This is a genomic window from Psychrobacter sp. DAB_AL43B (genome assembly GCF_900168255.1).
GTDB lineage: Bacteria > Pseudomonadota > Gammaproteobacteria > Pseudomonadales > Moraxellaceae > Psychrobacter.
Genome location: NZ_LT799838.1, coordinates 2,997,829 through 3,113,171 on the forward strand (window position 1 = coordinate 2,997,829; position 115,343 = coordinate 3,113,171).

The 115,343-nt window shown below is 42.4% G+C and carries 94 protein-coding genes, 2 tRNA genes and 3 rRNA genes (2 of these 99 only partly in view); 42 read left to right on the top strand and 57 right to left on the bottom strand.

Annotated elements, in window-relative coordinates:
• Both tmpT and DABAL43B_RS12765 read left to right on the top strand, forming a co-directional pair.
• Positions 1-143 carry the final stretch of a thiopurine S-methyltransferase gene (gene tmpT, locus DABAL43B_RS12760; protein WP_227516693.1) on the top strand. 556 nt of this gene lie to the left of the window's left edge, so the window shows 143 of its 699 coding nt (coding positions 557-699); the start codon falls outside the window, past its left edge; it ends in the stop codon at positions 141-143.
• A 12-nt stretch (positions 144-155) separates the two neighbouring features.
• The gene (locus DABAL43B_RS12765) at positions 156-866 is read left to right on the top strand and encodes a DUF1499 domain-containing protein (RefSeq protein WP_079692745.1); all 711 of its coding nucleotides are present in this window, start codon (positions 156-158) and stop codon (positions 864-866) included.
• 92 nt (positions 867-958) lie between these two features.
• Here DABAL43B_RS12765 and DABAL43B_RS12770 read toward each other — a convergent pair whose 3' ends face one another.
• Positions 959-2,674 carry a DUF262 domain-containing protein gene (locus DABAL43B_RS12770; protein ID WP_197684659.1) on the bottom strand — a complete coding sequence of 572 codons (1,716 nt, stop codon included), beginning with the start codon at positions 2,672-2,674 and terminating at the stop codon, positions 959-961.
• A 327-nt stretch (positions 2,675-3,001) separates the two neighbouring features.
• Between DABAL43B_RS12770 and DABAL43B_RS12775 the strand changes: the two genes are divergently transcribed.
• Entirely contained in the window at positions 3,002-4,501 is a 1,500-nt protein-coding gene (locus tag DABAL43B_RS12775) for a lytic murein transglycosylase (RefSeq protein WP_079692746.1), read from the top strand.
• 334 nt (positions 4,502-4,835) lie between these two features.
• Here DABAL43B_RS12775 and DABAL43B_RS12780 read toward each other — a convergent pair whose 3' ends face one another.
• The 4 genes from DABAL43B_RS12780 to DABAL43B_RS12795 form a co-directional block, all read right to left on the bottom strand.
• Positions 4,836-5,135 (bottom strand): hypothetical protein, encoded by a 300-nt coding sequence (locus DABAL43B_RS12780; RefSeq protein ID WP_079692747.1) that lies wholly within the window; start codon positions 5,133-5,135, stop codon positions 4,836-4,838.
• A gap of 218 nt (positions 5,136-5,353) precedes the next feature.
• A complete protein-coding gene (locus tag DABAL43B_RS12785) occupies positions 5,354-6,382 on the bottom strand; it encodes a DUF4062 domain-containing protein (protein WP_227516694.1) in 1,029 nt (342 codons plus the stop codon).
• A gap of 205 nt (positions 6,383-6,587) precedes the next feature.
• Positions 6,588-7,577 (bottom strand): glutamate racemase, encoded by a 990-nt coding sequence (murI, locus tag DABAL43B_RS12790; protein WP_079692749.1) that lies wholly within the window; start codon positions 7,575-7,577, stop codon positions 6,588-6,590.
• Positions 7,578-7,724: 147 nt separating this feature from the next.
• Entirely contained in the window at positions 7,725-8,459 is a 735-nt protein-coding gene (locus DABAL43B_RS12795; RefSeq protein ID WP_079692750.1) for a DUF1285 domain-containing protein, read from the bottom strand.
• 617 nt (positions 8,460-9,076) lie between these two features.
• Here DABAL43B_RS12795 and DABAL43B_RS12800 point away from each other — a divergent pair.
• The gene (locus DABAL43B_RS12800) at positions 9,077-10,747 is read left to right on the top strand and encodes an electron transfer flavoprotein-ubiquinone oxidoreductase (RefSeq protein WP_171996398.1); all 1,671 of its coding nucleotides are present in this window, start codon (positions 9,077-9,079) and stop codon (positions 10,745-10,747) included.
• Between the two features lie 142 nt (positions 10,748-10,889).
• Here DABAL43B_RS12800 and DABAL43B_RS12805 read toward each other — a convergent pair whose 3' ends face one another.
• The gene (locus tag DABAL43B_RS12805; RefSeq protein WP_079692751.1) at positions 10,890-12,386 is read right to left on the bottom strand and encodes an alanine/glycine:cation symporter family protein; all 1,497 of its coding nucleotides are present in this window, start codon (positions 12,384-12,386) and stop codon (positions 10,890-10,892) included.
• 1,034 nt (positions 12,387-13,420) lie between these two features.
• Here DABAL43B_RS12805 and DABAL43B_RS12810 point away from each other — a divergent pair.
• The 3 genes from DABAL43B_RS12810 to DABAL43B_RS12820 all read left to right on the top strand — a co-directional run bounded on the left by DABAL43B_RS12810 (position 13,421) and on the right by DABAL43B_RS12820 (position 16,372).
• Positions 13,421-13,681, top strand: a complete 261-nt coding sequence (locus tag DABAL43B_RS12810) for a DUF4212 domain-containing protein (RefSeq protein ID WP_011514563.1) — start codon at positions 13,421-13,423, stop codon at positions 13,679-13,681.
• A gap of 4 nt (positions 13,682-13,685) precedes the next feature.
• Entirely contained in the window at positions 13,686-15,554 is a 1,869-nt protein-coding gene (locus tag DABAL43B_RS12815) for a sodium:solute symporter family protein (protein WP_079692752.1), read from the top strand.
• A gap of 272 nt (positions 15,555-15,826) precedes the next feature.
• Positions 15,827-16,372 carry a hypothetical protein gene (locus DABAL43B_RS12820; RefSeq protein WP_079692753.1) on the top strand — a complete coding sequence of 182 codons (546 nt, stop codon included), beginning with the start codon at positions 15,827-15,829 and terminating at the stop codon, positions 16,370-16,372.
• A gap of 81 nt (positions 16,373-16,453) precedes the next feature.
• On the opposite strand, the gene DABAL43B_RS12825 is transcribed toward DABAL43B_RS12820, so the two are convergent.
• The 9 genes from DABAL43B_RS12825 to DABAL43B_RS12865 form a co-directional block, all read right to left on the bottom strand.
• On the bottom strand, positions 16,454-17,059 hold the full coding sequence (locus tag DABAL43B_RS12825; protein ID WP_079692754.1) for a rhomboid family intramembrane serine protease: 606 nt from the start codon (positions 17,057-17,059) through the stop codon (positions 16,454-16,456).
• A 36-nt stretch (positions 17,060-17,095) separates the two neighbouring features.
• Positions 17,096-18,148, bottom strand: coding sequence for a 5'-nucleotidase (locus DABAL43B_RS12830; protein ID WP_079692755.1), 1,053 nt, complete (start codon positions 18,146-18,148; stop codon positions 17,096-17,098).
• A 412-nt stretch (positions 18,149-18,560) separates the two neighbouring features.
• Positions 18,561-18,779 carry a dodecin family protein gene (locus DABAL43B_RS12835; protein WP_079692756.1) on the bottom strand — a complete coding sequence of 73 codons (219 nt, stop codon included), beginning with the start codon at positions 18,777-18,779 and terminating at the stop codon, positions 18,561-18,563.
• Positions 18,780-19,218: 439 nt separating this feature from the next.
• Positions 19,219-19,333, bottom strand: a 5S ribosomal RNA gene (gene rrf, locus DABAL43B_RS12840).
• Between the two features lie 185 nt (positions 19,334-19,518).
• Positions 19,519-22,380, bottom strand: a 23S ribosomal RNA gene (locus DABAL43B_RS12845).
• Between the two features lie 347 nt (positions 22,381-22,727).
• Positions 22,728-22,803, bottom strand: a tRNA-Ala gene (locus tag DABAL43B_RS12850).
• Positions 22,804-22,814: 11 nt separating this feature from the next.
• Positions 22,815-22,891 (bottom strand) — tRNA-Ile (locus DABAL43B_RS12855).
• Positions 22,892-22,982: 91 nt separating this feature from the next.
• Positions 22,983-24,521: ribosomal RNA gene (locus DABAL43B_RS12860) — 16S ribosomal RNA — on the bottom strand.
• Together the 16S, 23S and 5S rRNA genes with 2 tRNA genes alongside form the textbook arrangement of a ribosomal RNA operon.
• A gap of 792 nt (positions 24,522-25,313) precedes the next feature.
• The gene (locus DABAL43B_RS12865; protein WP_227516695.1) at positions 25,314-26,027 is read right to left on the bottom strand and encodes a DNA glycosylase; all 714 of its coding nucleotides are present in this window, start codon (positions 26,025-26,027) and stop codon (positions 25,314-25,316) included.
• Between the two features lie 380 nt (positions 26,028-26,407).
• Here DABAL43B_RS12865 and upp point away from each other — a divergent pair, with 380 nt between their 5' ends.
• Complete coding sequence (gene upp, locus DABAL43B_RS12870; protein ID WP_079692758.1) at positions 26,408-27,049, top strand: uracil phosphoribosyltransferase; 642 nt, start codon at positions 26,408-26,410, stop codon at positions 27,047-27,049.
• A 117-nt stretch (positions 27,050-27,166) separates the two neighbouring features.
• A complete protein-coding gene (locus DABAL43B_RS12875) occupies positions 27,167-27,919 on the top strand; it encodes an SDR family NAD(P)-dependent oxidoreductase (RefSeq protein WP_079692759.1) in 753 nt (250 codons plus the stop codon).
• A 130-nt stretch (positions 27,920-28,049) separates the two neighbouring features.
• Here the strand turns inward: DABAL43B_RS12875 and DABAL43B_RS12880 are convergent, their stop codons facing one another.
• From DABAL43B_RS12880 to tyrS, 3 genes are read right to left on the bottom strand one after another with little or no spacing between them, the layout of a single operon-like run.
• Positions 28,050-28,286 (bottom strand): DUF1653 domain-containing protein, encoded by a 237-nt coding sequence (locus DABAL43B_RS12880; protein ID WP_079692760.1) that lies wholly within the window; start codon positions 28,284-28,286, stop codon positions 28,050-28,052.
• 22 nt (positions 28,287-28,308) lie between these two features.
• Positions 28,309-28,896 (bottom strand): GNAT family N-acetyltransferase, encoded by a 588-nt coding sequence (locus DABAL43B_RS12885; protein ID WP_079692761.1) that lies wholly within the window; start codon positions 28,894-28,896, stop codon positions 28,309-28,311.
• A 59-nt stretch (positions 28,897-28,955) separates the two neighbouring features.
• On the bottom strand, positions 28,956-30,167 hold the full coding sequence (gene tyrS, locus DABAL43B_RS12890; RefSeq protein ID WP_079692762.1) for a tyrosine--tRNA ligase: 1,212 nt from the start codon (positions 30,165-30,167) through the stop codon (positions 28,956-28,958).
• Between the two features lie 119 nt (positions 30,168-30,286).
• Between tyrS and DABAL43B_RS12895 the strand changes: the two genes are divergently transcribed.
• From DABAL43B_RS12895 to DABAL43B_RS12905, 3 genes are all read left to right on the top strand, one after another.
• The gene (locus DABAL43B_RS12895; RefSeq protein ID WP_079692763.1) at positions 30,287-31,711 is read left to right on the top strand and encodes an anhydro-N-acetylmuramic acid kinase; all 1,425 of its coding nucleotides are present in this window, start codon (positions 30,287-30,289) and stop codon (positions 31,709-31,711) included.
• 96 nt (positions 31,712-31,807) lie between these two features.
• Positions 31,808-33,172: a beta-ketoacyl-ACP synthase II gene (gene fabF / locus DABAL43B_RS12900; RefSeq protein WP_079692764.1), complete on the top strand. Its 1,365-nt coding sequence runs from the start codon at positions 31,808-31,810 to the stop codon at positions 33,170-33,172.
• 132 nt (positions 33,173-33,304) lie between these two features.
• Positions 33,305-34,195, top strand: coding sequence for a hypothetical protein (locus tag DABAL43B_RS12905; RefSeq protein ID WP_227516696.1), 891 nt, complete (start codon positions 33,305-33,307; stop codon positions 34,193-34,195).
• An 80-nt stretch (positions 34,196-34,275) separates the two neighbouring features.
• Here DABAL43B_RS12905 and DABAL43B_RS12910 read toward each other — a convergent pair whose 3' ends face one another.
• The 5 genes from DABAL43B_RS12910 to DABAL43B_RS12930 form a co-directional block, all read right to left on the bottom strand.
• Positions 34,276-36,093 carry an aminopeptidase P family protein gene (locus DABAL43B_RS12910; protein ID WP_079692766.1) on the bottom strand — a complete coding sequence of 606 codons (1,818 nt, stop codon included), beginning with the start codon at positions 36,091-36,093 and terminating at the stop codon, positions 34,276-34,278.
• A gap of 419 nt (positions 36,094-36,512) precedes the next feature.
• Entirely contained in the window at positions 36,513-38,084 is a 1,572-nt protein-coding gene (locus tag DABAL43B_RS12915) for a peptide MFS transporter (RefSeq protein WP_079692767.1), read from the bottom strand.
• A 298-nt stretch (positions 38,085-38,382) separates the two neighbouring features.
• A complete protein-coding gene (locus tag DABAL43B_RS12920; protein WP_079692768.1) occupies positions 38,383-38,835 on the bottom strand; it encodes a hypothetical protein in 453 nt (150 codons plus the stop codon).
• A 137-nt stretch (positions 38,836-38,972) separates the two neighbouring features.
• Positions 38,973-40,547 (bottom strand): apolipoprotein N-acyltransferase, encoded by a 1,575-nt coding sequence (gene lnt, locus DABAL43B_RS12925; protein ID WP_079692769.1) that lies wholly within the window; start codon positions 40,545-40,547, stop codon positions 38,973-38,975.
• Between the two features lie 307 nt (positions 40,548-40,854).
• The gene (locus DABAL43B_RS12930; RefSeq protein WP_079692770.1) at positions 40,855-41,754 is read right to left on the bottom strand and encodes a CBS domain-containing protein; all 900 of its coding nucleotides are present in this window, start codon (positions 41,752-41,754) and stop codon (positions 40,855-40,857) included.
• A gap of 202 nt (positions 41,755-41,956) precedes the next feature.
• Between DABAL43B_RS12930 and DABAL43B_RS12935 the strand changes: the two genes are divergently transcribed.
• Positions 41,957-43,375, top strand: coding sequence for a DUF4105 domain-containing protein (locus tag DABAL43B_RS12935; protein WP_227516697.1), 1,419 nt, complete (start codon positions 41,957-41,959; stop codon positions 43,373-43,375).
• A gap of 85 nt (positions 43,376-43,460) precedes the next feature.
• Here the strand turns inward: DABAL43B_RS12935 and DABAL43B_RS12940 are convergent, their stop codons facing one another.
• Positions 43,461-44,066, bottom strand: a complete 606-nt coding sequence (locus DABAL43B_RS12940) for a YcgN family cysteine cluster protein (RefSeq protein WP_079692772.1) — start codon at positions 44,064-44,066, stop codon at positions 43,461-43,463.
• Between the two features lie 175 nt (positions 44,067-44,241).
• Here DABAL43B_RS12940 and DABAL43B_RS12945 point away from each other — a divergent pair, with 175 nt between their 5' ends.
• From DABAL43B_RS12945 to mutY, 5 genes are all read left to right on the top strand, one after another.
• Positions 44,242-44,979, top strand: a complete 738-nt coding sequence (locus DABAL43B_RS12945) for a dienelactone hydrolase family protein (RefSeq protein WP_079692773.1) — start codon at positions 44,242-44,244, stop codon at positions 44,977-44,979.
• A gap of 153 nt (positions 44,980-45,132) precedes the next feature.
• A complete protein-coding gene (locus DABAL43B_RS12950) occupies positions 45,133-48,258 on the top strand; it encodes a DUF2339 domain-containing protein (protein WP_079692774.1) in 3,126 nt (1,041 codons plus the stop codon).
• Positions 48,259-48,396: 138 nt separating this feature from the next.
• A complete protein-coding gene (gene ylqF / locus DABAL43B_RS12955; RefSeq protein WP_079692775.1) occupies positions 48,397-49,353 on the top strand; it encodes a ribosome biogenesis GTPase YlqF in 957 nt (318 codons plus the stop codon).
• Positions 49,354-49,377: 24 nt separating this feature from the next.
• Positions 49,378-50,319: a GIY-YIG nuclease family protein gene (locus DABAL43B_RS12960; RefSeq protein ID WP_079692776.1), complete on the top strand. Its 942-nt coding sequence runs from the start codon at positions 49,378-49,380 to the stop codon at positions 50,317-50,319.
• 66 nt (positions 50,320-50,385) lie between these two features.
• Positions 50,386-51,660, top strand: coding sequence for an A/G-specific adenine glycosylase (gene mutY / locus DABAL43B_RS12965; RefSeq protein WP_079692777.1), 1,275 nt, complete (start codon positions 50,386-50,388; stop codon positions 51,658-51,660).
• 249 nt (positions 51,661-51,909) lie between these two features.
• Here mutY and DABAL43B_RS12970 read toward each other — a convergent pair whose 3' ends face one another.
• Together DABAL43B_RS12970 and rapA are read right to left on the bottom strand one after the other, a co-directional pair.
• Entirely contained in the window at positions 51,910-52,812 is a 903-nt protein-coding gene (locus DABAL43B_RS12970) for an acyl-CoA thioesterase (protein ID WP_079692778.1), read from the bottom strand.
• Positions 52,813-53,089: 277 nt separating this feature from the next.
• Positions 53,090-55,978 (bottom strand): RNA polymerase-associated protein RapA, encoded by a 2,889-nt coding sequence (gene rapA, locus DABAL43B_RS12975; protein ID WP_171996356.1) that lies wholly within the window; start codon positions 55,976-55,978, stop codon positions 53,090-53,092.
• Between the two features lie 676 nt (positions 55,979-56,654).
• Here rapA and DABAL43B_RS12980 point away from each other — a divergent pair.
• From DABAL43B_RS12980 to DABAL43B_RS12990, 3 genes are all read left to right on the top strand, one after another.
• Positions 56,655-58,967: a sensor histidine kinase gene (locus DABAL43B_RS12980; RefSeq protein WP_079692779.1), complete on the top strand. Its 2,313-nt coding sequence runs from the start codon at positions 56,655-56,657 to the stop codon at positions 58,965-58,967.
• Positions 58,968-59,051: 84 nt separating this feature from the next.
• Positions 59,052-60,020, top strand: coding sequence for a response regulator (locus DABAL43B_RS12985; protein WP_079692780.1), 969 nt, complete (start codon positions 59,052-59,054; stop codon positions 60,018-60,020).
• Positions 60,021-60,229: 209 nt separating this feature from the next.
• Positions 60,230-61,165, top strand: coding sequence for a D-2-hydroxyacid dehydrogenase (locus DABAL43B_RS12990; protein ID WP_079692781.1), 936 nt, complete (start codon positions 60,230-60,232; stop codon positions 61,163-61,165).
• A gap of 44 nt (positions 61,166-61,209) precedes the next feature.
• Here the strand turns inward: DABAL43B_RS12990 and DABAL43B_RS12995 are convergent, their stop codons facing one another.
• Positions 61,210-62,721: a flavin-containing monooxygenase gene (locus tag DABAL43B_RS12995; protein ID WP_413771849.1), complete on the bottom strand. Its 1,512-nt coding sequence runs from the start codon at positions 62,719-62,721 to the stop codon at positions 61,210-61,212.
• Between the two features lie 362 nt (positions 62,722-63,083).
• Positions 63,084-63,797 (bottom strand): RluA family pseudouridine synthase, encoded by a 714-nt coding sequence (locus tag DABAL43B_RS13000; protein ID WP_079692783.1) that lies wholly within the window; start codon positions 63,795-63,797, stop codon positions 63,084-63,086.
• 341 nt (positions 63,798-64,138) lie between these two features.
• Here DABAL43B_RS13000 and trxA point away from each other — a divergent pair, with 341 nt between their 5' ends.
• From trxA to DABAL43B_RS13015, 3 genes are all read left to right on the top strand, one after another.
• On the top strand, positions 64,139-64,465 hold the full coding sequence (gene trxA / locus DABAL43B_RS13005; protein WP_079692784.1) for a thioredoxin: 327 nt from the start codon (positions 64,139-64,141) through the stop codon (positions 64,463-64,465).
• Positions 64,466-65,029: 564 nt separating this feature from the next.
• Complete coding sequence (rho, locus tag DABAL43B_RS13010; protein ID WP_079692785.1) at positions 65,030-66,298, top strand: transcription termination factor Rho; 1,269 nt, start codon at positions 65,030-65,032, stop codon at positions 66,296-66,298.
• Between the two features lie 344 nt (positions 66,299-66,642).
• A complete protein-coding gene (locus DABAL43B_RS13015; RefSeq protein WP_079692786.1) occupies positions 66,643-66,891 on the top strand; it encodes a hypothetical protein in 249 nt (82 codons plus the stop codon).
• A gap of 162 nt (positions 66,892-67,053) precedes the next feature.
• Here DABAL43B_RS13015 and DABAL43B_RS13020 read toward each other — a convergent pair whose 3' ends face one another.
• Positions 67,054-67,941: a neutral zinc metallopeptidase gene (locus DABAL43B_RS13020; protein WP_079692787.1), complete on the bottom strand. Its 888-nt coding sequence runs from the start codon at positions 67,939-67,941 to the stop codon at positions 67,054-67,056.
• A gap of 674 nt (positions 67,942-68,615) precedes the next feature.
• On the opposite strand from DABAL43B_RS13020, the gene DABAL43B_RS13025 reads away from it, so the two are divergent.
• Complete coding sequence (locus DABAL43B_RS13025; RefSeq protein WP_079692788.1) at positions 68,616-68,975, top strand: hypothetical protein; 360 nt, start codon at positions 68,616-68,618, stop codon at positions 68,973-68,975.
• Positions 68,976-69,194: 219 nt separating this feature from the next.
• On the opposite strand, the gene DABAL43B_RS13030 is transcribed toward DABAL43B_RS13025, so the two are convergent.
• The 5 genes from DABAL43B_RS13030 to rpmI form a co-directional block, all read right to left on the bottom strand.
• Entirely contained in the window at positions 69,195-69,494 is a 300-nt protein-coding gene (locus tag DABAL43B_RS13030) for an integration host factor subunit alpha (protein WP_079692789.1), read from the bottom strand.
• Positions 69,495-69,769: 275 nt separating this feature from the next.
• A complete protein-coding gene (gene pheT / locus DABAL43B_RS13035) occupies positions 69,770-72,205 on the bottom strand; it encodes a phenylalanine--tRNA ligase subunit beta (protein ID WP_079692790.1) in 2,436 nt (811 codons plus the stop codon).
• Between the two features lie 68 nt (positions 72,206-72,273).
• The gene (gene pheS, locus DABAL43B_RS13040; RefSeq protein ID WP_079693131.1) at positions 72,274-73,329 is read right to left on the bottom strand and encodes a phenylalanine--tRNA ligase subunit alpha; all 1,056 of its coding nucleotides are present in this window, start codon (positions 73,327-73,329) and stop codon (positions 72,274-72,276) included.
• 355 nt (positions 73,330-73,684) lie between these two features.
• Positions 73,685-74,041, bottom strand: a complete 357-nt coding sequence (gene rplT, locus DABAL43B_RS13045; protein ID WP_011281252.1) for a 50S ribosomal protein L20 — start codon at positions 74,039-74,041, stop codon at positions 73,685-73,687.
• A gap of 129 nt (positions 74,042-74,170) precedes the next feature.
• Positions 74,171-74,368 carry a 50S ribosomal protein L35 gene (gene rpmI / locus DABAL43B_RS13050; protein ID WP_011281253.1) on the bottom strand — a complete coding sequence of 66 codons (198 nt, stop codon included), beginning with the start codon at positions 74,366-74,368 and terminating at the stop codon, positions 74,171-74,173.
• Between the two features lie 479 nt (positions 74,369-74,847).
• Between rpmI and hisIE the strand changes: the two genes are divergently transcribed.
• The 6 genes from hisIE (at position 74,848) to DABAL43B_RS13080 (ending at position 80,711) form a co-directional block, all read left to right on the top strand.
• The gene (hisIE, locus tag DABAL43B_RS13055) at positions 74,848-75,714 is read left to right on the top strand and encodes a bifunctional phosphoribosyl-AMP cyclohydrolase/phosphoribosyl-ATP diphosphatase HisIE (RefSeq protein WP_079692791.1); all 867 of its coding nucleotides are present in this window, start codon (positions 74,848-74,850) and stop codon (positions 75,712-75,714) included.
• 228 nt (positions 75,715-75,942) lie between these two features.
• Complete coding sequence (tatA, locus tag DABAL43B_RS13060; protein ID WP_079692792.1) at positions 75,943-76,212, top strand: Sec-independent protein translocase subunit TatA; 270 nt, start codon at positions 75,943-75,945, stop codon at positions 76,210-76,212.
• 35 nt (positions 76,213-76,247) lie between these two features.
• On the top strand, positions 76,248-76,940 hold the full coding sequence (gene tatB / locus DABAL43B_RS13065) for a Sec-independent protein translocase protein TatB (protein ID WP_079692793.1): 693 nt from the start codon (positions 76,248-76,250) through the stop codon (positions 76,938-76,940).
• A complete protein-coding gene (gene tatC, locus DABAL43B_RS13070; RefSeq protein WP_079692794.1) occupies positions 76,940-77,809 on the top strand; it encodes a twin-arginine translocase subunit TatC in 870 nt (289 codons plus the stop codon). Before tatB ends, tatC begins: the two co-directional genes overlap by 1 nt.
• Before the next feature lie 252 nt (positions 77,810-78,061).
• Complete coding sequence (locus DABAL43B_RS13075) at positions 78,062-79,561, top strand: UvrD-helicase domain-containing protein (protein ID WP_079692795.1); 1,500 nt, start codon at positions 78,062-78,064, stop codon at positions 79,559-79,561.
• 85 nt (positions 79,562-79,646) lie between these two features.
• The gene (locus DABAL43B_RS13080; protein ID WP_079692796.1) at positions 79,647-80,711 is read left to right on the top strand and encodes a tRNA dihydrouridine synthase; all 1,065 of its coding nucleotides are present in this window, start codon (positions 79,647-79,649) and stop codon (positions 80,709-80,711) included.
• A gap of 50 nt (positions 80,712-80,761) precedes the next feature.
• Here DABAL43B_RS13080 and DABAL43B_RS13085 read toward each other — a convergent pair whose 3' ends face one another.
• Positions 80,762-81,187 carry an MAPEG family protein gene (locus DABAL43B_RS13085; protein ID WP_079692797.1) on the bottom strand — a complete coding sequence of 142 codons (426 nt, stop codon included), beginning with the start codon at positions 81,185-81,187 and terminating at the stop codon, positions 80,762-80,764.
• A gap of 14 nt (positions 81,188-81,201) precedes the next feature.
• On the bottom strand, positions 81,202-81,615 hold the full coding sequence (locus tag DABAL43B_RS13090) for an OsmC family protein (RefSeq protein WP_079692798.1): 414 nt from the start codon (positions 81,613-81,615) through the stop codon (positions 81,202-81,204).
• Between the two features lie 503 nt (positions 81,616-82,118).
• Between DABAL43B_RS13090 and DABAL43B_RS13095 the strand changes: the two genes are divergently transcribed.
• Positions 82,119-82,640 (top strand): RNA pyrophosphohydrolase, encoded by a 522-nt coding sequence (locus DABAL43B_RS13095; RefSeq protein WP_079692799.1) that lies wholly within the window; start codon positions 82,119-82,121, stop codon positions 82,638-82,640.
• Positions 82,641-82,730: 90 nt separating this feature from the next.
• Here the strand turns inward: DABAL43B_RS13095 and DABAL43B_RS13100 are convergent, their stop codons facing one another.
• Both DABAL43B_RS13100 and DABAL43B_RS13105 read right to left on the bottom strand, forming a co-directional pair.
• Positions 82,731-83,555, bottom strand: coding sequence for an NRDE family protein (locus DABAL43B_RS13100; RefSeq protein ID WP_079692800.1), 825 nt, complete (start codon positions 83,553-83,555; stop codon positions 82,731-82,733).
• Positions 83,556-83,742: 187 nt separating this feature from the next.
• Positions 83,743-85,431: a DUF4139 domain-containing protein gene (locus tag DABAL43B_RS13105; protein ID WP_079692801.1), complete on the bottom strand. Its 1,689-nt coding sequence runs from the start codon at positions 85,429-85,431 to the stop codon at positions 83,743-83,745.
• 256 nt (positions 85,432-85,687) lie between these two features.
• Between DABAL43B_RS13105 and lgt the strand changes: the two genes are divergently transcribed.
• The 3 genes from lgt to DABAL43B_RS13120 all read left to right on the top strand — a co-directional run bounded on the left by lgt (position 85,688) and on the right by DABAL43B_RS13120 (position 88,170).
• The gene (lgt, locus tag DABAL43B_RS13110; RefSeq protein ID WP_079692802.1) at positions 85,688-86,572 is read left to right on the top strand and encodes a prolipoprotein diacylglyceryl transferase; all 885 of its coding nucleotides are present in this window, start codon (positions 85,688-85,690) and stop codon (positions 86,570-86,572) included.
• A 73-nt stretch (positions 86,573-86,645) separates the two neighbouring features.
• A complete protein-coding gene (locus DABAL43B_RS13115) occupies positions 86,646-87,533 on the top strand; it encodes a thymidylate synthase (RefSeq protein ID WP_079692803.1) in 888 nt (295 codons plus the stop codon).
• Positions 87,534-87,597: 64 nt separating this feature from the next.
• Positions 87,598-88,170 (top strand): dihydrofolate reductase, encoded by a 573-nt coding sequence (locus DABAL43B_RS13120; protein ID WP_079692804.1) that lies wholly within the window; start codon positions 87,598-87,600, stop codon positions 88,168-88,170.
• Between the two features lie 110 nt (positions 88,171-88,280).
• On the opposite strand, the gene uvrC is transcribed toward DABAL43B_RS13120, so the two are convergent.
• Together uvrC and DABAL43B_RS13130 are read right to left on the bottom strand one after the other, a co-directional pair.
• Positions 88,281-90,125 carry an excinuclease ABC subunit UvrC gene (gene uvrC, locus DABAL43B_RS13125; RefSeq protein ID WP_079692805.1) on the bottom strand — a complete coding sequence of 615 codons (1,845 nt, stop codon included), beginning with the start codon at positions 90,123-90,125 and terminating at the stop codon, positions 88,281-88,283.
• A 142-nt stretch (positions 90,126-90,267) separates the two neighbouring features.
• Positions 90,268-91,788, bottom strand: a complete 1,521-nt coding sequence (locus tag DABAL43B_RS13130; RefSeq protein WP_079692806.1) for a DUF3360 family protein — start codon at positions 91,786-91,788, stop codon at positions 90,268-90,270.
• A 494-nt stretch (positions 91,789-92,282) separates the two neighbouring features.
• On the opposite strand from DABAL43B_RS13130, the gene DABAL43B_RS13135 reads away from it, so the two are divergent.
• Entirely contained in the window at positions 92,283-92,840 is a 558-nt protein-coding gene (locus tag DABAL43B_RS13135; protein WP_079692807.1) for a DUF4442 domain-containing protein, read from the top strand.
• A 267-nt stretch (positions 92,841-93,107) separates the two neighbouring features.
• Here the strand turns inward: DABAL43B_RS13135 and rplS are convergent, their stop codons facing one another.
• The 4 genes from rplS to rpsP all read right to left on the bottom strand — a co-directional run bounded on the left by rplS (position 93,108) and on the right by rpsP (position 95,571).
• On the bottom strand, positions 93,108-93,500 hold the full coding sequence (rplS, locus tag DABAL43B_RS13140) for a 50S ribosomal protein L19 (protein WP_079692808.1): 393 nt from the start codon (positions 93,498-93,500) through the stop codon (positions 93,108-93,110).
• A 189-nt stretch (positions 93,501-93,689) separates the two neighbouring features.
• Positions 93,690-94,454 (bottom strand): tRNA (guanosine(37)-N1)-methyltransferase TrmD, encoded by a 765-nt coding sequence (gene trmD / locus DABAL43B_RS13145; protein WP_079692809.1) that lies wholly within the window; start codon positions 94,452-94,454, stop codon positions 93,690-93,692.
• A 122-nt stretch (positions 94,455-94,576) separates the two neighbouring features.
• Positions 94,577-95,110 carry a ribosome maturation factor RimM gene (gene rimM / locus DABAL43B_RS13150; RefSeq protein WP_079692810.1) on the bottom strand — a complete coding sequence of 178 codons (534 nt, stop codon included), beginning with the start codon at positions 95,108-95,110 and terminating at the stop codon, positions 94,577-94,579.
• Between the two features lie 191 nt (positions 95,111-95,301).
• Entirely contained in the window at positions 95,302-95,571 is a 270-nt protein-coding gene (rpsP, locus tag DABAL43B_RS13155; protein ID WP_079692811.1) for a 30S ribosomal protein S16, read from the bottom strand.
• Positions 95,572-95,907: 336 nt separating this feature from the next.
• On the opposite strand from rpsP, the gene DABAL43B_RS13160 reads away from it, so the two are divergent.
• Positions 95,908-97,377, top strand: a complete 1,470-nt coding sequence (locus tag DABAL43B_RS13160) for an ATP-binding protein (protein WP_079692812.1) — start codon at positions 95,908-95,910, stop codon at positions 97,375-97,377.
• A gap of 70 nt (positions 97,378-97,447) precedes the next feature.
• Here DABAL43B_RS13160 and DABAL43B_RS13165 read toward each other — a convergent pair whose 3' ends face one another.
• The 13 genes from DABAL43B_RS13165 to DABAL43B_RS13225 form a co-directional block, all read right to left on the bottom strand.
• Entirely contained in the window at positions 97,448-97,627 is a 180-nt protein-coding gene (locus DABAL43B_RS13165) for a hypothetical protein (RefSeq protein ID WP_079692813.1), read from the bottom strand.
• A gap of 81 nt (positions 97,628-97,708) precedes the next feature.
• Positions 97,709-99,394 carry an ATP-binding protein gene (locus DABAL43B_RS13170; RefSeq protein ID WP_079692814.1) on the bottom strand — a complete coding sequence of 562 codons (1,686 nt, stop codon included), beginning with the start codon at positions 99,392-99,394 and terminating at the stop codon, positions 97,709-97,711.
• Positions 99,395-99,710: 316 nt separating this feature from the next.
• Positions 99,711-100,427, bottom strand: coding sequence for a response regulator (locus tag DABAL43B_RS13175; RefSeq protein WP_079692815.1), 717 nt, complete (start codon positions 100,425-100,427; stop codon positions 99,711-99,713).
• 652 nt (positions 100,428-101,079) lie between these two features.
• The gene (locus DABAL43B_RS13180; RefSeq protein ID WP_079692816.1) at positions 101,080-101,496 is read right to left on the bottom strand and encodes a F0F1 ATP synthase subunit epsilon; all 417 of its coding nucleotides are present in this window, start codon (positions 101,494-101,496) and stop codon (positions 101,080-101,082) included.
• A 103-nt stretch (positions 101,497-101,599) separates the two neighbouring features.
• Complete coding sequence (gene atpD / locus DABAL43B_RS13185; RefSeq protein WP_079692817.1) at positions 101,600-103,033, bottom strand: F0F1 ATP synthase subunit beta; 1,434 nt, start codon at positions 103,031-103,033, stop codon at positions 101,600-101,602.
• Between the two features lie 50 nt (positions 103,034-103,083).
• Positions 103,084-103,965 (bottom strand): F0F1 ATP synthase subunit gamma, encoded by an 882-nt coding sequence (atpG, locus tag DABAL43B_RS13190; RefSeq protein WP_079692818.1) that lies wholly within the window; start codon positions 103,963-103,965, stop codon positions 103,084-103,086.
• A gap of 267 nt (positions 103,966-104,232) precedes the next feature.
• Positions 104,233-105,777, bottom strand: coding sequence for a F0F1 ATP synthase subunit alpha (atpA, locus tag DABAL43B_RS13195; RefSeq protein ID WP_079692819.1), 1,545 nt, complete (start codon positions 105,775-105,777; stop codon positions 104,233-104,235).
• Between the two features lie 90 nt (positions 105,778-105,867).
• Positions 105,868-106,491: a F0F1 ATP synthase subunit delta gene (locus DABAL43B_RS13200; RefSeq protein ID WP_079692820.1), complete on the bottom strand. Its 624-nt coding sequence runs from the start codon at positions 106,489-106,491 to the stop codon at positions 105,868-105,870.
• Between the two features lie 13 nt (positions 106,492-106,504).
• A complete protein-coding gene (locus tag DABAL43B_RS13205) occupies positions 106,505-106,975 on the bottom strand; it encodes a F0F1 ATP synthase subunit B (RefSeq protein WP_079692821.1) in 471 nt (156 codons plus the stop codon).
• Positions 106,976-107,092: 117 nt separating this feature from the next.
• Entirely contained in the window at positions 107,093-107,341 is a 249-nt protein-coding gene (gene atpE, locus DABAL43B_RS13210) for a F0F1 ATP synthase subunit C (protein WP_010197960.1), read from the bottom strand.
• A 33-nt stretch (positions 107,342-107,374) separates the two neighbouring features.
• Entirely contained in the window at positions 107,375-108,241 is an 867-nt protein-coding gene (gene atpB / locus DABAL43B_RS13215) for a F0F1 ATP synthase subunit A (RefSeq protein WP_079692822.1), read from the bottom strand.
• Positions 108,242-108,912: 671 nt separating this feature from the next.
• Positions 108,913-109,311: an ATP synthase subunit I gene (locus tag DABAL43B_RS13220; protein ID WP_079692823.1), complete on the bottom strand. Its 399-nt coding sequence runs from the start codon at positions 109,309-109,311 to the stop codon at positions 108,913-108,915.
• Positions 109,312-109,680: 369 nt separating this feature from the next.
• Entirely contained in the window at positions 109,681-110,586 is a 906-nt protein-coding gene (locus tag DABAL43B_RS13225) for a metal ABC transporter solute-binding protein, Zn/Mn family (RefSeq protein ID WP_079692824.1), read from the bottom strand.
• 278 nt (positions 110,587-110,864) lie between these two features.
• Between DABAL43B_RS13225 and DABAL43B_RS13230 the strand changes: the two genes are divergently transcribed.
• From DABAL43B_RS13230 to dksA, 5 genes are all read left to right on the top strand, one after another.
• Entirely contained in the window at positions 110,865-111,386 is a 522-nt protein-coding gene (locus DABAL43B_RS13230; protein ID WP_079692825.1) for a Fur family transcriptional regulator, read from the top strand.
• Positions 111,387-111,560: 174 nt separating this feature from the next.
• Positions 111,561-112,298, top strand: a complete 738-nt coding sequence (locus DABAL43B_RS13235) for a metal ABC transporter ATP-binding protein (RefSeq protein ID WP_227516797.1) — start codon at positions 111,561-111,563, stop codon at positions 112,296-112,298.
• 79 nt (positions 112,299-112,377) lie between these two features.
• Positions 112,378-113,211, top strand: coding sequence for a metal ABC transporter permease (locus DABAL43B_RS13240; RefSeq protein ID WP_079692826.1), 834 nt, complete (start codon positions 112,378-112,380; stop codon positions 113,209-113,211).
• A gap of 598 nt (positions 113,212-113,809) precedes the next feature.
• The gene (locus tag DABAL43B_RS13245) at positions 113,810-114,643 is read left to right on the top strand and encodes a metallophosphoesterase (RefSeq protein WP_079692827.1); all 834 of its coding nucleotides are present in this window, start codon (positions 113,810-113,812) and stop codon (positions 114,641-114,643) included.
• Positions 114,644-115,188: 545 nt separating this feature from the next.
• Positions 115,189-115,343, top strand: the start of a protein-coding gene (gene dksA, locus DABAL43B_RS13250) for an RNA polymerase-binding protein DksA (protein ID WP_011514645.1). 286 nt of this gene lie beyond the right edge of the window; the window shows 155 of its 441 coding nt (coding positions 1-155); its start codon is at positions 115,189-115,191; its stop codon lies off the right edge, out of view.

A 115,343-nucleotide genomic window follows, 5' to 3' on the forward strand; every position in this document is an offset into this window, starting at 1 on the left:
CATTTTCGATCAGTAATGAGCAAATTAAGCAGTACTATACCAGCCACTATCAAATTACTGAGCTTGAAAGTGAACAATCTACTCTGAATGCAGCGCCAGATTTGGCAGTAAAAGAGTGTGTTTGGTTGTTGAATAAACAGTAAGCGAGAAATCTAATGAAAATCTTAGTGAGCTTCGTCAGTCTAATTGCTTTCTTGTTAGTAGTATTGACAGGGCCGCTTTATAAATATGGCATTATTGAATTAGCTACGGTGTTTACAGGATTTAAATATGGCATTTTTACCTCTATCGCAGCGCTTGTGTTGCTCGCATTACAAGCTATATTCAAGCGCAATACGCTCACGCTTGCCACTGTAGCAATCACCGTAGCGTTATCCGCGGTTGCTATTGGATTGCCACTTAGTATGCTAAGCAAGGGTAAAAGCGTACCGCCTATTCATGATATTTCGACCGATTTAATTAATCCACCTGAGTTTGTAGCTATTGCGCCATTAAGAGCTGACGCACCCAATCCAGTCGCCTATGCTGGTGAGGCAACTGCTGAGCAACAACGTCAGGGTTACCCAGAACTAAAAACGCTTCTCTACTCAGAATCAAAAGCTGAATTAGTAAGTGCTGCTGAACAAGTAGCCAAAAACTTAGGCTGGGAATTAGTAAATACTGATACTAGCGAAGGTATTGTTGAAGCAACAGATACTACGGCGTGGTTTGGTTTTAAAGATGATATGATGATACGTATCACTGATAATGGTAACGAGCGTCTGTTAGATATTCGCAGTAAATCACGAGTTGGTGGCAGCGATTTGGGTAAAAATGCAGAGCGTATTCATGATTTTATTGAAGAGTTAGATGAGGTTTTAAAATAGTAAATCTATTTTAAAACCTCGGTTTCCTAAGGTTGAAATAGTTTTTAAGTCGTAAGTTTTTAGGATTAAATTAATAACTGCTTGCTAAATTTTTATGATAATTCTGAAATCTTCCAAATACTAGTTGCTAGGTTCGCTAACTTTTTTTGACGGCTTTCAATGCTATTAAGGTTCCATTTATTATAAATTTTCGCTAAACCTTGAGTCATTACTAAATTGCTTTCAGAATAAATTATCAATTTTTCTTGAAAGGATTTATTACCTGCATCACGATTACTACTAGTTTCCAACAAAGTCATATTACCTAATCGATAAGTCATTGAGTCAACCTTGGTATCGTCAATATCACTCCAAGAATCGTCTGGACTTTCAGGTAAGATATGTTCAATATTAAACTTATCATCATTTTCATCTCTACCAACTTCACTGACTTTTTTTTCAATTTCACATAGAATATGGCGAACGATCTTTTTATTACGATTGTCAGTAGTTTTTAGTTGCTTAGCAGCAAAGGCACTTTTGAAAACTTCATCCTTAGGATAAATTCCATCTAACGCTTTAATTACTAATTGTGCTGAGCTGAGCTCGTTAGATTCAATACTAACTGCTATTCTGTTGTAAAATCGCTCTTGTTCATTAGGTGGATTATTACAAATTACATTATAACGAAATGAAAGAATGCTTATCGCACGTACAATTGACAAAAATCCTTTTCTATCACTTTCAAAAAACTTTTCATAGCTTGCAAGCAATACTGAAAAAGGCTGTTTAACCCTATACATACTTAACTGTTTAAGATGCTTTGACTCTTCAGTCCATCGAGCGTCCTGTATATCTTTGAGAGCGGTATATGCATCAGCTGATAGCTCAATTTCTTTAACCAACTTAAAGGCATCTTCTCTATTTCTAATATGCTTACGAATTGTTTTGAATAAATCCGTTTTGCGTATGAGTTTATGACGACTATTCCAATAAACTCGTAAAAACTCAGGAAAACTTTCATTTCCTAATAAAGTGATAATACTTTCCCAACGTTCTTCTAAGTGTTTGATTTGAGTATCATGTAAGTCATCAACACTAGCTAATGAAAACAAGTAATTTTTTAATAAGTCAGTAGAAGAAAGACGTACGCCTCGGGCGTTAAGTGTTTCAAACACTTTAAAAGCGTTAAGTTCATCATTTACGGTAATAACCGTAAAGAATAGCTTATCTACTAAATCATCTAGAAACTGAGCAAAATCCTGACCACTGGAAATTTCCATCCCAAACTTCTGCTTAATTTTGTTCTTGAACCAATCAAAAGCTTTGCGGATTCTATGTTCAGACGCATGTAACCCACGTTGTGGTAGCTTATCTAGTGTTATTAGATGATTACGATAGTATTTATCATTGTGTCTATTCAACTTTAGGATTGGTGTTTCAATAAGAGTAACTGGATCAGTATAGCCAATATAGTCATTTTTCAACTGATGTAAACGTTGGCTATTGCGATCAGCATCAACATTGTTACTCACCATATCTTTTAGAAAACTTAGCCCTGCAAGTATTAAAATGCTTAGAGTCGTTAAGCGTTGCTGCCCATCAATAATATCAAACTGTTTATTATTTGTAGTTTGCAGTACCAAATAGCCCATGTAATGTGCAGATTCAGCCTCTTCTATAAATAACGCTTCTATATCTTGCCACAGTTCTTCCCATTCTAAGTCCGACCACGAATAGTCACGTTGAAAGGGAGGTACGCTATAACGTAATCCATTACCTAATAATTGACGGAAAGTGCTGTTCGTAGTGTTGAAATTCATTGACATACTTTCTTCCTAAAAGAATCAAATTATTAGTTCAATCTCTCTAATTTTATAGCTTGAGTTTATCTTTAAATTACATAGTATTATTAACAGTATATCAATTTAAGATGAATGTGAGGAATGCTATTGTTTTAAGAAATAGCCTTATTCTTATACCAAAACCCTCTTTCAACCTTACACCTACGTCAGCTTATAGTAACCAGTTGCGTCTATAGCTTTTCTTTATTATTTAGATTGGTTACTCTAAACCAATCTCATCATATTGATCCTTGATTTTATTTTTGGCCTTGCCATTACCATTACCATTACTTATGTTTATAGGATATTTTCATGCGCTTGACTCATTTGTCCACTTTATCTTTATTGACGGCAGCCATTGGTTTAAGTCTGGCCAGCACCGCTCAAGCTGCCAAGCCAGAAGCACCAAACTTATCTAATGCTCAATTTCAACAGTGTCTCGATGGTTTAAAAAGCTCTAGCAAGTTCCGCGGTGTCGATAGCTTTACTTTTAACAACTATCGACCGACACAGCCTGATCCTAGTGTCATTCAATCATTAAACTATCAACCTGAATTTCAAAAAGACGTTTGGGATTACCTGTCATCACTCGTTGACACGGAACGAGTAGAAGATGGTATCCGTGCCAAGCGTCAGTGGGCAGATACCTTGCGTCAAATTGAATCACGCTATGGCGTCAAACCTGAGCACGTATTAGGCGTTTGGGGTGTAGAGTCCAATTTTGGAAAAACATTGGGCAAAAAACCTTTATTTGAATCATTAGCGACACTCTCTTGCTTTGACCGTCGTCAAAGCTACTTTCAAGGCGAGTATGCAAATGCCCTAAAAATTGTGCAAAATGGCGATATTGCGCCAAGTGATATGACTGGCTCATGGGCAGGTGCCTTTGGGCAGACGCAGTTTATGCCGAGCACTTTTTTAGAGTTGGCTGTCGACTTCGATGGTGATGGTCGCCGTGACTTGGTCAATAGTGTCCCTGATGCGCTCGCCTCTACGGCAAACTTCTTAGATAAACGTGGCTACCGCTCAGGTGAGCCATGGGGTTATGAAGTCAAGCTACCTAGCGGATTTTGGGCAGCGTCCAACCGTAAAGATAAAAAGTCTATCAGCCACTGGCGCAATCAAGGCTTAACGCTTGCTAATGGTAGCTCATTACCTTCTAACTTAAGCAGTGCAGGATTATTATTACCAGCGGGTAAAGACGGTCCCGCGTTTTTAGTCGGTAAAAACTTTGATACTTTTTATTCCTACAATGCATCAGAAAGCTATGCACTAGCTATTGCTCATTTATCGGATCTGATTACTAAAGAAAATAGCAGTAAAACGGACTTTATCACGGCTTGGCCGACAGATGACCCTGGTATTGGTCGCCAAGAATCCAGAGATATTCAGCAAGCACTATTGAATGCTGGCTACGATATCGGTGAGGTTGATGGCATCATAGGTGATAATACCCGCACTGCTATCATGCAATATCAATCTAGTCGCGGCATATTCCCTGCTGATGGACGCGCAGGACAGAAATTTCACCGCTTAATCGTTGGGAACTCTGCTCCTAGCAGCTCTAATTCTGGTAACCAATATGGCAATCAATATGGACAACCAACAAATAGTCGTCCTTTGAATCCAGCGCCTGCAGACCGCATGGGTCAGCTGATTCAACAGCAAAGCAGCGCACCGAACAGCTATTCATCTCAACCATCAACGCGACCAACAGCCGTTACGCCATCGACATCAAGCAACACGCGCTATCGCCGTGTGACTGGGGCTGATGGTGCTATAAAGCTAGTGCGTGTTGACGAAGGCTCATAACCTGATATAGTTAGGACATAGCAAAATCGATACGCTGATAGCCCCATGCTACTGATATGAATTTTTCTAGCTTGCTGTTCGTAAGTGTGACCGAGGCTTTAAAAAACTCATTCCAGCAGCACTGCATTGTTTTTGAAGTATTCTAATTATAGTATTTATAATCATTATCATCAGTTGTTCAAACAAAAAGCCACGCTAATGAGCGTGGCTTTTTGTTTGTGACTATCAGTGCAATCGAATCGTTAGTTAATAAATGCTTGCTAATAAACCCGTGCTTAACTCAATTTAGTAGAATTGGTAAAAATAATGCTACTAAAAAACTACTAAACAATTATTAGACAATGGGTGGTGGATTGGGTTTACCATTTTCACCATCCCAGTTTTCACGAGCTTTATCATCTAAGTCAGCAGGGGTTTTTGGCTCCCATTTGCCATTTTCTTTCCATGTCTTATCGCCCCAATCCGCATCTTCTTCTTTTCTATCTAAATCCTTATAGGCTTGGGTAGGATCAATGCCGCGGCGCTTCATATCTGCTACTTGTTCTTCTAGCGTATGAAACTGGTTTGCCGCGTGCATGGTTTCTTCTAAGCTATTCAATTCATTCTTTAGTGCATCGTTTTTAGCATTACTCATTGTCTACTCTCCCTAATTATTCAGTATTATTATGTGCTTATCCTATTTATTATCACCGGTCTTAAATATATTCACAACCGTTGCGACGTATGCTTTGTATTACAAAACGTAGCCATAGCCCAAAAGTTATCAGCATAGAACAAAACCATAAATATGCATATCATCATAATCATAGACATAGACATAAAATTTATAAGCAAAACAATTGACGATATAATCTAGGTCAGGGGTAAAGGTCTTGGGTTCTCTGTCGTTGGCTTCTTTTCTACAAGCAATCCTTTTGCATAAAAGGTTAATTTCCAAAGCTCTTGTGTTACCCGAGTGCCATAAGTCGTTAATTGTATCCAATTGGCAGCAACCAATTGACGCTGTAATTGGTTTAAGTCATCTTGAGAAATTTGACAGCGTGATACAGCATGGACGTTTGGCATCTCTCTCTTGATATCCGGCTCAGCTCTGGTTGCGACTAAACGATTGATAGCGCTTTGTAAACCATAGCTTGAAAAAGTAGCCGGTATCTTTATTAGAGCGATTAACACCTCTTGCCACGTCAATAACATTGATCTCGTCACGTCCGTTAAGTTGCCACCCTCATAAGCTTGGGCTTTATATTGAATCTCGAAGGTTTCTGTTAATACGATTGGTTTGCTGACACTATCAGGCATCAGATGATTAGGGACGACAGAATCAGCTTGCTTAGTAACTTTGCCAGTAGATAAGATATTAGCCGCTTCTTCAGAGACAGCTGGTTTATTAGATTTCATCAATGCTTCGTCACCAACTCTTACCCAGCCATCACTTACTTCATGATTGGCAACCATCTTATAGTAAGCCTGAACCAGTAATGATTCGATGTCATTTTCTGTTTCATAATAATAAATCTTATCGGCTTTTTTGATAACGGTACTGGTAAACTCATTCAATTGCCGGCTGATAATGGCATCGCTATGATGCTTCTTAACCAATATCAGTAAAGGCTTGAGCTTAGCTTTAGCATTTAAATAACTCAAATGCATTTGACTCACACCGGTATTTTGCGCAGTACCATAGCTGTCACCAATAATCATCAACGCATAATCACAAGCATCAATACATTGGCGACCATATAGCGACGCTTTTGGCAATTTACTAGAAACGTCATAGGTTAAAAAGGCTCGCGCTTGAAAAAATACCGCAACACTATCCAAGACCAACAACTGGTCGTTGTCAGCGCATATGACGTGAATATGATAGCGACGGTTTGGCACACTCACCTCTAAGCTTAGTTAGGTAGTCACATAAATTGATATAGAATAAGACACAATTTAAATATTCTGCTTAGCAAATACTAGCCTAGCATAATCTTGCTGAAATGCGTTCAGTTTATTTCTAATACCACTAACGTAATACGGGATTATAACAGCTGTATTCATATTAATCATGTCGACAGTCCACACTAAGATTGAGAGGGCGCTAATATTTAGAGGAAACATAATATTGTAAATGTGTTTCCTCGCCAAGTAAGCGCCGTATTAATAAAGCCAGTTTTTGATTATATTTGGTCGCATAAAAGGTCAACGGCAGCTGAGTATTTATCATCGTTGTATCATTACTCTCTAGGGCATTTCCATCTAAACTGTCTGTAGGCAATGCTGACAGCTGGTTTGTCAGCAGTAACTGCTTGACGCGCTCAGCGATCGCTTGCCCTGAATCGACAACGTCCATCGACAGCTGATGCTCTGCAATTTCTTGCAATAAAAAAGACTTAAAAAACGGATAATGAGTACAACCTAGCACCAACTGATCTACCCCATCTTCAGCAAATACTTGTAATTGCTGGCGTAGACGCTGAGCAGTTTCACTATCCTCTGGCATACCTAACTCTACCCAAGGTACCAATTGCGGATCGAAATACTTGGTGACGATTGTAGCGTTAGGACTGGCAATACTAGTGATAACGTCATTAAGTAACGCACCGTTTAAAGTCGCTTTGGTTGCCAATACCGCGACATGACCACTTTTACTCGCCAGTACGGCAGGCTTTAGTGCTGGTACCAAACCCACAATAGGCAGCTGCGGATAATAGTCTCTTGCGGTTTCTAACGCATAAGCAGAGGCACTATTACAAGCAATAACGATGAGCTTACAATCTTGTTGATACAGCCATTCTACCGCTGCCAGTGTCAACGCTTTGATATCTTCACTATCACGGTTGCCATACGGCACATGTAAGGTATCAGCATAATAAACGTAGCGCTCATTCGGCAACTGCTGGGCTAAGTGCAGATAAACAGACAAACCGCCAATCCCAGAATCAAATAAACCAATTGGAGCGTTACGGTCTTTATTAACCGTCTTTTTCGTCACGTCGCTATTGAGTACCGTTTTTTCAACAGTATCGCTATTAGCGACTATTGAACGTATATCGATCATACTAGCCACTGTATTTGCGGCAATTTTCATTTTTATTTTACCGCCGTTTTCATATAAATATTGTCCTACTCATACTACTGATAAAGGTGTCAATTATTGAAAGGCTAGAAACTTAAACGCTAGAAACGTGAATATTAGAAACTTGAATAAATGGCATTAATGAGCAAAGCCTCATTTTCACCCAGCTGGCATCGATAACTGATAAGATTTACCCCCACTTTGCAGGGTTAGTATCGTCTCACCATCGCGCTCTGTCAATTCGCCAATGTCGGTCAAATGATAGAATGCATTACGACCAATAAGCGCCGTTAAACCATTTCGAACTGTCATATAAGGACGTATTTGCGCCTCGGTTTCTGAGCGCTTGTTTTCTTCATGATTGTTTTCTTCATGGCTATTAGCATTATTAGTTTCACTATTACCGTCAGCTATATAAGTATTTAAGCTGATAAGATGCTCATCATCTAAACGTGCAACATCACCAGTGGTCGTCGTGAATTCCAACCAACTGGTATCATTTTCATTAACGATACCAACATCATTGATGAGTAGCGGTGCATCTTCAACTTGAATACGAAGTTTTTGTACTGGGGTCTTCAAAAAATACTCAACGGTGCCATTATTCTCTTCTTTCCATAAAATAGTGGCAAACAAATTGACTAATGACTCTCGGGTCATATGCCCCCCTTCATGCCACCATTCACCATTGGCCTTGATAATCAAATCCATATCAGCAACTTGTTCAGGGTGCCATTTTTCTAGTGGTGGTATGGCGCGTCCTTCGCGTGTTCCTGCTGCAGACTTAAAATATTGGCTAAGCGCATCCACATTATTTAGCTCAGATAGCATATCGCTTGGGGCTTCAGCACCATATTTACTAGTCGCATCGACGCTTTTATTATTGTCATTCATCGTAGAATCCTTTACGTAGTAATCAAAGTTTGGCAAATCTGTTATTACTATAAATTTTAGTTTCGGGTATGATGAAACAACATCGTCATTACGCCCTCACTACATCCACATTACCTTAACACTGATGGCTATAAATGCGTATCGTGTTTGTGGGACTTTTCTTTTATAATAAGTAATGATTTCTTATTTAAAATGGTCTAGTGGGTATCGTGTTAATGACACATTTTACGTTATGTATTGAGATTTTTTAAGAAAATCCTTTCACAATAACGTCGTCAATTGATGTCGCAAAGACCATTTTTATCGGGCAGCCATATGTCTGAGTAAAGTTAGCGCTGCAAACCTTATTATTCACTTGTTAAGCTAATGATGCCCTGAGACAAGCCACTAAAAGTTTAGGAGTAGGTATGCAAGAGCAAGACAATCAAATGCCAGTCATTGATGGTGACACTGTGACTACTGATACACCAGTAACGACAGAGATGGCAAATCTAGAGACAGCAGAGCCAGTAGCTGTGATAGCAGAAGTGCCAGCTGAAGAGCTTGCCGTGAAAGAACCGGCTGCTGAGACAGTAGCAGTAGTGATAGAAAAAAAACCTGAGCCCGTAGTACAGCCTATGGTGGCGGAACCCGAGATTGAACGCGAATCGATGGAGTTTGATGTCATCATCGTGGGTGGTGGACCTGCCGGTCTCTCTGCTGCCATCCGTCTACGCCAGCTTGCTATCGCAGCAGGCAACGACGAATTCATGGTCGCTGTGGTCGAAAAAGGCTCTGAGTTTGGTGCTCATATCTTATCCGGTGCAGTTATGGAACCGCGAGCCTTAGACGAGCTGATACCTGATTGGAAAGCCAAAGGTGCACCGCTTAACGTGCCAGTGATTGAAGATCGCGTGTACATGTTAAGGTCAGCGACTAAATCAACCAAGCTTATGGACTCCATTATTCCAGCCAGCTTGCACAACGAAGGCAATTATATTGCATCATTGGGTAATGTCGTTCGCTGGTTAGCGGTTCAAGCCGAAGAGCTAGAAGTCATGATGTTCCCAGGCTTCCCTGCTGCCGACATCTTATATAACGATGATGGCTCAGTGAAAGGGGTGTTGACTGGCGATATGGGTGTAGCGGCAAGTGGAGATGCCAAGCCAAGCTTTGAGCCCGGCTATGAGCTACTGGCTAAATATACTATCTTTGCCGAAGGCTCTCGTGGTCACTTAGGCAAGCGCCTAATCAGCCGCTTTAACCTTGATAAAGATTGCGATCCCCAACATTACGCTATCGGCATTAAAGAGCTGTGGGACATTAAACCCGAAAAACATGAGCAAGGCGTCGTCATGCATGGCTCAGGTTGGCCGTTGACTGATACCGGATCTTCTGGTGGCTGGTGGCTGTACTTCGATGAAAATAACCAAGTTAGCTTTGGTGTTGTTATTGATCTTTCTTACTCTAACCCTTACATGTCACCGTTTGATGAATTACAGCGTTTAAAATTACATCCGGTTATTCGCAACATTTTAGAAGGTGGCAAACGTCTTTCTTATGGGGCGCGCTCACTCACTAAAGGTGGCCTTAACTCTTTACCAAAATTCACCTTCCCAGGTGGTGTGTTGGTAGGTGACGACGCTGGGTTCTTAAACTCTGCCAAAATCAAAGGCACGCATACTTCAATAAAGTCAGGCATGTTAGCAGCCGAAGCGATCTTTGAAGCACTACAAGCCGACCGCCAACATGACGAAGTAGTGACCTTCACTACTATGTATAAAGAATCTTGGTTATATCAAGATAATTATGAAGCGCGTAACTTTGCCCCAGCTATGCATCGCATGGGTCAATGGATGGGTGGCGCTTTCAACTTTATCGAACAAAACTTGATGGGCGGCAAAATGCCGTTGACCATTCATGATAACTTATATGATTATGACCAGTTAGAGCGCGCAGAGCACGCCTATCAGCCAGAATATCCTAAGCCTGACGGTAAGCTGACGTTTGATAAGTTATCGTCGGTATTTATCTCAAATACCAACCATGCTGAAGATCAGCCAACACATTTAAAAATGACTGATGCCACCGTTCCTATTTCAATTAACCTACCATTATATGCTGAGCCAGCACGTTTATTCTGTCCAGCTGGTGTTTATGAAGTGGTGAAAGATGCTGAAGGGGCCAAGTTTGTCATCAATGCGCAGAACTGTGTGCATTGTAAAACTTGTGATATCAAAGATCCTTCGCAGAACATCACTTGGGTAACGCCAGAAGGCGGCGGTGGTCCTAATTATCCAAACATGTAAAACATGATTTAGATAGTTATTTTTTAAGAAAACGCTGCTTTTAAGAAAACGCTCCAAAAAAAACCGCCCTTAGCAATAAGGGCGGTTTTTATTTATATAAAATTTATAACAGCTTATTTTAATTTATTTTTTAATCAGGCTGTTAATCGCTCCATGCATCACGATTGGCTTCGTCTTTAAGCTTCACAAAATCATCGGGATTGAATTTAATTTGTTCACCTGTTTTGCCCTCTTTAATCTGACGCTCGTAGTCACGTAATATTCTCAGTGCTACCGGTGACAAGATGAGAATAGCCGTCAAGTTGACCAATGCCATTAGACCCATTGATAAGTCAGCAAAGTTCCAGATAGTAGGAAGACTTGCGATGGCACCGATGAATACCATGCCAAGCACCATAAAGCGGAATATCATGATCATCACTTTGGCGTTTTTGGCACCAGAGATAAATTCAAGATTTGACTCGCCATAACTATAATTGGCGATGATAGAGGTAAACGAGAAGAAGAAAATAGCAATCGCAACGAAGATAACGCCCATATCACCCACATACTGCGACAATGCTAACTGCGTCAACTGAATACCTTCTTGTTCAACACTAGGGTCAACCACACCAGAGAGAATAATAATGGCGGCGGTCGCTGTACAGATAACCAATGTATCCATAAACACACCCAGCATCTGCATAAATCCTTGCACCGCTGGATGATCAGGATGGCTTTTTGCTGTTGCTGCGGCATTAGGTGCTGATCCCATACCTGCTTCGTTCGAGAATAGACCACGCTTAATACCGTTAATCATCGCTTGCGCAATACCATAACCAATCACACCGCCCGCCGCTTGCTCAAAGCCAAATGCTGATTTTACAATCAATACAATCGCTGCTGGGAACTCACTAAAATTGGTAACAATAATATATAGCGCCAGTAAAATATATAAAATTGCCATGACTGGAACGACTTTACCTGCGATACGCGCAACCGAGCGTAAGCCACCGAACACTACTGGTGCCACCAGCGCTACCAATACTAAGCCTGTCATCCATGTTGGAATACCAAACGCTTCATTGGTCGCCTGTGCAATGGTGTTTGACTGCACACCGTTGAATGCCAAGCCAAAAGCAACCAGCAAACAAAGCGAGAAAAATATCGCAAGCCAGCGCTTACCCAAGCCTTTTTCAATATAATAAGCCGGTCCACCGCGATACACATTATCGGTATGCGGCACTTTATATGCCTGAGCTAAAGTGGATTCAATGAAACTGGTCGACATGCCGACGATTGCCGTCATCCACATCCAAAATACAGCCCCAGGACCACCAAGGTAAATAGCAATTGCGACCCCCGCTAAGTTACCAGTACCAACACGCGCGGCAAGCGAGGTCATCAATGCTTCAAATGAGCTGATGCCGCCATCTTTACGCCCTTGGTTGGAAGTACGCAATAACGCCCACATATGCCCAAAGTGACGAAACTGGATAAAACGCGTCGCAACGGTAAAATAAAGACCCGCGCCAATCAAGACGAACATCAGTAGTCCATACCATGGATTGCTGGCGATCAGCCAATCATTATTGCCCCAAATTATACTAACACCATAACTAACGATGCTATCAAACCAACCTATTAGCCCTTCGCCCATAGTACCTTCCCCTCACTTACATTTTATGCTTTTAGCATATTTTATAGATTGATATGATTAACGATTTATTTGCATTTTCAATATCTCAATGTCTCTTATTAAGATCACTGACTATCTATAACCATTTAATATCTGCTCAATATAGTGGCAAAGTAAATCACCAATATCGTGGTGCAACATTTTAACTGACTACCATGATATTTGATGCTATTTAACTGTTTCAAACCTGCATTTTTATCAATACATACTTCTAAACTTTTGGAAGGTATTACATTAAATAATGAAAAATTATTTTTATAAGTAATTTTTTATAAAAAACTTTTAAGACTGGATTTTATATATTAATTTCAGTTTTTATTTACATAAACCCTATTTAAATATAAATAACCTGTGTCATCACATTTATTAATCGGTTTATTAATAATATTTCTGAAATAAATGCTCTTTATTACTAATAAATCTTAATATGTCTATAAAATTAAATCCTTAGTATAAATAAGGTCTTGGCATGTTATCCTAGTAACATTGGTTGCTTTAACAACTTTCACTAACATAAGTCAGCCATAGTTTCTACGAAGCAAATATTTAGTTACATAAAGTAAATTAAATTTATTTATTGTTAATTAGATCAATATTGTATATATTCCTAATAAGTTCACAAATATCCCTTGCAATACTGATAGGCATGAATAAAAAGTTTAAGTACTAAAACAATATCATCAGGAAGATGAAGATAATAAGACAGAGGATTGTCAGCCAACACCGACCCTCCTCCATGAATATCCATATTCACCTACTATAAATTTAATAAAGCCATAACCAATACACCTTGTTAGATATTTCGGTTTTAGGCAATTAATACCATTAATTTACAGTGCAATTTTTAGTAATACTAAGCAAATCAACATCAATTTTTGTATCAATTTCACTGATAAAAGTTTGCTTATGTGTTTGATAACTTTGGGTTACTTATACTGACAAGTCAGGCTCAAATTAGTAACCTTATTTTTATGTTAGGCAAAAGGAGTTGTCCTATGGAGAACCACAACGATTCATCAGGTTATTGGCGCGCCAATCTCCGTCTCATTAAAGTTAGCCTCGTCATTTGGGCTTTAGTCTCTTATGGTTTTGGCATCTTGCTACGTCCATTATTGTCAGGTATTAGGATAGGTGGTACTGATATAAGCTTTTGGTTTGCACAACAAGGTGCCCTTATAGTATTTATCGCCTTAATCTTCTTCTATGCATGGCGCATGAATAAACTCGATAAACAATATGGTGTAGACGAGGAATAGTCCTATGAGTCAATTTACGATTAATATTATTTTTGTAGGTCTATCCTTCGCTTTATACTTCGGTATCGCTTGGTGGGCACGTGCAGGTTCGACTAGTGAGTTCTATGTTGCTGGCGGCGGTGTGCATCCAGTAATGAACGGTATGGCAACGGCTGCTGACTGGATGAGTGCTGCGTCATTTATCTCAATGGCAGGTATTATTGCAACCGGTGGTTATGCTGCATCAACTTATTTGATGGGCTGGACAGGTGGTTATGTACTACTGGCCATGCTCCTAGCACCTTACCTACGTAAATTTGGTAAGTTCACGGTTCCTGATTTCATTGGTGACCGTTTTTATTCTAAGACTGCTGCTATGATTGCAGTTGTCTGTTTGATTATTGCTTCAACCACTTATGTTATCGGTCAGATGACGGGTGCTGGTGTGGCATTCTCACGCTTCTTAGAAGTTGATAACACCACTGGTCTGATTATTGCGGCTGTTGTTGTATTCTTCTACGCGGTACTTGGCGGTATGAAAGGGATTACCTACACGCAGGTTGCGCAGTATGTGGTTCTAATGATCGCTTATACAATTCCTGCAGTCTTTATCTCACTTGAGTTGACGGGCAACCCGATTCCAGGTCTTGGTTTGTTCTCAAACCATGTTGAAGCGGGTATTCCTATCCTAACCAAGCTTGATCAAATCGTCGTCGACTTAGGCTTTACCGCTTATACCGCTGATGTACCTAACAAGCTAAACATGGTGCTGTTTACTTTATCACTCATGATTGGTACTGCGGGTTTACCGCACGTTATCATTCGCTTTTTCACCGTTCCTAAAGTTGCTGACGCACGCTGGACAGCTGGTTGGACATTGGTATTTATCTCGCTACTATACTTCACCGCACCTGCGGTAGGTGCTATGGCGCGTCTAAACCTAATCGATACCATTTATCCACAAGGTGTTGATGCACCTGCTATCGAATATGATCAACGTCCAGACTGGATGAGAACATGGGAAGATACCGGTCTTATTAAGTACAACGATCTAAACAACGATGGTCGTATCCAGTTATATGCTGATAGTGGACTTGGTGCAGCAGAGCTTGCATTGGCTGCCGCTACCACTGATGGCGGTGATGTTGCAGCAGCAACGACTACCGTTGAAGAAGCAAAAGCTGAGCATGCTTTAGAACGTGATGGTATCTTTGTTGATAGAGGCTGGGCCGGTAACGAGCTTGATGTCAATGCTGATATCTTAGTCTTGGCTAACCCAGAAATTGCACAGCTACCAGGTTGGGTTATTGGTCTTATTGCCGCAGGTGGTTTGGCAGCAGCGCTATCAACAGCAGCTGGCCTACTACTCGCTATTTCATCAGCGATCAGTCATGATTTAATCAAACGTAACCTCAATCCTAATATTACTGATGCAGGCGAGCTAAAAGTGGCGCGTATCACTATGGGTATTGCGATTGTGATTGCTACATGGTTGGGTATTAACCCACCAGGATTTGCTGCACAGGTCGTTGCATTAGCCTTTGGTATTGCGGGTGCCTCACTGTTCCCTGCATTGATGATGGGTATTTTCTCTAAGCGTATTAACAACCTTGGCGCTATCGCTGGTATGTTAACGGGTCTGATTAGTATCTTAGTTTATATCTTTGTCTTCAAAGGTTGGTTCTTCATTACTGGTACTGCCAACTTCCCTGATACTGAAGAATACTGGTTATTTGGTATCTCGCCACTATCATTTGGCGCGGTTGGTGCATTGCTTAACTTTATCGTAGCATTTGCTGTTTCTTATGCGACTGCTCCACCACCGTTACATATCCAAGAGCTCGTTGAAAGCGTACGTTCTCCACGTGGAGCTGGCGGCGCAATCGACCACTAAGCTAGCAAGTGAAGTATCTGCTCTTTTACGATAATATATCACTCACAGGCAGCAGCTGCTTGTGAGTGATTTTTTTATCCCAATCTGGTGATAGAGTATTTTTTAAATACTATTTATCCAATCATGATAGTTTTATTCACCCCTCTTCAAAGTAAAAATGATGAGAAAGGTGAGCATAACTGCCATAATAAATGCGCTTAAAAAAACTTGAACATGTAATTTTATTTTAATAATTGGTATGAAATGCGCTGATGGCGTTAAGGAAAAGTATTATGCTTTTTGAGTTTATCGCGACCATAGCGGCTGGATTTGGTTTAGCTGGAATAGCCCTTGTCATAACTCACCTCAGTAAACTCGCAGGTAAAAAAGCGCCAAGATGGCTTATTCCATTATTTGGTGCGATCGGTATCTTTGGCTTTCAAATAAGCCAAGAATACAGCTGGTTTGATCAACAGGTTGCACAGCTCCCTGAAGGTGTTCATGTCGTCAAAAAAGTTGAAGAAGGCACTTGGTTTCGCCCGTGGTCATACGTTAAACCACAAACATTGCGCTTTATAGCGGCTGATAGTGGACACGCTCGTGCTAATGCGGATAACCCAGATGTTTATTTGGTCAATTTATATTTGTTTGAGAGACGTAGAAGTGTGCAGCAAGTACCGCAAGTGATTGATTGTGCCGCCCCTGCCCGTGCCGACTATGTGCTACAAGAAAAAGGCAGTAAGCTAACTATTGATGAGCACGTGAAACAAACGACTGCTTGGCGTCCATTAGAGAAAAATGACCCTCTATTTATCAATGTCTGCTTAAGCAAAAAATAAGTAGATAGTAAAGTTAATACTAATTTAACGAAGCGTTTTTCTTATTCTTTAATATTAAAGATATTGTTCTAATAGTAGAAATTAATCACGCTTAGTTATGCTTGTATAAGCATGCTTCGAGTTTGCACCTAACAATAAGCCGGCGCATAAACCACCGAAGTGCGCCGCAAACGAGATACCTTGCTGCGGCATCAAGCCTTGCTTAATGGTGAGCCAATACCCTGCTCCCATCACGATACAAGCTAACAAATAGCCCCAACGTCTTGCGAACACTGCCCCACCTATCATATAACCGAGCATCGCAAAACATAGCCCTGACGCACCGATATGAATAGATAATGGCGAGGCTATCAACCAAGTCATCATGCCTGAGGCGACAATAAGCTTAAGAATCGTGCGATAAGCATTATTCTCAAATAAGCCAAACAAAAATAAAATCTGTAGTAATACCAAGGTATTGCCTAGCAAATGGGCAAAGTTACCATGCATTGTCCATGAAGCTAAAACGCCGATCATACTGCCCACGTCTAATGTACGTGGCACAATACCAAAAACATTCCATATGCCGAAAAATACGGTGTCATTGAGAAAAAACATTACCCACATTGGCAATAAGGCAAAAGCATATAAACCAATAACCTGTTTGAAACGGGTAATCACGAGCGTCATCACTTGCTGCCACTTCATCTGTTGTTGTATCCTCTTGATCTGATTAAAAGTATATTAGTGACTTGCAGTCAACATCGTGTTTTTTACTGGTTTAAAAGATAACGATGACGCATCCTTATCAGCCGTTAGAACACTATTGGCATGTAACAGCGAGGTTGAATGATAAGGCACCAATGCCGTCGGTACAAAGCCACGAGCCGCATCGATATGTTTTACCGAATCATCAAAGAAAATATGCGGAGCAAATGTTTTTAGTACCGAAGTCTTTTCAAGCCCTCCTAAAAAAAATGCCATATCAAGATCTACGCCCCAATCACGCAATGTTTTGATAGCTCGCAGATCAGCTGGCGCATTACGTGCTGTTACTAATGCTATCTTCATAGGACAAGAGTCCAAGCTTGCAGGCAAACGCTCTTGCATTTTGGACAGCTTAATCAACAGTTCTGCATACGGACCTTTTTCTATCGGTAAATCGCGCATTTGGGCCTCGCGGTCATGAAAAGCCTGCAACCCTTTTTGCTTATAAAGCAGCTCGCCTGAATCATCAAATAACACCGCATCACCGTCAAAAGCAATACGTAATTGCTTGGTATCAAGCTCGTAGGTATTGACTGGCGTTGCATCTAATATCGCACAGGCACAAATATCAGCATCGGCAACCTGCTGCGCGTCCTCACGATTGGTCGTCAAAAACAAATCTACATTAAAATCTTTAATATAAGGCGCAACAGCACTGCCTGATATAAAGGCTGAACGTGAGATAGTTAGATCATGATCACGTATTGCATTGAGCACTTGAATACCGGTATCAGGGCTGCTTTTTGAGACAATAACTACCTCGACTAACGGCGTTTCAATACCTGATACTGAATCAGAGCAATGCTCACAATAGTTATTTAAATGAAGAAGCGCTTTGATAAGTGGATAGCCTGCGCCAATACTCAGGGGATCATCTTCGCGCTCTGCCATATAGTCACGAAACTCTTTGATCGCCTCGGTAGGTCGCTGCTGCAATAAATCTAACAGATGGTTTTCTGATGCCGATAAATCAAATAAAGCGGTCGCAGAAATTGCGACTATCAAAGTATTACTAAAATCGATTGCCATAATTATTCTACTTAACTATTTTTATGTGAAGATGTTATTTATATGAACATGTTATTCATATGGAAATAATACAGAAACAAGGTCTGTAAATAAGGTTTATCGAGTTTACTACATCTCTAAAAACTTATAATGAGGATAAAAGTTATGATAATGTCGTTATACTGTCAAAACCTTGTACCTATAGACTTAACCACATAAAAAAAACCATATTATCACTACGACAATATGGCAGAAAGATCAAAAACCTTAAAGCCTGTCTTACTAATCATGAAAAATATTCTGTGCTCATTATCGATAATATATTTAAAAGCTAACCATGATGCAAAAAAAGACTGCTAATGCAGTCTCTTTTTATAATCTATATCGTTAAAAACTAATCTGGATTTAGGTCATAAACCTAGATATCAATCTGCTAGCCTAAATCAGAATCATCACTCACAACAAAACTAACGATCATAATGACGTGGTATTTATCAATCTTGCCATCAGTGATACCGACTTTTTGTTCTTTTACCCACGCACCTTGGACGTTATTGATTGTTTTAGCAACTTGAGCAACCCCTTTTTGAATCGCATCTTCGAAACTAGTCTTAGAGGTACTACTCACTTCAATATTTTTTGCAATAGTCATAATATTTCTCTCATCCATGTGATTTTAAAATATACTACTTTTTAAGACAGCGTCATGCTGACCGTACTTATTAAACAAACTGCCTTATTATTCTAATGATATTTCTATAGGCTAGTAACACGCATCTGTATAGCAACAGCACCTAACTGTTACTTCATGTAGTTTTCTTTACGCCGCCTACTATTTTCTTATTAATCCTTATCTACTACAGCCCCTTATTTTTTTGATTGAGCCGTAGCACTAACTATATAAAAAAAGCCATAATATCATCATGATAATATGGCTATTTCGAAGTAAAGCCTTACCTTTTGAGCTGCGAAGCGGCATCTCTCATATCTTTCTCATCACCAGCGTTTTATATAGCTCCCTAAAGCCCCAAATCCCGCACAAAGAAAATCCCCCGTCTAGATAACTAGTCGGGGGATATTCAGGAATAGAGAGCTGACGATGACCTACTCTCACATGGGCGGACCCACACTACCATTGGCGCGACGATGTTTCACTTCTGAGTTCGGGAAGGGATCAGGTGGGGCCATCGTGCTATTGTCGTCAGCAAAGGGGGTTAGATATGAGTCTGTTATTATTGTTTTGACGTCAAGATATTATCTATTGGTCGATCAACTTGTAACCTAACTGAATCAAGGTTAAAGGTGATATCGAAATATTACTTTCTATGTTATAGCATAAGCTATACAAGACAGATTAATTAGAGCTTTCATACAAACCACTTGGGTGTTGTATGGTCAAGCCAAACGAGCAATTAGTACAGGTTAGCTACACACATCGCTGTGCTTCCACACCCTGCCTATCAACGTCGTAGTCTTCAACGGCTCTTTAGGGAAATCTTATCTTGAGGTGGGCTTCCCGCTTAGATGCTTTCAGCGGTTATCCCATCCGAACGTAGCTACCGGGCAATGCCACTGGCGTGACAACCCGAACACCAGAGGTTCGTCCACTCTGGTCCTCTCGTACTAGGAGCAGATCCTCTCAAATTTCCAACGCCCACGGTAGATAGGGACCGAACTGTCTCACGACGTTCTAAACCCAGCTCGCGTACCTCTTTAAATGGCGAACAGCCATACCCTTAGGACCTGCTTCAGCCCTAGGATGAGATGAGCCGACATCGAGGTGCCAAACACCGCCGTCGATATGAACTCTTGGGCGGTATCAGCCTGTTATCCCCAGAGTACCTTTTATCCGTTGAGCGATGGCCCTTCCATACAGAACCACCGGATCACTAAGACCTACTTTCGTACCTGCTCGACTTGTGGGTCTCGCAGTTAAGCGCGCTTTTGCCTTTATACTCTATGAACGATTTCCGACCGTTCTGAGCGCACCTTCGTACTCCTCCGTTACTCTTTAGGAGGAGACCGCCCCAGTCAAACTACCCACCATACATTGTCCTCGGTATTGTTATACCTGAGTTAGAACCCCGACATGACCAGGGTGGTATTTCAAGATTGGCTCCACAAACACTAGCGTGTCTGCTTCAAAGCCTCCCACCTATCCTGCACAAGTCAGGTCAAAGTTCAATGTAAAGCTGTAGTAAAGGTTCACGGGGTCTTTCCGTCTAGCCGCGGGTACACAGCATCTTCACTGCGATTTCGATTTCACTGAGTCTCTGCTGGAGACAGCGCTGCCATCATTATGCCATTCGTGCAGGTCAGAACTTACCTGACAAGGAATTTCGCTACCTTAGGACCGTTATAGTTACGGCCGCCGTTTACTGGGGCTTCGATCAAGAGCTTCGCTTACGCTAACCCCATCAATTAACCTTCCAGCACCGGGCAGGCATCACACCCTATACGTCCACTTTCGTGTTTGCAGAGTGCTGTGTTTTTAATAAACAGTTGCAGCAGCCTGGTATCTGCGACTGCCAACAGCTCAAGGAGCAAGTCCTATCACCATCGGCAGCGTACCTTCTCCCGAAGTTACGGTACCATTTTGCCTAGTTCCTTCAGCAGAGTTCTCTCAAGCGCCTTGGTATTCTCTACCTGATCACCTGTGTCGGTTTAGGGTACGATTCGTTTATAACTATTGCTTAGAAGCTTTTCCTGGAAGCATGGTATTTGCCACTTCGCTGTACAAGTACAGCTTGCTATCAGATCTCAGTATAATGACAGTCCGGATTTGCCTAAACTGTCTACCTACATCCTTCCACCTGGACAACCAACGCCAGGCTGGCATAACCTACTCCGTCCCTCCATCGCATTATAAACAAGTATTGGAATATTAACCAATTTCCCATCGACTACGCCTTTCGGCCTCGCCTTAGGGGTCGACTCACCCAGCCCCGATTAACGTTGGACTGGAACCCTTGATCTTCCGGCGTGCGAGCTTTTCACTCGCATTATCGTTACTCACGTCAGCATTCGCTCTTGTGATACCTCCAGCATGCCTTACGACACACCTTCACAGGCTTACACAACGCTCCCCTACCACTTGAAAACAAATTCAAATCCGCAGCTTCGGCTCCTAGTTTGAGCCCCGTTACATCTTCCGCGCAGGCCGACTCGACTAGTGAGCTATTACGCTTTCTTTAAAGGATGGCTGCTTCTAAGCCAACCTCCTAGCTGTCTATGCCTTCCCACCTCGTTTCCCACTTAACTAGGAATTTGGGGCCTTAGCTGGCGGTCTGGGTTGTTTCCCTCTCCACAATGGACGTTAGCACCCACTGTGTGTCTCCCGGATATCACTCATCGGTATTCGGAGTTTGCATCGGTTTGGTAAGTCGGTATGACCCCCTAGCCGAAACAGTGCTCTACCCCCAATGGTGTTCGTCCGAGGCGCTACCTAAATAGCTTTCGGGGAGAACCAGCTATCACCGAGTTTGATTAGCCTTTCACCCCTATCCACAAGTCATCCCCTGGCTTTTCAACGACAGTGGGTTCGGTCCTCCGGTGCCTGTTACGGCACTTTCAACCTGCTCATGGATAGATCACTCGGTTTCGGGTCTATGCCCTGCAACTAAACGCCCTATTAAGACTCGGTTTCCCTACGGCTCCCCTAAACGGTTAACCTTGCTACAGAACATAAGTCGCTGACCCATTATACAAAAGGTACGCGGTCACCCTAATAAATTAAGGCTCCCACTGCTTGTACGCACACGGTTTCAGGTTCTATTTCACTCCCCTCACAGGGGTTCTTTTCGCCTTTCCCTCACGGTACTGGTTCACTATCGGTCAGTCAGGAGTATTTAGCCTTGGAGGATGGTCCCCCCATCTTCAGACAGGATTTCTCGTGTCCCGCCCTACTTAATATGTTAACGCTAATGTTTCGAATACAGGACTATCACCTACTACGGTCAGCTTTCCCACGCTGTTCTTCTACATTAGCATTAATCGGCTTCTCCCCGTTCGCTCGCCGCTACTTGGGGAATCTCATTTGATGTCTATTCCTAAGGGTACTGAGATGTTTCACTTCCCCTCGTTCGCTTCTTGTACAAGTACAAGATACCTACCTTATGGTAGGTGGGTTTCCCCATTCAGAAATCTCCGGATCACAGGATATTGCCGCCTCCCCGAAGCTTATCGCAGGCTGTCACGTCTTTCATCGCCTCTGACTGCCAAGGCATCCACCATGTGCGCTTCATTACTTGACCATACAACCCCAAGTAGTCTTGATCTATAAATAGATCTTAACTTCTAAGTGCTATATAAGTCTAATTATGATAACGATATCACCTATGTTTATACGCTTGATTCAGTTCTCTTTACTTTTTTAATAACTCACTACTGGGATAACAACTGATGTCGTTAAGTAGTGAGTTATTAAGGTTAGGAACAACGCGTGAACACGTGTTCCTAACCCAGACTCATATCTATGTTTTTAAATAGTTTCTATGCTCTCATCGAGTCACAGATTCTGTATAAAACAGAAGTAAATAATCAGTTACAATCATTTAATTCTGTTTATGCTTATTTTATATATTTACTATCGTATTTATTATGGTGGAGCCAAACGGAGTCGAACCGTTGACCTCCTGCGTGCAAGGCAGGCGCTCTACCAACTGAGCTATGGCCCCGTATATAATAATGGTAGGCCTGGGCAGACTTGAACTGCCGACCCCCGCGTTATCAACACGGTGCTCTAACCAGCTGAGCTACAGGCCTGTGTCTGCCTGTAAAGGCAAAGCGCTAATAATAAATACTAGCTAAACTAAAGAACAACTTGTTGTGAATTCTTGCTGACCGAATGCGTCTATAAGGAGGTGATCCAGCCGCAGGTTCCCCTACGGCTACCTTGTTACGACTTCACCCCAGTCATCAACCACACCGTGGTGAACGCCTTCCCGAAGGTTAAGCTATCCACTTCTGGTGCAATCAACTCCCATGGTGTGACGGGCGGTGTGTACAAGGCCCGGGAACGTATTCACCGCGGCATTCTGATCCGCGATTACTAGCGATTCCTACTTCATGGAGTCGAGTTGCAGACTCCAATCCGGACTACGATAGGCTTTTTGAGATTCGCATCACATCGCTGTGTAGCTGCCCTCTGTACCTACCATTGTAGCACGTGTGTAGCCCTGGTCGTAAGGGCCATGATGACTTGACGTCGTCCCCGCCTTCCTCCAGTTTGTCACTGGCAGTATCCTTAGAGTTCCCGGCTTAACCCGCTGGTAACTAAGGACAAGGGTTGCGCTCGTTGCGGGACTTAACCCAACATCTCACGACACGAGCTGACGACAGCCATGCAGCACCTGTATTCTAATTCCCGAAGGCACTCCCGCATCTCTGCAGGATTCTAGATATGTCAAGACCAGGTAAGGTTCTTCGCGTTGCATCGAATTAAACCACATGCTCCACCGCTTGTGCGGGCCCCCGTCAATTCATTTGAGTTTTAACCTTGCGGCCGTACTCCCCAGGCGGTCTACTTATTGCGTTAGCTGCGTCACTAAGTCCTCAAGGGACCCAACGACTAGTAGACATCGTTTACGGCGTGGACTACCAGGGTATCTAATCCTGTTTGCTACCCACGCTTTCGAGCCTCAGTGTCAGTATTATGCCAGAAGGCTGCCTTCGCCATCGGTATTCCTCCAGATCTCTACGCATTTCACCGCTACACCTGGAATTCTACCTTCCTCTCACATACTCTAGCTCAACAGTATCAGATGCAGTTCCCAGGTTGAGCCCGGGGATTTCACATCTGACTTATCGAGCCACCTACGCTCCCTTTACGCCCAGTAATTCCGATTAACGCTTGCACCCTCTGTATTACCGCGGCTGCTGGCACAGAGTTAGCCGGTGCTTATTCTGCAGCTAATGTCATCGTCCATGGGTATTAACCATGGAGTCTTCTTCACTGCTTAAAGTGCTTTACAACCAAAAGGCCTTCTTCACACACGCGGCATGGCTGGATCAGGGTTTCCCCCATTGTCCAATATTCCCCACTGCTGCCTCCCGTAGGAGTCCGGGCCGTGTCTCAGTCCCGGTGTGGCTGATCATCCTCTCAGACCAGCTACAGATCGTCGCCATGGTAGGCCTTTACCCCACCATCTAGCTAATCCGACTTAGGCTCATCTAATAGCGAGAGCAACAAGTTGCCCCCTTTCTCCCGTAGGTCGTATGCGGTATTAATTCGAGTTTCCCCGAGCTATCCCCCACTACTAGGTAGATTCCTAAGTATTACTCACCCGTCCGCCGCTCGTCATCTTCTAGCAAGCTAGAAATGTTACCGCTCGACTTGCATGTGTTAAGCCTGCCGCCAGCGTTCAATCTGAGCCATGATCAAACTCTTCAGTTTAATCTTGCTATGTAACCCTTTAAAGAGGCTACTAAACTTGGCTCATCTAATCTGGCAAAATCGCTAAAAATTATGTTCGTAATGAATTAACTTTGAGTTTTTTTACTGTCTTAAATGATAATTTTTATAGTTAGCATTCTCTCGAAAAGAGAGTCAACCAACTTTATTTTTATGCATTCTGAATCAGCAAAAATCCACACAAGTTGTTCTTTAGTTATGCTTTTAAATAGTATCACTCTACTGTCGTCCAGTAGATGATGTTCTTGCTAATCAGTCTAAGCCATTTGCTTATCTTGTTTAGCGAGCCGACTATCATATCATGTTTAAATAATCTGTCAACCCTTTATTCTAATTCGTTTCAGTAAGTTATCTGGGTTATAAGTTTGTTAACTTATTTGCCAGCTTCCTTTGCTGAGGTGCGTATTATAGACGCTTTTAATCTGGTGTCAAGAACTTATTTTTTAATTGGTGTTAAAGTAATTATAAACTCTAATGCCAATCTCGCTAAACTTCAGTACTAAGTGATCAATCACTTGCCCTAATAAGTATAGCTTCGTTCCGATAGGGGCGTATTATACGCAGTTTCAGGGAGGGGTCAAGGGGTTTGTGAAGTTTTTCAATCAATGTTAATCACTACTTTAATACTGTTATAGTTATCAATAGCTTGGAATTACCACCTACTTATGATTAACTAAATTTAGCCTATTAATCAATTGTCTTCTTCTTTTATATGGTTACTCAATAGAGTTAATCGGTCGTTAATCGGTCGTTACTCGACATTTCATACTCTACTTACAACTTACCCATCTTTTTAAAGAACTCTTTGTAGGCTTCGACTTTTTTATCTAAGGCTAATGGGTAGGCTCGCGAGGTTGAGGGTAGACGATATAGTGTTAAGTCGTTAACTTGCTCTGCAATATGACTTTGTTCAGTGTCATGCCACTGGTAAGGATAGTCGATACTTTGATTGGTCTTAGGATACTTGGACTTAGCTGGTGGGGTATTAAGCAAGTTGAGCAATACCTCTGTTGCCTTGCCTCCTGTAGTGAATAATGATTTTACCTTTGGTACTTGCGGCAAAATGCTATCTAAATCAACAGTCGTTACAACCGTTAGGTTTTTATCAGACGCATTGCCAGTCTCGCGAATTGCTTGTACTACTGTGGGACAAGAAGCAATACCGCGCTCAAACATAAAGGCGCGAATCTGCTCAGGATCAAAGCGTTTCTCATCCCCTACTCTAAAATAATCTGCGTCGTCAAAGAATACGCGGCCATAAATGCGCCACATGTCATTCTGAAAGTTAGGATAGTGGAATCTCATCGCCCATTTATCAGCGGTGGGTGGAAAACTACCCATCATCATGACCGTCGCATCGGGTGGTAGGACGGGACCAAAAGGATGCGTTTCGATATTTGCTGTTTCTGTATCTAAATTTTGTGGCCATACAAAGTCGTTAGCAGGTTTTGATAGCGTTGTGTGAGTATTCGATGCGGATTTGGTCATGATATTCTTCATCAGAAAAGTGGTTTTTTTGGTATCATAGCAAGCGTAAACATTGCTTAAAGTACAATGGCTTTAATATAGCTATATTTTATGGTTATACGACTTGCTATGAACCACTATTTATAATTATTGATTGGTTGATTTGTCTCTTATTACTATAAAAGCTCAGCCGATAGAGTCAAGGCACGATTTGTTAGTGATATGGATGGTTTTATAGATAACCATATAGTTATAAAGTCGAACATAATCATGAAACAATTTATTTAAAAGCGCTGCGCCGCAATGTATTTATTTGCCCATTGTCTATCTAAATGCCTATATTTTTTATTTTATTAGATTAAATAACGCCCAAGAATCAGACCAAAACTAAGAGACTACTCATGAGTGACTTAAAAATTACCGTAATTGATCATCCGTTAGTACGCCATAAACTCAGCCTCATGCGTGAAAAAGACTGTAGTACTTATAAGTTTCGTACGCTCACCAAAGAGCTTGCACGCTTGATGGCCTATGAAGCAAGCCGCGACTTTGAGATTGAAACCTTTCCAATGGAAGGCTGGTGTGGTGATATTACTGGTGAGCAAATCACTGGGAAGACGGCGACGATTGTACCGATTCTGCGCGCCGGTATTGGCATGCTGGATGGCGTTCTCGATTTAATCCCAACGGCTAAAATATCTGTTGTCGGCTTACAACGTGATGAAGAGACCTTGGAACCAGTACCGTTCTTTGAAAAGTTCGTTAGTCATATGGACAAACGTCCCGCGATTATCATTGACCCGATGCTCGCAACTGGTGGCTCAATGATTGCTACTATTGAGATGCTAAAGAAACACGGCTGTAAAAATATTAAAGCATTGGTATTGGTCGCAGCGCCTGAAGGTGTGCGCTTAGTCAATGAAGCGCATCCTGACGTGACGCTTTATACAGCGGCATTAGACAGCCATTTGGATGAACACGGCTATATCATCCCTGGTCTCGGTGATGCTGGTGATAAGATATTTGGTACTAAGCAAATTTAATATAACTGACGGCTATAAATAGCGGCTGTAAAGTATGATTAAGCATTGATGGCTACCATTACGACTGCCATTAACAATTTATTATTAATGACTTCTTATTAATAACAAGGATGAATGATGAACGTATTGATTACGGGTGCAAGTGCGGGTTTTGGTGAAGCGCTTACGAGGCGTTTGGTTGCAAAAGGTCATCGGGTGATTGGTTGTGCGAGACGACTCGATAAGCTTAATGCACTGGCGCAAGAGCTTGGTGATTTGTTCTTACCAGTAGTAATGGACGTTAGTGACACTGCTTCTATTCCACAAATTATTGCTGATCTGCCAGAGGACTTTAAGCAAATCGACGTCTTGGTTAATAATGCTGGACTGGCATTGGGTACAGAGCCTGCGCAAAATGCCAATCTTGATGACTGGATGCGTATGGTCGATACCAATATCAAAGGTCTAATGTCATTAACACATGCTGTCTTGCCAGCCATGGTCGCGCGCGATAGTGGTTATATTATAAATGTTGGCTCGATTGCTGGCAGCTGGCCTTACTTTGGTGGCAACGTCTATGGCGCAACGAAAGCGTTTGTGAAACAATTTAGCCTAAATTTGCGCGCCGATTTAATCGGTACACAAGTTCGGGTGACCAATCTTGAACCGGGCAATGTTGCCGGTACTGAGTTTTCAAACGTTCGTTATCATGGTGATGATGATAAAGCCGCTAAAGTTTATGATGGCTTCAAAACCATGACTGGTGATGACATTGGCGATATCTTGTTATGGTTGATTGAATCGCCTGCTCATATTAACGTCAACCGTTTAGAAGTCATGCCTGTTGCGCAAACTTATAATGGTCTGACGATTGCTAAGCAAGATTCGTAGATATGTAAATCATAGTTTTGTAAGCTGCTAAAAAAACTTTATAAATTTAATATTTAAAACGTATAAAAAAGCGACCTTTATAGGTCGCTTTTTTTATTGAGCGAAAAATTGCCTATGAAAAACTTACCGTTTAATCAGCTAGTGCTTTAATCAACTCAAACCTTGGCAATTTTTTACCATCTATCGTGACTGTTTCATTAAACATGGCTATTGGTCGAACCCAAACACCGTATTCACCGTAAAGACAACGATAGACGACTAATACTTCTTCGGTTTCAGAATGCTTTACCGTATGTAAAACCTGATAAAGACTGCCTTTATAATGGCGGTAGATACCTTGGGCAATGGTTTGAATTGATTGATTCATAATTCCTTACTTATACCAATGGTTATAAAGTTTTAGTGAGCATCATTAAGTTTTTTGTCAGTTTTAATTTCACTATTGGCCACTCATATTTTATTAAACTATACATTACCGTATCTGAAATAACGCCATCACGGCGGACTCTATTACCTCGAATAACGCCATCTTTTTTAGCACCTAAACGTTCAATCGCTGCTTGTGAGCGATGATTACCAATATCTGTGCGCCAGCCTACGGTTTGATACTCCAAGGTTTCAAATATATAGGTGAGTAGCATAAGCTTACAGGTAGTATTGACGTGCGTACGCCAATACGATTTAGCATACCATGTATAGCCAATCTCTAGACGTTTTGCAAAGGGTAAAATATCGTGGAAACTCGTTGTACCAATCGCTTTACCGGTTAACTCATCAATGACGACAAAAGCTTGTCTATCAGGCATTGATTCTGCAATATTAATATAGTCAATGACTTTATCGGGCTCGGGTACAGAAGTTTCATTTATTTTCCATAGCTCACCGTCTTGGCAAGCTTCTGCTAAGTCAATTGCATGACTTAGCATTAATGGCTTAAGGGTGATACCGTTACTTGATAACGTAGGAAGGTCAAACATCTTTCTCTCCTTAAGCCATAATGGATTTATAAATTAATTTATCCAACTCAATTTCCGAACTACCCTACCGTTACTTTCGCATAGGCTTTCTTACCCGCTTGGATAACAACCGTTTGCCCAGCAATTAAGCTAAAGCCACCATCGACGACGTCGCCATCTACCTTCACCGCACCACGTTTGATCATATCTTTGGCAGATGAGCTATTTTTGGCAAGTCCCGCTTGATTAAGTATTTGGGCAATAAATAGTGCGTCTTGACCTTCCAAGTCGAGGGTCACTTCTGGCAAATCAACGGGTAATTCACCATCGGCCAACACATTACCGGCTGATTTATGCGCATTAGCTGCTGCATCGGCATCATGGAAGCGTTCAATTAACTCTTCAGCAAGGATACGTTTGATTTCTTGTGGATTGCGACCGTTTTCCATCTCGCTCATTAAGCTTTCGACTTCTTCCATCGGCTTAAAGCTTAAAAATTCAAAATAACGACGGATTAATGTGTCTGGCATCGAGAGGATTTTTTGATACATCGTACCCGGTGCATCATAAATGGCGACATAGTTGCCCAGTGATTTGGACATTTTATTAACGCCGTCTAAGCCTTCTAGAATCGGTACGGTGATACAGACTTGCTGCTCTTGACCGTAACGACCCTGCAAAGTACGACCCATTAATAAGTTAAAGGTTTGATCGGTACCACCAAGCTCGACGTCAGCTTTAAGCGCGATAGAGTCATATCCTTGTACCAATGGGTAGAGGAATTCATGGATAGAGATAGGCGTTTGCGCAGCATAGCGTTTGGAAAAATCGTCACGCTCAAGCATACGCGAGACGGTTTGCTGGCTAGCAAGCTGAATCATATCCGCCGCTGTCATATCGTTAAACCACTCGGAATTAAAAACGACGCGAGTTTTTTCTTTATCCAGGATTTTAAAAACTTGCTCAGCATAAGTCTTTGCGTTGGCTTTGATTTGCTCGTCTGTTAATGGCGGACGCGTGCTGTTTTTACCAGAAGGATCACCAATCTTGGCGGTATAATCGCCAATTAAAAAATAGATCTCATGACCCAAATCCTGAAAATGCTTAAGTTTATTAATCAGAACCGTATGACCTAAATGTAGATCAGGGGCGGTAGGATCAAAACCCGCTTTGATACGTAGCGGACGATTTAGTTTAAGCTTTTTAACTAAATCCTCTTCAGATAGGATTTCTTGGGTGCCGCGCTGGATAAGGGCAAGCTGTTCTTCTAGAGTGTAGGTTTGATTGGTCATGATGATCTCTTTATTGTCTTTATCAAAGGGTTGAAGCGTTTGGGCTATTTAGAATCTCGTAGCCATCAAAAAATGTTAGAATTTGGCAGATATACTAGCGTTTTTTAAGGTAAATTGCCATGACCAACCCCGCATCAATTGCTGATAGTCAGCATAATAATGTTCAAGATATGAGTTTAAATGATGACTTCGATAGCCGTTTAGATAAGCGTCTAGATAATATGGACGATTTAAACTATGCCACGCTGACTGATGCACTCGAGCAAACCGTGTTTGAAAACTTCGATGATGGCTTATATATTGGCATGATGTCAGGCACCAGCTTAGATGGAATGGACGCTGTTATTTGTCAATTTGGCAGTAATACTAGTAGTGCGAATACTAGTAGTTCGAATATCAGTAATGAAGGCGATACACAGCAGCCAATGCACTTGTTAGCGACTGTTAGCCAAGATTTTCCACCACGCTTACGTGAAGTATTATTGGCATTATGTCAGCCTAATGGCGTCAATCAATTAATACCAACGGCGGGTGAACCAAATAGCGAATTAGACTGGTTCGGTTGGGCAAGTAAAGAATATGCTGAGTTTGCCAGCGACGTGGTTAATACGTTATTGCAGCAATCAAATACTGATAGTGATTCTGTACTGGCGATTGGCTGTCATGGGCAAACGGTGCGTCATCGCCCGCAAATGGGCTTTAGCTTGCAATTAGTCGATGCTAACATCATCGCTGAGCGTACGGGTATTAGCGTCGTCAGTGATTTTCGTCGCCGCGATATGGCGGTCGGTGGTCAAGGAGCGCCATTAGTTCCTGCGTTTCATCAAGCATTATTTGCCGCGCCTGATAGCACTCGCGTGTTATTAAACTTGGGCGGTATCGCTAATATAACGGTCTTGCCAGCAATCACTGCTAGTAAAGAAAATAGTAATGAAGAAAGCCATAATGAAAAAAAACAAGTCGTTGGCTATGATACAGGTCCCGCGAATTTATTATTAGATGCGTGGACGGCATTGCATACTGACAAGGGTTATGATGCTGGCGGTGCGTGGGCACAATCTGGACAAGTCGTTGAGCCACTACTCAATCAACTTTTAGAACATTCGTTTTTTGCTAGAGATTATCCAAAGACTACTGGGCGTGAAGATTTTAACTTGGTTTGGTTACAGCGTGAGCTACAAAAATTCGATCAAGTATCTGCTCATATTCGTTACTCATCTGCGGATGTGCAAGCAACTTTAACCGAGCTAACAGCCATCAGTGCCAGTGCCCAAATCAATATGTTTATCAACGCTGATGAAAATAGCACGGTATACGTATGCGGTGGCGGTGCACTTAATGATTATTTGATTATGCGATTGCAAGCGCATTTACCGCGTTGCAACGTAGAGACCACTGCCAGTTTAGGACTCGATCCAACGTGGGTAGAAGCAGTCGCCTTTGCATGGCTAGCAAGACAAACCCTAATGGGCGAAACCGGTAACTTGCCAGCTGTTACGGGGGCAAATAAAGGCGTGGTATTGGGTCAAGTATGTTTTGCCTGATTGATTAAATTTTAGTTTACACACGTGCACTTATGTGTTTTATAATGGCTTACGAAATACCCTCCTCTTCAGACCCGTAAGGACAGGATATATAATATGAGCCAGCACAGCAGCCCATCAAAATCGCAAATCGCTACTACTGATGCAAAACGGCGTCAAAAACCGCCACATTATGAACGCTCTGACGACGCACGTGTAGTAGTCACCGGTATGGGTGCTGTCACACCATTAGGACTAGATGTCGAGAGTACTTGGAAAAGACTGCTCAATGGTGAGAGCGGTATTGCCACGATTACTCATTTCGATGCAACTGACTATCGCGCGCAGATTGCAGGTGTGGTCAAAGACTTCGATGCCAAGCAATATATGAATGCTAAAGACGCGCGCCGCTATGATGATTTTATGCAATATGCGGTAGCGGCAACCTCAATGGCGTTAGAAAACGCTGGCTTTATTGATGAAGTTAGCGCCAAGGATAGTCCTGTACAAAACGTTGACCAAGAGCGCTTTGGTGTCATCTTAGGATCAGGTATTGGCGGTATTCAAACCATTGAAGACAGCTGTGCTATGTTAAATGATAAAGGCCCTAAAAAAGTTTCACCATTTATCATTCCAGGCTCTATCGTTAATATGGCGGCTGGACTCGTGGCGATTAAGCATACATTAAAAGGTCCAAATCTTGCCACATCAACCGCTTGTACGACTGCTACCCATGCTATTGGTCTAGCAGCACGCTTGATTGCTTATGGCGATGCTGATGTTATGATTGCCGGTGGTAGCGAAAAAGGCTCAAGCCCTCTTGGCATGTCGGGATTTTCAGCGATGCATGCCTTATCAACTCGTAATAATGAGCCGACTAAAGCCTCGCGTCCTTTTGACAAAGATCGTGATGGTTTTGTGCTCGGTGATGGCGCTGGTGTGGTCGTACTGGAAAGCTTAAGTCATGCCAAAGCACGTGGTGCAACAATATTAGCTGAGCTAGTCGGTTTTGGTATGAGCGATGACGCTAGCCATATTACTGCCCCTCCAGAAGATGGTAGCGGTGCGGCACGAGCGATGCGCAACGCTTTAAACGATGCCGGTATTGAGCCTGCCGCTGTTGGTTACGTCAATGCGCACGGCACAAGCACGCCTGCCGGTGATGTCGCTGAATCTATTGCTATTGAAACCGTGTTTGCGCCGGTAAAAGACAGCATCTTAGTCAGCTCAACCAAATCGATGACCGGTCACTTGCTTGGTGCCGCTGGTGGTATCGAAGCGATATTTACCGTCCTTGCCTTGCAGCATCAGCATGTACCGCCAACGATTAATTTGGATAATGTTGAAGACAACTGTAATCTCGATTATGTCGCCAACCAATCACGTAAAGTGAGTAATCTACAGTACGCTGTTTCCAATAGTTTCGGCTTTGGCGGTACTAATGGCTCGCTAATATTTGCACGCTGGCCTGTTAAGCCATAATGCATATAGAAAAGGTCACAATATTTGCCGTTGTAACCTTGGTGTCAGATTTGCTACGTTTGTCCACTTGCAGCCCCTTATCATACTTGCGTATGATAAGGGGTAATTTTTGCAACATTTATGGACGATACCATGTCAAGCTACTCATTTTCCCATCAGTTTTATCAGCGCTGGACGTGCGCGCCAGAACCTATACGCGCGTCAATCATCCAAGAGCTGACGGATATCACTACCCTATTACAAGCCGATACACCATTTGAAACCTTTGTTTTTAGCACGCATGATTTAGACGCGTATCTTGATGATCTTTATGAAAATCATGATGCAGAACAAGCGATCGCCAAAGCAATCGCCGATAAACAAGCCGAAGAGCGCACTGTTGCTGAAAAACAACGTCTAGAAGAAGAAGAAAAACAAGCAGCCGCAGACGCTAAGCTCAAAGAAGAGACTAAATTAAAAGAAGCAGCCAAAATTCGTGAAGAATCAGAAGCCCCTCAAAAAGACCAAGAAAAAAATGTGCAGTTAATAGCCGATAAAAACAATCTTGATAAAACCGTTGCAGCTATTGATGCCAACGATACAGACAAGATAAGTGCTGATAATAATATTGCTAATAGCGACGTTGCCAGTAGTAATGAACATATAGTTACTGAAGACATCGCTACTGGTAAAAACGCTACTGCAGAAATGGTTACTGGCAATAATAACACTGAGAACGGTACTGAGAATGAAGCGGTTCACAAACAAAGCCATGTCGCTATTACCGCCATTGATAGCAATATCAAGACGGTCATCGATAAAGCCGTTTCAGACGCAGCGATTCACTTATCTTTAAAAAACACTAAATTGGGCGCAACTCATCCAGAGTTAATCCGTGAGCTTGAGATGCATGTAGATGACTATCTAAGTGAGCAGATGATGCAAATGTCTGAGAATTTAAAATCTTGGCTGCGTGCCGAAGTGACTCAACACTTAACCGAGCAAGATAAACCGGCTACTAAAGATAACCTACAAAAAAATTAAACACAGCGTCTATACAGCAAAAAGCCCCGTAAATGAATTACGGGGCTTTTTATTGCACGATTAAAAATGAGTTTTTTACTTTAAATCGCTTGTGTACGTTCGGTCAGCCATTCAAGTGCTAGGCCATCAATGCGGTCTTTTAGCTCAGCACAAACTTGGCTATGATAGTTATTGAGCCAATCGATTTCTACTTGATCCAATAATGAAGGTTCAATCAAGCGCGTATCAATTGGACAGTAAGTGATGGTTTCAAAGTTTAAGAATTTACCAAATTCCGTCTCAGTAGGATTGCCAACTGGCGTATTGACCACCAAGTTTTCGATACGGATGCCCCACTTACCTTCACGATATAGACCCGGCTCATTACTGGATATCATGCCTTCTTTCATGGCGCGCTCTTTCGGAGTACTGGCGCTATAAGCGATGACCTGTGGACCTTCATGAACGTTGAGGAAATAACCAACGCCATGACCCGTACCATGACCATAATCCATCTGTGCTTGCCATAAAGGCGCACGGCAAATCGCATCAATTAACGGTGACGCGATACCATCAGGGAAGTGAGCACGTGCTAGCGCAATATGAGCTTTTAGCACCGTCGTAAAGTCACGCTTGTGCTCGCTGTTTACTTGTCCAATACCAACCACGCGAGTGATATCAGTCGTGCCGTTTTGATATTGAGCGCCTGAGTCGATCAATAATAAACCACCTTCACCTGCATTTACATCAAGGTAGCTAAATTTCTCTGGCGTTGCACGATAATGCGGTAGCGCACCATTCTCATTAAAGCCTGCGATGGTTGGAAAACTTGGTGACACATAATGCGGCTGACGACTACGCACGTCAATCAACATACTATCAACATCAAGCTCGCTTAAACGCTCACCTGCCTTTAGACGCTGCTCAAATGCGGCAAAAAACTCACATAATGCCGCGCCATCTTGACGCATCGCTTCACGAACATGGTCGATATCTGAATCAGATTTAATTGATTTTAATAAAGTGCTTGGTGCCATTCGCTCAATGAAACCCACACCGTCTGCCATGTTTGACAACGTGCCGACTGCGACTTTACTGGGATCTAGTAATAACAAGTCGTCGGCTGTCAGCGTACTCAACGCATCCTGCACAGCCTCATAGTCAGCAAGCGTGATACCGCTATCTTTCAAGCTTTGCGCAATATCAGCACTGACTTTATTATTATCAATAAACAATATCGCTTTTTCAGCATCGATAAGCATATGAGCCAAAAATACAGGGTTATAATCGACATCAGCGCCGCGTAGATTGGTCAACCAAGCAATGTCATCTAAGCTCGAAAGCAAATGATGGGTCGCCCCTGCTTCTGCCATACCAGCACGGACGGCGGCAAGTTTTTCGCTAGCAGACTGCGCGATAAACTGCTTATCGTGTGCATATAAACTGGCTGATGGCAGCGCTGGTCGATCAGTCCATACTTCTGTCAATACATCACGCTCAGTGATTAAGGTAATGTCATTGGCATCAAACCCATCGAGCAGTTTATCTTGCTCAGCGATAGACAGCACATTGCCATCGACTGCTACGCTATCGCCTTCCGCCAAATGCTCGGCTAACCAATCGATATGGTTTGGTTGACCCGGTGCAAGCTTCTCTAAGCTGATACCCGTACCATCTAATTGGTCTGCTGCATGTACCCAATAGCGGCTGTCCGTCCACAGACCAGCAAAATCAGCCGTCACAACCAGCGTACCAACCGAACCTGTAAAGCCTGATAACCACTGACGGGTTTGCCAGTATTCTGGTAAATATTCAGATAAATGCGGATCCGCAGATGGCACGATGATTGCCGTAAGATCTTGCGCAGCTAAAATCTTGCGTAAGCTGTCGATACGATCATGAATGGCTTGTTTGTTCATTGAATGTTTCCTTATTGATTTTGGAGAAATCAGCTTTTAAAAAACGGCGTGAGGCGACTATGGATAGCCGTCTTATTTGGACGAAAAAAATTGCTTTGAGTATGTAGTCATTATTGAGCAGTCAGCATATAAATCGAACCGTTCAACACATTGAAAACTGGATTTATATAACATTGAATATTTATATAACATTGAATGTAGATAAGACCGTTTATGCAACTCTTAATAAAGCAGAACATCACTAGATGTTTGGGCAGAAAGCAGGCTTTCAATAGCTTGTGGCAAATAACTCACTAAGTTAAACAATAAAACGTGCTACCACTAATGGTAACACGTCTTGTTGTTCATCTTATTATCCAGCTTATCCAACATTCATACTGGTTCTATTAGCCAATAGACCTTAACGTAAATAACTGAACTTAGATGTTTGAGTTTAACTTATCTTCCTGTTCGCTTTTTATCAGCATATTATTAATGGGTTTTGATAATAATAATAATATCACTGCTGTGATGACCAAAAAGACCGTCATCGTGGTAAACAAACCTGGTAAACCTTCAATCTTATCCGCGGTGACGTGACCACCAAAGAAGGCCGCAACCAAGTTACCTAATGCGACAGAAGCGAAGAATAGCCCCATCATCTGGCCTTGCATCCCTTTTGGCGCAAGCTTAGTCATGGCAGACAAGCCAACAGGACTGAGTGCCAATTCACCAAGCGTCAATAGTAACAAGCTACCGACCAACCATAAAGGTGACGCCAGTCCACCAGCATTGGTCAAGATGCTTTTGGATGCAAATATCATCAGCGCAAAGCCTGCCGCGGTAAGCAACATACCAAGCGCAAACTTCACCATACTATTTGGCTCAAGTCCTCGATTGGCAAGCTTGACCCATACAATACTAGCAATGGGAGCTAATATTAAAATAAACAAAGGATTCAATGATTGAAACCAAATACTGGGTATCTCAAAACCTAAGACATTAAGGTCTGTATAACGATCGGCAAACAAGTTAAATGAGGTTGGTTGCTGCTCAAAACTTGACCAAAATAGCGTTGAGCCAATAATCAATATAAAGCAGATCAGCAAACGCAGCTTATCTGTCTTATCCAATCGTGGCGAAATAAACATGACAGCAAAATACCCTATCACCACTGCCGCAATGAGGTATGTCATATACTGTGCGACCATTTCAGGGTTAAATGGCATGATACCAGTCGCCACTAAAACAGTAATGGCAGCAAGTAGTACAAGAAACCCTGCAACCCAGCGACCCACGTTTTTGTAAAGCCCAGACGTTTGCTCCCATTCAGGGGCGATGTTTTTGGCACTGGCATAACGATTTAAAGTCTTTTTAGCAGAAAAGCGGTAAATCAGCAGCGACGCTAGCATGCCAAGTCCGCCAACACCAAAACCTACGTGCCACATGCCTTTTTCTTTAAACACCCCAACGATCAGCGCCGCCAATAATGCACCAATATTGATACCCATATAAAACAAGGTAAAGCCGCCATCACGGCGTGCATCGCTTTTAGGGTACAAGGCACCGACCATCACTGAGATACAAGTTTTAAATAAGCCTGAACCCAACACAATACACATCAGACCCATAAAAAATAACGTCATACCAAACATAGCAGAGAGCGCAATGCACAGATGACCTAGGGCGATAATAATACTGCCCCACCACAACGCCCGTTCTTGACCGAGCCAATTGTCAGCCAACCAGCCACCTGGTACTGCCGCTAAATATAATGAACCGGCAAAAATACCATAGATAGCAGAAGCTGTCACTTCATCAAAGCCAAAGCCACCACTACCAACGGACGCGACCATAAACAGCACAAGCAATGGACGGATACTATAATAAGAAAACCGCTCCCACATTTCGGTAAAGAACAATGGGCGTAGTGGCTTCGGATGACCCATAAAGCCATTTTCTAGTGCAGCCAATTCGGCAGCACTTACCTCTGTTTGTGATTCCGTGCTCATACCTTTATCCCTTTAAGTACTATTATTATAACGACCAAGCCGCTAATTATTCTGATAGGCGGTCATAAACGCGGGTCATTGTTTCACTTGGTTATAATCAAGTAAAGAAAAAGTTATCTAATAATTACAGAAATACCCACAAAAAAACCCGCTCTCAATCATTGAGAACGGGCTTTTCGTTAAGTATTGCTGATGACACTATTGAAATAAGAGGCTTATCTGACCTCTCTACAGCAACAATGAAACCTTTAGGTTTTTAGAGTCTGAGTATGGTCAGTATCATACTGGAATAGCCCGCTTACTGTGCAGGCGCTGCTTTTTCAGTCGTACCAGCGTCTAAGTCGCCATCGGCTTGCTCTGCTGTCAAATCAGCATCAGCAACTGCTGCCTGACTGACTGTACCAGAGGCAGTGGCGGTGCCCGCTTCTGCAGTAACGACAGCGGCGCTATTAGCATCGGCAGTATCTGTAACTGGAGCTGGTGTCACTGTCGCATCAGCTGGCGTATCGGTAGTCGCTGCTGTGGCCGTATCTGCTACTGGCGCGGCGGCTGTTTCAACTGGCGCAGCTTCTTCAGTTGCAGTTGCCTCTGCTGCTGGCGCTTCTGTAGTCTCAGCAGTAATATGTTCACCCGCTGGGCGCAGAAATCCTGAGATGCCGATAAGTAAGACGATAGCCAAGAATAAGCCAACGCCACCTAAGGCATACAGGAACTCTTTCTTAGGGTTGTTTTCGACAATATGTTCTGACATACCTGATCCACCTTGCACAAAATATTTAAAATATTGGTCTATTATATCGCAATTTATGTCTATTTGTTAAAACCCTTAACTATTTAAAGGTTTTATTGTCGAAAAACTTTAAATCCGATCTATATCAGCACTTTCGACTACTTGACCACACGCGTTCGAGGGGTCGCACGCTTGCCAAGATAGCTTAATAATAGCAGAAGCGCAATCACGATTAAGATGGGGTAATTACCAAAGCGCATAAAAGGTGTATTACCGACTCGCGCCTGAATATCACCGCGTAATACTGTCCGCTCAAATTGCGGCGCACGCTTCACAATACGACCTTTGTGGTCAATGATAGCCGTGACACCAGTATTGGTCGCACGCATAAACCAACGGCCGTTTTCAAGCGCGCGCATTTGCACCATTTGCAGATGCTGTAGCGGACCGGCTGACGTGCCAAACCAAGCATCATTGGAGATGGTCAATAAAAAGTCAGTGTTAATAGCGTTTTTGCGGGTGGTATCAGGATAAGCAACTTCATAGCAAACCGCTGCCCCTAAATTATGACCACGCACACGCAGCGGTGATTGGTTATCACTACCACGACTATAGCTCAAGATTTCTTGACTGCCTGCTAAATTGGGCAAAATATCCAGCAGTCCTTCAAAAGGAATGTATTCACCAAAAGGTACTAAGCGCTGCTTTTTATAAAGCCCTTCTGCTTCAGCACCTAAGGCAATGACACTATTATAAAATGGCGGATACTTATCATTGGCTTCATCAAACGCTGCTTCATCCTTATAAGGAATGCCAGTTACCCACGTGGTATTCGTTTCTTTGGCCATTTTTACCATTTCACTGATAAAGCCAACCGCATCGGTCTGAAACATCGGAATCGACGACTCAGGCCACAGGACGATATCACGCCCCCACTCTGTACTTGTCAACGTTGCATAGATTTTTAGGGTTTCTACTTGATACTCAGTGAGCCATTTTAAATCTTGCGGAATATTGCCTTGAATTAAGGATACCGATAAATCAGGCGTGCCTTTCGGCTTCGTCCATTGTGGATTCATCAACCATAATGCGCTGCTAATAATTAACAAGGCTAAAGATGGAATCATATAGCCGCCACGGCGACGCAGTAGCTCAACTAAACTGGCTGCCAATAACACCGCTACAAAAGAGACGGCAAATACGCCAGCAACTGGTGCTAATGACGATAACCAATACTGCTCAGTAAAGGCATAACCGACAAACAACCACGGAAAACCGGTAAATAGCCAAGTTTTCATCCATTCTTGTAATATCCAAAGCGCGGCAAAAGATAACGGCTGCTTACCGACCACTCGATTAAAAATCAGCGCTAAAAAGCCATGGAACAATCCCATGCCCAAACCCATCAACGCAATCATAATCAGCGCAAGCCACGCTGGCGTATCACCATAGACGTGAATAGAGGTATATAGCCAAAACGCCCCAACACACCAAAGCCCGGTACCATAAGCCTGACCAATAGCAAACGCACGCTTACCACTCATCTCCGGCACCAATAACGCGTATAAAATAGCCGGTGAGACCAGTGCTAACGGCCAAATATCGTAAGGCGCAAGCGCAAATATAAACACTGCCCCTGCCAGCAACGCAATCAATAGAGTCAGCACCAAAGGTAAGCCCTTTGGCTTATCGGGGTTCAGACGTTTTTGCAAATCAACAGTAGACAGACGCATAGCAGTTATCCAAAACCTTATTATTCAATAATTTTAAAACTCAATGATGCAGTCAACGTTCAATTTAAAGCTGACCCTATTATGATAAATATAGTACCTAAAAATTAAACCCGTCTATGATAGCAGCCTGCGCCACTCAATGGGTAAATTTGCGTTGCAAAATACCGGTTTTAAAAGCAAAAAAAACACGACCGCAATCGTGTTTTTTAGGATTAATCATTCATAGATTTAATAATAATGTGAATGATAAATCTAGCTGATAACGCTTTTCGATAAATTAATGACTAAAAAACTGGTGGCTAATAAACTAATGACTGCCTATTAGCACTTGCGGGTCATCGTTTATTTTAGTCACCTCGAGATTTTGGATAAAACGTCCCTCAACATCGGTAATGATGATTTGCCAATCATCTATGACGACGCTCTCACCTTCTAGATCACCGACGTAGCCTAGCGCCTGCATGACCAAACCACCCATGGTATCGACGTCGGTATCATCAAAATCAGAGCCAATCTCATCATTACAGTCTTCAATCGCCGTAGACGCTTGGATGCGCCACGTATTCGGCTTTTCAGGATCGGCGACAATATTATTAATATCACTGTCTTCATCGAAATCATCATGCTCATCGACGATGTCACCGACGATCTCCTCGAGTAAATCCTCCATCGTCACAACACCACCAAAGTTGCCAAACTCATCGACGACAACTGCCATGTGGACTTGGGTACGCTGCAACGAGCGTAGCAAGGTATCAGAGCGTGCGCTCTCACTGATATATAGTGGTTGACGTACCAAATCTCTTAAGCGTTTACTATCAATCTTGTCTTCTTGGTCGCGCACCATATGCACCAAAAGAGGAATCAAATCTTTTGCCAATAGGATACCGATGACCGCATCATCATCTTGGCTATCAAAGACCGGATAGCGCGAATGAGTCGTCTCAAGAATGATATCCATCACTTCAGCCAGACTGGTACTTTCATGCAAGCCAATCACCTGCGGACGTGGGGTCATGATTTCACGAACTTGTGTCGCCGGCAGATCGAGCACGCCTTCTAACATGTCCACCGTATCTGGCTCTAAGAATTGGCGTGACTGTTGTACTAAACTAATCAATTCATCACGGGTTTCGGGGGCAGTCGATAGCCAGCGTTTTAAGCCGCGCATCGACCAACTACTCGGGCTGGGAGCATCTTCAGACATGATGGTGTGAGTTAACCTCTTTAGTTAATGGTAATTAAAATAATACATAGAAAATATGTAAAGTGATATATGGAGATTAAAACAATAAATAAAACCGACTACTTATTATTAAAAATAAATGGACCAGCTTAATGAGTTTCACTTTATCGCAAGGCTTACTGACATTCAACGATAAATTCACTCAAATTGTATTGTCAGTGTGTTGCAAACTTTGCTATGGTCAAAGCCTTCATTCCTCAAAATCAACCCTATGTCGCTACGTGCCTTTGTTTCTCGCCTGCTTTCGTCTCATTCAAATAGCCATCGCTCAGATAACGGCTTAGACAGTCATGGCTTAGAAGCTGATAATTTAAATAATGGCATAAAGGCTAGCGCACCGAATAGCAATCCGCCAAAGTCTAAATGGCGGCATTATCTGCTACAATTTTTAATTGCGCTCACCCTTATATTGTCCGCCGTTTGGTTACTGCTGGCGATTTGGTACCAATTTGGCGGGCACTCGGTCATAACGTGGCTAACGATAGCCCTTATTGTCGGAGTGCTGGCAACTTTATTGGGTGTAAACGTTTGGTCAAAAACTGCTGAAAAATTAATGGATAGGCTCACCAGCGAGCGAAAAATCAGTAATAAAAAATCCAACGTTAAAAAAACAAACAATAAGAAAACCACAACTAAAAAAACAGCAACCAGATGGTTATTGGGATTGTACGCTGCCATTTGGTTTGTTGGCTTTGGTTGGTTTATGACTATCGAACCCAAGCAACAACGCGACTGGATGCCCGAAGTCAGTGAAAGAGTCACTTATACGCGTGATGCGAGTAATCCTGATTTAATTACCCTAACCAATGTACGCAATTTTGATTGGCATAATGCTGACGCTGCCACTGAACGCTGGGAGACGCGCACGATTGATATGTCGAAATTATCTGGCGTTGATGTGACCAACTCTTACTGGATGGGACCGCTGATTGCGCATACGTTAGTGAGCTTTCGCTTTGAAGATGATCGACCACTTGCCTTTTCATTTGAGATTCGTAAAGAAAATGGTGAATCTTTTTCTGCGCTGGCTGGTTTTTTTAGACGTTTTGAGCTCAGCTTAGTCGCCGCAGAAGAGCGCGATATTATTTATACTCGTAGTAATGCGCGTGGTGAGCAGGTTTATCTATTTCCGATCAGTCATTTGCAGCAGCATGAGGTCAAAGCATTATTTAAATCTTATTTAATCGCCGCCGATGAGCTAAATGAAGAACCCACTTGGTATAACACCTTAATTAGCAACTGTACCAATATTATTTTTTATATGGCACGTATCGTCAGTGATGATCGTCTGCCATGGGATTATCGGATTTGGGTATCGGGTTGGCTGCCAAACTATCTACACGATGTCGGTATGTTAGATACCAATCCTGAAAAAACAGGACAACCTTGGTCGATGGATACCTGGTATGAGCGCACGCATATCAATCCGAAGGTCAAAGGCTTTCATAATAACAACGACATTCATGGCAGCGAATTTTCTCAGCAAATTCGCCAAGCTATTCCCATTCCGCCACTTGCTGACTCGCGAATTGATGCCAAGGTAGGCGCTAAATCTGCGGCTCAGGCTTCTAAAGAATACTGATGACGATTGCTTCTTGTTAATATCACAGCTTTTAAGGGTTGAGATTCTCAAGAGAAAAGGTTAACGCAACTAACGCCTAACACCATTAAGGCTTAACCCAATTCACCACGCGCGTTTCCATCTCTTCATCATCCATACCTATTTCAGAGACACAACGACCAGCCACACCGACATTGGCAGCGCGCATTTGTTGTTGCGTGACTACTGCATCTTGGGTCAATAGCAAATGCCAACTGGGTAAGCTTTGACCTTTATACAAACGCTTATAAGAACAGTGCGATGGTAGCCACATCATTTTTGGCAAGTTCTCAATATTTAGCTGAATACAATCTGGCACATGCGCTTGGCGCGTCGCGTAATGCTGGCAATAACCCGTTGCACAGTCCATCAGCTGGCAAGTCACATCGGTATATTCGACCATTTCTTCATCAACATCGCCAGCTTCGTCTTCGTCGATATATTTAATCAAGCAACAACTGCCACAGCCATCACACAGTGCTTCCCACTCGCTATGATTTAATTCTGCTAGCGTAAAGCGTGACCAGAACTGCGGGCGCAATGTTTCAGTTGCTACAGCAGCAAACAGCTGATTCACGGCTGATTCTGACCCTGATTTTTCCTCAGCATTCGAATCAACATCAGTAGCTACATTTAAGCTGGCTTCATATTTATTTAACAAATTTAGCGTCATAAAGTTGCCGTATCATTTTGACAAAGAGCGTTACAGTATTATAGCTGTTTTTGACTGGGTTGGGCGTTAAGGTAGTAAAGGTAAGGAAAATGATCAGTTAAAAATACTCCTATATCACATTCCTAACCTAAAAATCATGACCTAACATTCATAACATAAAAAAAAGGACAACAATATGTCAATTAAGACTTTTGAATTAATCAGTACCACCGAAAATGGCATTCAGTTAATCAGCTATGTTGCACTGCCAGAAAACGCCTCAGATGACAATCCAGTAGCTGGCATTTTAGTCGCCCCAGAATGGTGGGGCGTCGTCGAACATCCAAAATCAATCGTTGAACGCTTAGCAGAAGCAGGCTACGCCGCCGTCGCGATGGACGTCTATGGTGAAGGAAAACTCACCACTGATGCGGCTCAAGCCAATATGTGGATGGAGCAAGTACTTGCCGATCAAGGTATGCTGATGGCACGCTGTCGTTTAATTCTCAATGACTTTAGTGACCAGATGGCTGTTAATGGCGATAATCTAGCCGCCATTGGCTTTTGCTTCGGTGGCAAAGTCGTCCTCGATATGGCACGTGAAGGCATGCCGTTAAAAGCAGTTGCAACTTTCCATGGCAACCCTTCGCCGAAGCAGCCAGCCGATAAAAACTTCAAAGCTAAAGTATTGGTCGCCCACGGTCGCGATGATTCTATGGTATCGATGGAGGCCATAGAAGGTCTCAAATCAGAGCTAGATGCCGCTGATGTCGATTACACTATTGATGTTTATGATAACGCTAAGCATGGTTTTACTAACCCACAAGCCGATGAGCGCGCTGCCAAAAATGGCGTAGATTTGGGCTATAACGAAGCCGCTGCCAAGCAAAGCTGGGAAAACATGCTGGAGTTTATGAAAAGCAACTTGGCATAAAGCTTTATAAAATCTTGTTATAAATAACGCAGCAAAAACAAGGGCAGCTTAATACTTAAGCTGCCCTTGTTTTTCCATTAAAACCATTACTATTGTGCTTATCGCCAAATAACGTCATTATCACTCTATTATCAGATGGATTGAGTGACGAGGATGCTATATCTATTTATAAACCAACTTGGCTGGCTGGCTTTTATTGCTTTGTTAATTGTGGTTGTGGCGTTATACGCCAAGATAAATCAGCAGCTCAGGCATTTACGCCGCGATATGGCACAATTACAAGCTGAGTTTGAGCTGCATAAAAATAACCTGATAGCAGAAAAACCTGCCCATTCTGCTGATATAAGCTTTATTAAAGATAGTAGTTCGGAATCAGAATCTGCGGTAGCACCTGATAGCGCTTTAAGTCCTTGGCCACCAACGCTTACTTCTTCATCATCGTTATCTTCAGAAGAAGAAAAAGTTACTTCTGCGTCATCTACTTTACCTATTTTTGACTCTATTAAAAACCTGCGCTTAAAGTCGAAACCACAGAATTCAACCACTGACATAGAGCCGGACGAACGCTCTTTGCCAATAGTTACTTCCATTATCAGCTCGATTAAAAACTGGTTCTTTGGCGGTAATTTGGTGGTACGTGTCGGAGTCTTAGTATTGCTGGTCGGCGTGGTTTTATTGCTACGCTTATTAAGCGAGTATATCGAGATACCGATTACCGTTAAACTTATTGCCATAGGTGCTATTGGCTTAGGGCTAGCAGGATTGGGATTAAAACTAGTAAAAAATCGCTTTGCTTACGGCATTACCTTGCAAGGAGCCGGTTTATCCATCGCTTATTTAAGTACCTTTTTTGCCTATAGCGTGTATCACGTCATTAGTGCCTTACCAAGCTTTATGGCACTCGGTATATTATCGGCGCTAACGGTTGCTTTAGCGGTGCGCCAAAACGCTTTCCCGTTAGCATTATTGGCATTATCCGGTGGCTTTTTTGCGCCAATTTTGACAAGTCAAGATACCGGCAGCTTAACGGTATTATTTAGCTATTATTTATTATTAAATGTGACCATTGCTGCTATTGCCCATTATCGCCCGTGGAAGGTACTTAACTTATTGGGTGTGGGCGTGACCTTTGGGCTGGCATACTATTGGGGGCTCACTGAGAATTTAATAGCAATTATTGATAATCAGCGCTGGGCATTGGTCCTGCTCGTAGCACTGCATGTCCTGCTCTATCTATTCGTCGTCATTCGCTATGCTCAGCAAATCATTGCTTATAACAATAGCCATGAGTTGGATACTAATAGCGAAAATCAAACTGCTGACATTCAGACCGCTAATATTACTGACCATCAGTATTTATTTCCTATTGATATTGGGCTGCTATTTTCAGTGCCGATATTGGCATTTGGTTTATTTTCAGCGTTATTGAGCGATATCAATCACGCATTAACCTTTGCTAGCGCGATTTTAGCAGCGATTTATTTGGGGCTTGGCTGGACCTTTATTCAGCGTAGTCAGCGCTATGCGCTGATTACTGAAGGCATGCTGGCATTAGGGTTTGGCTTTTTAGCCTTGGTGATTCCGCTGGCGTTAAACGCTGAGTGGATTGCCTTTGGTTGGTCGGTGCAAGGATTAGCTTTGGTCTGGTTTGGCCGTCGCTCATTACGTGCATGGTCAGTATTATTCGGTTTATCGTTACAGCTGATTAGTATTGCTATGCTGTTAAATAGCTTTGTTATCACTGTTACGCATTATCCCACCTTGGCATTAACGATTTCTGCCATCAGTGCGCTCGCCAGCGTTTTTATTCTACGTGCCAGTAACTCGCCTATCCTATCTCCTATCGCAGAGATTCAAGATTCAGCACAAGCTATTCATTATTCTGAAAACGAGCTTAACGCCAATCATACGCTGTCAGAATACGCCAAAGATTTGGGCATCAGTGACACGGCAGCTCAGCAATGGCTTGCCAGTATCAATAGCCAAAGCATAGCGTTTAAAATCATTTGGCAAAGTCCAGTTTTGATACGTCTGTTGACGCTCACTGCGATGGGCTGGCTACTATATGTGTTAATCATTGATTTTGACCAATGGTTTGCCAGCTGGCAATTGGCAACGACTACCCTGATAGCATTGGCGAGTTTAGTCAGCATTATCATTTATCATGTGGTTAACTATTACCGTTCGTGGCGCGAAATCAGACAATTTAGCCATGGTTTGCTGCTGTTATTTTATGCCATGATCGTATTACAGCTGCCACAAAGATATGAATTTGACTATCAATGGACGACTTTTCATTGGCCGATATTTATGACGCTCTTAATCGGCTGGCTAGTCGTTGGGCAACTTTGGTTAAAAACGTGGCATAACAATACTAATATCAATAAAGACAATCATAACAATGCAGAATTAAAAGGCTACGATAGCGCTAGCTGGCTTGGCACTGGAATTATAGTTTTGGCAGAATTGGTACATTATAGATTGCCCAATTCACAAGGGGTGATGACTATCCTTGTACCTATTGCCTTGATGCTGGCTGGACTCTGGTGGACGCACCGTCATAACTTAATTCAATCCCATCATTCGCCAGAAAAAAACACATCTTCAGCGCTTTCGCTGTACTGGTTTGACTGGCAAGAGGCAATATTAAACAGTGCCAAAATTTTTGTGCCCATTACATTAGGCTGGGTTATTTTTACCAACTTCTCCTATGATGGCGTCATTTGGGAACTACCCTATTTTCCTTTGTTTAATTTATATGATGTGACCTTATGGCTAATCGTATTTTATGGGTTGGGCGTTTATTTACTCGGTCAATCACAGGGCAAGCAATCGCAAAACATCTTAGATGCCATTCCTAAAAATAATACGCTACTCATTATATTAGCGCTGATTAGTTTTTGGATACTTTCGAGCATGTTGGTCAGGACGTTGCACGCTTTTATTAACACACCACTATGGATTGTTGGTTTCTACGAAAGTACTGGCGGCGCATGGTATAGCGAGCAAGTGCAGACAGGATTAACGATTTTATGGACATTATTGGCATTGGCTGCAACTATTATTGCCAGTCGCTACCTCCAGCGGGCGCTGTGGTTTATGGGTATTGGATTGCTGGGCGTGGTGGTACTCAAACTGGTCTTGGTTGATTTATCACAAACTGAGGCGATTTGGCGGGTGATTTCTTTCCTTGGCGCAGGTAGTTTGATATTAGTGATTGGTTATTTGGCACCCCTGCCACCTGCTCATGATGAGGTCGTAGATGATCCTCAAGGATAGCGACTGCGATAACTGCCGCTGATGACGTCAAGAAATTGTAACGTGATAACGCTGGTTCTGTAGTAAACTGAACACCATTAAAAAGTAAATGACGATTGTCTTACTTTTAGCATTTTCTATAAAAGGTTATAAAAGCAAATGGATAAGAGAGTAAGTATTCAGTGGTTCCCTGGGCATATGAACAAAGCCCGCAATGAAATCAAAGAAAACATGCCACAAATGGACGTGGTCATCGAAGTGATTGATGCGCGTATCCCTTATAGTAGTGAAAACCCAATGGTCGCGGCATTGCGCGGCGAAAAACCTGTCATCAAAATCTTAAACAAAGCCGATCTTGCTGATCCCGAATTGACCCAAGCGTGGATGGATTATCTTGAGCAACAAGATGGTGTCAAAGCAATCGCTTGTGACGATAATAAAGCCGATGACGTAAAGCGCATCATCGCCCTTTGTAAAAAACTTGTCCCCAATAAAGTCGGCACGGGTCGCCAGATCAAAGCCATGATTATGGGGATTCCAAACGTCGGTAAATCGACTTTGATTAATACCCTAGCAGGACGTGCGGTTGCTAGAACAGGTGACGAACCAGCGGTGACTAAGTCGCAGCAGCTAATTAAGCTTGACGATGACATCATGCTCTATGATACCCCTGGTATGCTATGGCCAAAGGTTGAAAACGAAAACTCTGGTTATCGTTTGGCAGCGACCGGCGGCATACGTGATACGGCGTTTGACTTTGCTGATGTTGCAGGCTATACCGCTGAATATTTGCTTGAAGCCTATCCTGAGCTATTAAAAGCCCGCTATAAAATTGAAGAATTGCCCAAGACAGATTGGGAGTTTTTTGAAGTGGCTGGACGTAATCGTGGCTGTGTGCGTGCGGGAAATAAAGTCGATACTTACCGGATGTCAGAAATCCTAGTCAATGAACTGCGTAGCGGTAAGATTGGACGTATTACTTTAGAGACGCCGGCAATGACTGAGGCTGAAGAAATCGTCGTCGCCGAGCAACGTCTGGCTGCTGAAGAAAAAAGGATTGCTAAAGAAGAAGAGAAACGCCTGCGTCGTTTAAAGACACGTAAAAATCGTAAATAAATCTCATAAAAAATACCGGCTACTATGAATCCATTAATACCATCGGCTAAAACTATTCAAATCTATCTGCCAAAAGGCAATCCTCGCGGGTTACGTTTGGCAGAGATGACTACGCGTACAGTAAGACTGATTGAAATCCCGCGCATTCATATTGATGACTTTTTTGCGATGCCAGAAGCCAATCAAGTTGGTTTATATTTTTTGGTCGGTGATACAGACAGTATCGACAAGCCGCTACTATATATTGGGCAAACCGGTGATTTAAGAAGACGACTAAATCAGCATCATGAAAAGGATTTTTGGACGCGTGCTTTTGTCATGCTCTCGACCAATAACTCAATGACCCAAACTCACGCGTTATATATGGAACATAAAGCTATTGCCACTGCTATTAAAGTTGGGCGCTATGAGATAAAAAATGGTAATACTGGTAATCGTCCACATACTCCTGATCCATTAAAAGCCGACTGCGAAGAACTGTTTTATACGCTCGATGTTTTATTATCAACTTTAGGGCAGCCTATTTTTGAATCACTTAGTATCAATAACAAAAGTGCTAACAGTAATGAGATCTTACCTATTATAGATACAAGAAATACTATCTGTATTGGGACAACTCCTACTCAAATATCCCTTACTCAACCGGAGTCCACACTTTTTTATTGCAAAACTCATGGTACCTATGCTAAGGGTTATTATGATGATGATGGGTTTGTAGTGTTATCAGGTTCACTAATAAATAAGAGAACAATTGCATCAGCAAGCAGCTGGGCAATTAATAAAAGAGATGAAATGTTGTCAGCAAAGAAATTAATTGAATATGATAGCGAACTCTATGAGCTAATAGAAAACTTATTGTGCAAAACACCCAGTGGTGCATCTGATTTTGTACTTGGCTCTTCAAGCAATGGTTGGAAAATTTGGAAAAATGAAGCAGGTCAAACTTTAGATAGTATCTATCGCTAACGCCTTTAATCCCGATACGCAACCCTCATATAACCTTCATACTTTTGAATTGCTCGCCCATTGCCTATGACAGCCCCTACTTTTATTCATACAGATACCAACCTTAATTCCTTCGCCCCACGCCTACTCGACTGGTTCGCCGAAAACGGTCGCCATGATTTGCCTTGGCAGCAGCACCAAACCGACACGCCTAACCCTTATATCGTTTGGTTATCCGAAGTCATGCTTCAGCAAACGCAAGTAACGACGGTGCTGCCCTACTTTGCCCGCTTTATGGAGTCGTTTCCGACAGTACAAGATTTAGCAGTAGCAGAATGGGATATGGTGGCAGAGCATTGGGCAGGACTTGGTTACTATGCGCGTGCGCGTAATTTGCATAAAGGCGCTAAGCAGTTGGTTGAAGTGATCGCTGAGACTGGCGAATATCCAACGACCCTAGCAGGTTGGGAAGCAATATCAGGTGTCGGTCCTTCGACCGCTGGCGCGATTATGGCGATGGGCTTGCACCGTTATGGCGTCATCTGTGATGGTAATGTCAAACGTGTACTCACACGCTGGGCGGCAATCGATGGCGATATCACTAAGTCGGCGACGACTAAAGAATTATGGGCATTGGCAGAGCGTTTAACCCCTAGAGAGCAATCAGGATTGTTTGCGCAAGCGATGATGGATATGGGCGCAACGTTATGTACACGTAGCAAGCCCGCTTGTCTATTATGTCCGCTACAAGATGATTGCTTAGCACATGCACAAGGGCGCGAGACGGACTATCCGGTCAAGGCAAAAAAGCAGCCAAAACCCAGTAAATTCAGTAATGCGCTGCTTATTAAAAATACAGCTGGTGAGATATTGTGGCTACAGCGCCCTGATAATGGCATTTGGGGTGGGTTGTGGAGTTTGCCACTAGAGTTTGTAGAAAAGATTAGCGGAAAAGTTGCTGTTAAAGCTGTTATTAAAGACACTATTAAAAATACTGACAACAATATAGATAACAAACTAAGCGCCGCGACTGGTAATCAGCCATTAGAAGTGGCTAGTAATGAGAAAGTATACGAAGCAGAATTTACCACTGCTGAACAGATTATTAATGAGTGGTTGGCAAAAAATCAATTAATAGCAAAATCAGTGAGTAAAAGTTTATTAGACGACGCACCGATTAAACATTCATTGACCCATTTTCATTGGTATTTGACGCCGCAATCAGTCACTTTAAATGCTAAACAAACTACCGATATAACCGAAGCATTACAAGCTGGTGACATTAATATCAATTGGTTGAATGCTGATGATGCCCAAGCAACACTAGGGTTGCCACGAGCGATGGTTAAAATTTTAGAATAAGTATTTATGCTTATAGTAAAAACACCTTAAAAACGTGACGGTACTGCTGGTATAAGTTTTTTGCAGCCTCTGTCTGCGTAGGCACAGCAAGCGAAAAAAACTTATATCAACAGTACAGGATTTATCGATATTATTTTTCGCTGACTATAAATACTTAAAACAATCGCTTAACACTCCATTAAAAAAGCGACTCAGCATAATCCTGAGTCGCTTTTATTTTTGGTCTAACGAAATATTAGAACGATAAAACTAAGACTTCGGTACACGCAAACGCATCAAGCCTTCTTGTTGTACCGTCGCTACCAGCTTACCATCTTGCCAAAACTGACCGTGATTGAGTCCCATCGCATTGGATGTCGTATCACTCCACATGTCGTATAGCAGCCATTCATTTAAGTCAAAGTGACGATGGAAATGCATCGAATGGTCGATACTAGCAGCCTGTAAACCACTGGTCATAAAGCTAATACCGTGCGACATCAGACCGGTGCCAACCAGATAAAAATCAGATGAAAATGCCAATAATGCTTGCTGGATGGCGAGCGGCTGATTACCCAATTCACGGATACGTAGCCAGTTTGCTTGCTTCGGTTTCATCGGTTCTGGATGAATCGGATCACGCGGCTTAACGGGTTTGATCTCGATATGACGGCGGCGCATAAAGCGCGCTTTTAACGCCTCTGGGACTTTACCGACATACTCTTCTTTTAAATCCTGCTCAGCCAATAAATCTTCAGGCGGCGGATAAACCGGCATATCTTCTTGATACTCTAAGCCTTCTTCCATCGGTGAAAAAGACGCAATCATCGAAAATATCACTTGCTCAACCGGCGGCTTACCGCGTACTTGCTTATATTGAATCGCGGTCACTTCACGCGCAGACAGACTGCGACCATCACGTAAGCGGCGCACTTGATAAATCACTGGTTGATTGATATCACCACCGCGTAAAAAATACCCATGCAATGAATGACAAGGCTTGTCTTTATCAAGCGTATGCGCTGCTGCCATGATCGCTTGCGCGAGCACTTGCCCACCGAAAATACGGGCACCAACATAGTCATGGCTTTTACCTTCAAACACATCAGGGCTGACTTCAATGAGCGCCACTGTGGCCAGTAACTCATCGATCAGTTGCGAATAATCAGACATGACGGTATTTTCCTTATTTTTGTCAATAACGCCAAGCATCTAGATATAAGCGCCAAACGATATCAATACGATATGGCTCAAGCCGATATGGCGTTTTAATTTAAAATAATATGAAATCACTTGCAGTAATATACAAGAGAAATTTTAGGATGAGCAATAACTTAGTATGATTAACAATAATAACAGACAATAAAACGATTACTAATAACTCATTATAAAACGAAAGGCATAAAAACGAGATGTTTTATATCCCCTCGTTTTTACTATTGTCTTACATTTATGGCTTCACTGCCACCAGCACACGAATAGAATCTGGTACGAGTGATAAGCTTCCTAGCGCCTGCTCGCCTTGTGCTTGTAGCTGCTCTAAGCGTTCAATCTCTTCTGGACGCACGTTAGGATTGATGGTTTGTAGATGCTTAAGACGTTTAATCTCACGCGACCACTGCTGGCTAAAGCGTGCGCTTGCTTGCTCACCAATCTCAGCCAACTGCTGACGCGCAATGTCTTCGGCTTCATAATAACGCTGCTCAATCACATCGCCACGTACTTTAATCACTTGGCGCGCGCGGTTTTTATCTAAGCGCTCAATGTGCGGCATAATCATATCGGCGCTGATACGCGCGGATAAATCACTACCCTGCTCACTAATAAAGACACGGATATTTTGCGTGCTCAAGGTCGCTGGCAAATTAAGCAATTTTGGTGCGATGGCTTCTACGCGGAAGTTTACTTCTAGCAGCACCATGCCTTGTGGCACGGCGGCGCTTTTTAGCATCGCAACCGTGGTATTACCAAAGGTGCTGGTACTCGCCAGCTCATAAATCGCGCGCATTAGCGGATGCTCATGAGTGATGAATTCGATATCCTCACGCTGCAGCGCTTGCTCACGCTCAAAAGTCAACGTCATGCCATCTTCATCACCAAGTGGCAGACCGTCGATATAATCACTAATTTCAGTGCTATCAATCGGTGCAATCACCCACGAGCCATCACGTTGGATGTTATGCTCGATATTGGCTGAGGCAAAAAATCGCTCAATAAACTGCGGCAATAGATTGTGACCGTCGAAGTCACGCATGGCATCAGCGATACGTCCAGCAACACGTGGACGGCACGAGTTGTATTCTAGTAAACGGTCGCGACCCGCTTGGAGCTGTTCCTCAAGTCCCAATCGCGTCTGTAATGCTTCTGCGACAACATTTTTAAGCGTTGTACGGTTCTCGTCGGTATCTGCACCCTCAAGCATTGGTTTCAGCTCTTGGATGTACTGCTCTTGCACGCTTTGCGCCGTCGGTGAAATCTGATTAAACATATTTAGCGCGCTGCTGTACCAGTGATAGAGGCGCTCTTGCGCTGTGCCCTGCACATAAGGCACATGCAACATAATTTGCTGCGTTTGCCCGATACGATCTAGACGACCGATACGCTGCTCTAGTGTATCGGGGTTGGCTGGTAAGTCCCACAATATCAGCTGGCTGGCAAACTGGAAGTTGCGACCTTCAGAACCAATCTCAGAGCATAATAATATCTGCGCACCTTCACTATCGGCAAAAAATGCCGCCGCTTGGTCGCGCTCAAGTAAGGTCATCTGCTCGGTAAAGATGGCCGTCTTAATACCAGCATGTAGACGCAATACTGCTTCTAAACTCTCAACCGTCGCGCCACTACGAGCAATCAATAGCACTTTTTTGTGCTTAAGCTCACCCTTTAAGATATTAATTAACCAAGGAACACGCGGGTCATCTTCTAACCAGCCGCCATCAGGCTGATTTTCTTCGCCCCATAGCTGCTCACGCAATTTGCCGTTGGTTTGGTAGCTATCGATCCATGCTTCAGGTAATGGCAGTGGATATGGCTGGCTACTACGTCCGTAGAAGCCTTTGACACTTTCACGGGTATTGCGGAATAAAATACGTCCAGTACCATGGCGATCTAGCAGCTCATTGAGCGCATAAGTGCGTAGTTTTTCGTCTTCATTAATCGTTGCTAATTCATCAATACTAATCGTAAGCAGGCTGCTTAACGCTGCGATTTGCCCTTCACTTAACGGCTTATCTTCTATTAATACGCTTGCGACTGACGCAGTTTCCGCAAAGGCTTCTTGTCCATCAATAAATTCATCTAAATCGTCAAAGCGAGCGGGATCTAATAAACGCAAACGCGCAAAGTGACTTTGTGCGCCAAGCTGCTCAGGCGTCGCTGTCAATAACATGACCCCTGCCGTTTCTTCGGCAAAGTCTGCAATGAGGTCATACTTATCATTACCGCCTTGCGTCTCATCCCAATGCAAGTGATGCGCCTCATCGACGACCAGTAAATCAAACCCTGCGTCCATCGCTTGGTCATACAAGTCAGGATGGTCGAGCAATAGATCCATACCAGCGATGATACATTGCTCAGTGTTAAAGACGTTTTGCTCAGGGTCATGTTCTTTAATCGCCGCGGTACGTACCAAATCAAACAGGGCAAAGTTTAGATTAAAACGACGACGTAGCTCGATCATCCACTGGTATTGCAGGCTGTCCGGCACGAGAATGAGCACGCGCTCAGCTTTGCCAGTCAGCAACTGCTGATGAATAACCAAACCCGCTTCAATAGTTTTACCCAAACCAACTTCGTCGGCAAGCAACACACGCGGTGCGATACGTTTGCCAACTTCATGGGCGATATAAAGCTGATGCTCAATGATATCGACGCGCGCGCCCATTAGACCTTTTAATGGATGACCAGCAATTGCCGATTGCATACGCAAAATATCTTGACGCAAATCGTACCAATCACTACGTTCAATACGACCAGCCAGCAGACGCTCAAGTGGCTTTGCTAAGGTGATATTGGCGGCAAGACGGGTTTCCATGATGGCTTTCTCATGCCCATCAACGCTGTATTTGAGCACGCCCATCACTTCTTCGACGGCGCTTACCGTATAGCTCTTACCCGCCTGATCAGAGATGCTATCGCCAACCTTAAATACTACACGCGACAACGGCGCAGAGTTTTTCGCATAAACGCGCGTCTCTTCACTTTGGGGAAATAAAATATGTACACATCGGTCGTCTACATCGATGACCACACCTAAGCCCAGCTCGGACTCCGTATCAGATAAATAGCGTTGACCAACGGCGAATTCGGTGCTGTGCAATGAAGCGATAGAGATAGTCATAGGGCGATGTCTTTTGTACTCAGATGATAAGAAAGTAAGTAGCTTACGATGCGAGCCATGCTTGCTGGGTCAGTAACATTAGTAAGCTAGGTCAGTCAATAAAGCAGACCATTATATAACGTTAGCGACTAGATGAGTGCGCTAAGTTAACTTTTCAAGAGCAGATTCATGCAAGATTCTGGCAAAGCCAAGCATAAGTTGGTCATACAAAACAATAAGATAACGACTCGCAAGTAAAGAAAAAATATTGTTATTATAAAATTGTTGCTGTATTGTTAACAAATGCAATAGGACATTGCTTTCTATTTGCAAGACTATTTGATCAATCTGAATTACTTAGATATTTACTCACCTATTACCTATACACCCTGATAGCCACTATCGATTCTTTCTCAGCGGTTATAGGCATAGTTTTTCTTATTGTAGTCCATTAAGTTATTATTCGTATTATTTATCATTACTTTAAGTTATGTAAATATTTTTTGTCGTTTACGTTCATGACCAATTATTTATATAGCGTTTTAATTAAGCATAAGCACATAAGCACATAAGCACATAAGCACATAAGCACATAAGCACATAAGCACATAAGCACATAAGCACATAAGCGATTGTGACCAATAAACCATATTGGCAGTCTTCTTTGTGATCCCTATTACCAAGGACAAACACTATAATGAGTGACTCCAAAAAAGTTGGCTTTTTCAACCAAGTTAGTACCCAAGTTACTACTATTTTATTTATTGCTTTTGCGGTCGTACTGGCGGTCGTTGTTTATGTTGTTGACAAAGAAGGCTATGAAAAAATTCGCCTTGAGTCAGCAAAACTGGTCGCTGAGCGCGGTAACACGGCGGTTAATAGTATCTCTGCCGATATCAATCGGGTGATGCGTAGTGCCTTGCTGCTACAGCAAAGTGCGCAAACCTTACCACTACAAGAAAATATTTTACAAGCCAGTACCGCCAATGCTTTTGATAAGCGCGATTATAACTTATTAGGTAGTGGCGGCATTTGGCCTGATAACGGTGCGCTTGGAGCAAATACTGCGACGCATCCGTTCTTGATGGTGCGCCAAAATGGTGATTATCAAGCGGTACTAAGCGATCCAAATCCGGCCAATCCTTATTATCAAGAAGATTGGTTTAGCGTTCTAAAATTGCTTAAACCTGACAGTTGTATCTGGAACCATGTCCGCGCCAGCCAAACCAAAGGCGAGCTTGCCATGAGCTGCGGTGTCGCTATTGAACGTGACAATCAGTTTTGGGGTGCCAGTACGGTCAACTTTACCCTCAACCAGTTACAAGAAAATATTGTTAAGCTCAGTGAAAGCTCGGGCTCTGGTTATATTCTATTGCTAGATAATAGTGATAAGGTTATTGCCTCGTCTAACCCTGAACGCTTAAGCTATATTGATGAAGAGACAGGCACGCCGCTTGATATCAAACAGGTGATTAACTCTGACCCAGCTTGGCAACCGGTACTTGATTTCTTAGATGTCCAACGTCAAGAAACTATCGAGCAAGTCGCCTCCAGTGTATCGCCGCAAATACAGCAAGTACTAACCACACTCGATAAAGCTGAAACCGGTACGGCAAAAGGTTACTATTTGGTCAACTACGCTGCTTATTTAAATAACGGTGAAAATAAGCAAAATGCCATGGATAGCCGCTTGTTACAAAGCTTTGAGCTGGCAAAAGACAGTTACTATAACGGCAGTCAAGCGTATGTGTTTGAGATTCCTGAAACTTATTGGAAGCTGATCGTCGTACAGCCTGATGATGAGATTAACGCCATTGCCGACAATCTAAGTGAAAACTTGATTAACTGGATTGCTTTAGCGCTATTATTCACCGCTGGTATTATTTATTTCATGCTGACTTTCTTGGCATTTAAACCATTGAAAGAAACTACTGATAAAATTTCTTTGGCAGAAAACATCATTAACAATAAGCAATACAACAAATTGAGCTCCGTTAAATTTAAGAAAGGTCGCAACGAGATTGGGCTGGTAAACGGCTCTATTAATGACCTATTAGATCGCATTCAATCTAACGAAGGTAAACTTGCCAATATCAATCAGCAGCTTGAGATTAAAGTCGAAGAGCGTACCGCTGAGCTGCAAGAGACGCTAAAAGAGCTGAAAAGCTCGCAGCTACAATTAATACGTTCAGAAAAAATGGCAACGCTAGGACAAATGGTGGCAGGCGTCGCTCATGAAGTGAATACGCCATTGTCTTATGTGCAAAATAACCTTGAGATTATCGGTCAGCTGACTGAGCAATACGAAGAGTTGATTGAATTGGTACAAGGGTTAAAAGGTATCAAGTCTGACGCAGCAGCTGATGGCAAAATTGATAAGCTATTGGCTGATATCGTCCGTGCTTCTGATGAAATCCAAGAAGATGATCTATCAGCTGAGCTAAAAGAGCTGATTAAAGACTCGCTATTTGGGGTCGAGCAAATCACCGAGATGGTATTAAACCTACGCAACTTCGCCCGTCTTGATGAGTCAAAAGTGAAAACTATTGATGTGCGTGAATGTATCGAAGCCTCACTTAAAATCGCTGGTAACTCTATCAGACATCAAGAGATTGTTACTGATTTTGCGCCAACGCCTGAAGTGAAATGTTCACCGTCGCAGATCAACCAAGTGCTGGTCAATTTGTTAAACAATGCCTCGCAAGCTATGGAAGAAAAACCGGATGGCAAAATCGAAGTGCGTACCCGTGCTGATGACAGCAATGTATATATTGATGTCAGCGATAATGGTAAAGGCATGAGCGCTGAAGTGCTTAATCAAATATTCGAGCCATTCTTTACCACCAAAGGCGCAGGCGAAGGGACGGGGCTTGGGATGGCAATCAGTCAGCAGATTATGGAACAGCATAATGGTGACATTAAAGCGATATCGACTGAAGGCATTGGCACTACATTTACCTTAACGCTACCGATTAATAATGATTTAACGGAAAAAAGCCTAGCAGCATAATCGCTAGGTTCTGTTGTTAGTTTAATTGCTATTTTAATTATTATACAAAGTTATAGCACTGTTATTCATCACAAGGAACTCATCATGAATGAATTAGAAAATGACATCAGTAATGACATCGGTACAGCTGAGCTAAGTACTGAAGCTAAGCCAAAACTGGCATTTATTGACGATGAACAACGCATTTTACGTTCTATGAAACTGCTGTTTCGTAAAACCCATGACGTTTTTATCACAACGGATCCTACTGAGTATATTGACTATATTAAAAACAACCATGTACATGTCGCGGTCAGTGACCAGCGTATGCCTGAGCGTGTTGGTGTCGATATCCTACGCGAAGTAAAAGAAGTATCACCGTCTACCATGCGCATCCTATTGACCGGTTATGCGGATCTAAATGCGATTATTGGCTCTATTAATGACGGTGAGATTTATCGTTATCTGACCAAGCCGTGCAAATCTGAAGAGCTACTCTCGGTCGTCGGTCGCGCCACCGAAATCGCCTTGACTTATAATCCAGACGAAGACGCTGAGCAATTCGACAGCTCAGGTAATAAGCAAACGCTATTGGTGATCGATGAGACCAACGATCTGATTGAGCAAATACGCAAGCAATTCTCTAACAGTTATAAAGTACTGCATGCTAAAGGCTTAGAAGAGGCTTATGATTATTTGGCGAACGAAGATATCGGTGTTTGTATCACCGATATTAATGTCAGCGGCGAAAATATCGCACCTATTATTTTTACCTTAAAGCAAGATGCACCGCATTTAGTGGTCTTGGTACAGACTGAATTCCAAGACGCTGGCTTGCTCATTGATTTGATTAATAAAGGTCAGGTCTATCGCTGCTTACCGAAGCCGATGCGCGCCAGTTTGCTTGAGATTAGTGTTAACCGTGCGTTTCAGCATCATGCAAAACTCAAAGCCAGTCCTGAATTGGTCAAACGTTATGAAGTAGAACACGATCCTGAAAACGATGTGCGTATTGATTTAAGCAGCCGCGTACGGAATCTTATCGGTAAATTGCGTAAGCGCTTCTCTTTATAAGTGCATAACTTTACAGCACTTGGATTTATCACCTTATAAGCGATAAAAGATTATTGTCCAATAAAATAAAACCTCTATATCAAAGCTGAAGTAGAGGTTTTTTTGCTTTGTACTTTTTGACGTACTTTTTGAATAAAGGCAGCAACGTGCTACATTAAGCCGATAATAATCAAAGCCCATTTACGATAACAATGAGATAAGGAATCACCATGCAAGCGGTTTTTTTAGATAAAGGCACTTTTTCTGATAACGTTGAATTGTCAGCACCAGCTGGCGTGACTGACTATATTACGTACGACGATACACCGCAAGAGCTCATAATTGAGCGCTGTCAAAACGCCGATATTATTTTTACTAATAAAGTGCAAATCAGTGCTGATGTGATTGCTAAGCTACCCAAGCTGAAGCTCATTCAATTGACCGCAACCGGTATGAACAACGTCGACCAGGATGCTTGCGCTGAACATGGTATCGCGCTGTATAACGTTGCTGGTTACGCGGTTAAAAGTGTTCCCGAACATACCTTTATGCTGATGTTAAATGCAATGCGTGCAGGCTTACATTATCATAATAAGGTCATTGATGGCACGTGGGTAGAGGATGGTAATTTTTGTTTGCTTGATATACCGCTAGTCGATTTAGAAGATAAAACACTGGGTATCATTGGCGTCGGTACCATTGGTAAACGTGTCACTGATATTGCGCGTGCTTTTGGCATGACAGTATTGTGGGCGGAGCACCAAGGTCGCACGCCGCGTAATGACGATTATACTGCCTTTGATGAGGTGCTCGCCGCTGCTGATGTGATTAGCTTACATTGTCCTTTAAACGATGATACCAAGCATTTGATTAATAAAAACACACTGGCAAAAATGACTAAGAAACCGTTACTGGTTAACGTTGCGCGCGGTGGTATCGTCGATAGTAAAGCGCTCGCTGATGCTATTAATAACGAGCAAATTCTGGGTTATGGTAGCGATGTTTTTGAGCAAGAGCCAATCGCTGCCAACGATCCTTTACTTGCTCTTGGTGAACATCCGCGTGTGATCTTTAGCCCGCATAATGCTTGGGGTAGTAAAAGCGCCCAAGAAACTTTGTGGCAAATACTTAGCAAACAAGTGACTGACTTTATTAAACAGAGTTAGAGAGCTTAATAAAGCTTAGAAAGTCGTCAATGCTTAGAAAAAAATTAACGAGTGAAATGTAGCCATTCATCTTTGATTTTACGGTATTTGAGCATGATGCGATCGGTGATATAGTTATTATTCACCCGCCACGGATAGCGGTCACCTTGCTTTGGCAACTCATCTTTGGCACGGCTGACATAACCTGCAGATAGCGCGCCAAGTACCGTATCCGGCTGCATTACTACTTGTCTAGTCACTTGCTCTTGCTCACTTTGAGCCTGCGCACATACTGTTTTATAGCCTTCTTTATTCATATAATTAAGTAACCGCAGCACATACTGACAGGCCAAATCAATCTTTAGCGTCCAAGAAGCGTTGGTATAGCCGAACATGATTGCCATGTTTGGCACGCCCTCAAGCATTACCGCTTTATAGGTCATCCGTGAGCCTACATCGACTGGCTGTCCATCGACATATAAAGCAGCGCCGCCGAGCATCTGTAATTTGAGACCAGTAGCAGTAACAATGATATCCGCATCCAAATGTCTGCCTGATGCCAATGCAATACCCGTCTGCGTAAAGTGGCTAATGATATCGGTAACGACTTCAGCACGCTTGCTATGTAAAGCTTGAAACAAATCGCTATCAGGCACCGCACATAAGCGCTCTTCCCATGGATTGTAAGCGGGCTTAAAGTGGGCAACATCCACGCCACTACCTTTGAGCTCTTTTTTGACTCTATGATTTAACAACGCTTTCATGATTTTTGGCGCATGAATCGCGATTCGATAAACCCCTTGCTGAAACATCACATTACGCGTACGTAGTAAGGTATAGGCCTGTGCCTTTGATAAAGGTGAGAATCTACCTGACAGCAAGTCAAGCGCATGATCATCGCCCGGTACACTTGCCACATAAGTCGGTGAGCGTTGCAACATCGTCACATGGCGGGCGCATTGTTCACTATTTTCATCGACCAACGCCGGTATCAGCGTCATCGCAGTCGCCCCACTACCGATGACAATTACTTTTTTATCGTCATAGTGCGTATCCTGCCAATGCTGCGGATGGACAATTTTACCTTTAAAACTTTCTTCATCTTTAAAATGTGGTCTATAACCGGTCTCATAATCATAATAACCAGTCGCCCCAACGACGAAATTCGCTGTTAGGGTGAATTCTTCACCAGTGGCATGATTTTTAATCATCGCCGTCCATTGTTTACTACTACTTGACCACGATAGCTGCTGTAGCTCATGTTGATAGCGAATATGTTCTACGATTTTGAACTCGCGGGCGGTATCAGCGATATAGCTTTTAATGTCAGCGCCTTTTGCCAGCATTTTGTGATCTAGCCATGGCCGGAAGCTATAGCCAAACGTTAATGCATCAGAGTCAGAGCGAATACCAGGATAGGTAAATAAATCCCATGTACCACCCAAATCCTCGCGTTTCTCTAATACTAAAAAGCGCTCGGTAGCGTTTTTTTCTTTATTTTTACGCTTTTGTTTTATAGCATTTTTACGCTTAAAAACCCCGCTACCTTTTTGTTGCTGTTGGAGATGGCAAGCCATACTTACACCGGCTATACCAGCGCCAATGATAAGCACCTCATAATCCGCTGAGGTGGTCGATTGTGGTTTTGAGCGTTTGAATAAACGTTTGATACGCTTACGATTGCTTTCATTAGCGCCTTTTTGAGTATCATTATGCGCTTGAGATAATGTGTTATCGACCATGGTCTTATTTATCCTTTATTAATATTTAATCATCCTTAACTCAATCAACTATAAACAATTTTAGCGCTAGGTTAACTTATATTACTGACTGGTCTTTCCAAACTCACCCTTTAACAGATACTTTTTAACTAAGATTGTAAAAAGTCACCTTTAAAGAGCTATGCAATAAAGAGCTATGCATTTAAAAATCCATTCATTTAAAAAGGTACAGGACTTTCCCAATCCATCCATGCGCCAAGTGTAGGATGCTTAAGACGCAGTTGCTGCGCATGTAAATTAAGCCTTGGCGCAATATCTAATGCACGACCTTCAGCATAAATGGGGTCGCCAATCATCACATGCCCGACGTGTACCATATGGACGCGCAGCTGATGGCTACGACCAGTGACTGGCTTTAACAGCACCCGAGTGACTATCTGACCATTGCATTCTTCATGCGCCAGCACTTCATACAAGGTTAAAGCATGTTTTGACCAATTATGATCGACGATGTGGCGCGGTTTGGTGGCTGGCTCATAACGTACAGGTGCTGATATCTTGCCCGTTGCACCCACACTTTCCCATTGCCCAAATACTCGTGCTTGGTATTTTTTTTGCGGTAGCCGGTCAATAAACTGCTTACTAATATTGGTTTGTGCTGCCGCGTTCTTTGCAAAAATGAGCAGCCCTGAGGTGTCCATATCTAGGCGATGGATCAATTTAACCGCTGGATTGGCGCGCTCAAGCCGAGCAAGCAAACTTACCTTGAGCGTTTTACCATCGACACTTAATAGTCCTACCGGCTTGTCCACCACCCAAATATCATCGTCTTCATAGACAGTAACTTTTTTGGCGAATGTTTGAAAAAACTCAAGCGGATAGGCTTTTTCTTGAGCATTAAGGGCATCGATCTCTTGATCAGTAAAAGACATAAAAATGGGCTACTTATAGTAATGGACTTGAATCTATAAACCATACTCAGTGATTGAGCAAAGTTTGAGATGAGGGTAAATTTTGACGCAAAGGTGACGACAGATTAAAGCAAGTGACAGATAAATCATAAGCTGTATCGTTATGTGTCGATTTATTGTACTAATCGTAATTGTTAAACAATTTAACCAGCCTGCGTCTGTCAACTTTAGGCAAACATGTTAATATAATGGCAGGTTTTCACCCCTTCTTAACCATTCTTTAGCCACTCATCATTTTATCGTGACATCTATGTTTATATGGATGAGTGGTGACAGATATAATAAAACAAGAGAGAGAAATTATGTCAGACCTTATTATTAATACTACCGATGCTAACTTTGACCAAGACGTACTGCAATCTGACGTACCAGTCTTAGTAGACTTTTGGGCAACGTGGTGTGGTCCTTGTAAAGCTATCGCTCCTATTTTAGAAGATTTAGCGACTGAGTACCAAGGTAAAGTTAAAATCGTTAAAGTTGACGTCGACAACAACCCACAAGCAGCAAGCCGTTTCGGTATTCGCAACATTCCTACCTTATTCGTCTTTAAAGATGGCGAAAAAGTAGATTCAGTGATGGGTCTACAGCCAAAAGCTGAATTGGCAAAAGTAATAGATAAGCATCTATAAGTAGCCATTTATTTAAGACCGATGATTGCTAGGGTTTACTAATATTTAGTGACTCTCATGCAAGTCATTTGCCGTATAAAAAAACTCTCGAAAAAGCCATTGTCTGTACAAGATAATGGCTTTTTTGCTGCTTTTATGAGCAAAAAACTGGATTATACGACTTTTTTGGCAAAAATTATTGACAATGCTGTCTTGAAGGTCGTATAGTCTGCTAACAAGAGAAAACCAATTGTTTTCATAAATATCTTGTCGCTACTCTCCCCGTGTTTGTCAACAAAAACACCATCGTCATTATTAAAAAAACACTACTGACCGAATGATTAAACACAATGAATTATATTGAGTTTTTGACACAGACTCTTATGTAGACTTCTTTATCTTCACTTTTATTACTTTGCCTGTATTTCTTACAACAAGCATATAAGCTGGCACGTTAAATCAAATCTACATAAACCTCAACGCTGTGTATACATCCTCTATCTCCCTAATACTATTGTTTAATCAATATCGTGATTTGTGCAGATAATGGCATCTCTCATCTGACCAACTGCTAATGACCTATCTATGAATCTAACTGAATTAAAGAAAAAATCAATCGCTGAGCTATTGGCCATCGCCAAAGAAATGGGTCTTGATAATATGGCACGTAGCCGTAAACAAGACATTATCTTTGCTATTTTAAAAACCCATGCCCGTAACGGTGAGGCCATCTATGGTGATGGTGTGCTTGAAGTGCTCCCAGATGGTTTTGGCTTTTTGCGCTCATCAGAAGGCTCTTACTTAGCAGGTCCTGACGACATTTATGTCAGCCCGAGCCAAATTCGCCGCTTTAGTCTTAAGACAGGCGACAGTATCGCTGGCACGATTCGTCCACCCAAAGACTCTGAGCGTTATTTTGCGCTATTAAAAGTCGGCGAAATCAACTTTGATACCCCAGATCGCTCGCGTCATAAGCTTATTTTTGAAAACCTAACGCCGCTATTTCCAACCGAGCATCTCAAGCTTGAGCTTGGTAACGGCACGACTGAAGATTTGACCGGTCGAATTATTGATCTGATTGCCCCTATCGGTAAAGGTCAGCGCTCCATTATCGTTGCCCCGCCAAAAGCCGGTAAAACGATGCTCCTACAGACCATCGCCCAATCCATCACACGTAACAATCCTGAATGCTATTTGATCGTCTTACTAATCGATGAGCGTCCAGAAGAAGTTACCGAAATGGTGCGTACGGTACGCGGTGAAGTGGTTGCCTCAACCTTTGATGAGCCGCCACAGCGTCATGTGCAGGTTGCAGAGATGGTCATTGAAAAGGCGAAGCGTTTGGTCGAGCATAAACAAGACGTGGTCATTTTACTTGACTCTATTACCCGTCTTGCCCGCGCCTATAACACCGTCATTCCTTCATCAGGTAAAGTGTTGACCGGTGGTCTTGATGCCAATGCGTTAGAGCGTCCAAAACGTTTCTTCGGTGCTGCTCGTAACATTGAAGAAGGTGGTAGTTTGACCATTATTGCCAGTGCCCTTATCGATACCGGCAGTAAAATGGACAGCGTTATCTTTGAAGAGTTTAAGGGAACAGGCAACCAAGAGATTACCCTTGAGCGTGATTTGGCTGAAAAACGAGTCTTCCCAGCGATCAATATCAAAAAATCTGGTACACGCCGCGAAGAGCGCTTGCTTGATGAAGATAAGCTACGTAAGGTTTGGATTTTACGTAAATTGCTACAGCCGATGGATGGCGTACAAGCGACTGAATTCTTATTAGATCGTTTAAAAGAAGCCAAGACCAATGACGAATTCTTTGAGCAAATGAAACGTAAATCACAAAATTAATTTACCCTCATTTGTTGTTGTTAATATAAACCGTTAATCAATGTTCCAATTATAAAGGCTGCCTCAAAGGCAGTCTTTTTGCGTTTGTAACCATTAGAAGTCGTCTTATTATAAACAGTTAGCTTACTATCAGTACTAATACAATAACCCTAAGCAAAAGCACTACCAACGATACAGTGAAGCAACATACTTTACAGGTTATTTGCAAAGCTTAGCGTTTCTACTACGACCATAAATACATTAACAGTGGTACTATTAGATATGGCATAAGTGTGCTTTATATTAATCAGTGTTGGAAGGAATCAGTACTGAATTTTAATCTTGATAAATCAATAGGTAATATTATGAAATTTGCTAAAACGATCGTAATGACAGCTATTACTGGCTCAGCTCTTATCATGGGTGGCTGTAACTCAACTGGCGGATACGGATACAACAGTGGTATAAACAACACCGCTAAAGGCGCTGCTGCTGGTGCTGCTGCTGGTGCGCTTATCAGAAGTGGCGGCGACAGTAAAGACATCGCTCGTGGCGCAATTGGCGGTGCTGCAATTGGTGGCGCTGGTGCATACATTCTTAATAACAGCAGATAATCGATGTTAAGTAGCTATATTGGCGGATAGGTTTTGATTAAAAACATTATCTAACCAGATAGCCTACACAAAAAAGCCTGCATCGATTGCAGGCTTTTTTGTGTCTAGTAGTTTTCTATTAGTTAACGAGCAATCTTATAAAATTAGTCTATGTAACTTGATCTATAAAGCGCCACTAAACGTATCACAAGATTGTACATTACCACTCTCTAGACCACGCGTAAACCATTGGATACGCTGTTGGCTAGTGCCATGAGTGAAGTTATCAGGCACTACCGCCCCGCCGCCTGCACGTGCTAAGCGATCATCACCGATTTGACCAGCCGCATTGATGGCTTCATCGATGTCTCCTGCTTCTAAAAACTGTACGCGTTCTTGATTGCGCTGTGCCCAAACGCCAGCAAAGCAATCGGCTTGTAGCTCTTGCAGTACCGATAATTTATTAGCCTGTGCACTTGTCACTTGACGGCTGGCTTCACTAACTTGCTGGGTAATACCTAGCAAGGTCTGTACATGATGACCGACCTCATGTGAAATGACATAAGCTTGGGCAAAGTCGCCCGCTTTATTTTGGTTTTCGCTATCGCCTGAGCCTTGAATATCACCCGCAATACCAAGATTTTGTCGCATTTCTACAAAAAACGACGTATCTAGATAGACAGTCTGATCACCTGGGCAATAAAAAGGTCCTGTCGCCGAGCTAGCACTGCCACAAGCTGAGCTAATCTGCCCATTAAATAAAATCAGTGACGGTTCTTTATAAGTGCTTCCTGCTTCATTAAATATCTGATGCCAAACCTCTTCGGTATCGGCCAATACGACTTTGACAAACCGTGTATCACGATCATCGCTGGTCGCAGGCTCAGTGGACGTATTACCTCCGCCACCTGCTACTACTTGACCTGTCTGTAATGCGGTCATCGGGTTTACCCCAAATACTAGCCATAAAATGCCAGCAATAATGATACCGCCAATACCACCGCCGATCATTTTACCGCCACCACTGCTGGTACGTACGTTAGAACTGCCGCGTCTGCCTTCCCATTTCATAATCTTACTCCCAAAAATACGATAATGTCTGCTATAGTCAGTTAAAAATGAAAGCGATACGATTGTAATAAAGTGCTATTGCTATCATTTTTTCTTGCTTGCTGTTCGCAGGCGTGACAGAGGCTGCAAAAAATTTATAGCCAATAGCACTGTATCGTTTTTAAAATGAATCTACTATATGCGTACCAATAATTATTCATGTTATATAATTTTTAGTTCAATCCTTTGATTTAACCTTTTAAACCTCTAATATCATGTGTAATAGATTACTCAATTACTTGAAGATACTCACAATGTATTTATCTTTATACTCGACTACGATTGTATAATTTCACTCATCCAATCCCTATATTACTTATCCTAGCGTAAGAATACAGATAGAAAAGAGTAAGAGAATTAGGCCATAAAGGCCTGCTTGCAAACAGTCTGATGTTGTTGATTATACTTCGATTAATTCAACTTATTGTATTAAGAATTATGTTAGATAGGTAAAGTAAAACCCTATTTACAATTTTATTGTAACTTAATTGTACAACCTCTTTCTATACAGAAAGAAATCATATAGAATGCGTGAAAGCTGAGTAGCTGTAACTAAGACTAGTTGAATTCTGAGATATCTCTGATTCAACCTTTTTTGCTGCTACTGCTCATTCAATTATTCCGGAGAAAACCTTATGAAACTTAAATTACTTGCTCTAGCTGGTATCATGACTGCAACTATGGGCCTAACTGCCTGTGACAGCAACAAAGAAAACGCTGCTGAAGATTTATCTGACGCGCAAGAAGAAGTGCAAGACGCTTCACAAGAATTAGATCAAGCTGCTGCTGAAGGCGAAGCTGTTCCTGCTGAAGCTGACGCTGCTATTGCTGGCGCTGAAGCTGAAATCGCTGATGCACAACTTGCTACTGCTACTAACGAAATCGACGCTGAAGTTCCTGTAGACGGTACTACTACTAGCGTTGACGTAGCTAGCGAAACTCCAGCTGTAGACGCAGCTGACGAAGTTGTAGTTGTTGAAGAACCAGCTCAGTAATTTTTATTTTTATAAATAAAAATACTGTATTAAAAAAAAGAGAGCCTATGCTCTCTTTTTTAATGCCTGCTATTTATGATTTTTATTAGTAGTCAACATACTTTAGATTAACGCAATCTACTTGATATCAAACCTATATCTCATGGTTATAAAATAAGAAATCATCACTAATCTATTTCAAGCGTTAAAGCATTAGTTGCTAAAAACTGCCTACCAACATTACTCATCAAATAAACGCTCATCGACTTGTTGACGAAATTTTTGTCCTGTTTTGAATGTAACAACACGACGTGCCGATACAGCAACTGGCTCCCCTGTCTTTGGGTTACGACCTGGACGGCTATTTTTATCTTTAAGCTCAAAGTTGCCAAAGCCTGAAAGCTTGACCTCTTTGCCATCAATCAAACTCTCTGACAATTCGTCAAAAAAATTCTCTACCAAACAACGGCCTTCTTGGCGTGTTAGGTTTAGATGACTCATCAAATGCTCAATCATGTCAGATTTGGTTAAGGTGCTCACAGTACGACTCCTATGCTATGTCGTGATGTCGAATATCATGGTTTAGCGGTATGAAGATTAATGTTAGCTATTATAAAGGTTTTTTACCGTCTTTTTAATAAAGACTACATTAAAATCCTTTATTAATAACCACTTAACTCATTTTCGAAAAAATTTGTATAAAAAACAGCTTATATAAAAAACCATTTTTGCGAATAATAGTTTTTAAGAATAACAATGCTCCATAGCCTCTTAATAAGAACCTATAGAGCATGGTATCTTTTTACAGCTAAGTTTTAGCTATCACGCAACTGTACTGAATGCTGATCCGTTAGCGCTTGTACCACTTTGTCAGTGACCGTTTTTACGGCTTCATCAGATAATGTTTGGGTTTTATCTTGCCATATTAATGCAAAGGCTAATGAACGTTGACCAGTCGGTATTTTGTCGCCTTGATAAACGTCAAACAACCATAGGTCAGTCAACAAATTACCTGCCGCAGCGCGTATGGTCGACTCTAACGTCTGCAAACTGATATCGCTATCTACTAAGACAGCGATATCACGGCGTACTTGCGGGAATTTGCTTGGCGTGGTGATGGCATGCTGTTCACGAGCAAGCGTTAGTAATGGTGCAAGAAGTAATTGAGCGACCCAAGTAGCGGGTAGATCTAACTGTTTGGCAGTATTGGGATGTAATTGTCCTAACCAACCGACATATTGGTCATCGATATATAGTTTGGCGCTTTGTCCAGGGTGCAAGAAATTCAGCGCACTACGCTCATAGCGAATACGCGCGCTATCGATTTTCGCCGGTAATAATTGCTCAATATCATGCTTCAAATCATAAAAGTCTAGTGCGCGGTTTTGATAAGCTTGCTCATCCCAGATATCACCAACTGCCACTAGAGCAATACTTGGTGTTTGTACTAACTCACTAACACTATGACCGACAAAACTCAGACCTGTTTCAAAGAAACGCACGCGCGATTGCTGGCGATTCAGGTTATATTGCACGCATGGCAATAAACTTGATAGCAAAGTACGGCGCATAACGGCCAAATCACTAGAAATAGGATTGGCCAGTGCCAATACTTCTCCTAAGGCTTCATCATCAAGCAAGGCTTCTAATTTGGCATCACTAAAGCTAAAGCTAATCGCCTCCATATAACCATTATCGACCAGCGCTAGCTTCATCTCATGGGTCAAGTCTGCAGTATCGTCATAATCCATGCTAACTTGCAGGTGCGGCAAGATGCTTGGGATATTGTCATAGCCATAAATACGGGCAATCTCTTCGATTAAATCTTCTTTGATGCTCATATCAAAGCGATACGATGGCGGCGTGCAAATCAGGCTATCTGCTTGCTGCTCTACTTCAAACCCTAATTGGGTCAAAATACGCACCATGATTGCTGGCTCAATCTCAATGCCAATAACATCACGAACCTTTGTAATCGGTAAAGTAATTGGCGCACGAGCAGGTAGGTGCTCGCTACTTTCAGCTTTTACGATTTGTCCCGCTTGGCTACCTGTAACGCTTGTAATCAAATCAACAGCACGCGCTAAAGCAAGCATTGGTAATTCAAAATCAACACCACGCTCAAAGCGTTGTGAAGCATCGGTATGCAAACCAAAACGACGTGCGCGCGCAGCGATAGCCAATTGATTAAAGAAGGCACTCTCTAATACGATATTAGTGGTGCTATCAGTAACGCTACTACGCTGACCACCCATAATACCAGCAAGCGCAAGTATACCTTTATCGTCAGCAATGACCAACTCATCACCCGTTAAAGTAATGGTTTGCTCATTAAGCAAGGTAATAGTTTCTTCAGGCTGTGCCAAACGTACAACGATATCGCCCTCGATAGTATCGGCATCAAACGCATGTAGCGGTTGACCTAATTCCATCAGCACGTAGTTAGTCACATCAACTAAAAAGTTGTGCGAACGTAGTCCTGACTGTACTAATGCATCTTGCATCCATTTTGGCGTATCGATACTACGATCAATGTTACTAATTGACTGTAATAGATAGCGCGGGCAAGCTTCAACAGCACTGACTGTCACAGCTGTCACAGCTGGCATATCTTGCATAGCTTCGTTATGAGTAAATTGGCAGTTATCAGGGATATTTGGCATTTGCATAGGTAGATCGTTAATGACTGATATCTCACGGGCAATACCACGAACACTAAAGCAGTCACCACGGTTTGGGGTGATAGAGATATCCAATATTTGATTGTCTAAACCCAAATACTCACGGATATCCATGCCAATTGGTGCATCAGCTGCCAATTCAAGCAAACCATCTATGCTATCAGTTAAATCAATTTCAGAAGCACCGCAAAGCATACCGTTAGAGTCGACACCGCGTAGGTTGCCGTTTTTAATTTTAAAGCCCGCATTTTTACCACTAACGTCATCAGAGGGTAAAACAGCACCAACGGTAGCAACAGGCGCTTTCATACCGACAGTGACATTGGGCGCACCGCAGACGATTTGCAACGGTTCAGCTGCACCAATATTAACCTGTGTAACACGTAATTTATCTGCATCTGGATGTTGCTCGACGCTGATCACTTCACCGACAACCACACCGCTAAAATCACGGGCAACCGCATAGCGATCGTCAATTTCAAGGCCTGCCATGGTCAATTGGTCAGCCAATTGCTCACTGGTATTAGTAGGGTTTACCCATTGACGTAGCCACTGTTCGCTAATTTTCATAAATATCTCGGATCAGAATTTCATAATAAAGATTTTGGAGTAAAGGTAGGCGTATTAATAACGACAATCTAGCCAAACTGCTTTAAGAAGCGCACGTCATTTTGGAAAAATAAACGTAAATCATCGATGCCGTAATACAGCATCGCAAAGCGCTCAATGCCCATACCAAAAGCAAAGCCGGTATATTTTTCGGCATCAATACCGCAGTTGGTCAGCACTTGTGGATGTACCATACCGCAGCCCATAACTTCAAGCCATTTACCATTATCATCCAAGATATCTACTTCAGCAGAAGGCTCCGTAAACGGGAAAAATGACGGGCGGAAACGCACAGTCAGCTCTTTGGCGAAAAATGCTTCTAAGAACTCACTAATCAGACCTTTTAGCTCAGCAAAGGTGCTCGATTCTGTGACCATGAGCCCTTCTAGCTGATGAAACATCGGTGAATGGGTTTGATCTGAGTCATTACGATAAACGCGACCGGGACAAATAATACGAATCGGCGGCTCATTCTTTTCCATGGTACGAATTTGCACCGGGCTGGTATGAGTACGTAGTAGATAATGCGCATCGAAATAGAAAGTATCGTGCATCGCACGAGCTGGGTGATGTGAAGGGATATTAAGCGCTTCAAAATTATAATAGTCGCTTTCAACTTCAGGACCAGTTGCGACATTAAAACCAGCTTGTATAAAATATTGCTGCATACGCTGGGTAATCATCGTCACTGGGTGCAAATGACCCTTTTGACCACCGCGAGCAGGCAAAGTGATATCAATGCTCTCGCTTGCTAGTTTAGCATTTAATGCCGCCACTTCTAGCTGCTGCTGTTGATCCGTTAATGCTTGCTGAATGCGGCTACGTACTTGATGTAACCAGCCACCGTAGGTTTTTTTATCATCAGCATCAAGCTTACCCATCTGCTTTGACCAACCGGTTAATGGGCTCTTTTTACCAGTCAATTGCACACGTAAATCTTGTAATAGGCGTGCATCGCTTACTTGTAATATCAAGGTTTCAGCGGCATTAGCAAATTCAATAAGCTGCGCTTCAGTTAGCTCATTGATTTCTGAGGACAAGGTCGGTAGCGCCGACAAATCGGTGGTAGCGGCAGGGGTAGTCATAAGACGCATTATTCCTGATTTAAACAGATTATTAATTGTAGGGATTTGACCAAATATTGCAAACCATTTACCCATTAATTTTAAAATAAAAGTGAGTGATATGAATGGCTTGAATATTTAGACGATTATAAAGGCAATTCGACAAAATATGCATTTGGCTCTTATGCAGAAAACTGGCAGTAAGATAATGTTATATAAAAAAAGCCACCGACCAGCGGTAGCTTTTATTAATATCGTACTATTAATTAATATTATCTCTATCCATGTAGATAATCGCTTATGGACAATCAGTTATAAGTAATCACTTATAGAAAATCATTTAAAAAGCAGCATACCTAAGTAGAATAGTTAATATTTATGCTAGTTCCGCTTTTGCTTTTTCAACCAATGCTGTGAAAGTCGCTGCATCATGCATAGCGATGTCAGCAAGTACGCGACGATCGATTGCAATGTTAGCTTTTTTCATACCATTGATAAAGCGGCTATAGCTTAAGCCGTTTAAGCGTGCACCAGCATTGATACGTGCAATCCAAAGGCGACGGAAAGTACGTTTTTTGTTGCGACGGTCACGATAAGCATATTGACCAGCTTTGGTAACTGCTTGTACCGCTACGCGGTAAACACGTGAACGGGCACCGTAGTAGCCTTTTGCGCGTTTTAGGATTTTTTTGTGACGGCGATTTGCCTGTACACCACGTTTTACACGGGCCATAAATTACTCCAAGATTTCTTTAATTAAGCGAGTAACGATGTTATTAAAATATAAGCATCGTTTTCAGATTGCAAAGTCAAATATTTTTAATCAAAATATTTTTGATTAAACCCAAATGACGATAGGTTATTAGATGTATGGGCACATACGACGAACTGCTGCTTCGTCAGACTTGTCCACCATCTTAAGACCACGCAACTGGCGAATACGCTTAGCTGATTTCTTGGTCAAGATATGGCTTTTGAATGCTTGCTTACGCTTAAAGCCATTCGCTGTTTTTTTGAAGCGTTTAGCTGCACCGCTTCTGGTTTTCATCTTAACTTTCATGATGATTTGCCTCTTTGTCTTTGATAGAACCTGGTCGTCAAATAGTTAAAAGCGTATAGTCGCTGTAAAAACAACCACTAAACCTCTATTTGCCTCGAGGTGGGAGGCGCTATTTTAGCAGATAGGTCGCTGTTTTGCCAAGGAAAGTTTTGCGCCCTACTCTTACCTAAAGTTCTGTGCAAAAAAAATAGCATTTAACTCATATTTACGCCCTAAATTTTTATAAACAAAACCCTAAGAAGTACATTTTAAATATTCACAAATAACTTGGGGCTAATTTACAATTATTGATTTATCAAAATTTAGCTCAGGTATAATTGTGCATTATTTACTGATTTAAAATATTGAATGTCAGTCTCAGCTATGTTTAAGTATCTATTGCGTCTTGATAAAGCTTTAACATAGCGCATAATAAATCCTGACTGCTGTTATTTGACCACTCTTTTACTACTTTCTACTGATAATAAGACAGATAAATTATGACTTTACCTGCTTGGCTGACTGCCGTAAGTTTTAATGCTGATGGCTTGATTCCTGCAATTGCCCAAGACTTGCAGTCAGGACGTATCTTGATGATGGCTTGGATGAATGCCGAAGCGTTACAATTGACTGCGCAAACACAAACGGCGGTTTATTTTTCGCGTTCGCGTGCTAAATTATGGCATAAAGGCGAGTCATCAGGGCATACCCAGCAAGTGCATGATATTCGTTTGGATTGCGATGCCGATGTGATTGTGCTTAGCGTCACTCAGGCTGGTGGTATCGCTTGTCATACGGGTCGCGAATCTTGTTTTTATCAACGTTTTGATTTGTCTGGGCAAACGCCTAAATGGCAAACAGTCGATAAAGTATTAAAAGATCCTGCAGAAATTTATAAATCTGATACAGCCGTCAGCGCTACTCATCAAGATACTGTCATTGATACAGATTCTGATAACGTTAACAAAGCTCCTAATATTATTGCAAACTCTGACAGCCAAGTTAAAGTTGCGACCCATTCTATTTTACAGCAGCTTGATAGGGTATTAGCAGAGCGCAAACAAGCGGATGCTGATAGCTCTTATGTGGCAAGCTTATACGCCAAAGGTTTGAATAAAATATTAGAGAAAGTTGGTGAAGAAAGCACCGAAAGCATTATTGCGGCTAAAGATTTTGCCAATTGCGATGAAAACCTCAACAAAACGCAATATGATGACGCGCGCCATGAGCTCATTTATGAAGTGGCTGACGTCTGGTTTCATACCTTAGTTGGATTGGCATGGTTTGATATAGAATCGGATACGGTATTAAATGAGCTAGGACGACGTTTTGGCTTATCAGGTATTGATGAAAAAGCGGCTCGATAGTTTTTATAAGTTCGATAGCATTATTAATCTCAATAATGTGGGCAGTGGTTATAAGCCACTGCCCTGTTTGATTATTGTTGCTTTCACCTTTTTGTCACAAGTGCAGGTTATAATATAACTCTGTTTTACTTCGCATTGTATGTCGAAGCTTTTTATTGAGTATAACGATATTCGATAAACCCAAAGTAGGCATACAAAGACTGAAAACCAAGACATAAGGATACCTTTATGGGTAGTTTTTCTATTACGCATTGGCTGATTTTATTGGTGGTAGTGGTGGTCGTATTTGGCACCTCGAAGCTTAGAAATGCTGGCAAAGATTTGGGCGGTGCCGTCAAAGGCTTTAAAGAAGCGGTCAAAGACGAAAATACCGAGCATGCTAAGAAGCACGTAGTCCTTGATCATGATGGCAATGCGCGACCAACAAACCATGCGACAACGAATAAAGTGGACGATGCTAACATCAACTCCACTACTGATGATAACCACAAGGTGTAATGCGTGCTGCATCTAGATAGTGATATTTAACGCTTATGTTTGATATTGGGTTTTCTGAATTATTGCTTTTTGGCGTCATCGCCTTAATCGTCTTGGGGCCAGAGAAGCTGCCCCAAGCGGCACGTACCGCTGGGCAATGGTATGCCAAAATTCGCCGCACGGTCTCTACGCTACAGTCTGAAATAGAAGCTGAGCTCGACTTAGCTGAGACTCGGCAGCAAATGCAAAAAGAGCTGGCCAAAATTCGCCAAACTGAAGCCGAGATGAGACGCGAAATGGCCGAGATGCGCGGCAGTATGCAAGAGTTTGAATCTTCGCAAAACCAGCATTTAAAAACCACGCATAGTGCCGTAGCTGATGAAGAGCATGACGCCAATAATGAAGACAAGAGTAATAACAGTGATCAAAGCAGTCATGAGTCAGCCACGCCAAAAACATTTGACTACAGCTATCAGCAAAATGACCAGTCAAAAGTGTCTGATGACAATTTAAAAACTGACCCCAATGATATCAAAGACAATTCAGATCAAATCGCTCAAATTATCACCACTAAACCGTGGGAAAATATGTGGTTCCGCCTTGGTGCTTATGATAAAGCGCGGCGCTTGCCTGTAGCGCCCTATTTACCGAACTATAAAGCAGATATTTTATTAAACAGTGGTTTAGATAGCCCTTTAAACAACCATTTAAATAAACAGTCTTCTGCCAATAAGCAGGAGAGTAAATAGTGGGTTTATTTAAACGTCAAAAAAGCCGCCAAGAAAAGCTGACAGACTCAGCCATTGAAACCGAGACAGAGTCGGCAAACAGTGATGATTCGGGCGATATATTAAGCTCATTGGCTGATATGCCTATCACTGAGCATTTAATTGAGTTGCGCGTCCATCTAATTAAAATATGTGTTGCTGTGCTGGTGATATTTTTAGCGTTAGTTGGATTTTCACGTGAGTTGTATGATTTTTTATCGGACCCGTTAGTCGCGCAGTTACCTGCTAACTCAACGATGATTGCCACAGATATCACTTCAAACTTTATGGCACCAATACGCTTAACGATATTTGTAGCCGCATTCTTTGCTATGCCTTATATCCTGTATCAAATTTGGTCGTTTGTAGCTCCAGGCTTATATAAAAAAGAGAAAAAAGTCGCTATTCCAGTACTGCTGTCCTCTATATTTTTATTTTATTCTGGGGTGGCTTTTGCTTATTTTATTGTACTCAAAGGCGTCCTAAAATTCTTTATCATGTTCGCCCCGCAGAACGTCTTGCCAATGACAGACATCGACAGTTATCTGAGCTTTGCGCTCAAGCTCTTTATGGTATTTGGCTTAACTTTTGAGATTCCAGTCGTCACCTTGCTGTTGATATTGGTCGGCATCGTCTCCATTCAGGGCTTAGAAGATAAACGTCGTTACATTATTGTCGGCTGTTTTGCCGTTGCTGCCGTCGTCACTCCGCCTGATGGCGTGTCGATGCTAATGCTGGCTATTCCCATGTGGTTGTTATTTGAGCTGGGTTTATTTTTAGCGAAAATCTTAATTAAAGAGGATCGCAATACTGCTTTAGCGGCAGTAAATAAAGAATTGAACAAGGAGTAAACTTCCTTATTAGAAATTTTTTCAAAAAAAACAGCCAACCATTTAATCTGGTAATATGACTCACCGTACATTGAGTTCTATGTGCATTTTTTTCTAAATGAATTGTCGCTTAACGTATTTTTATCATCGTCGTTTACAGTCATAAGTATCTTACGATAACGTCCATTATTACTCATCAGCCATTGTCTATGCAGTGGCTTTTTTTACCCCCATTATTTCTGTCCACATTCTAGTCTTTTAGGTAGCTTTGTTATGTCCGCATCTATGCCAGCTTATATGAGCGATCCCACTGATGAGCAGCTAAACGCGCTTAACATGGCGATGGATCATAAGTCATTTAAAGTGGTCGCCTATGCCGGTGCCGGTAAAACGACGACCTTGAAGCTCATCGGTGAGCGCTTGCGTGGACGCGGCTTGTATTTAGCCTTTAACAAAGCCATTGCTAATGATGCGCGCTCAAAGTTTCCGTCACATGTGGACTGTCGTACTTTTCACTCACTCGCCTACCGCCACGTACCCCGCGATATCACTGCTAAACTGTCTTTGCCGCGCTTCTCACCCAAACGCCTTGGGGATGATTTGGGCTTGCAACCGGTACAAATCCGTCGGCAGATGGATGGGGTAAATAAATATATTACTTTGACTCCAGCACGATTGTCGCGCTTTGTCAGTGACGCGGTGAGCAATTTTTGTAGTACGCATGCCAGCTACCCTGCGCCAAGGCATATCTTGTTTCCAAGCTGGCTTGATGCCTCAGATGCCGAGCAGCTACGTGAGATGCTTTACCCTGCCGTGGAGCAGCGCTGGTTACAGTCGATTGATGCACGTCACCCTGCTGGTATCGGTCATGATATTTATCTTAAACTTTGGGCATTGTCAAAACCTAGTATTCCAGCGGATTTTATCTTATTTGATGAAGCACAAGATGCCGATCCATTGATGATGGGAATTCTGACCCAGCAGCCACGGCAAGTGATTTATGTGGGCGACGCTCACCAACAGATTTATGAGTGGCGCGGCGCAGTCAATGCCATGAAACAGCTACCATTGCCACAAACTTTATTGACGCAGTCCTTTCGTTTTGGCGAACCGATTGCCGACATTGCCAATACGCTGTTAAAGGCATTGCAAGAAGATGTGCCGCTAAAAGGCAACCCTAAGAAACAGTCTTCTACTGATAAAGGTATGGTACATAGTAAAAAAGATGCCATTCTTTGTCGTACTAATGCCGCTGCTATGTCACAGCTATTAACTGGTCTAAAGCTTGGACATCGGGTGGCGCTACAAGCCGATACTGACCGTATGCTCAAATTCTGTCAGGCAGCCGAAAATTTAAAAAATGGTAAATCGGCGTATGGTGTACCTGAGCTGGCGTATTTTTATAATTGGAGTGATGTACAAGAGTATTCTGAAACCAATGAAGGTAGCGATCTAAAAACGCTGGTCAAATTGGTTGATGATCATGGCACCAATGTGTTGAGCCAAGCCGTTAACAGCTTATCCAGTATTGAGAATGCCGATTATGTTATTTCAACTGCCCATAAAGCCAAAGGGCTTGAATGGGGAAAAGTACAGTTAGACGATGATTTTTATTATGATGTGACGACCAATGCGGTAAAAATCAGCCCAGAAGAATTACGTTTGCTCTACGTTGCTTGTACGCGTGCGCAAAGCAATTTAGATATTCATAATATTAAAGATTTGATATCAGGATTGCAAACGGGGAAAAAGGTGATTTTTGGCAATTCTTAACCTTACCATTTGTGCCATCGAATAGATTTTGATTATGCCAATTTATAATGATAATGCCTCATCAATAGACAATGAACAATAAGCCATGAATAATCAGCAGCCTAATATTTTGTCTCAACCTTTATCGCACCTATTATCTGAGGCACTGCAAGAGCGCCAAAAAACCATACAAAACCTATTTAACAACCCAGTCCGCCTCCTCGCCCCAATGGAAGGTTTGACCGATCCTCTTATGCGGCAAATTCTAACGCAAATTGCCGCTGATTTAGGTCGTCCTTATGACTGGTCGGTGAGTGAATTTATCCGTGTCACCCAGCACGTCTTGCCAGCCCATGTATTTTATAAATATGTTCCAGAGCTGCATCATGACGCTAAAACAGCATCTGGGACACCGATTCATATCCAACTACTAGGAAGCGAAGCACAGCTGATGGCAGAAAACGCTGCTTACGCTTGCGAGCTTGGTGCGCCTGCCATCGATATTAACTTTGGTTGTCCCGCTAAAACCGTAAATAGCCATCGCGGTGGCTCAGTGTTACTTGATGAGCCTGAAGTGATGTACGACATTATCAGTGCCGTACGTCAAGCCGTTCCTGCCCACATTCCAGTATCAGCGAAGATTCGCTTGGGCTATACCGATAGCAGTCGCATGGATGATATTCGCGGGGCGATTGCTTCTAGCGGCGCCGATTGGCTAACCATTCATGCGCGGACGAAAACTCAAGGCTATAAACCACCTGCCTATTGGGATAAGATTCAAAATTTTAATGCGCTTAGTATTCCGATAATTGCCAATGGTGAAATATGGAACGCGGAGCACGCGCAAAACTGTATGGCGCAAGCAGGGACAGCGCATTTAATGTTAGGTCGCGGCGCAGTCACCCGTCCCGACTTGATTGCGCAGGTCGACAATAGTAATCTTAATAATTTAGAAAATACGACAACATTATTATGGCAAGATCTGATTGCTCATCAGATTAAGTTTTTAGAAGGCGCAGCGAAAAGCGAAGTGATATTAGTCGGTCGTTATAAGCAGTGGCTTGGCATGCTGACCAAAGGCTATAGCGAGGCTCAAATACTGTGGGACAGTATCAAACGAGAAAAAAACAAAGCAGTGATTATCCAAGCACTACAAACTAGCACAAAGTAATAATCGGCTGCTTTTATTATAAAATGATGCCATTAATTAAATACATTCAGTTAAAAACTAACCCGAATGGCTAAATAAAAGAGCATGAAGCAACAGATAATCGATAATACCCAAAGAATGGAGCGGAACACTGCCAAATTGGTAATATATGCCACGCAAAAACCAATACGAATCAGCACGTATAGCCATGCCAATGTATTGACAATCATCTGTGGGACAAAAAATAGCATCGCAACCAACACCGCCGCCAAAAAGACGGGCAACGTCTCATAGCTATTTTGCTGTGCTGCATTAGCACGTGCCGCTGCGCCCGTCGTACCTTGCAAAAAATCTCGCGGATGCGCATTATCAGTCAAGTTAAAGCCGCCGAGCGCTTTTGCAGTTAACGCCATTGCTAATGGCAACAGACTTGCCACTATCATCGCCCAAATGGCAGACGCTGCGGTATCAGAGACCAATCCAAAAAATGAATTCATGAGTATGTTTGCCTTTATCCTGCGATAACTTCAAAATCGTGGGTCACATTCACCCCGCCCTGTACCAACATTCGGCTGGCTGAGCAGTATTTTTCTGCAGACAATTTTATGGCTCTTTCTACTTGGCTTTCTTTGATGTCTTGTCCCTTCACAATAAAGTGCATATGAATATCCGTATAAACAGCTGGTACAGTTTCGGCACGTTGGGCAGTCAGCTCACAGCGTACGTCTGTTACTTCTTGACGAGATTTTTGTAAAATCGATACCACGTCATAACTGGCACAACCGCCAAGCCCTAATAAAATCAGCTCCATCGGGCTTGCGCCTTTTTCTTTATCGGCATCGATTTGGACGTTATGACCTGATGGTGATATACCCATAAAGGCTTTGTTTTCTTGCCACGTAACACTTGCTTTTGACTCTGACATTTTGGCGAACCCTTGTTTTAATTGGTAGATAGTTAATCGCGAATAGAATATTTTTTATTGGCTTCTTTCATTAGCCAATTTCATTAACTTAGTATTTTATTATTGATTGAGATAAGCAGAATATGACTAGTGTAACATAAGCTAAAACGAGATTTTATGAAGCATTGTCTTGTACCATTAAGTTAGCATATATGGTATATCTACCCGCATAAACGAAGTAAAAACCAACAAACAGAAGTACAAATTCATCAAAATAGTTTGTTGAACAAATTTACAAAAGTCTGTTTATATCCCCCTATATAATTACTTAATTTTAAATGACTAAACTCGTGAAACATTTTATAGCAAAATACTGTTACACATTTGGCTTGTTTCTTGGTTTAATAACGGTAATGAATCTTATTTTGACCTGATATCGACAACGATCACCCTATAATAATTATGATTGCGGTCAGTGTGTCCTGTCAAGATAAGCTGTTTTAAACAACTTAAAAGGTTAAGTCATGATAGATGCAGACGGCTTTCGCGCCAATGTCGGCATCATCTTGGCAAATACACAAGGGCAAGTTCTGTGGGCAAAACGCATTGGTCACAACGCTTGGCAGTTCCCTCAAGGCGGCATCGACCGCGGGGAGACGCCGATGGATGCGATGTATCGCGAGCTCTGGGAAGAGGTCGGTCTACATCCACGTCATGTGGATCTACTGGCGGTCACGCAAGATTGGTTGCGCTACCGCTTGCCAAAGCGCTATGTGCGCCATGGGCAGTATCCTTTGTGTATTGGGCAAAAACAAAAATGGTTTTTGCTACGCTTAGATGAGCCGAACACCCAACATATCCGCTTTGATGAAGGGAAACCAGAATTTGACAACTGGCAATGGGTCAGCTACTGGTATCCACTCGGACAAGTGATTCACTTTAAACGTGGGGTATATCGCCGCGCCTTGCAAGAATTGGTGCCCGAACTACCGCTCAAACAAGAACTTATTATTCCAGAACAAAACAACCATTTGTTGGTGGAATAAGGTCACTGATTGCTTCGACAATTTTAGAATAAAAAATCCCCATATTGATTGTTCATCATCACTATGGGGATTTTTTTATGTTAATTCTGCTCAATGTTTGCATTCACGACTAATAATTTCCGCTTGTATCTTTTTATCTGGCTCAATATTTTTTCGCAAAGTTAAAATGCTTTGCGTACGTGTACCATAGCTTGGCAGTGCTGTAGGACTGATACCTGTAGAATTGGCACCTGTCAAATTTGCACCTTCAATATAAATAGACGACAGTGCTTGTTCTATTTTTATATCGATACCAGTATCGGGGAGATTATCTACTGGCGCGGTGGTATTGTCCGACATGACAGAAAAAGCAGCCTCTTGCCAATACTCATGTGCGCTGTTCTCGCTAATTAATGGTAATACCTCTTGGCGTAGCCGACCGCGTAGCCGCTCAGTTTTAAACCAACCTTCTTCTGGCTGACCATTAGAGAAGACGTGCAAGCCTGCATGTAACGGTGTCGGTGCATGACCGCGGTTATTAACGACAACCGCTTGCTTGCTATTACCAATAATAAGGTTAAATCCTGCATAATCTTGTAGGCTTATTTGCCGTGCAAAGTCCATCGGGCTTAAGTCACTAGTCAAAAAATCAGTCACTAATTCACCACGCGAGCGCTCATTATTACTTGCCTGTACACCATCACGAAAGTTCAATACCGCCGCCCAGCGTCCATTTTGTTGATGAAAATTCGTCTGCTGCTGTTGGTGAATGCCCAGCCACGTACCGCCACTTTGCTTATCGCGTCCCGCATAAATAGGCTGATCTATCCATTGATGCAGCGGCTCTGTCGGACGCTGTAAAAACTCATCACGATTGGACAATAAAACCAAAGGTAGCTCATCAAATAACTGCCAAGCAATGGCAACGATACACATAGTTTTCCTTTTATATGATTATTATATAAGAATTTCAATATAAAACAGGGTCGTTCAAAATAGCGTTCTGCTAGGATAAGTTTTCCTCGCTTGCTGTGTGCTTCGCACTCCAGAGGCTTCACAAAATTTATCCCAGCAGCACTGCATTCTTTTTAAATTGAATCGATTATATGATTCTGATTTAGCATTAATTCGTGCTTAATTTTTTATCGGCAGGGTAGCTAATTTTATAGGTCGATTGCAGTACTTTAGATTGTTTACTCGGCAAATCAAACTCCCAAGCAACCATGCCCTTATTATCGTTCCAGTCTTTTTGGCTAATGGCTGGTGTGTGCGTCGCGGTTACTTTAATACTGTCATCGCTACTGACCGGTTCCGCACTTAACACTTGCAAGCGCACGCTACGATTATGCTGATTGGTAAATTGATAAGCTTGGGTAGTTGTTTTGGTTTGCTGACGATTAAACACGCCTTTATCACCTTGTTTGTTTTCATCAGTCAGCTGTTTGACGAGCAAGCTGGGATCAATACCAAAACCAATGCCCTGCTCTTTTAAGCTCTGATAATCATACTGCGACTGTCCAACATAGTTATCGTCGCGGTACAGTTGCAACGAACCGTTAGCCCAAGCTGGTGTCAAGAACGGCGCAGATGCATACCAATAAGCGGCAGCTTCGGCACTGGGTGTACTACGTAACCATAGCTTACTGATACCCGATTGCTCGTCAATAACCGTACGTACGTGCCTGCCATCACTAGGAATACTGACGCGCTGCGGTAAGCGATATTCAGTAATACCATTTTTATTTTGACTGCTCACCGTAAAGCTGGGTAACGGCGGCATATCTGCTCCAGACGCGCCACCATAACTAGCTCTAGCAGAAACGACTACTGGTGCAGATTCACTTTCCATCATGGGTTGTGCATAGCGAGCCAACTTATCTTGCCGCTCTTCATATAACGACAAGCGCTCGACTCGTGGTAATTGGCTGGTTGTCGTTTGATTGGGATTAACGGTACTTAAAATAACGGGTACGTTGTTCCAATTTTCGCCTGTTTGTTGGGCAATGATGGCAGAGGCGGTGATATTAAGCTGCTTACTATCGGTATTTAAGCGTGCTTGATAGGTTGGCTCCCAACTTGCACCGCGTACTTGATAATGCAGTTTAACGCTGCTTGCAGAACGACTGGCGATACGTACACTCACTTGGGTCACGCTATTCTGTGCCGAGGTGGTACTGCCCGCGACCAATTTATTTAGGGCGTCTTTAGCACGAGCTTCTTGCTTTTGCAGCTCTACAATCTTTTTATTAATACTTGCAGCTTGTGTCTCTAAATCGCGTGCATTATTAGCAAGCGTGCCAGCTGTAGTTATCTGCGTCACTTTAGTCAGGTTTTGCAAATAGGCTTTGGTCAAACGCGCTGCTTCTAATTCGGCGCTGATATTGGTTAGATTATTCTGCTGAGTCTGTACGTTAGCATCACCTTGATATTGACATTGCGCTGCTTGTTCACCGCTTAGCGTCTCAATACTAACCTCACCAATATTGACATTACCCAGTGCTTGTACGCTGATACTATCTGATTCAATAGCAGGCGATAAGCAAGAAAAAACCAGCGTCTGCTCACCTGTGCCGCTGATTGGCAAGGCGCGAGTCACACTGGCTAAACCTTGATAAATTGTAATTTGTTCGATACTACTGTTTGCCGCTTGCACGGTTACAGGAACAAAAACCGTTAAGCCTGATGCCACGGTGTATAGCACTGATAATGGCAGTATTTTCAATTTAAAGTTACTATTTAAGATTAACGCATCAAACTTTGTTTTTAATTTTTTATCGTGTAAAGGTGATCGCGGTGATAAATTAGTGTGCATAATGATTCCTTAGAAATTGATGCGCTTTTTTTCATCTTATCGGTTTTTTTAGTGCTTTGCTATCCATTCACTTATCTAGTTCCATAATTCGCTGCAATAGTCCGCTTCAATAACCATAGTGTCGATTAGCGTTAGAAAAAATACCGTGCTGCTGTGATAGCTAACCGTCTTTTATTTTGAACAGACGGTAGTGTTCGTAAGGGTCGAATTTTGCTATTATGACCAGCATTCTATTATTAATAATTATGATACCTTTATGATAATTCATCCTCAGTACGATCCTGTAGCACTGTCCTTGGGTCCAGTAGAAGTGCACTGGTATGGCCTAATGTATTTGCTGGCATTTGCCGCAGCTTATGGTCTGGCTTGGTATCGCAGCACAAAACGCGATAATTGGACCACCGATATGGTGTCTGATTTGGTCTTTTATGGTGCGCTTGGCGTTATTTTAGGCGGTCGTATTGGCTATGTGTTGTTTTATCAATTCGGCGAGCTACTACAAAACCCCGCCTACCTATTAAAGGTTTGGGAAGGCGGTATGTCTTTCCACGGCGGCTTTATTGGCGTCATGCTAGGTATGTGGTTCTTTGCGCGCAAATATAAAAAAACCGCTTTCCAAGTATTCGATTTTATCGTTCCTTGTGTGCCAACCGGTTTACTATTTGGTCGCATCGGCAACTATATTAACGGTGAGCTATGGGGGCGCGTATCAGACGGTGGCTATAACTGGCTGACCTATTTCCCGCAAGCGGCTGCCTTTGATATGGAGCAATTACAGAGCAATCCACAATTGCAAGAATTGATGATTGAGGTTAATGGTCAGTATGTGCTGCCGCGTCACCCATCGCAGCTATATGAAGCCTTTGCCGAAGGCCTGCTACTATTTATCTTCTTATGGTGGTATTCATCGAAGCCGCGTCCACGTATGGCCGCCTCTGCTGTGTTCTTACTAGGCTACGGCATCAGCCGCTTTATCATCGAATTCTTCCGTCAGCCTGACGTTGACCAAGGATTTGTTTTATTAGGCTGGATGACCAAAGGACAACTATTAAGCGCACCGATGATCATCGCTGGCTTAATCATGCTGATTTATGCTTATAAACGCGGCATCTATGATTGGGGTAAGCAGTCAGCTTATTAAGCTTTATCTTCCTTCAGCATTACCTTAAGAACGATATCAACGATGCGTTTGAACAGCGTAGAAGAGTAACTTTATGACCATGAACAACGTTATTATTAAAACCGAGCAGAGTAAAAACGAGCAAGCCTATTTAGACTTGCTAAAACACGTCATGACTCATGGCACCGAAAAAGGCGATCGTACTGGAACCGGTACGCTCAGCCACTTTGGCGCACAGCTACGTTTTAATTTAACCGACGGTTTCCCCTTATTAACTACCAAAAAAGTGCATCTTAAGTCCATCACCTATGAGCTGTTATGGTTTTTAAGTGGCAGTACCCACGTCGATTATTTACAAGAAAACGGCGTGCGCATTTGGAACGAATGGGCGACCAGCGAGCAAACCGCACGCTTCAATCGTCCTGCGGGTGATCTAGGTCCTATTTATGGTCATCAATGGCGTAATTACGGGGCAACTAAAAGCGCAGATGGTCATTATAATTTTGATGGCGTCGATCAAATTACCCAAGTCATCGAGCAAATAAAGACCAACCCCAATTCGCGCCGTTTGATCGTCTCTGGCTGGAATCCCGGTGAAGCTGAGCAAGTCGCGCTGCCACCTTGTCATACGATGTTTCAGTTTTTTGTCGCGGACAATAAACTCTCTTGCCAGCTCTATCAGCGCTCAGCCGATTTATTCCTAGGGGTGCCGTTTAATATCGCTAGCTATGCTTTGCTTACCCATATGGTGGCGCAAGTTTGCGGCCTAGAAGTTGGCGAATTTATCTGGACGGGTGGCGATTGTCATATCTATCAAAACCACCGTGAGCAAGTCGAGTTACAGTTAACGCGCTCGCTGTATACGCTGCCAACATTGACGCTCAACCCTGATGTTAAAGATATTTTTGCTTTCAAATATGAAGATATCAACGTTGCTGGTTACGAGTCGCATCCTGCTATCAAAGCGAAGGTTGCTGTATAGCGTTGGTCTTATTGACTGTTTTAAATAAAACCTGCATTTTAGAAGCTAATAAAAAGGATACGTTATGAGTTATGCCAACACCGAAGTTGCCCAAATCGCAGCTATCAGTAGCAATCGCTGTATTGGTAAAGACAATGAGCTACCGTGGCATATCTCAGCCGACTTGCAGCATTTTAAAAAGATGACGACCAAACAAAATGATGGCGCGATACAAGGTATCGTCATTATGGGTCGTAAAACATTTGAATCTATGGGCAGTAAGCCTTTGCCAAAACGTGTTAGCTTTATCATCAGCACTCAGCTAGATTATACTGAGCAAAAAGGCCTTGTCGGCAAAGATAACGCTTATGTGGTACATAATTTAGACGATGCCCTGACGCAAGCGGCAAGCCTCGCGCATGGCGCGCATCTTGACACGATTTGGGTGATTGGCGGTGAGCGCGTATTTAGCGATGCGTTGATGTATACCGACCGTATCGAGCTGACTCATGTCGATACTGAAATCACGGGTGGTGATGCGTTTTATCCTGAACTGCCAAATGAGTTTGCAGTCGCAGAAGAATCTGAGCAGATGCATGATGAAAAAAGTGCGTTAGATTTTAGGTTTGTGACTTATAGGATAAAAGCTGCTAAATAATAAAGTGCCGTCGTTAAAAAAACCAAAAAAACTGGGGCTGTTCTAATATTATTTAGAACAGCCCCAGTTTTTTATTATCAGAAACCTAAATTTATTGAAGGTTAGACAAACTATTCATGCAATACTTTATAGACCGTTTTCGCCAAAATTGGTCCAATACCTTGCACGCCAGCCAATTCTTGCTGCGATGCACCTAGCAATTGCTGCAATCCGCCAAAGTGATTGAGCAAGTCACGACGGCGCTTTTCACCCAGTCCCGGAATTACTTCCAACACTGACGATGAACGGCGCTTATCACGCTTTTTACGATGCGCAGTAATCGCAAAACGATGCGCCTCATCACGAATATGCATCAATAAATGCAGCGCTTTGCTATCCATGGGTAAATCAAGCGGCTCATGATCAATAAAGTGCAATACTTCAAGCCCAGCCTTGCGCCCTTCTCCTTTTGCCACGCTAATCAGCAAGGTATCACCAAGAATACCCAACTCTGTCAGTACTTCTTTGGCTATTCCAAGTTGACCTTTACCGCCATCGATAAGCAGCAAGTCAGGCAGCGGCTGCTTCTTATAACGACGGGTCAGCACTTGCTTCATCGCGGCATAATCATCACCACCGACAATGTCATGAATCGCATATTGACGATAATCACGGCGACGTGAGCCACCTTGATCAAAGACTACGCAGCTACCAATGGTCGCCTCGCCCATCGTGTGCGAAATATCAAAGCACTCAATACGATCAATGGTTCGATCAGTGACGTCAGCCAAGACGTCTTTGAGTGCGCCAAAACGCGCATGCAACTCTAAATAATCGCCAAGCTTGGTTTTTAAGGCATTATTAGTATTAAGCTTGGCTAAGTCTAACCATTCGGCACGGTGCTCACGGACGCTGGTTTTGATGACGACTTTACTACCAAAATGGCTCGCCAGCGCTTCACTGACCGCAACCTGATCCGGTAGTTCATGACTCAACATGATTTCTGCTGGTAAGTCATCAGTTACCTGAAAATAAAACGAGGTGATAAATGCCGATAAATTATCAGCAAGCGGCTCGCTGCTATCAACATCGGGGAAGTAATTCTTACCGCCAAGTACACGTCCGCCACGTACGGTCAAGACGTTGACACAAGTCATGCCTGCTTGACTGGCAATAGCAATCACATCCGCCTCGCCTTGCACAGTATAAACAGCTTGCTTAGCTTGTACTTCGCGCAGCATAGACAGCTGATCGCGATAAAACACCGCTTTTTCAAAATCTAATTCTTCCGCAGAAGCTTCCATTTTTTCAATCAGCGCGCTATGAATATCACTAGAATCACCCTTTAAAAAACGAATGGTATTATTAACATCTTCTGCATATTCATCAGCTGATACCAAGCCCACACAGGGTGCACGGCAGCGTTTAATTTGATATTCAAGACAAGGGCGCTTACGTTGCTTAAAAAAAGTATTGGTACATTGACGCATTTGGAACATCTTTTGCATCAACACCAACGTTTCTTTTGCCGCGTGAGCAGAGGGAAAAGGACCAAAAAAACGACCTTTTTGATGATTACCCTTACCGCGCCCGTAAGCCAATCTTGGATAGGGCTTATCTGCTGAAATAAACACGTAAAGATACGATTTATCATCGCGCAGTAACACATTATAAGGCGGACGATGTTCTTTAATCAGGTTTTGCTCGAGCAGTAGCGCTTCCGTTTCACTACGCGTGATAATGGTTTCGATATTATGAATACGGGCCACCAGTGCGCGTGTCTTCGGATGATCAATCGTTTTAACAAAGTAGCTGTTCACACGACTTTTAAGCGATTTTGCCTTACCGACGTATAAGATATCGCCATTTTTACCCAGCATTTTATAAACCCCTGGCAAATTTGGCAGGCGCTGGATTAAATGCTTCAGACGGGCTTTTTTATCGTCGACGAGGCTCGATGCGGAGACATTGACCATAGAATTTATTGCTCTCAAGATACTGATATACAGCTATTTATGGGGCGATAGTGAGCGTTTTACAAGAACAGTTATCAGCTTAGCAATAACCATAAAAAAAGCCAGCACCAAGGCTGACTTTTTTGCAAAAATAACAATAATTCTAATGACGGAAATTTGGCATTAATGCTGGAATACCCGGCAACATACCAACGATAGCCATCACGCCCGTTAATATCACAAAAGTAATTACAGGAATAATCCAGCGGCTCATCTTGGTTAGATTAGCACTACGCTCTTTAGAGCCAATTAAACCTAAATTATCAAGCACCAAAGTAATTGACCAACCAAAGGCTGGATTTACCAACGCTGAGGCAAAAACGACAATGGCAGCGGACTGGGTGGTTTTACCTTCACGTGTCATCTCCATTCCTGCTTCAAGTAGCGGAATAAAGACCCCGACAATGAGCGCCACACACATAACTGGCTCCCAAATTGCCAAATCCATGGGATAACCCCAAACACCAGCGATGATACAGAAAATACCGGTTAAAATCGCACCAGCTGGAATAGGACGCTTCGCAATCGCTGCTGGTACAATATATGTACCCCATGAGGAGGCAAAGTTTGCACCGCCAAGTAAAGAGCCTACCACCTGACGAAACGAGGCACTGGTCATCGTATCATCAATATCCATCAGCACACGTTCGGTACGTTTGGGATAGCTGATTTTTTGGAAGACCTGATGACCCAAAAAGTCTGGTGACCACATGGCAACCGCCAACACCGCAAATGGCAGTACGACGATAAAGCTCTCGACCGTTGGTAATCCTAGCATCCAACCGGTGTTTTCGCCCCACCAATACATCGGGCTCATATTCGGTAAACCTGGCGCTGTTTTAAAAGCGAAGGGCGCACCCATGGCAAAGGCGACCCCGCCACCTAGCAAGCAACTAAGCGGCACGGCAAGCCAGCGTTTTTGAAAATTCTCTAGCACCGCATAAAGTATGATTGTGAGTAGAATCACCACAAAGGCAATATGTGCCATACCGATGCCTTCTGCCCAAGTAAACAGATTTTTAACTTGAGAGATGGTACCAATAAAGCCCAAATATAGTAGTAAACCACCGCACACGCCTTTACTGGTCAAGTTTGCCAGCAGACTTCCCCCTTTACTAATGGCAAGCAATAAGCCAAAAGCACCGATAAGCAGACCAAAAGCCATTGGATGACCACCAGCGGCTACGACAATAGGAATGAGCGGGATTAGTGGACCATGGGTACCCGCAAGATTCGCTGTAGGTAGCAAAAAACCTGAGAATAAAATAACGAAGAACGCCACGATTAACAGCTCATAACGGACGTTTTCTAGAACAAATGCATCACCCAAACCAAGCGGTCCTGCGAAAGTAGCGGCAATGGCGCCGACCATCACGACTTTGCCAATGGTTGCCGCCATTGCCGGAATCGTATCTTCATATTCAAAACGATAATCACGGAACGGCAAATTAGGACGCCAGCGCTTGGGCTGCATAATTTGTAATTCATGGTTCAGATAGGCGTTACGGTTTTTAAAACTTGAATTGGGCTTATGTAAATCTACATAGCTACCTTGCAAATCACTATCAGAGGGGATTGGGTGCTGCGGATTGGACCCTGTAGCGGGAAGCTGTGTATCACTCATCACATTTCCTTATGTCGACCGACGTTTGAGTGACTACCCGTTCATTTACTAAACTTGCTATAAACGTTAAGTCACCATAGACAAAATTGCGGCTATTGTATGCTATGAGACTTTGAAATGCGAATTTATAACGATTAAAAGATACTATATGCATCGTTATTATTGATAACTTAAAGTTTCCATTTATGACTATCTGAAACTTATCAGATGCTTATATAATAAAAGGACATACAATTACGCTATATCGACGGACTAATATGAAACTAGTTTAAGCTAAAACACACATTTTCTTTTTTGGCTAATTGCGCCAACAATTATAAACACCATTACGATAAGTGATTAATAATAATAGAAAGTAACGATTAAAGTTCTGCTTCAGTTACGCTTTAGGTCTAGCGACTTTAGTTATTTTTAATTATGATGAATACCTTTTTATCAATCACGATTGATTAGTAGCCGTCTAAAAAATCAAGAAAAGGCCATAGGATAAATTTATGAGTTTACTACCCAGCAAACTTGAGACTCTAAAACGTAATGCTAAAAAAAACATTATGCCATTGCTCACGCCTTATCTGCTTAAGCTGCGTATCAACACTTATGCTCCCTATATCGGTGCCGGTATCAAAATTGAGCATATCAACCTTGATCAGGGCTTATGTGTAGTGAGCATGGGACTTAATAGTCTGAATAAAAATATCGTAGGTACACAGTTCGGTGGCAGTTTATACTCAATGATTGATCCTTTTTATATGCTGATGCTGATGCACCAGTTAGGTAGCAGCTACGTCGTCTGGGATAAAAGCTCACATATCGAGTTCCTTGCCCCCGGTAATAGCAAAGTCACCGCCCGCATGAAAATTCCTAGCAATGAAATCACAATTATCCAAGAATTGGCAAAGGACGGCGAACCCGTCTTTCGCGAATACCAAGTAGATATCGTCGACGATCAGCAAAAGACCATCGCTACCGTCACTAAGACGCTATACATACGCCTGCGTAAATACAGTAAATCTAAAGATCAAAACAGCCATATCGAAAATCTTGATGGTTAAAGGTAATTTTTAAAACGATCATTTAAATTTAAAGCGATTTGTGATTTAAAGCGTATTTATAATTTAAAGCACTACAAACAAAAACCCCAATCTGGCATACGCACAGATTGGGGTTTTGTCTTTTTTGGTACTACCCGCTTATTTATATGATAAACCTATGAATAAGGGCTTGTATCTGATTTTTCTTTATTGCCGAATCGCATAATGGACGGTTCAGCAACAAAGTAATATTAAGCACAATGCTTAAAACCAGATACTGGATATAATCTAAGCGTCAGCTTTTGGCTTAACAACTTTAGGTGCACGCGGAGCAAGCTTCTCGCGGATACGTGCTGATTTACCAGAGCGCTCACGTAAGTAGTATAGTTTCGCACGGCGAACAGCGCCACGGCGTTTCACTTCGATGCTCTCAATAATTGGTGAATGCAATTGGAAGGCACGCTCAACGCCAACACCGCTTGAGATTTTACGTACGGTAAACGCTGAGTTTAAACCGCGGTTACGCTTAGCAATTACAACGCCTTCAAAAGCCTGTAAACGCTCACGCTCACCTTCACGTACTTTTACTTGAACCACAACGGTATCGCCGGGTGCAAAGCTTGGGCGCTCAATCAATTGAGCATTTTCGATGACCTGAACCAATGGATGCTTGTTGCTCATGAGAGTTATCTCCTCACATTAGATAATAGAGGCTTAACGCATATCACCTGTTTGTAATAATTAATCGTATCTGTTTTAATGAGACACAACGTAAGTGGGTTATGACAAACGGCCATTATGCTATGACTCGTTTTATTGTTGCTCAAAATTTTATTACTTAACTGTTTATCTTTATAGCAGCTATCAACGCTACTTTTTATCTGCTTTTGCCAATGCTTTTAACCACTTTGCTTGCTCTACCGTTGGGGTAAACGCTTGCCATAAGTCTGGACGCCGCGTTTGCGTACGCTCAACTTGCTGACTAAAGCGCCACTTCGCGATATTGGCATGATGGCCTGAAAGTAACACTTCAGGCACTGCCATACCCGCAAACTCATGCGGCTTAGTATAATGTGGACAATCAAGCAAGCCATCGACGAACGAGTCTTGCTCAGCTGACTTATCATCACCCATAATATCAGGCAGACGACGTATCACACTATCCATTAGCACCATCGCTGGTAGCTCACCACCGGTCAGTACATAGTCACCCAGCGAAACTTCCATATCGACATACCGCGATAATAAGCGCTCATCAATGCCTTCGTAACGACCACATAATATAATCATGCCATCATACTCAGTCATATCGACCACACTACTCTCGCTCAGCGTCTGCCCTTGTGGTGACATGTAAATCACCGGACAGTGCGCTGCGTCCATACGGCAGCCATGTTGGCTGGCACGCAGACGAGCATCTTCAATAGCTAGTGACAATGGCTCAGCCATCATTACCATACCAGGACCACCACCATACGGACGTTCATCAATACGGCGATAGTTGTCAGTGGTATAATCGCGCGGGTTAATGCATTCAATCGTGACCTTTTCCTGAGTCACTGCACGCGCTGTGATACCAAAATCACGAATCGTTGCAAACATCTCAGGAAAAATACTAATCACGGCAAAATACATCTGAATCCTACATACAAGCGTTTAAATAACGACTGACATGATGATTACGATATTAACGTTATGCTATTAACATGACATTAATAAGCACTGAATTAACAGGCACTTAATTAACAGGCACTAAACTAATAGTCGCTTTCCCAAGCTACCGTTACCGTTTTACTGGCCATATCGACTGTGACAACGGTTTGCTTATGCCAAGGTATCAGGCGCTCTTCAGCATCTAAACTGTCTGAGGTTGCCGCTACACGCATGATGTCATGGGCACCGGTCTCAAACATTTCAGTGATATCACCAAGATACTGGTCTTGCTCATTCATAACCCGCATACCAACTAAATCCGACCAATAATATTCGTCTTCATTAGGTTCTGGCAATACGTCTTGAGCAACCCAAATAGTAACACCATTCATGGTTTCAGCAATATTACGGTCAGGGACTTGCTCAAACTGAGCAACAAGTCCTGTGCCTTGCTCACGCCACGCTTTAACAGTTAACGGCTTCATACCGGTAGCTGTTTTCATCCACCACTGCTTAATGTCAAATATTTCCGCATGTTCATCGGTGTCGCTAAACACCCAAAGCCAACCTTTAATGCCATAAGGCTTTTTGAGTTGACCGATTTTCATAAGGGTACTGGCGTCTGGAACAGATGACATAACGGCTAACCTAACAATATATAAACAGCAGTAAATAAATCGCGCCCGTTTAACCACGGTAGTCAACTAAAACAGCGATAAACAGTTAATCGCGCATACTGGTCAGACCAGCTACGCTGTGTGTTCTAAAACTACGAGATAACGCTATTATCACGTTATCATTTTTTACCACTAAAACGCCTGCTTAAAAATTAAGCAGTCGCTTCAGTAGTAGCCGCAGCTTTGTTATAAGCTTTTGCTAATGAAGCAACGCGATCTGAAGGTTGTGCACCTTTTTCGATCCACGCATTGTACGCTTCCATGTTTAGGCGTACTGCTTCTTCAGAATCTTTAGCGAGTGGGTTAAAAAAGCCGATGTTTTCAATATAGCGACCGTCACGCGCGCGGCGTTGATCAGCAACAACTACTTGATAAAATGGGCGTTTCTTGGCACCGCCCCGTGCTAAACGAATAACAACCATGTGAATTCTCTCTTTCGCAGGTATACCAAAAAGGGCATAATTATATCACAGTCTTATTTTATTGAAAACATAAACTGTGCTTATTTAATTATTTATTAACAATAGCTTAAATCGTCGTTGCTGTAAAACAAAATCCATAATCAGTCCTCATTATTAGAAAATAGGCTCGTATTTCACTTTCTAATAAATGCTTTAAATCAGAGATACGTTTATATTTGGCTAATTATTCGCTTCCGCCTATGTGAGCAAGGATTTTGTAATATGAAAGCTACCAGCGCCACTATTTGATTATGCTATCCTAGTATCTACCATTGCATACCAATATCTTGGACTCATATGACGACCCCAAATACTCAATTGCCTCATAAAAGCTGGCTGCCACGCTCTTACTCCAACAGTTGGCTGACCACCTTGATGGTCGCTTTTATTGTTATCATCAGTGTCGGGGTATCGATTTTATTTTTTTGGCGTAGTCTGTATTTACCAGAGCTTAAAAGCCATGCACGCTATTTGACCAGTGAGCTACGGTTAATGAATAGCGTCAATCAAGATTGGAAGGACAATCCTGAAGTACGTCAATGGATTTACCAGCACTCTCATGTAGTGGTCGTAGACAATCCAAACGACTTTCCACAGATTGCGGATAAAGCTTTTGTCGGTGTCTTTACCGATGTGCTACAACGCGAAATCGGGGCGCAGTTGGGTCGACCGGTGGAGGTGTATTTCAAGTTTAAGCCGACCCCGCAGCTTTGGGTACAAGACAGTCGTGATAGTAGTTTTTGGATTCGCGAACCGGTGGTTTATTATTCTCAGTACAGTCCGACCTTATTAATATTATTTTTAATTGGCCTACCGATTTTAACGCTATTGACCATCATTCTATTGGCGCGTCAATTAAATCGCCCGTTACGTTATTTACAGCGGGCAGCGACCAACTATATTCGCCTCGGTCATGCCACCACTTTGCCAACCCGTCATGGTCCTACTGAGATTCGCCAAGTGAATATGGCCTTTAATCACTTGTTTACGACGCTCAATCAAGCGCAAAAAGAGCGCACGATTATGCTTGCCGGTATTTCACATGATTTGCGTACACCGCTGACTCGGATGCGTTTAACCGCTGAGATGCTGCCTGATGAGTTTTTTCGTGAAGGCTTGATTTATGATATTGAGGATATGGATGCTATTTTAGAGCAGTTTATCTCCTTTATGAAAGATGGCTCTGATGAACCGGTACGCCTCACCAATTTAGATACCATATTTAATGAGATTATGGTGCAGTTTGCACCAATGGAGTTTATTTATCAGTCAGAATGTCACAAGGTCGTCCCCGTAAGACCTATGTCCATTAAGCGCCTGATTGTCAATCTGGTAAACAATGCCAAACGTTATGGCAAGCCGCCTATTTATCTATCAGCAACGGTTATACCAACCTTTATGGAGACAGAGGTAATAGAGGATAGCGATGTGGTGACTGAAAATGCGGTCAACAAAGAAGCAAAAGAGCAATTGATAATATGTGTGCGCGACTGTGGTGGTGGCGTTGCAGAAGACCAATTAGAGCGTATTATGCAGCCGTTTGAGCGGGGTGAGTCAGCGCGTACTACTCAAGGTAGCGGTTTAGGCTTAGCGATTGTCGATCGTATCGCGCGCTTGCACCATGGGACAGTTGAGGTCATTAATCATCCGGATGGCGGCCTACAGGTCTGCGTACACATTCCTTTGATCTCCAAAGTTGCTGGAGAACAACCATTGGATGCCAATACAGATAAAATTCCTATGGCTGCTAAAATAGTAAATAAATAACGCTAAAAATGAAAAATCTGACTAAAAATACAAATGATAAAATTTTTGCAGCTATTTTATGCGGTAGATACTATTCTCTAGTGCCAATGATAGGCGGGATATACTCAGCGCTATTGGTAAACGCTAAAGGCTGGGTTATGTCTTCCTGCGCCGCTTTTAAAGTCTGAGTCGTGGTTGGTTGCTGCAGAAACAAGTAATACCCTAGCGTTGCGGCATTCAATACGACTAAACCACCAAATAAATATGGCATCCTTTGCTCTCCTCTATTTTCGACTATATTATTCTACAAACTATAGTCGATTATTTTTAATTTTGCACTGACTATAAATGATTAAGCATCAAAATCGCGTTCGCTCTTTTCTTGCGTTAACTCATCAGCAGCAAGAACTTGGGTCAGCGGTTTAATCGGCCAGGTCATGACGAATCGTGCACCGCCCAAATCGCGGCTCTCACCTACTTTCATACTGCCATTAAACCAAAAAGCGATACGTGACACGATAGATAAACCCAAACCATAGCCACCTGAGGCACGCGTACGACTGTCATCCAAGCGTGAAAATGGAATGAACACCTTTTCACGATCTGCTTCTGAAATACCGTGACCGTCATCTTCTACACTGACAAAGGCATTGCCCTTTTTAACTCCAGCGCTAATAATAATAGTGCTCTCTGCATAGCGTAAGGCATTACCTGCCAAATTCTGAATAACGCGATGCAAGTAGCGCCTATCGGCTACTGCGGTCACTTTAGCATTTGGCAGCTTAGTCACTATTTTGATAGGCTTACCTAAAGCATTGGTTTCACGCTCAATCTGCTCAAGTAATTCCCTAAGATTCACCGGCTCCAAGTCTAGTTTTGGTGAGCCTTCTTCAAGTTTCGCATACGTTAATATCTCATCAATCAGACCATTAAGTGCTTCGATATCTTCATCAATAAAGTCGCGCTGACTGAACCGCGAGTCTTCATCATCAGTATCTGCCAACATATCAACGGCAAAGCGGATACGTGCAACTGGCGTACGCAGTTCATGGGAGACCGCGCGGGTCAATTCGCGCTGCGACTCAATCAAACGCTTAATATGGGCAGTCATCGCATTAAAGGTCGCTGATAGACGCGCAATTTCATCTTGCCCAATGACCTGTACTTGACTATCAAGATTGCCTTTACTAACTTCATTTACCCCCACTTGAATCAGTTGTAATTTGCGCTCGAGCGGGAAAATTAGCGCATAAACCCCCAAACTGATTAAAAACATACTAATCAGAATCATACTGACGATTAAATTAAGCGGGAAAAAATTAAACAGAGGGACTGGTCCTATCAAAACCGCCATATCATTTATTTCAGATGGCACAACAACTTTAATAGACGAATTGCTTTTACTGCTATTAGTATCTTGCAATAAAATGACGACCTCATCACGGCGCAAGCGCGCCATCTGATCAGGATCTAAATCGAGCGTATTTACGGCTTTAAATGCTAACGGAAACGAAAATTTTTCTTCCAACTGCGCCAAACGTGCGCGCTTATCAGACAAGGTACTGTAATAGGACAAATCATCTAATAGAAATACAGCAATTGCCCGTACATGCTGTTCGGTGACTTGTGATATGCGGGCGGTTAAAACACTTTTATTGTCTGGCAATCGGTAATAAACATCAGCGTACATCGGCTGACTGACATAGCGAACGACAGTATTTCCCTTCTCAAAGCGACGCAATTCACTGGCATTGAAGTCCACCTCATCGATGGACAAAATACTGAATTCTGTGCCAAACAAACTGCTTGCATCAGCTAGCCAATAATCACGTTGCGCTTCATTTTCTTGGTGAGTAAGACCTTCGCTTACTATATGAAAAGCCCCTGTTGCCATGTTTTCACGGTAAGATTGAACGCGTTCTTTATTGATAGTATCCATCAATAGCTGGGCAAATAATGCCACACACAAGCAGACTATTAATAATCCTGCATAAATACGAACAAAAATACTGTGTTTGAGAGAAGAGACTAATGACATACGTGCCGTAACCAACCTAATGAATAAGAGTTATTGATACCATGATAAATGTAAGCAACTGCGGTTAAATCAAAAACAAATAGCGGCTGCTTTTTGAATACTGCGTGTTATATATCATAACGGATATATGATAAATATTTACTATTGTATTTATCTGACATTTACTTAACTGGCGTATTAAATTATCGCTTAATTAAACCACATAACACAGCGATTAAGTTTAAAAACTTAAAATTTAAACCATAAAAAACCAGCTTCATGCTGGTTTCTTATTAAATAACGATTAATGCTAAGGGTTTGCGTCGAAAAGAGTGTATTAGTTGCCTTCTTTAACGAACAAATACCCTTTACTACGGACGGTTTTGATACGTTTTGGATTCTCTGGATCATCACCGATTTTTGGACGAATACGCGAAATACGTACGTCAATAGAACGATCTTGACCGTCGTATTCGATACCACGTAGGCGCTCAAAGATATCTTCACGCGACAAGATACGACCGGCATTAGAAGCCAATAACCATAATAGGTCATATTCAGCACTGGTAAAATCAACCAATTCTTCGCCTAGCATGACTGAACGACCACCGTTATCGATGATAAGCTCGCCAAACTCTAAACGCTGTGGCACATCTTCTGAGGGTGCGTTTTCTGAGCGACGTAATAATGCACGAATACGTGCTAATAATACACGCGGCTGAGCAGGCTTAGCGACGTAGTCATCAGCACCCATCTCAAGACCCAATACTTGATCCATATCTTCTGTGCGCGCGGTCAGCATCAAAATAGGATTTTGGTAATGTGGGCGTACCTCACGGCATACAGTCAACCCATCGCTACCAGGAAGCATAACATCAAGCACGACCAAATCTGGTTGTTCATTGACAATACGACGAATGGCGCGATTACCATCCGTTTCAATCGCAACTTCTAAACCATTTTTGACCAAATAGTCTTGGGTCAACATGGCCAGACGCTCATCATCCTCAACAATCAAAATTCGTGGGGTATTGTCATCATCATTCGTTGTCATTGTTATATCCTCTAATACATCTCATTTAAAAGCAGTCAAAGTAAGAGCGGTAAAATTAATAGCACCATAGAGCAGTGCAATTGATGTTGGTATAGCTGTTACAAACTTGGTAGCACAGTATACTATTAAACCTACAGCTTCCTATACTATAGCGTATTGTTGGTAACAAAACCTATAAACTACATCCGCTAAAACTTTAGTTTGCGTCCAAAAATCATACCTTTTATAGCGAACAAAAGAAATAAAATAGTTTTTATTCAATAATTATTTTTTATCATATTCAAACGATTACTTACCAAGCTAGATAGCCAAATAATACAGACACGCTTAATCAAAATCAGGACTAGTAACTTGATACTTAAAGTTTTATTTTCTAACCCCTAATATAACCATATATTGCCATTGTCGCTAGCGACTTTTCCAGCAGTTTATAAAAAACTTTTAATTCGTTGATGAGGATTCTATTAATACAGTGTATCTCTGTGGGAGTTAAACATAAAAAGCCAAACGATGGTAAAAACAGACATATAAAAAGGTAGTTATAAAAAGGTAGTTATAAAAAGACAGGCATAAAAAAACAGCCCATCATGGACTGTTTTTTATTATCGTAGAAAAAGCTAAAATAAATAGTTAACCTTACTAACAAAAAATACTAAGCACGGTTTTTGTACTTACGAATAGTTTGTAGCTGTGCGACTGATTCGGCCAATGACGCCAAAGCTGCATTAGTTTGTACGGTATCAGATTGGTTGACCAGCATTTGCTCCGCTTTCTTACGTGCTTCAACGATTTTACTTTCGTCAAGATTATGCGCACGCATGGCAGTATCAGCCAATACTGTCACCATCTTAGGTTGTACTTCTAATACACCACCTGATACATAAATCACTTCTTCTGCACCATCTGGGGTTTGCACGCGCATTGCGCCAGGCTTAAGCAAAGTAATAAGCGGTGTGTGACCTGGCAATATACCAATCTCGCCTTCGGTACCACTAGCTATTAACATGCTAATTTCGCCTGAATACAACTCTTCACGAGCACTTACGACGCGACATTGTAATGTTGCCATACTTAATTCCTTACTATCAAAGCGCGATCAAAACTGCGATGCGTTACTTATTAGCAAGTAGGCCTGTTATAGCCTACTTACCTTTAGCGAATGCTTAAATCATTTACGCTGCAGAAGACTTCATTTTTTCTGCTTTAGCAACAACTTCATCGATACCACCAGCCATGTAGAAAGCTTGCTCTGGTAAGCTATCATATTCACCAGCGATGATTGCTTTAAAGCTTGCAATGGTATCGCGTAGTGGTACATATTTACCAGGTGCACCGGTAAATACTTCAGCTACGTGGAATGGCTGTGATAAGAAGCGCTGGATTTTACGAGCACGATAAACGACTAGTTTATCTTCTTCTGACAACTCATCCATACCCAAAATTGCGATGATGTCTTTTAGCTCTTTATAGCGCTGTAGAACTTCCTGAACACCACGAGCAACGTTGTAATGCTCTTCACCGATAACCAATGGATCTAGCTGACGTGAGGTTGAATCTAGTGGATCAACCGCAGGATAGATACCTTGCGACGCGATATCACGGCTTAGTACCACAGTCGCATCTAAGTGAGCAAATGTTGTAGCTGGTGATGGATCCGTCAAGTCATCCGCAGGTACATATACTGCTTGTACAGAAGTAATTGAACCTGATTGCGTAGAAGTAATACGCTCTTGCAGCATACCCATCTCTTCAGCTAGTGTTGGCTGATAACCAACCGCTGATGGCATACGACCTAGCAATGCTGATACTTCAGTACCGGCTAGTGTATAACGGTAGATGTTATCAACGAATAGTAATACGTCACGACCTTTGCCAGTAGCAGGATCTTTGGTATCACGGAAGTATTCAGCCATGGTCAAACCAGACAGTGCAACACGTAAACGGTTACCCGGTGGCTCATTCATCTGACCGTATACCATCGCTACTTTAGATTTACTAAAGTCTTCGGTATTAACAACGCCAGCTTCTTGCATTTCGTGATAGAAATCATTCCCTTCACGCGTACGCTCACCAACACCCGCAAATACTGATAGACCTTCGTGCTTAAGCGCGATGTTGTTGATCAATTCCATCATGTTGACGGTTTTACCAACACCAGCACCACCAAACAAACCAACTTTACCACCTTTAGCAAACGGGCAAAGTAAATCGATTACTTTGATACCAGTCTCTAGCAGCTCAGTACTGTTTGATTGTTCCGCATAGCTTGGCGCTTCGCGATGAATTGACCAGCGCTCATCTGCCGCAACTGGACCTTCTTCATCGATAGGACGACCAAGAACATCCATGATACGACCTAGCGTACCAATACCGACTGGCACAGAAATCGGGCCACCAGTATTAGTAACCGGTAGGTTACGCTTTAGTCCTTCAGTAGAACCCATAGCAATCGTACGTACGATGCCATCACCCAGCTGTTGCTGTACTTCTAAAGTGGTTTCGGTGCCATCAACTAGCAAAGCATCAAAAATCTTAGGTACTTCGTTACGGTTAAACTCAACGTCAAGAACCGCGCCAATAATCTGTACAATACGACCGCTACTCATTGCGTTCTCCTGAAAATTCTGTATATAGTGGGTTTCATAAAGGGTTTCAATTATGAAACAGCAGCAGCACCGCCAACGATTTCCGAGATTTCTCGGGTAATCGCCGCTTGACGCAGCTTGTTATAAACCAACTGTAAATCGTTAATTAGGTCGCCAGCATTATCTGTCGCCGCTTTCATCGCAACCATACGTGAGGACTGCTCAGAGGCAATGTTTTCCATTACCGCTTGATAGACGATCGATTCAATGTAACGTCCAAGCAACTCATCAATCAATGTTTTGATATCAGGCTCGTAGATATAATCCCAGCTCAGTTCTGTTTGAATGCCGCTTTCTTCTTCACCAAACGCACTTTCTGGTAAAGGTACCAACTGATTAATGGTTGGCTTTTGCGTCATCGCATTAACGAACTTATTATAAACCACATAAATGCGATCTATTTTACCGTTAGTATAATCATCAAGCATCGCTTGAACCGGTGCGTTTATCTGCTCAAAAGTAGGTTTGTCACCATAATCAGTCACTGCTGCAGTGACCTTGCCACCAAAGCTTTTAAAGAAGCTGACACCTTTAGAGCCAATCACGGCAAATTCAGCTTGTACAGACTGGTCTTGGTATTGCTGGATACTTTTAGATAAGGCTTTAAATAAATTAATATTTAAACCACCCGCTAGACCACGGTCAGAAGTGATGACAATATAGCCAACTCTATCGACTGGACGGCTTACCATATACGGATGTTTATAATCGGATGAGGCGTGCACCAAATGCGAAATAACCCGGCGCATACTATCAGCATACGGGCGACCCACTTCCATGCGCTCTTGGGCACGGCGCATTTTACTAGCCGCTACCATTTGCATAGCGCGAGTAATTTTCTGGGTGCTTTGAATACTGGTGACTTTGGCACGTATTTCTTTTAAGTTTGCCATAATGATTCCAATATAAGAGGGTTAAAAAGCATTGGCGCATGCAACAATATTTTAATATAAAACAGTGTTCTTATTAACATTAACAATGTAGCATTGCTGCATTTTATCATTGTTTTGATGTTTTAATATCTTGTGGCATGACGCAACCATATACCATTAGTTGTGACTAAAGTGGCGCTGCTGTCTTAATAAAAAGCTTATCAGACAACGCGCCACTCCATAAGCTCTAACACTAAAGCCACAACAAAACTGGCTTAACCCGTTAAATTAATAACTGTGATTTTGTTTAAAAGTCTCTAAAGATGACTTTAAACGACCTGCGATATCATCGTTATAATTCGCAGTGTCATCAATCTCTTTCATTAAGTCGGCTTGCTCATCATGCATATAACGTAAGTAAGCTTCTTCAAAAGAACCGATTTTTTCAACAGGTACGTCTGCTAAGAAGCCTTCGTTTGATGCATAAATAACAGCGGCTTGCTCAGAGATAGACATTGGCTGATATTGCTTTTGCTTCATCAGTTCAGTCACACGCTCACCATGATCAAGCTGTTCGCGCGTTGCGTCATCAAGATCTGATGCAAACTGCGCAAATGCTGCCAATTCACGATATTGAGCCAGTGCGGTACGGATACCACCCGATAGCTTTTTGATAATCTTAGTCTGAGCAGCACCACCAACACGTGATACCGAGATACCAGCGTTCACAGCCGGACGGATACCTGAGTTGAATAGGCTTGATTCTAAGAAAATCTGACCATCAGTAATTGAAATTACGTTAGTCGGTACGAATGCAGATACGTCACCAGCTTGGGTTTCAATGATAGGTAGCGCGGTTAAAGAACCAGTTTTACCAACCACTTCACCATTGGTGAATTTTTCTACGTACGCTGCGTTTACGCGTGATGCACGCTCAAGTAAACGTGAGTGTAAGTAGAATACGTCACCAGGATACGCTTCACGACCTGGCGGACGACGTAATAGTAGTGAGATTTGACGATAAGCAACGGCTTGTTTTGATAAATCATCAAATACAATCAGTGCATCTTCGCCGCGGTCACGGAAGTATTCGCCCATCGTACAACCTGAGTACGGTGCGATATACTGGAGTGCTGCTGGCTCTGACGCTGAAGCGACTACAACAGTCGTATATTCAAGGGCGCCAGTTTGCTCAAGTTTACGTACGACGTTGGCAATGGTAGAGCGTTTCTGACCGATTGCAACATAGACACACTTAATACCAGAGGCTTTCTGGGCAATGATCGCATCGATAGCCATGGCGGTTTTACCCGTCTGACGGTCACCAATGATAAGTTCACGCTGACCACGACCGATTGGAATCATGGTATCAACAGACTTATAACCAGTCATGACTGGTTGATCAACTGACTGACGATCAATAACGCCGGGGGCGATCTTCTCGACTTTGTCGGTCATTTTGGCATTAATAGGACCTTTGCCATCAATAGGGTTACCTAAAGCATCAACAACACGGCCTAGCAACTCAGGACCTACCGGAACTTCAAGGATACGACCAGTACAATAGGCTTTTTGACCTTCTTGTAGTTTTAGGAAGTCACCCAGTACTACTGCGCCAACAGAATCACGCTCTAAGTTAAGCGCCATTCCGTAGACTTCACCTTCAAACTCAATCATTTCGCCGTACATGGCATCTTCAAGACCATGAATCTGCACGATACCGTCAGATACTTTGACAATCGTGCCTTCATTCTTTGCAGTTGCACCCGCATCAAGGTCTTGAATGCGCTGCTTAATCAGATTACTGATTTCCGCTGGATTCAATTGTTGCATTGCCTTGTTTCCTTTAATTTATGATAACCCGCCACTGACGTAAATGCTCTTATATCACGCATGCTTGATAAGCTACGTTGACGATTGGCATTAGGCCGTTAGCTGTGTTTTTAACTGTTGTAACTTGCCGCGCATCGAATCATCAATGACTTTGTCACCGACTTTGATCGTAACGCCTGCCAAGAGACTTGGGTCCACCGATTCATGAATCACTACGCTCGCATTTAGCGAAGTAGCAAGACGCGCTTGCAGCGTATCACGCTGTGCATCGGTTAATGGATAAGCAGAGGTCACATAAGCGTCAAGCTGCTTTAAGCTTATTGCCTTGTGACGGCGATAATGCTCATAAACTTCAGGAAGCAGCGCCAGACGCTCTTGCTCTGATAACTGTTTAACGAAGTTACTAAGTGCTACTGATACTTTTGGATAGCTGGCGTTGCTGTCATGACGAGCCCCTTGGGTCTCACCTAATAACTGCTTAAAAGCAGAATCACTAGCGCTAGCTACTTCTGTATCATAAAGATCGACCAAAGCAGCTGACTTATGCTCAGCAGAAACAGCTGGATTGTCTAGCCAAGTACTGAACGACTTGTCGTTGACAACGGTAGCCGCAACAAACAAGAAGTTTTCCCAGTCATTTACTGCCCCGTTTTCATTGGCATAGTCAAAAGCGGCTTTAGCGTACGGTCGTGCTAAGGTTGATAAGTCAGCCATGTTATCCTCACAATTACAGCTTAGCCGCCAGCTGATTTAACATACTGGCATGTTTTTGCACATCGACTGTGTCTTGCAAAATCTTCTCAGCACCAAGGACAGCCAGTTCAGCTACTTGGGCACGTAATGACTCACGCGCTTGATTGATTTCTTGGTCGATTGCCGCTTGTGCTTGTTGGCGAATGCGCTCGCCTTCCGCTTGGGCTTGCGTTTTAGCATCTTCAACAAGTTGATTGGCGCTTTTGTTCGCTTGCTCAATTAACGCAGCAGCTTTGGTCTTAGCCAGATTAAGCTCCTGCTGTACATCTTGCTCCGCGGTCGCCAAATCTGCTTTTGCTTTTTCAGCAGCATTTAAGCCTTCAGCAATTTTACGCTGACGGTCATTAATAGCGCCGATAAGTGGTGGCCACACGAATTTCATGCAGAACATCACAAAGATTGCAAAAGCAATGGCTTGACCGATGAGGGTAGAATTGATATTCACGTGATCACCTCTTTGTTAATGAAAAACCAGTTTCATTGATCATATTTGATAGCCAAACTTTGGCTATGGTTAACATGCAAGCTTTGACTACCAAACATTTACAACTGAGCTTTCTGATTAACCTGCTAGAGGGTTAGCGAACAACAATAGCATAGCAATACCAACACCGATCATCGGAATAGCATCAAGAAGACCTGCTACGATGAACATACGAGTTTGCAACTGTGAACCAAGTTCTGGCTGACGCGCAACACCTTCTAGGAATTTACCACCTAGAATAGCAAAACCAATACCTGTACCTAGTGCACCTAAACCGATAAGTAGTGCTACTGCGATAACTGTGTAACCACCTAATACTGGATCCATGGATGTATCCTCATTTACCTATTGAATGTCTAATTAATGTTCAGTTGATGATGCAAGTGACATATAAACTATCGTCAGCATCATAAATACGAACGCTTGGAGGGTAATAATTAAGATGTGGAAAATAGCCCACGGTACTGACAACGCCCACTGAATCCAAAATGGCATTAGGGCAATCAGTATGAAAATCAACTCACCAGCATACATGTTACCGAATAGTCGTAAACCTAAAGAGATAGGCTTGGCTATCAGAGTAACAAACTCTAAGATAAAGTTGATGGGTATTAAAATAATTTGTACGATAGGGTTTTTGGCACTAAACGGATGCAATGTTAGCTCGCCAACAAAGCCGCCCAAACCTTTTTCTTTGATACTATAAAATAGAATCAGCGCAAAGACAGAGAATGACATGCCAAGCGTGATATTAGGATCAGTGGTTGGAACAATCTTAAAGAATACATGATGCGGATCATGTCCCATCAATGCGCCGACTTGTCCAGCGAGCATAGGGATGAAGTCAACGGGTAATAAATCCATCAAGTTCATTAAGAATATCCACACAAAGATAGTCAACGCCAAAGGCGCGATCAGCTTTGAGGTACCACTATAAGAGTCGCGCACGTTGTTATCAACGAACTCAACGATCATCTCAACCGCAGTTTGCAGCTTACCCGGCACGCCTGAAGTGACTTTTCTAGCGACCATCCAAAAGATGGCGCAGAAAACAATACCGAGACCAATTGACCAAAGCATAGAATCAAGGTGGATCGCTTTAAAGCCCATTAATCCTGCTTCTTCGGCAGTATAGGCAACTTTCCAACCTTCGCCCGGCAGATAGCCGTACGTCCAGTTCGTTAAGTGATGAGAGATATAGTCTGTGGTTGTTTGCTCGCCTGCCATAATATAAGCTTCTTATTAGTCAACGATTTACTCAACTACCAAAAAATACGGTTGCTATCTGATGAGTTCTCTAGCGCTTCTTATATCGGCATTACTTAAATGCAGATATAAGAAGCGACGCTAAAGCACCTCTGTAAGCAATAACATCCAACCCATAGTTCTGTTACTTATGCTAAATTTGCTAGCTGATGATAAATTTTAGCTATCAAAAAAGGGCTTATCATTATTCATTAATGGCCCTTTAATGTATGCGGTAAAATATCATCTATTGTTTGCTTCGCCCGTTTTGTCACGATAAACGCTTAATACAGCGATCGTAAGCAAGATATTTAGCCGCCTATATTAATGCAGCGTTGTATTAGTGTAAAGTCAATTATGACTTTTTTATCTACTGTATGAATAAGTTAGCTATGAATCGCCTTAAACCACACAGCTTTGCATCGATAATTAAATTGTAAGCATTTAATTATCAAGGGTAATAAACGCTCCCCTACCCGCAAATAACTGCGTATATCTTTATATCGAAAATTTATATCACAATTATCACTGCTATTTTAAGGTAATGATTATACTGCAACTTGCTAAAACCAGTCATAGAGAAGTTGGACAGCAGGGTGACGAGCTCAGTGCACTCAATGGGGCAACTATAAAATAGCTATCCTCTATCTACACTAGCGTATATGCCACAACATCCAACTGTGACTAATTTGCATTACCATAAAACCGATGAACAGCGCAGGCGCCGATAGGGGTTGTACGGTAATAAAAATTAGTGCGAAACCAAACACGGTCAACAGCCATTTAGCCATCTGACCCCGATAAAGCTGGCTCACAATATGTAAGCGCGCGCGATAACCGGTATACCAAAAGATAAAAAAAGCAAAAACTGCTTGGGTGGCAAAACTCAGCAAGGCACCAATAGCGGTACTTTTCGCTACGGTAAGCTCACTATGTAGCCATATCGTATCTATCATCCAAGCAATAATAATTAGGATAAATAATATCCATGCTTGGCGCTTGAGATAGATGCCAATTTTATCTTTTTGTGTGCGTTTAGCAGGCTTGGTCATTGATATTCCTATAGCCCTACAACATGGGAATAATGTAGCTCGCTTGCGAAACTTTTATCCGCGAGTAGCTCACCATATAGGCGTTATCTTTCAACCAAAATAAAACGCCCTCATTATAAGGAGCGAGTGCCTTTTAAGCAAGTAAAATATCCCTTTTATCAAGTGTTTGCTGGTTTAGTAGCGAAAATCTCTCTACATAATCCATAAAGCAGAGCTAATACGTCAGCAATCAGCGTTTTTATATTATCAGCTGAGAGCTAGAAGCGATTAATTTAGTATTGTTTTATTTTCAAAGCGTATCTCTTTCACCTGATTCCTCAAACTCTATCCTTCCAATTTGTTTAGCCAAAAACCATTTATAAAAATTATTTATGATATGCATTGACGGATTTGCTCCGCCATTATCTGCCAACCGCTAATAAAGTCTTTACTGTTACTCATATCTTCAGCTTGAACGGTAGCTTGAACGGGTTGTAGCTTGGCGAGCAAACCTTTGGCAGGTTGGCTTGGCGATACCAAACACATTTTCTTGGCTGGGCGTTGCTCATTGAGCCAGCGTAATTGACTGGCTTTTGGTGCGAGATGATGGTCGGTACTTAAGCTACCAATCAGCTGTAATTTGGCACTGCTTTCCATATATTGATAAGCATCATGATAGGCCCAATACGGTAAAGGTTTCTGCGAATTATTTTGGTTGGTCACCGCCACGGCTGTATCCATCCGCTGGGCAAATTTTTGCGCATTGGCATGATAGAGCTTTTTATATTGTGGATTGGCATGACTGTGTATGACAGCAAGCGCACGGGTAATGGCTTTGGCATTATCAGGATCAAGCCAAATATGGGGGTCTAACGTGCCAGCAATGGCTTTACCTTTTACATCGCGCAGTGGATGACGATTAAAAGCATCAAACTTAAATAAAGCAATGGCATTGGGCGCACTATTTAAACTTGCTGCCAAATTATTTTCTAATGGCTCACCGAACCAAACCACAAAGGTGCTGTCTTGAATCGCTTTAATATCACCAGGACTGATACTGCCATGGTGACCCACCTCCCCTGCTTGCAATAATTGCTTGGCAGGTGGCGATCCTGCAGTTACTGCCTGACTTAATAAAAATAGTGGATAGTTACTCACGCTGACCGTTGCTGCTTGCGCATTTATCGCCAAAGAGCCTAGCATCATTACTACAGTTATCAACAAGCGTTGCGGCTGTAATATTAAGCGCCAAAGTTTATTTATAGTCTTTGTAGCATTGTGATAATAGGCAATCATGCGTCGTCAACCCTGTAAAATAGATAACAATAGTAGAAGTTATGGTTCTTATTAATTTCATTATGTTATACTATAACAATATAGAATTACACTTTTATTTTTAATGCTTGTTATTCTATTTAGTTTTAAGCGGTTTCAATCGCATAAAAAATACGATAATGATGCTTAGCAATCCTCAGTATTTGCTTTATTATTTGACGTTATATTATGTCACCTTTAAATACTTATAGAATGAATACCTGCTTTATAATTTAGATTGCTTTTTGGGAGCTTGTGCTATGCCGACCACCTCATCTACCTGTGAGCATGTGCACGATGTGCAAGATTTTACGCCACACAATGTGACTGAGCGTCTAGAGGCAGCAAAAGAGCAGTCTCGTATACGCGGTGTGCGCTTTACGCCCTTGCGGCAACAGGTTTATATGCTGATATTACAAGCCAACAAACCAGTTGGCGCTTATGACTTAATCACCCAATTACAGCAAATGCGTCTATTAAACAACGATAATGACACTGATGGCGCAAAGAATGTCGCGCCGCCGACGGTGTATCGCAGTTTAGAATTTTTATTAAGCGAAGGTTTGATTCATCAACTGACCTCTATTAATGCTTATGTTCCTTGCTGTCATCCGCGCGCGCAGCATACGGCAGCGTTCTTAATCTGTGAGCAGTGCCAGCGCGTACAAGAATGTAGCAGCTTACCCGTGCAAGAGATGATGAGCTTTGCTGAGCAAGATATTGGCTTTACCGTTGCTCGTAGTGTGATTGAGCTGAGCGGTCGGTGCCAAGCGTGTCAGTAAAACAGCAGCCGTTTTATTAATATGACTGCTTGGCACTTGAGACTTAGCTTTGCATAGTTGCCTCTTGTCATTATTTATTACCAAATTTATTACCAAGCTAACAGTTGTCAGCCTATGAGCCTGTCTACCTCACCATCTAATCAATCCTCAACTGCTAATATGAGTGGTCACACGATGAATCATGCCAGCAAGTTGCTGAGCTTAAATAATATCAGCTACCATATTGGGCAACAACGCTTACTATCGCATATCAATATCGATATTGCAGTCAATGAAACTGTGAGCCTTATTGGACCTAATGGTGCTGGCAAATCAACGCTCGTGAAGCTAATTTTGGGGCTAATTAACCCTACGGAAGGTCAAATTAGCACTTATGAACCATTGAAGCTTGGCTATGTACCGCAGCGCTTTGCCGTACCGCCAATTTTGCCGTTACGCGTATGCGATTTATTAGCGCAAGCAGACAAAAAGCGCTTAACGGCTGAGCAACGTCAGTTTATATTTGATAATTTGTCATTAAGCCATTTGCTCTCACGGCAGATGCTGCATCTGTCGGGCGGTGAGACCCAGCGAGTATTGTTGGCGCGGGCATTATTAGACAAACCCAATTTATTGATTTTAGATGAGCCGATGCAAGGGCTTGACCCTGATACTGAAGTGTGGCTTTATCAGTTTATTGATGAATTACCAGAATTTTTGCAGTGCGCCATGCTAGTGGTGTCGCACGATTTGCATTGGGTGATGAAAGGCAGTCGACGGGTAATTTGTCTGAATAAGCATATCTGCTGTGAAGGTCAGCCAAGCGAGCTTGCGATTAGCAGTGAATTCCAAAAGCTGTTTGGACATCATTACGAGCAGCCATACGTCCATCAGCCACACGCCTGTGAACATCATGCACCAAGCGAAATATGATAGAAAACAGAAAACCTAGCTAATTAAGACAAAAAAATGCCTTGTGGCCCTTTTTATAAAAATTTTATGGATACTTATTATGACTGCTTGGTTAGCCATCATTGCACCTGCTTGGATTGCTGGCAGTATTTTAGCGCTGCTCTCTGCACCCTTAGGGTGTCTAGTATTGTGGCGACGCATGGCTTTTTTTGCCGATGCTTTGGCGCATGGGACATTGCTAGGGGTCGCACTGGCGGTATGGTGGCAGTTGCCAATGGGCATTGGCATTGCGCTGGTCAGCGTTATGGTGGTACTAGGGTTGGTACTCATCGATGATGAGCGTTTGCCAGTCGATGCAGTGTTGGCAGTGGTTGCGGTATCGCTACTTTGTTTAGGGTTATTGACTTTAACCCAACTTACCGATCAGCAAGCCAATGTATTAGGCTTTTTATTTGGTAATCTACTTGAGCTTGATTGGGCTGACTTGCCATTGATTGCTGCTAGCACACTGGTGGGATTGGGATTACTGATTTATATATGGCCAGCGCAAATAAAGCTCGCTACTCATGAAGCGTTAGCGCGTATTCAAGGCATTAACCCAACGCGGCAACGATTGTTTTTCATGGGCGTATTGGCAGGGTTTTGTGCGATTGCCTTGCAAGCGGTTGGTAGCTTATTAATTAGCGGCCTATTGGTATTGCCAGCTCTCACTGCGCGCCTATACTCAGCATCGCCAAAACAAATGGTGATTATAGCGCTGATCACCGCTCAACTTGGCGTGACACTAGGTGTTTGGGGCAGTATTTGGCTAGATATTCAAACTGGACTTTCTATCGTATTGATTTTAGCCATGCTATTTTTCGCCGCCTTGATTGTCTCAAAACTCATATCAGCAAAGTCAATAATGGCAAAATTTTGGTCGCCACGTCGTTAGGTCATTGTATCGTCATAGCATTAGATTAGAATAGTTTGTTGCTGTCATACAGTTGATTTACTTTAAAAAAACACAGTGCCGCTAGGATAGATTTTTCGAAGCTTTTTTCAAAGCTTATTCAAATGCGAAACACAAAGTAGATGATGAAAAGTTATACCAATAACATGTGATTAGTCGCGTTCTGACAGCGTTCCGACTTTACTGTGCTTTGATTGTATTTTAAGTATGAATTTTGATTTTGAACAGTCTATAGCTATTATAGCAGCGGCACTAATCGACACGGCAAAGATATTTTCTATCTTTTATAAAATTTTATTTCATCAAAATTGCTAAAGCTTTCAGAGGCATTATGTTGTAAACTTTCCCTAATACTATCAACACTATAGTTAAATACGTCTACCACCAAACGAGCGGTGTATAAACAAGCTTTATATAGGATTGGATGATCGCTTTTGATGATTGCTCTTATAGTATAAAGCTTCATTTTATTAACATGAGACATAAATACCAGACAAGTAATAGTCGCTCATTTATCGCTACTCGTTTAATCGTATTACCTTATAAAAATGTTCATTGATTCGATGAGGGACTGAATCCAATGCTAAGCTATCCTGCCAGTACCATCAGCACGCCAGATGGACAGGTCAACGTTTTACAAATAACTGATTTGCATTTATCATCGCCTATGCCTGCTGCTGAAAACAGTAGTGAGGTGTCTGTTTGTCAATACAGTTTTGAAGCGATTGTCAAACAAGCATTAAGCAAAGAGCTTCGCTGTGATTTGATCCTTGTGACGGGCGACTTGGTCAATAAAGTGCAGTCAGCTATTTATGATCTTATCTTTGAGGTATTGCAGGAAACCGGTATTCCTTTTGCCTGTATTGCAGGCAATCATGACGTAACTGATGAGATTGGTGAAGATTTACCATTTTTCCAGCGAGAACTCATTGCTAGGCCTACTGACTCACGTTTGCTGAGTCGGCATATTATTGAAACCGACCATTGGCAGCTACTTTTATTAGACTCCTCCATTACAGGCAAGGTAGAAGGTGAGGTTACGCCGACCGACATTGATTGGGTATTTAAGCAGCTAGATTCTTGTGATAAGCCAGCGCTCATTGCTCTACACCATCACGTGTTACCGGTAGATTCTGCGTGGATTGATAGCCATATGGCTAAGAATGCAGATAATTTTTGGCAGCATATCTCAGCGTTTGAGCATTTAAAAGTAGTCATTCATGGACATACTCACCAAGACCAAATGCGCCACTATCAAGGGGTCACCGTTTATAGCACGCCCTCTACCTGCTATCAATTCAAGCCTTTTGAGGATAATTTTGCTTACGATAAAAACGCGCGCCCAGGATATCGTTGGTTGCAATTAGCCAACAATGGAAAGGTTGCAAGCTGGGTTGAAAGACTAGATACTTGACGACCAGTTTTATTGGCTAGGATTTGTCTATCGCTTGACTACCCTTTGTCTATAATAGGGCATATAAAAATGGGGCATCTGTATTTTATAGCGCTAGCTGATTTTGCTTGATTCAATATGAAATGGCTGGCACAGTACAGGTCTATATCTATCTTAACAATCGCTTTCTCGCTTTTGCCATCAGCGATTTAGAAGCAGCACTATCAACGATGAAATGCCATAAAAATACGTACGGTCTAAGACTTAATTAGGCAAAATTATAATAGCTAGGATGGCTACATTGACCACAATCTAAGTTTTCGCAGTCCGTGATTTGTTATTTTATTTAAGTACGACCATTTAAATAAAAATATTTATGACAATATACTTGACCATTGATATGCCGAAATCGGCATATCGAGATAACCATCTTAATTAGATCAACTGTGTTACTAAGTGGTAAAACGTTTTATAAAGGGACCATTTATAGCGTTTGGTAAATTGATAACGTCTTGTCTGTCGACAGGTCGTTTTATTGGATTAATTTGAAAAAGTAGGATACCCATATGAGCACCCTGACCACGAATCCAAGTGATGTTAAGTTTACGCCTTATGCACCTGCCAAAGACGAAGAATATATGTCTGATGAGCAGTTAGCGCATTTTAAGGCTATGTTATTAGACTGGAAGCATCAGCTTATTGGTGAAGCTGATCGCACCAA

Excerpts from the sequence above, each read along its gene's own strand:
- DABAL43B_RS13015 (WP_079692786.1), top strand. The coding sequence starts at position 66,643 with ATGAAATTTGCTAAAACGATCGTAATGACAGCTATTACTGGCTCAGCT.
- DABAL43B_RS12775 (WP_079692746.1), top strand. The coding sequence starts at position 3,002 with ATGCGCTTGACTCATTTGTCCACTTTATCTTTATTGACGGCAGCCATT.
- DABAL43B_RS13080 (WP_079692796.1), top strand. The coding sequence starts at position 79,647 with ATGAATAATCAGCAGCCTAATATTTTGTCTCAACCTTTATCGCACCTA.
- mutY (WP_079692777.1), top strand. The coding sequence starts at position 50,386 with ATGACAGCCCCTACTTTTATTCATACAGATACCAACCTTAATTCCTTC.
- DABAL43B_RS13000 (WP_079692783.1), bottom strand. The coding sequence starts at position 63,797 with ATGTCTTTTACTGATCAAGAGATCGATGCCCTTAATGCTCAAGAAAAA.
- tatB (WP_079692793.1), top strand. The coding sequence starts at position 76,248 with ATGTTTGATATTGGGTTTTCTGAATTATTGCTTTTTGGCGTCATCGCC.
- DABAL43B_RS13180 (WP_079692816.1), bottom strand. The coding sequence starts at position 101,496 with ATGGCAACATTACAATGTCGCGTCGTAAGTGCTCGTGAAGAGTTGTAT.
- DABAL43B_RS13115 (WP_079692803.1), top strand. The coding sequence starts at position 86,646 with ATGACCATGAACAACGTTATTATTAAAACCGAGCAGAGTAAAAACGAG.
- DABAL43B_RS13135 (WP_079692807.1), top strand. The coding sequence starts at position 92,283 with ATGAGTTTACTACCCAGCAAACTTGAGACTCTAAAACGTAATGCTAAA.
- uvrC (WP_079692805.1), bottom strand. The coding sequence starts at position 90,125 with ATGGTCAATGTCTCCGCATCGAGCCTCGTCGACGATAAAAAAGCCCGT.
- DABAL43B_RS12905 (WP_227516696.1), top strand. The coding sequence starts at position 33,305 with ATGTCAAGCTACTCATTTTCCCATCAGTTTTATCAGCGCTGGACGTGC.
- DABAL43B_RS13085 (WP_079692797.1), bottom strand. The coding sequence starts at position 81,187 with ATGAATTCATTTTTTGGATTGGTCTCTGATACCGCAGCGTCTGCCATT.
- DABAL43B_RS12875 (WP_079692759.1), top strand. The coding sequence starts at position 27,167 with ATGAACGTATTGATTACGGGTGCAAGTGCGGGTTTTGGTGAAGCGCTT.
- DABAL43B_RS13130 (WP_079692806.1), bottom strand. The coding sequence starts at position 91,788 with ATGAGTGATACACAGCTTCCCGCTACAGGGTCCAATCCGCAGCACCCA.
- DABAL43B_RS13020 (WP_079692787.1), bottom strand. The coding sequence starts at position 67,941 with ATGAAATGGGAAGGCAGACGCGGCAGTTCTAACGTACGTACCAGCAGT.
- DABAL43B_RS12895 (WP_079692763.1), top strand. The coding sequence starts at position 30,287 with ATGACCAACCCCGCATCAATTGCTGATAGTCAGCATAATAATGTTCAA.
- DABAL43B_RS12795 (WP_079692750.1), bottom strand. The coding sequence starts at position 8,459 with ATGAATGACAATAATAAAAGCGTCGATGCGACTAGTAAATATGGTGCT.
- DABAL43B_RS13175 (WP_079692815.1), bottom strand. The coding sequence starts at position 100,427 with ATGACAACGAATGATGATGACAATACCCCACGAATTTTGATTGTTGAG.
- tatA (WP_079692792.1), top strand. The coding sequence starts at position 75,943 with ATGGGTAGTTTTTCTATTACGCATTGGCTGATTTTATTGGTGGTAGTG.
- pheT (WP_079692790.1), bottom strand. The coding sequence starts at position 72,205 with ATGAAAATTAGCGAACAGTGGCTACGTCAATGGGTAAACCCTACTAAT.
- DABAL43B_RS13165 (WP_079692813.1), bottom strand. The coding sequence starts at position 97,627 with ATGCCATATTTATTTGGTGGTTTAGTCGTATTGAATGCCGCAACGCTA.
- DABAL43B_RS13095 (WP_079692799.1), top strand. The coding sequence starts at position 82,119 with ATGATAGATGCAGACGGCTTTCGCGCCAATGTCGGCATCATCTTGGCA.
- DABAL43B_RS12910 (WP_079692766.1), bottom strand. The coding sequence starts at position 36,093 with ATGAACAAACAAGCCATTCATGATCGTATCGACAGCTTACGCAAGATT.
- DABAL43B_RS13220 (WP_079692823.1), bottom strand. The coding sequence starts at position 109,311 with ATGACCAAGCCTGCTAAACGCACACAAAAAGATAAAATTGGCATCTAT.
- trxA (WP_079692784.1), top strand. The coding sequence starts at position 64,139 with ATGTCAGACCTTATTATTAATACTACCGATGCTAACTTTGACCAAGAC.
- DABAL43B_RS12800 (WP_171996398.1), top strand. The coding sequence starts at position 9,077 with ATGGTGGCGGAACCCGAGATTGAACGCGAATCGATGGAGTTTGATGTC.
- ylqF (WP_079692775.1), top strand. The coding sequence starts at position 48,397 with ATGGATAAGAGAGTAAGTATTCAGTGGTTCCCTGGGCATATGAACAAA.
- DABAL43B_RS12970 (WP_079692778.1), bottom strand. The coding sequence starts at position 52,812 with ATGTCTGATTATTCGCAACTGATCGATGAGTTACTGGCCACAGTGGCG.
- DABAL43B_RS12810 (WP_011514563.1), top strand. The coding sequence starts at position 13,421 with ATGGAGAACCACAACGATTCATCAGGTTATTGGCGCGCCAATCTCCGT.
- fabF (WP_079692764.1), top strand. The coding sequence starts at position 31,808 with ATGAGCCAGCACAGCAGCCCATCAAAATCGCAAATCGCTACTACTGAT.
- DABAL43B_RS12950 (WP_079692774.1), top strand. The coding sequence starts at position 45,133 with ATGCTATATCTATTTATAAACCAACTTGGCTGGCTGGCTTTTATTGCT.
- tyrS (WP_079692762.1), bottom strand. The coding sequence starts at position 30,167 with ATGACCAATCAAACCTACACTCTAGAAGAACAGCTTGCCCTTATCCAG.
- DABAL43B_RS12865 (WP_227516695.1), bottom strand. The coding sequence starts at position 26,027 with ATGACCAAATCCGCATCGAATACTCACACAACGCTATCAAAACCTGCT.
- rapA (WP_171996356.1), bottom strand. The coding sequence starts at position 55,978 with ATGACTATCTCTATCGCTTCATTGCACAGCACCGAATTCGCCGTTGGT.
- DABAL43B_RS12990 (WP_079692781.1), top strand. The coding sequence starts at position 60,230 with ATGCAAGCGGTTTTTTTAGATAAAGGCACTTTTTCTGATAACGTTGAA.
- DABAL43B_RS12885 (WP_079692761.1), bottom strand. The coding sequence starts at position 28,896 with ATGTTTGACCTTCCTACGTTATCAAGTAACGGTATCACCCTTAAGCCA.
- DABAL43B_RS13240 (WP_079692826.1), top strand. The coding sequence starts at position 112,378 with ATGACTGCTTGGTTAGCCATCATTGCACCTGCTTGGATTGCTGGCAGT.
- DABAL43B_RS13075 (WP_079692795.1), top strand. The coding sequence starts at position 78,062 with ATGTCCGCATCTATGCCAGCTTATATGAGCGATCCCACTGATGAGCAG.
- DABAL43B_RS12940 (WP_079692772.1), bottom strand. The coding sequence starts at position 44,066 with ATGACGCTAAATTTGTTAAATAAATATGAAGCCAGCTTAAATGTAGCT.
- DABAL43B_RS12930 (WP_079692770.1), bottom strand. The coding sequence starts at position 41,754 with ATGTCTGAAGATGCTCCCAGCCCGAGTAGTTGGTCGATGCGCGGCTTA.
- lnt (WP_079692769.1), bottom strand. The coding sequence starts at position 40,547 with ATGCGTCTGTCTACTGTTGATTTGCAAAAACGTCTGAACCCCGATAAG.
- DABAL43B_RS12805 (WP_079692751.1), bottom strand. The coding sequence starts at position 12,386 with ATGGGCGAAGGGCTAATAGGTTGGTTTGATAGCATCGTTAGTTATGGT.
- DABAL43B_RS13160 (WP_079692812.1), top strand. The coding sequence starts at position 95,908 with ATGACGACCCCAAATACTCAATTGCCTCATAAAAGCTGGCTGCCACGC.
- lgt (WP_079692802.1), top strand. The coding sequence starts at position 85,688 with ATGATAATTCATCCTCAGTACGATCCTGTAGCACTGTCCTTGGGTCCA.
- DABAL43B_RS12765 (WP_079692745.1), top strand. The coding sequence starts at position 156 with ATGAAAATCTTAGTGAGCTTCGTCAGTCTAATTGCTTTCTTGTTAGTA.
- DABAL43B_RS13170 (WP_079692814.1), bottom strand. The coding sequence starts at position 99,394 with ATGTCATTAGTCTCTTCTCTCAAACACAGTATTTTTGTTCGTATTTAT.
- DABAL43B_RS12980 (WP_079692779.1), top strand. The coding sequence starts at position 56,655 with ATGAGTGACTCCAAAAAAGTTGGCTTTTTCAACCAAGTTAGTACCCAA.
- DABAL43B_RS12880 (WP_079692760.1), bottom strand. The coding sequence starts at position 28,286 with ATGAATCAATCAATTCAAACCATTGCCCAAGGTATCTACCGCCATTAT.
- DABAL43B_RS12960 (WP_079692776.1), top strand. The coding sequence starts at position 49,378 with ATGAATCCATTAATACCATCGGCTAAAACTATTCAAATCTATCTGCCA.
- DABAL43B_RS13235 (WP_227516797.1), top strand. The coding sequence starts at position 111,561 with ATGAATCATGCCAGCAAGTTGCTGAGCTTAAATAATATCAGCTACCAT.
- atpB (WP_079692822.1), bottom strand. The coding sequence starts at position 108,241 with ATGGCAGGCGAGCAAACAACCACAGACTATATCTCTCATCACTTAACG.
- murI (WP_079692749.1), bottom strand. The coding sequence starts at position 7,577 with ATGAAAATTGCCGCAAATACAGTGGCTAGTATGATCGATATACGTTCA.
- DABAL43B_RS12780 (WP_079692747.1), bottom strand. The coding sequence starts at position 5,135 with ATGAGTAATGCTAAAAACGATGCACTAAAGAATGAATTGAATAGCTTA.
- DABAL43B_RS13100 (WP_079692800.1), bottom strand. The coding sequence starts at position 83,555 with ATGTGTATCGTTGCCATTGCTTGGCAGTTATTTGATGAGCTACCTTTG.
- upp (WP_079692758.1), top strand. The coding sequence starts at position 26,408 with ATGAGTGACTTAAAAATTACCGTAATTGATCATCCGTTAGTACGCCAT.
- DABAL43B_RS12830 (WP_079692755.1), bottom strand. The coding sequence starts at position 18,148 with ATGGCAATCGATTTTAGTAATACTTTGATAGTCGCAATTTCTGCGACC.
- rimM (WP_079692810.1), bottom strand. The coding sequence starts at position 95,110 with ATGTCATCTGTTCCAGACGCCAGTACCCTTATGAAAATCGGTCAACTC.
- hisIE (WP_079692791.1), top strand. The coding sequence starts at position 74,848 with ATGACTTTACCTGCTTGGCTGACTGCCGTAAGTTTTAATGCTGATGGC.
- DABAL43B_RS12995 (WP_413771849.1), bottom strand. The coding sequence starts at position 62,721 with ATGGCTTGCCATCTCCAACAGCAACAAAAAGGTAGCGGGGTTTTTAAG.
- trmD (WP_079692809.1), bottom strand. The coding sequence starts at position 94,454 with ATGTATTTTGCCGTGATTAGTATTTTTCCTGAGATGTTTGCAACGATT.
- DABAL43B_RS12770 (WP_197684659.1), bottom strand. The coding sequence starts at position 2,674 with ATGTCAATGAATTTCAACACTACGAACAGCACTTTCCGTCAATTATTA.
- rpsP (WP_079692811.1), bottom strand. The coding sequence starts at position 95,571 with ATGGTTGTTATTCGTTTAGCACGGGGCGGTGCCAAGAAACGCCCATTT.
- pheS (WP_079693131.1), bottom strand. The coding sequence starts at position 73,329 with ATGACTACCCCTGCCGCTACCACCGATTTGTCGGCGCTACCGACCTTG.
- DABAL43B_RS12985 (WP_079692780.1), top strand. The coding sequence starts at position 59,052 with ATGAATGAATTAGAAAATGACATCAGTAATGACATCGGTACAGCTGAG.
- DABAL43B_RS13245 (WP_079692827.1), top strand. The coding sequence starts at position 113,810 with ATGCTAAGCTATCCTGCCAGTACCATCAGCACGCCAGATGGACAGGTC.
- DABAL43B_RS13105 (WP_079692801.1), bottom strand. The coding sequence starts at position 85,431 with ATGCACACTAATTTATCACCGCGATCACCTTTACACGATAAAAAATTA.
- atpE (WP_010197960.1), bottom strand. The coding sequence starts at position 107,341 with ATGGATCCAGTATTAGGTGGTTACACAGTTATCGCAGTAGCACTACTT.
- DABAL43B_RS12915 (WP_079692767.1), bottom strand. The coding sequence starts at position 38,084 with ATGAGCACGGAATCACAAACAGAGGTAAGTGCTGCCGAATTGGCTGCA.
- rplT (WP_011281252.1), bottom strand. The coding sequence starts at position 74,041 with ATGGCCCGTGTAAAACGTGGTGTACAGGCAAATCGCCGTCACAAAAAA.
- DABAL43B_RS13090 (WP_079692798.1), bottom strand. The coding sequence starts at position 81,615 with ATGTCAGAGTCAAAAGCAAGTGTTACGTGGCAAGAAAACAAAGCCTTT.
- rpmI (WP_011281253.1), bottom strand. The coding sequence starts at position 74,368 with ATGAAAGTTAAGATGAAAACCAGAAGCGGTGCAGCTAAACGCTTCAAA.
- DABAL43B_RS12815 (WP_079692752.1), top strand. The coding sequence starts at position 13,686 with ATGAGTCAATTTACGATTAATATTATTTTTGTAGGTCTATCCTTCGCT.
- DABAL43B_RS13120 (WP_079692804.1), top strand. The coding sequence starts at position 87,598 with ATGAGTTATGCCAACACCGAAGTTGCCCAAATCGCAGCTATCAGTAGC.
- DABAL43B_RS13200 (WP_079692820.1), bottom strand. The coding sequence starts at position 106,491 with ATGGCTGACTTATCAACCTTAGCACGACCGTACGCTAAAGCCGCTTTT.
- DABAL43B_RS12920 (WP_079692768.1), bottom strand. The coding sequence starts at position 38,835 with ATGTCAGAACATATTGTCGAAAACAACCCTAAGAAAGAGTTCCTGTAT.
- atpA (WP_079692819.1), bottom strand. The coding sequence starts at position 105,777 with ATGCAACAATTGAATCCAGCGGAAATCAGTAATCTGATTAAGCAGCGC.
- DABAL43B_RS12945 (WP_079692773.1), top strand. The coding sequence starts at position 44,242 with ATGTCAATTAAGACTTTTGAATTAATCAGTACCACCGAAAATGGCATT.
- rho (WP_079692785.1), top strand. The coding sequence starts at position 65,030 with ATGAATCTAACTGAATTAAAGAAAAAATCAATCGCTGAGCTATTGGCC.
- DABAL43B_RS12820 (WP_079692753.1), top strand. The coding sequence starts at position 15,827 with ATGCTTTTTGAGTTTATCGCGACCATAGCGGCTGGATTTGGTTTAGCT.
- atpD (WP_079692817.1), bottom strand. The coding sequence starts at position 103,033 with ATGAGTAGCGGTCGTATTGTACAGATTATTGGCGCGGTTCTTGACGTT.
- DABAL43B_RS12825 (WP_079692754.1), bottom strand. The coding sequence starts at position 17,059 with ATGAAGTGGCAGCAAGTGATGACGCTCGTGATTACCCGTTTCAAACAG.
- DABAL43B_RS13230 (WP_079692825.1), top strand. The coding sequence starts at position 110,865 with ATGCCGACCACCTCATCTACCTGTGAGCATGTGCACGATGTGCAAGAT.
- DABAL43B_RS13225 (WP_079692824.1), bottom strand. The coding sequence starts at position 110,586 with ATGATTGCCTATTATCACAATGCTACAAAGACTATAAATAAACTTTGG.
- DABAL43B_RS13025 (WP_079692788.1), top strand. The coding sequence starts at position 68,616 with ATGAAACTTAAATTACTTGCTCTAGCTGGTATCATGACTGCAACTATG.
- DABAL43B_RS12835 (WP_079692756.1), bottom strand. The coding sequence starts at position 18,779 with ATGACTATTGCAAAAAATATTGAAGTGAGTAGTACCTCTAAGACTAGT.
- rplS (WP_079692808.1), bottom strand. The coding sequence starts at position 93,500 with ATGAGCAACAAGCATCCATTGGTTCAGGTCATCGAAAATGCTCAATTG.
- atpG (WP_079692818.1), bottom strand. The coding sequence starts at position 103,965 with ATGGCAAACTTAAAAGAAATACGTGCCAAAGTCACCAGTATTCAAAGC.